Below are 115,343 nucleotides of genomic sequence, written 5' to 3'. Positions count from 1 at the left end.
TCTGCCCCATGCACAGGACACCGCTACAGAGTTTACTAACCAGAAAAGCAAAAAAGTTACGGTCCTTGTCGTGATGCCCCCCGGTGTACAGCGCAAAGTCATTGGTAAAGAGCTGGCGTCTTGCGGGTTTGACCTTTCCTTCACCGACCGTCCCGTTGAGGCCATTCGCCTTGTGATGGACCTGCAACCCGACGCGGTTCTGGCGAATCAGGAGTTCCGAAACATGACCGGTTCCGAACTCGGTCGGGTCCTGCGCGAAATTAAACTGACAGAACAAACCCCTTTTGCCCTACTCACGTCCTCAGACGGACATGAAAATGACCTGCCCCCCGGCAGCCACATCATTAAAAAAGGCGAGAGCTTTGTCAGCGATTTGACCGAATATCTGGTCGAAATCGGCTTATTTGGTAAGCTTTAGTCACCCGCTTACCCATTAGTTTCAACCGTAACTTAAAGTTTCTTCTTTGAGGCGCATGCTTTTGCTTGCATTCAACCATAGTTTTGAATTATTGTAAGTTGACAACATAGCCTAGAGGTTGAACATGAAAAAAGATACAGACATCCTTAAGTTTCGCACTAAGTGGCTGCACCATACTGTAAAAGTATTGAAGACCTCTTGTGAGAACTACCACACCAACACGCGCCAGCTTATTGAAGAAATGGCAGCGATCAAAGCTGGTGCAAAATAACCGTCCTCACGCCCCCTCAGTACGATAAAACCCGCACCATGTGATGCGGGTTTTATTTTGTCAGCTATTCAACATAACCAAAAGATCGCATATCTCGCGCACCGCGCCTTGACCGCCGTTTTTTTGGGTAATGTAAACAGTGTTGCGTTTCACCTCTTCCATCGCATCCCCTACAGTGATCGGCGTCCCGATCTTTTCCATGATCGATATGTCATTTAAATCGTCCCCCATGTGAGCGACGTTCTCCAGACTGATCTTCAGTTCATCACAGATTTTCTGCAAAATCTCGATTTTATTCTTCGCGCCTGTATACACATGGGTCAGCCCCAGACGTTTGCCCCGTTCCTGAATGGCATTTGTAGTACTGGCACTGATGATGCACAGTTCCACACCGGCGGCACGGGCATTTTTCATCCCCATCCCGTCTTTGACATTAAACTTGCGTAGTTCGTCCCCTGTTTCCGTATAATAAAGACCCCCATCGGTCAAAATACCGTCCACATCCAGACTCAACAGCTTAACCGTCTTCAACTGCTCTTTAAATGCGTCATAGGATAATTTTGTACGTTCGCTCACGTGCGACCCCTTTTATCAATACTTACAGGAAAGGCGCACTCTACAGCGTCCGCCCCGATCTTAAAAGCTTTTCGAATTCATCTGCCGGTACAGGTTTACTGAAATAATAGCCCTGCATATAGTCACATCCATTTTCACACAAAAAGGCCAGTTGCTTTTCGGTTTCAACGCCTTCACCGACAATTTTCAAATCCATACTCTTGGCAATCGCGATCACCGCGCGGGCCAGATTACCCGATTTACGGTTTTCGTTCTCCTCCCCGATCGGCATAAGGAAAGAGCGATCAATCTTCATAATATCCAACGGGAAACGATGCAGATAATTCAGCGAAGAATACCCTGTCCCAAAGTCATCAAGACTCAGCTTGATACCAGTATTGGACAGCAAGGTCAGCGCATCCACCGCCCCGCTTTCACTAGAGGCGATAAAACTCTCGGTGATTTCAATTTCCAGACTTTCCGGGCTTAGGTCATATTCTCGCACGATCGAGATTAGCTCATGCGCCAGATCAGGTTTCGCAAACTGTCGCCCGGATAGATTGACCGCCACATTCTCGATCGCAAGCCCCGCGTCTTGCCATTTTTTCAACTGGGCACAAGCTATCTTAAACACCCAGTCGCCAATGGGGACAATCAAGCCCGTTTCCTCGGCAATCGGAATAAATTTATCAGGTCCAATCAGCCCCATGTCCGGAATGACCCATCGGATCAAGGCTTCTGCCCCATAGATTTTGCCCGACGTCAAATCCACTTTCGGCTGGTAATAAAGTTCAAACTCATCACGATCCAGCGCTTTGCGTAATTTGGTTTCCAACAGCAAGCGTTCTTGCGCGCGAACATTCATATCTTTGGTAAAGAACATAAACAAACCACGCTCAATTTCTTTGGCGTGATGCATGGCCGCTTCAGCTTTCGGCGTCAGCTCTTCCAAGGTTTCCCCGTCACGGGGATAAAGTGCGATCCCGCAGCTTGCTGACATCAAAATATCTTCGGCCTGACTGTCCAACTGTATCGGCTGAGACACCACCATAGACAGGTTGGCAACCGCCCGACTTGCCGCTTCCTCATCTCCTGCACCGATTAACAGGACAATAAATTCATCACCGCTGATCCGTGCGATTGTATCCACGCTACGCAAAGATTTGTCCAAACGTTGGGCAACGGTTTTAATCACATGATCGCCAGCTTCCAGACCAAGGCTTTCATTCAAATATTTAAAGTTATCCAAATCCAGATACAGCAGACAAAACGGCTTCTTTTCGCGCTTTGCCATCGCCACAGCCTGACGGAAACGATCACTCAGCAGATGTCGGTTCGGCAATCCGGTCAACAAGTCGTAGTTTGACTGGTAAATCAACTGTTCCTGTGTTTCGTGATGGCTGGTGATGTCATTAAACACGAAGACATATTCATCCACCAGCCCCGCATCATCCCTCAACACAGAGATATTGAGCCAAGCGAGATAGATCTGACCGTTTTTGCGTTTATTCCAGACCTCGCCTTCCCACTCACCTCTTGTCAGCGACTCTTCCCACATCTGGTTAAAAAAGGCCTGATCATGACGATTTGACCGCAAAATCGCCGGCAATTCACCAATCACTTCTTCCTTGCGAAAGCCCGTAATACTTTCAAAGGCTTTATTGACCTGTACGATCTTTCTGTCGGCATCAAGGACCAAAACACCTTCGACCACATTGTCAAAAACAGTTTTCGACAGGCGGCGTTCTTTTTCTTCCTGCAAAAAGCGGGTCAAATCCTGCAACACCCATATGGTCCCCGCTTTAAAGTTATTGCGGTCCACCAATCGGCCTCTGATCTCGCCCAGGAAACGCGTTTTATCCGGGCGTTTAAACAGAACCCGTTTGATAAACGTATCTTCCTGCCTCAACATCTCGCGGGCTTCATTTTCCAGCGTCTCAAAATCTTCAACATTGTCATACAGGATCTCTGGGGATCTGCCTTTCAGCGCGTCTCGCTCCAAGCCGAAAATCTCTTCCAATCGGCGGGAACACCATTGAATGATCCCGCCCCGAATGAAAGCAACCCCGATCGGCACGTTGTCCATCAGACCGCGTAAATGCAGATTGACCTTATCCAACCGTTCACGGACGTTATGTTCCCCCGTCACATCGGTTGCCACACAGATCATACCGTCAAAGCTGCCGTCATAAAGCACCACCGGCGAAAAACGCATATCGAACCAATGATGGTCAATCTGCACCAGCTCATGCTTTTCCTCCCCCGACAGGCTTTCGCGCATAATCTCGATCAAATGAGGTTGACCGGCAAAAACTTCAAAGATGCTATTGCCTTCAACCTTCCCCGGCTCCAGCCCCAGGGCCGTCAAGCCGCGCCCTTCCCCCAATGTAAACATGCCGCTGCGCTCGACAGCAAATAAGGACACAGGCAGGTTATCGACAACAAAGTGCCAGCGCGCACGATTCATGGCCAACACATCTTCCGCAACGCGGCGTTGCTGGGTTTCATTCGCTAGCTTTTGGCTGACATCCGGCTCTGGCACAGGCGCCGTCTGCGGGTACCTTTTAAACAACCGCACCCGCATTGCAATCAGACACCACAACACACTGGACAACGCACCGATGGCAAAGACAATCCAATGAAAGTTTCTGACCAACTCGCCACCGCTGGCATTTTGCGTCGTCAGATTAAAATATCCCGATTTCCCCAGCAGCTTAAAGGCCACCCGATGACCGGCCTTCCGTTGCAATCGATTTTCCGCAGTCTGCGTAACCGTCAATAAACCGGATTGGTAAAAAACGTAAACCCCTTGACCGCCTTCATTGGCGAATTCCACCTCAATCACATGTTCCGGGCTGCGCTTGTCATTCCAGCTTTTGCGCAACAGGTGGCCAAGATCCACCCACGCCAGCAAATATCCCGCGGCGTACTGACGAAAAGTCTGTCCTTCATGGTTTGAACCATAGTTTTGAAAAAACGGGTGCCCCAAGACTAGGTAGCGCTTGTCCAATCCATCCAGCTTATCCACCCCTAAAATGACCGTCTCATTCTGCAACGGGACCGATCCTTTAGCCTCCCAAATTCCCTCATGCTGGTTAAAAAAAGTCTGGAGATGTGTTTTCTCAAATGGTGTAAGGCGCAGACCGTCAATCGAACTCGCGATATCCCCCATAAAAGGAACGAACTGCATCATCGCGATCCCGGCGTCATCGGGTAAATCGGTCGTCAGATATTTGAGCCCATTGATTTTGCGAAAGACGTTCACACTCGACACCTGCCCCGGCGATAAGACAACCTGCCCAGCGATGGAGGTTAAAAAACGCGACTGCCGATCCATCGCACGCTCGAACGTATAGAGATACTCGCTACTTAAGGCCTGATAGGTGGCGGAAGCTCTGTCTTCCTGAAGCCCTTTGACAAACAAGGCAACCAGCGCACTCACCCCCAGCCCAACGAATAAGACGAGTAGAACACGAAAACGCGGTGTTCTCGTAGCGAGTGAGGAAGGGCTATCAACTTGCGTCATAAGAACTAAGTGCCGTTTGCTATAAACTGTTGTCTTTATTTTCTTTATTCGTCAGAAACAGTACTAATTTTTCCACTCTAAGGCACGAAAAATCTTACATTTTCATTAAAATCCAGTATAACGAACAAAAGAAAGGATTTTACCATGTCAAAACGCACGCCACCGGAACTGGGTCAAACCCTTCAGGCTTTACGCAAAAGCAAAAGCCTGACACTTGATAAACTGGCGGAGGCGTCCGGCATTTCCAAATCAATGCTGTCGCAGATTGAACGTGGGCAGACAAACCCGACCTTCGCCACGCTTTGGAGTCTCACAAACGCGTTAGGTGTTGAAATTGCCGAGATACTGGAACAATCGGAAAATACGCAAGGCACCCCTGTCTTGATCGAACATCTGGAAGCCCACTTCACCCCCACAATCAAAAGCCCGGATGGTAAATGCAGCCTGAAAATTCTCAGTCCCGTTTCCAGTGTGGCAAACCTTGAATGGTATGAAATGCGCCTTCAGGCAGGCGGCTGTCTGGAATCTGGTGCCCACACAAATGGCACCCTTGAACATTTAACCGTTCTAACCGGCGCTTTGGAAGTCACCTCCAACGATACCGTTATCCCGTTAAAAGAAGGGGAAACCGCACGCTACCGCGCCGATTTCCCCCATGCCATCAGCAATACCGCCAAGGGTGAAGCTGTTGCTATTTTGGTTGTTGAGTCAAAAGACTAAGCCGCTTTTGACAGCTTATAATAAGACCGGATCACATAGATCAAGCTGTCTACCTTGCTTTGAGTCGTCGAAAATCCGCAGACAAAACGCAGTTTACGCTGACCGTCTGCGCGCCCTGCTTCGCTGTAGAACCCAACACCCTGATCTTTCAGCCATTCGGCAAGACCATCTGCGACTTCCACAAAAACCAGATTGCTCTCAACCGGTGTAAAGACACTGACCCCATCCAGTTTCTGGAGCTGATCAACAAGGTAAGTCGCTACTTCGTTGGCACGTTCGGCGTTTTTAAGCCACAAGTCATCGGTGACATAGGCTTTTAGCTGCGCTGCCAGATAGCGTGCTTTTGACACCACATGCCCTGTGCGTTTCGCCTGAAAGATGAAGTTTTCCGCCAGTTTGTCGTTAAAGAAGACAATCGCTTCCGCATTCATGGCACCGTTTTTAGTCGCGCCAAAGCTCAACACATCGATGCCTTTGACCAGCTCACTTGCCTCACAGCCCAATGAGACGACCGCATTGGCAAACCGCGCCCCGTCCATGTGAACCAACAAGCCCTGTTCGTGGGCAAAATCCGTAATTTCCTGCAACTCAGCCACTGTATAGACCGTACCGGCATCGGTGGTCTGAGTTAGACTGATGCAGGCGATCTGGGAACGATGAATACAACCTTGTCCGCTATCTTGGACAGCCTTTTTCAACGCTGCCAAATCCAGCTTGCCATTGTCGCCGGCAACCCCGATCAGCTTGGCCCCGCCGGTCATAAATTCCGGCGCACCACACTCCATCACTTCGATATGAGCTTTTTCATGAGTCAGGATCGCTTGCCACGGCTGCACACAAGCGCTTAAAGCCAAGGCATTTGCTGCAGTTCCGGTCACAACCGGAAACACACGGGCCGGACGCTTAAACAGGTCGCTAAACAAAGTATCAAGGGACATGGACATGGCATCCGCCCCATATGGTGCAGCTGCCTCCGCCTCATTGGCGAGCGACAGTGCAGCTAAAATTTCAGTGCTGACACCGCAGATATTATCGCTCGTAAAGTCCATGACTTCCTCGTTTGTTGAATATTTAATATATTTTGTTTGATATATTAAACTTTATAGACGATCAAGCGGTATTTTGGACTTAAGACGCAAAAAAACAATATCCCGCACAAGCGGGATATCTAAGTTATTTAAAATAAATAAATCTGCAGCAAGGACGCTTAAGCGTTCTGCGCTTCGCGCTGCTCACGCTCCGTGCGCCAACGCATGGTTTTTAACAAAGTACCAATCGTCACGGACCCCAGAGTCGCAATGGCAATCTCGTCGATTTCCGTTAAAACCAGATTCAAGGCATTGCCGATATCCGTATCAGCCTGCGCATCACGGTTGCGTTCATTTTCCCCACCCACATCTTCAAACAGATGGATGACATCATAAAGCGTCGTGCGCTTTAGGTTGCCGGAAAAGCGATAGCCCCCGCCCGCACCGCGCACAGACTCAACCAACCCTGCACGCCCCAAGTCGCGCAAGACTTTGGCAAGGTGGTTTGCTGAGATATTATATTTTTCCGCAATATCGGTCGCTGACAATTGAACTTCCGGATCGCGCGCCAATTCCAGCACAGAATATAAGGCGCAATAGGTTGCTTTTTGCAATTTCATAATTTCTGCCTCAATCCAACGGCATTTCAAGTTCAATGTAAGGACCGCCCATCATCCCCTGACTTCTAAAGAAGCTCAGGTTCAGGTTATCTTTGCGATGAAGCATTGTGCGGATTTGGCCAACACCGGCTTTGCTAAACTGCTCACTCACCGTTTCAAACAAACGGGTCCCGACCTGCTTCAAGCGGACTTCCGGATTGACCCCGATGGTATAAACCCAGCCGCAGGGTTCAGAGCCGAATTCCCAAGCCCGAATTTCACCGATGATAAATCCGGCAAACGTGCCGTCAATTTCACAAACATAGAAAAACCCTTCATTGGAATCGCCATAGCGATGATATGTCTCATTCCAATAATCCGGTTTATGTTGCCCTGTATTATAGGCATGCAAATCTGTCACCGATGCCAAATCTTTTTCATCAGCATCACGGATAACACAGACAGCACCATCAATTTGAGTTTCTTTGCGAAAGGCCATTCACCGATTTTCCTTTAAAAATGCCCGTTTCGCAAGGGCACTCAGATGTTGTTTCTATAAAATACGCATTTCGGTACCACTTTGTAAAGACTCGGATAAAAAATCTCGTAAAAACTTGTAAAACTCGCTATTGTCCCAGCATGAAAATAGACCATGACGCCACAGATCAACTGATCGACTATTTGCTGGATTGCGCCTTACGCAGCCCCGTAACACCTGCCGTCTTCAAAGAAGCCTGCTTACGTCTGCAAAAAGCCGGCCTCTCTCTATTGCGGGTCAATATGTCATGGACGACCCTTCACCCCACCATTGAAGCCCTCAGCATGATCTGGTGGAAAGACCGCGCCTTTGACGACATCACACCTTTTTTACACACCGAAGAAGATTCGCAAGAATGGCTCAACAGCCCAGGCTATCATGTTGTCAGCAATGAAATCGAACGGCTGGACGTGCGATTGGATCAGGACAAACTGCCTTATCCCTTCCCCATGTTGCGCGACTTAAAAAACGCAGGGGGCACACATTATATAATACGACTATTCGAATTTTCTGACCCAGGGGAACACACCCACGAAAATGACGGCATGATCCTGTCTTTCCTCAGTGATCGGCAAGGCGGCTTCACGGGCGAGGAAGCCCAGATCCTAAAACGGGTCGAGCGCTATTTCGCCATCGCCTTAAAAGTTGCCTTACGCGAGAGGATCGCGCTCAACACCCTGACCGCCTATCTGGGACAAAACGCCGCAGCCCGCGTCCTTACCGGGTCCATCCGTTTAGGGGATGGGGAACATATCCCCGCGGCAATCTGGTATAGTGACCTGCGCAACTCCACCGTCCTTGGAGACACGCTTCCCGGTCCGGAGTTATTACAATGCCTGAATGACTATTTCAGCGCGACGGCCGGATCGGTCATTGAACATGGCGGCGAAGTGCTGCGTTTTGTCGGCGATGCGGTGCTGGCTATTTTTCCGTCCGAAGATCAGTCACTGAAATCCGCCTGCGACAAGGCAACGCAGGCAGCGCGTGATGCGATCAAACGCCTGCGGGACATCAATGATCTGCGCCGCCATCAAGACAAAGCCCCCTTGGCCTTTGGTCTGGGGCTACATACCGGTGAATTGATGTTTGGGAATATCGGCATACCGGAACGTATGGACTTTAGCGTCACTGGCCCGGAAGCCAACGAAACTGCGCGGATTGAAAGCATGACCAAAGAACTGTCCTGCCCGATCCTTGCGTCACGGGATTTTGCTCATCACAGTCCGGAAAGCTGGACTTCTTTAGGGGAATACCCCTTACGGGGAGTAAAACGGTCGATTGAGCTGTTTGCGCTCAAATAAAACCGTTTGTGTGAGAGAGTTCACATATATTTTTTAGGGAATAATATACCTAAAGATACACATACAGTACTATTTTTACATTAAAGACATATAATACATATCAATTGATTGGCTTCATTCACAGGGCACAAAGTAATGAAACTCCCTCAAAATAAATCCGTCCTCATTGCAATCTCCATTGCACTCGTCATTACAATCTGGCTCCTATCCGGTGTCTTCAGCCCGAAAGAGGCAAAAGTCGGGCATAGCGTGAGTGAAGACAACATCCAAAAAGAAGTCACGGTACTGGTTGAAAATCAAACCGCCCACGACCACGCCGATGTCATTCGCCTCTATGGTCATACGCAATCGGACCGTGAAGTCGAGATCAAAGCCGAAACAGAAGGCAATATTAGTGAAGTGCTGGTCGAAAAAGGTACCTTTGTTAAACAAGGCGATATCATTGCCCGCATTAACATCGATGACCGCCAACGCACCTTGCAAAGCGCCCAAGCACTGGTGCGCCAGCGCCAACTGGAATTTGAAGCCTCTCGTAAACTGTCGCAGAAAAGCTTTCGCTCCCAGACAAAACTTGCCGAAGCCGAAGCCCTTCTCAATGCCGCACAGGCTCAGCTAGAAAGTGCACGCCTTGATCTGGAACAGACCAATATCAAAGCCCCCTTTGACGGCAAACTGGAAAGCCGAACGGTCGAAGTCGGGGATTATGTCTCTAAAGGGAGTCTCATCGCCAAAGTCGTTGACCTTTCTCCTATCGTTATTCAGGTGGAAATTTCGGAGAATAAAATCTCCAAAATTCAGGACGGGCAACCTGCACAGGCGCTCTTAAACGATGGTCGCACAGTCCACGGCATCGTGCGTTTTGTTGCCAGCACAAGCGATAGTTCAACCCGTACCTACAAAATCGAAATTGAAGGCGAGAACCCCAACAATGAGATTTCTGCGGGTCTAACCACCCAGGTGCGTTTAGAAGTCGGTTCCCAAAAAGCCTATCGCGTCAGCCCCGCGATCCTGACGCTTTCCGATGAAGGTGTTGTGGGAGTAAAAACGGTTGATGACAACAATATCGTGGTGTTCCATCCCGTAAGCTTGCTGGATGATACCCCCGAAGGGATCTGGGTTTCTGGCCTGCCGGACACCGCGCGCATCATCCTACGCGGTCAGGAATATGTCAGCGCCGGTCAAACCGTGACAACCGTGACCAAAGATCAGCTCAGCAATGACCAGCCGGCCCCCGCCGCCTCGCTGGTGCAAAAGCAGGAAAACTGATTATGAAAAACGCGATTGAAGCGGCCCTTGGACATGCCCGCACCGTTTTGATGGTACTGGCCCTCATACTGATCACCGGTACAGTTTCTTATAATAACATTCCCAAAGAATCCGATCCTGACATCAACATTCCCATCGTTTATGTCGTCGCCACCCACGACGGTATTTCGCCAGAAGATTCCGAACGCCTGATCCTGCGCCCGCTGGAGCAAGAACTCCGCACCATCGAAGGCATCAAGGAAATGCGTTCCAAAGGCTATGAAGGTGGCGGCAGTGTCACCATGGAATTTGAAGCCGGTTTTGATGCCGACAAAGCCCTTGATGACGTCCGTGAGAAAGTTGATCTCGCAAAATCCGACCTGCCGGATGAAACCGACGAGCCCACAGTCCACGAAGTCAACTTTAGCCTATTCCCCGTACTTGTCGTGACCATTGCCGGTGAAGTGCCGGAACGTACCTTGGTCAAAACCGCCCGTGACCTGCAAGACGCTATCGAGTCTATCCCGACAGTTTTGGAAGCCGAAATTGCAGGTGACCGCGACGAAATGGTCGAAATTATCATTGATCCGGCAAAGGTGGAAATGTACGGACTGACCCCCTCTGCTGCCATTGGCGCGGTTGGCGGGTCCAACAAGCTGGTTGCCGCCGGATCGCAAGATACCGGACTGGGTCGCTTTGCCATCAAAGTCCCCGGCCTCTATGAAACCGTTTACGACATCATGAGCCAACCGCTGAAAGTGGAAGGCGATAGTGTGGTCACCCTTGGCGATATTGCCGAAGTCCGCCGCACCTTTAAAGACCCGATTAGTTTTGCCCGCGTAAACGGCAAACCCGCCGTTGCGCTTGAAGTGTCTAAACGTACGGGCGAAAATATCATCGAAACCATTGAACGCGTGCGCGAGGTTGTCACATCTGAACAGGCCGCCTGGCCCCCTGCCCTGCGCGATAACCTGCATGTGTCCTATTCTCAAGATCGCTCCAACCAGATCCGCACCATGTTGCTAGACCTGCAAAACAACGTGCTCAGTGCTATTCTCTTGGTTATGGTCGTGGTCGTTGCCGCCCTTGGCATGCGCACGGCTGGTCTTGTCGGTATGGCGATCCCCGGCTCGTTCCTTGCGGGTATCCTTGTTTTATCGGCAATGGATATGACCCTCAACATCGTTGTGTTGTTTAGTCTTATTCTCGCTGTTGGGATGCTGGTTGATGGGGCGGTGGTTGTCACCGAATATGCCGATCGCAAAATGATCGAGGGTCTGCACCGTCGCAAAGCCTACGGGCTTGCAGCCCAACGTATGGCTTGGCCCATCACGGCCTCTACCGCCACCACCCTTGCGGCCTTCCTGCCACTGTTGTTTTGGCCCGGTGTGGTTGGGGAATTTATGAAATTTATGCCCATCACCTTGATTGCGACCCTGTCGGCATCGTTGTTGATGGCGCTGATCTTCGTGCCCACCCTTGGTGCCTTATTCGGTAAAGCCTCCCAAGCGGTGCCGGAACTCAGCGAGATTGCCCCGGATAAGGATACCGACCTGTCCAAACTACATGGCATCACAGGCACCTACATTAAAACCCTTGAAGTCGCGCTGCGCCATCCGGGGAAAGTTTTGCTGGCATCCTTTGGTTTGCTCATCTTGGTACAGGTGACTTATGCCAACTTTGGGAAAGGCGTTGAATTCTTCCCTGAAATTGAGCCGGAAAATGCCATCGTGCAGGTCCGGGCTCGTGGCAATCTGTCGGTCTGGGAACAAAAAGACATTCTGGAGCAGGTGGAAGCACGCATTCTGCCCATGACAGAGTTTAAAACCGTTTACACCCGTATCGGCAAGCCACAACAAAGCGAAGAAGCCGAAGATATTATCGGCACCATCTCCCTTGAATTTACCGACTGGTCGGAACGTCGCCCGGCAAACATCATTCTGGCAGAAATCAAAGAAAAGACATCGGATATTCCGGGGATCGAAGTCGATGCCCGTAAACAGGAAGAAGGCCCGCCCACAGGCAAGCCGGTGAACCTGCAACTGTCCTCGCGCTATACCGATCTTCTGCCCACGACAATCGCGACCATCCGCGCTCACCTTGAAGAAATGGACGGCCTGTTGAACCTTGAAGATTCTCGTCCTCTGCCGGGCATTGATTGGGAGCTGGATGTGGATCGTTCCCAAGCGGCTAAGTTTGGGGCGGATATCGGCCTTGTTGGTAACTTTATCCAAATGACGACAGCAGGTCTGAAACTGGGGGAGTACCGACCCGACGACACCGACGATGAAGTTGAAATCCGCGCGCGCTTCCCAAAGGATGACCGCAGCATCGACAAGCTTCAGGACATCCGTGTCAATTCCGAAGCGGGTTCCGTTCCCATCTCCAACTTCGTCACCCGCACGGCACAACAAAGCACAGGCAGTGTCAAACGTGTAGACGGCTTCCGTGTGATGTCGATTAAAGCCGATGTGCAGGCAGGCGTAAACGTAGACGCCAAGCTGAACGAAATTAAAGCATGGCTCAAAACGCAGGACATTGATCCGCGCGTTAAAATTGAGTTTAAAGGTGAAGACGAAGAACAACGTAAAGCGCAAGAGTTCTTGTCAAATGCCTTTGGTGTCGCCCTGTTTATCATGGCCATTATTCTGGTCACCCAGTTCAACAGCTTCTACAGCGCCTTTTTGATCTTGAGTGCGGTCATCATGTCCACCATTGGTGTCTTTATCGGCCTGATGGTCACTGGACAGCCATTTGGGATTGTCATGGGTGGCGTCGGGGTTATCGCCTTGGCAGGGATTGTAGTGAACAACAATATCGTCTTGATCGATACTTTTGATCGCCTGAAACACGAAACGGGCACCATCTTTGAAGCCATCGTGCTGACAGGGGCGCAACGGATGCGTCCGGTTTTGTTGACCACCATCACGACCATGCTGGGCTTGTTGCCGATGGTGCTGCAGTTAAACATCGACTTTTTCACCCGCGAGATCACGGCTGGTGCCCCCTCCACCCAATGGTGGGTCCAACTGGCAACTGCGATCTTCTTCGGGCTGGGATTCGCCACCGTTTTGACCCTTGTCGTGACCCCTTGTGCGCTCATGCTGCGGGCAAATGTACAAGAATGGCGAAAAAAGCGTCGAGAAGCCAAAGAAGCTTAAGCCCCTAAATTCAACTTCTGTCCCTTAAAGGCCGCAAAGTTTCAACCCTTGCGGCCTTTTCTTTGTCCGCGCGCCGCGTCATACTACTTTCGCATTAAACCTTTTATACTACATACGAGAAGGTGATTTTTAACGGAGATAGAGCAACATGGCACGCCCTCGTAAGGTTTCATATACTGCCAAAAATCGCGGTTCTGACATGGCGAAAATCACCTTTATCATTACGCTCTTTGCTATCGTTTTGGGGGGATTTATCTATGCCGTTCTGATCCGTGCCCCCATCAAAGCAACCACAAAAGCTCCCGAAGGTCCCTTCCCCGCCATCAAGGCAGAAGACCTTGGAAAAACCGCAGGCACACTTAAAGATCAATACCCCGAACTGTTTTTGACCCGTAGCAAACATGGCCTGATGATCGGCCAGCATAAACTGGACGGAGCCAACTACACCATCTGGTTTGTGGCAGAAAACCGTGAATATCTGGCCTTTCGCATCAAAGCAACCACGTCATTTGATAAACTTAAGGAACAGGATCTCCTCACCTATTTCGGTCAATTATACGGACGGCCCTTTGATGGGGCGTGCAGCAGCGACACCACCTATGCGCTGCAAAAATGTTCCTATAAATGGTGGGTGAGAGAAGGCGTGAAACTGGATGTCCACAGTCGCCTGAAAAAAGATAAGAGCGTGGAGTTCAACGCGATTTCTACCGACACATATCTAAGTTCTAAACACCATCACACTATCCAATCAGTCGTGCCGGTCAACTAATCCGCTCCCACCCTGAAGTAGAATCGACAGCTCAGAAGGGACTAAGCGCGTATCTTTGCGTAATACCATAGATGCAAAAACCCTTTTTTTCTCTAAGCCTTATGCACATTTGATTGGTTCAAAAGAACCTGTAGGCTGAAAACTGCAAAAAGTTAACGCACCTTATTTTCGGAGGTTTCTATGCAGTCAGACCTTTCTTTCTTCATCAATATGGATGGCAACCCCTACCCTGTCCGTTTTGATCCCAGTGTCCTTGACGAGTTTCAACGCGAGCACGCGGAAACCATGGACCTTGAACTGCGCAAATTCTCTGATGCGTGGTTTGGACCGACCTTTTTTCTTGATCGCGACAACCGCTTGGGGGTTATCGCCCAGTTGATCCGCGATGCTATGCAGAATGAAAATGGCGTTCTGGTTGCCAAATACGCCCTCTGGATGGCAGCGCGCTTCCCAGAAATTTCTGGAATTCTGATTGAGCAAGACACATATGAATTTATGGCAGATGCTTTTGACGATTTTGCCAGCATCGGCCATGTCATTCACTAACCGGTAGGTGCGAACAAGGCGCATACCGGACCAAGGTCAGGCACGGTATGCGCATGCAGGATACAACTCACATCTGGCTGAACAAAACATTTGATGAAACAATGCAATTGTTGGAAGAAGCCAAACACTATAACCAGCACCTTATTCGCCGTCAGGTCCGGCACCTCATGCCACTTGACCGCCTCGAACTCACCGCAGAGTCCCTTCGCGTTACCTCGCGTCTTTCCCACACCATGTCCTGGCTGATTGCCGAAAAAGCCATCCTGAACGATGAAATCAATCGACAGGAAGCCGAAGAACTGTTTGAGCCACTGCACACCGAAATGACGTGCCTGCGCAACAACAACCACGCCACATCCATCTGCCCCGATGGGCTGCAAAGCCTGCTGGATCGAAGCCGTGAGCTGTTTGTGCGCGCCTGCCGACTGGAAGATATGCTCAGGGAGCAATACCGCGAGAACCTATCTGTCTGAGCCTAAAATCTCTTCAACCAGATTGATCCAGTAACTTGTGCCGATGTGCAACACCCCATCGTTAAAATCAAAGCCCGGATTGTGCAGCAAGCACCCTCCCGGCGTGCCACCTGTACCCAACCAGACATAACAGCCCGGTTTAGCTTCCAGCATATAAGCGAAATCTTCCGCCCCCATGCTTGAAACGGGATTAAGATCAACCTTATCTTCCCCCACCGTCTTAATGGCGGCACGGGCGCAAACCTCCGTCTGTTCAGGATCATTGACCGTGGCCGGGTAACCCGCATTATAAGTCAGATCAAAGCTTGCACCGTGGGCTTCACAGACCCCTTTGACAATCCGTTTGATACTGCTTTGCAAGGTTTCGCGCACTTCGGGACGGAAAGATCGCACCGTACCGCGCAAAACCACATCTTCCGGGATCACGTTCCAAGTATGACCCGCGTTGATCTGCGTCACGGAGACAACGACCGCATCCTGCGGATTAACAATCCGGGACGAAATGGTCTGTAAGGCCAAAATCAATTCACTGGCAATCACCACCGGATCACGCCCCAGATGGGGCATCGCGCCATGACAGCCCTGCCCGGTAATCTTGATCTCGATGGTATCGCAAGCCGCCATCAGGGGGCCGGGCTTGGTCGCCATCACACCTGCGGGTAACTCCGGCCAGTTATGCATGCCGAAAACGGCTTGAGCAGGAAATTTGTCAAACAGACCTTCTTCCACCATGACACGCCCGCCACCTTCATTTTCCTCAGCAGGTTGGAAAACAAAATGGACCGTGCCGTTAAAATGACGGTTTTCCGACAGATATTTGGCCGCGCCCAACAACATCGCCATATGCCCGTCATGGCCACATCCATGCATTTTGCCGTCATGGGTGGAACGATGGGGCACGTTGGTATGTTCAACCATATCCAGGGCATCCATATCCGCACGTAACGCAATCGCGGGGCCGTCCCCGTTGGTCAGCGTTGCAACAACACCGGTTTTTGCAATCCCCTGATGGACTTGCAACCCAAAACTTTCCAGTAAATCCCTGACGTAATCAGAGGTCGCAACTTCCTCAAACGCTGTTTCTGGGTGTGCGTGCAAATGACGCCGCCACTTTGTCATATGCGCAACCAGCGCCGCATCTTGTGAAATTTTCATGAATATCGCTCTAACCATTGAAAATATATAGAGTTAAGCTTATATTGCTGCAATGCAGCGTAGCTAATTTTCCTCGGTGGAGTTTAAATAACCATGACTAAAATGTCAGTCCCTAATGTTAAAAATAGTATCGACCGCGCGATCCACGCCCTTGAAGGGCGCATGACCAATGGATTGTCCCCAGCTTCCATCATGGTTGCCTATTTCGACTGGCTTGTTCATATGGCCCATTCACCGGGTAAAGTCAGCGAAATGTCAGAGAACTTCGCGCGCAAGACCCTTGATTTTAATGTCTGGGCCGCCCGTGCCACCATGGACCCGGAAATTGCAGATTTTATCCAGCCTCTGCCGGAAGATCGTCGTTTCCGCGCCGAAGAATGGAAGCAATTTCCCTTCAACGTGATCGCGCAAGGCTTTTTGTTAAAAGAACAGTGGTGGCATTACGCGACCATGGGCATTCCCGGTGTGTCGAAACACCACGAAAGCATGGTGTCCTTTGGTGCACGTCAATGGCTGGATATCATCTCCCCGACCAACTTCTTTGCGACCAACCCGCAAGTTTTAAAAACCACGATGGAACAAGGCGGTCAAAACCTTGTCAAAGGGGCGGAAAACTTCTGGAACGAAGTGATGCACAACATCACCAACGACCATCATGACTCCGACAGCAAATACAAAGTTGGCGAAAACATTGCCTGCACCAAAGGCAAGGTGGTCTATCGCAACCGTCTGGTCGAGCTGCTGCAATATGAACCGACAACTAAAAAGGTCGAGGCGGAACCAATCCTGATCGTCCCGGCCTGGATCATGAAATATTACATTCTGGACCTGTCCCAGTATAACTCACTGGTCAAGTTTTTGGTCGACAAGGGTCACACCGTCTTTATGATCTCTTGGCACAACCCGACAGCCGAAGACCGCGACTTGAACATGGAAGATTATGTTCAGCATGGCGTCATGGACAGCTTGGATGCAATCTCCGCCATCGTACCGGATCAAAAAATCCACGGTGTCGGCTATTGCCTAGGCGGCACCTTGTTGACCATCGCTGCCGCTGCCATGGCGCGCGACAATGACGAACGCTTTAAGACTGTATCCCTTTTCACCACGCAAACCGATTTCTCCGAAGCCGGTGAGTTGATGCTGTTTATCGATGAAAGCCAGATCTCCTACATGGAAGACATGATGTGGGATCAAGGTTATCTGGATACCAAACAAATGTCCGGCGCCTTCCAGCTTCTGCGTTCGTTCGATCTGATCTGGTCTAAAATGGTCAGCGAATATCTGCTGGGTGAAAAGCCACGGGTCAACGACCTGATGAGCTGGAACGCAGATGCCACCCGCATGCCTTACAAAATGCATACGGAATATCTGCGCCGCCTGTTCCTCAACAATGATCTGGCTGCCGGGCGCTTTGAAGTTGGCGGCAAGCCGATCTCTGTTTCCGACATTCGCACGCCGATCTTTGCGGTTGCCACCGGCAAAGACCATGTGGCCCCTTGGAAATCTGTTTATAAAATCCACCAACTGGTTGACACCGACGTCACCTTCGTTCTCACCAATGGCGGGCATAATGCAGGTATCGTGAATGAGCCGGGCCACCCGCGCCGTCACTACCAGATCGCGACTAAACTGGACAATGACCGCTTCGTCCCACCGATGGAATGGGCAGAAAAGCAACCCGTCCATGAAGGCTCTTGGTGGGAACCGTGGCAGGAATGGATCAAGTCCAATTCCAGCAAACAGGTTGCCCCGCCAATCATGGGCACACCGGAAGGGGACTACCAACCCATCTGCGATGCCCCCGGCACCTATGTCTTTGAAGAATAAGAAAACAAAAAAGGTCTTTCCCACACAGGAAAGACCTTTTTTTGTGAGCCGACAGCTGTTTTAAAACTTGGTTTCCAGCTTAAAGTTCACTGAACTGCTGGCCTCTGCGACCTCGCTGGTGTTATGAGACAGCGATAGGCTGCTTTCCAATGGACCGACAGCAACGTTAAAGCCACTGGTGAAAGCCTGATTGCCCAGTTCATTGACGTTACTGCCCATGTAAGGGGTGAGTTGCACCAGCTTCATTCCCATCATGTTACGCAGGTCAAAGCCATAGCTGACGGTGCCTGCAAGGGTATATTCGCTGTAGTCGGCGCGCCCCGCCAAATAGCTGCCTTCCAACGCTGCATTTAAGCCATTGGCCTGATCAAACAAGCGCACGCCACCGCCCAGCTCAATCGCGGTTTTGTCACGGTTGATCTCATCGGTAAAGTCATGGACCAGCCCGCCTTCCACAAACGGGGACAGCATCACATGGCGCACGTTAAAGTCATAAGATGCTTCAAGGGATGGTTTTAACTGACGCGTGTTGGAGCCAACCGCTTCAACCAACGTGCCATCACTCTCGCGATAAGCCTCGACCTTCTTTTGTGATGCCAAGAACGCAACAGACGGACGCAGAGTGAGCGGCAAGTTTGTGCTTGGTACATAGGAATATGTCGCTTTCACAGCCCCATACCACAGATCAGACTCCGTTGTGCCTCTCACCGCATTATTGTTGCGCGTCACATCAATATCACCGATGCCATACCCCCCTTCCATCACAAGATGCAGGTTTTCCAATGGGGTATAGATGGCGTAAGACGAGGCGACCCACGCATCTTCTTCATAAGTGCCGTTGTTAAAATCAGTTGTCAGGCTGCTGTCGTTATAGCCCAAAGACAGACCGGCGATCAGATTATCCTGAAAACGATAATCCAGACCGATGTTGTAGCCCCAGACATCCCCGTTATATCGACTATCATTCCCATCTTGATTAAAGTCGTTATCAAGGGACGTGTAAGACCCATTGCCCCAGACGGTAAAAGGAGATGCATTACTCAGCGCTGAGCGTGTCTCAACCCCGTCCGCATCTATCTTGCCCGCATCAACACCCATCCCAACAAGAGAGGTATCGAAGCTTGCTTCCATCGCCAGTTTTTGCAGAAGGTTAACGGATTGATCCGACTGTTCAGACTCTTGCAGGTAGCCGACCAAAGCGGTTTGCGCATCATTGGCAAAACCACGCGCTAGCGTTTGCCCCATGGTAAAGTTGCTGGTGTTTGCGCCACCTGTTGCCGTTTCTGCAGGCGCGCCCCCATTCCCAATTTTAGACGCACTGACAACCGTAGACACGCGAGAGCCGACATTTTGTTGAATAACCGAGGTTTGAGAACGCGACACCGCTGCCGTCACAACCTTGCCCGCGTCGACTTTCTTCTCAGCTGACGGCACGGCATAGCCCGGACGGTCTTTTGTATACCCGCAAAAAGGCTGGGACCAGCCAGCGTTCGTCACCAATCCAATGGTCGCTTCTGCAACTAAAAGCACATCTGAGCTAACCCCTGCGGTAAAGTCGAGATAAACCGTAGCTGATTCCCCCGGCCCAATACTTTTATAAGCCGTAATTGGGGACGTGCCGTTGGAAATGCCAAACATGGCCGTTACAGCGCCATTATTGCTCCAAGTCACCTGAACACTCTGGGCACCGTCGGTATTGATCATCGAGGAGAGACTACGAGCGTATACACTCTTAGTACCGGACACCCCGGAGAAGTTTGCATTTGTAGAGGCGTTAAATGAATTCATCGAACCATTTGCAAAGACATCACAATTAGGCGCGATAGCAGCGACTGCCTCACCTGCCGGAACCAGCCCCATAAATAAACCGCCACTCACTAAAAGCGTACGCGCCAGCGACTTCTCCCTAAAAAAACACGATAAGATTGACACCTTCTATCTCCAAACCCTACGAAAAATAAGATCCTTCCCTAGGAGAGATACGCCACACTCACAATCAAAAAACGCTTCTGTGGACCAAATCCATTCAAAAACAAAAAATCCTGTAAGAACCTGTAAGGAGTTTCATCTTAATCGGAGATACGAACATCAAGGTATCAACTTTCAGTTTATACTCTAAATGACAATAGAAATTTTTACGCGAATCGACCTAGATATCGACCAAATTTGACCCGATATATGCCCCAAAGAGAATAATATTGCTGCTATTACTCTCGGTGACATATCCTTTAGTTGTTCTAGGTTTACCCCAAAATTCAACAGCCTTTGGCGTTCGCAGCCGTTCAAGTCCACTACTGACAAATAGGTGACATTGAAAAGTCGCAGTGGCCCAAGCTCTTTCAGAGAAAGGGCCCACCCCAGCAGCAAACACCGACTGAATTTGTCATCCTTCTCACGACATCTCTTTGCCGTCATCGCGCAACACCACATAGATCGCGGGGATCACCAGCAACGTCAGGGCCGTTGAGGAAAACAAGCCGAAGACCAGCGAGATTGCCAAACCCTGAAAGATCGGGTCTGCCAAAATAAACGCCGCCCCAATCATTGCAGCCGCGGCCGTCAGGAAGATCGGTTTAAAGCGGATCATACCCGCTTCCAGCAACACATCCCGGATCGGTCGGCCTTGGTCTTGACGATGGCGGATAAAGTCCACCAACAGGATAGAGTTTCGAACGATAATCCCAGCCAAAGCAATAAAGCCGATCATAGAGGTTGCGGTAAAAGGCGCACTGAACATCCAGTGACCAATTACGATGCCGATCAAAGTCAAGGGCACCGGCACCAAGATCACCAGCGGTAATTTAAAGCTGCCAAACTGCCCCACGACCAGCAGGTAAATGGCAAGGATCGCCACCCCAAAGGCCGCGCCCATATCGCGGAAGGTGACATAGGTAATTTCCCATTCCCCATCCCACAACAAGGTAACCTGCGCCTCATCAATCGGTTGCCCGTGATATTTAACGCTGGGCTGGTCCATACTGCCCCAATCAACAGCTTCCAGCGCGTCTTCCACAGCAAACATGCCGTAGATGGGTGCTTCATAGGCGCCGGCCAGTTCTGCCGTCACCATTTCGGCAGCGTACCCATCGCGGCGATAGATCGGATAGGAGGCCATTTCCTTTTTAAAGGTCACGACCTCGCCCAGTTCCACATTGCCGTTTTGGGATGGCACAGGAGTTGACAGCAACCGTTCTGACAGATGCAGGTCCTGTTTGGGCAGACGGACCATAATTTCCATCGGGTCCACACCTTGCCCACGATGAGAATAACCGACCTTGACGCCCCCTAGCAGGGCGGCAAGCGTATCAAAGACAGCTTCTTCTTCGACCTGATGGAATTCCAGACGTTCCTGATCAATGGCGATGCGCAGACGTTCCGCAGGGACACCAAAGCTATCGTCCACATCGACAATAAAATCGATCCCTTCAAAGACACCGCGCAGCTTGGTCGCGGCGGCGCGTCGTGTTTCCGCATCCGGCCCATAAACCTCCGTCAGCAAAGTTGCCATAACGGGGGGTCCCGGTGGCACTTCCACAACTTTGATGGAGGTCCCCGCAGGTTTCACCACATCTGCCAACAATTCGCGCACCTCCAGCGCAATCTCATGACTTTCGCGACTGCGTTCGTGCTTGGGCAACAGGTTCAGCTGCACATCGCCATATTCCGGCTTATCGCGCAGGTAATAGTGGCGCACCAAGCCGTTAAAGTTAAACGGCATGGAGGTGCCGACATAGGCCTGCATGTTCATCAATTCGGGGATGTCTTTTAGCTTTTTCGCCACATCCATAGAAACCCGACCCGTCTCTTCAAGGCTTGCACCTTCCGGCAGGTCAATCACCACCTGAATTTCAGATTTGTTATCGAACGGCAACAGCTTGACGGTCACGCTTTTGGTGTAGAACAAGCCACAAGACGCTAGGGTCGCCACCCCGACAATGGTCAAAAACCGTTTGGACTTGGTCCGTCCTGCCAACAGCGGACGGGCAAAACGCGCATAGAAGCGCCCCATCCTGCCGCCATCCTCGGCTTCATGATGAATCTCGCCTTTGCCTTTCAACAGCATTAACAGCCAAGGCGTAATAATTACCGCCACGAAGAAGGAAAACAACATCGCGGCAGACGCATTGGCCGGGATCGGGCTCATATACGGGCCCATAAGACCCGACACAAACATCATCGGCAACAGCGCGGCAACGATGGTGAGGGTCGCGATAATGGTCGGGTTGCCGACTTCTGCCACGCCTTCAATCGCCTTTTGCAACGTGCTGCGATCATCTTTCATGTTCCAGTGGCGCACGATATTTTCCACCACCACAATCGCATCATCCACCAAGATACCGATCGAGAAAATCAGCGCAAATAAACTCACGCGGTTGATGGTGTACCCCATCAGGTAAGAGGCAAACAGGGTCAGCAAAATCGTCGTCGGGATCACCAGCGCAACGACAATCGCCTCGCGCCAGCCAACGGTGAAGAAGATCAGAATCACAATAGAGATCGTCGCCAAACCAAGGTGGAACAACAGCTCATCCGCTTTCTCGGTTGCGGTTTCCCCATAATTACGGGTCACATCTACCTGAATATTATCAGGCAACAGCTTGCCTTTGACATTCTCCAGCCGCGCCATGATCTCATCAGCGACGAAGACCGCGTTTGCCCCTTGGCGTTTAGCAAGGGCAAGGGTGACCGCCGGCTTTTTCGACAACGTGCCATCTTCACCTTTTTGCAAATGCCAGACGTGCTTTTCTTCTGGTTTTGCACCAACGATCACGTCCGCAACATCTTTCACATAGACCGGGCGGCCATCATGAGACGTCATCAGCAACAAGCCCACATCGGGGATACCTTGCAGGGTTTGCCCCGCCACCACCGGCAAAGATTTGTTATTTTCGCGCAAACGCCCCACCATGAAGGATCGGTTGGCATTTTCGATCTTCTCAATCAACTGATTAAGCGCAATGCCATAAAGGGCAAGTTTTTCCGGGTCCGGTTCCACACGGATTTGATCTGCACTGCCGCCCACGATGTAAGACAGGCCGACATTTTCCACCTTCACCAACTCATGTTGCAGCTCATCCGCCACATTATAGAGGCTGTTATCGTCCCAACGCCCGTCGGCCTGATCTTTCGGCGACAGGGTCAAGGTGACGATGGCCACATCATTAATCCCGCGCCCGACGATCAATGGCTCCCCAATCCCATGGGGCAGCTTGCCGATATTGGCGCGCACATTTTCATGGACCCGCAAGATAGCATCATCCTCAGAAGTCCCGACCAGAAAACGCGCGGTGACAACAACATAATCGTCCTGTGTCTGGGAATAAATATGTTCCACCCCATCAATGGCTTTGACGATATCTTCCAGCGGTTCCGTCACCATTTCGATGGCGTCGGGTGCTTTTAAGCCATTGGCGGACACCATAATATCCACCATCGGCACACTGATCTGGGGTTCTTCTTCGCGCGGTAGCATCACAAGTGCCACCATCCCCACAACAAGCGAGGCCAATAACAATAACGGGGTCAGCGGTGAGGTGATAAACGCCTTTGTAATGTGACCGGAAATGCCGAGTTTCATATACCTGTCCCCTTTTACTGTGCTGTCATCGGCATCAGGATTTCATCCCCAATACGCAAACCGGACAGAATTTCACATTGGTCTGCGTGTGCGGAGGCGGGTTGCACCACAACTTCGTTACCATCCGCCAATAACACATAGTTCAGGCCATATTTAAGGAAGATACGGTCACACGGGATCAAAATCGTTTCGCGCTGACCTGTTGCCACATAAACCTTAATCCGTTCCCCGATAAAATAGTCCCCGACGTGATCCACGCTGACATCTGCAACCACACGACCGCGCTGCATTTCTGGGTAAACCTGCCGCACTATGCCTTTATAAGAGGTGTCTTCCAGTGTGCTCATGCCGCGATTGCCGACTTCGACCTCATCACCGACCTTGATAAAACGCGCATGTCGTTCCGGCACTTCAATGCGCAGAATGTAGGTTGAGTCCGCAATATTGGCGATGGCTTCCCCTGGCATGACAACAGCCCCGTTGGTGGTATTCACCCGGATCACGCGCCCGTTGGTGGGCGAAAGGACCGCCCCTTCACGTTCGCGTTGTAAGACAAGGTCTTTTTCGCTTCCCATGGCTTTCAGGTTTTTAACAACCACATCCAAGTTCGTGCGCGCTTCATCCAATTTGGCTTGGGACCCTGCCCCGGTTTTGCGAAGCTTCTCTGCACGATCCAGTGCAATCTGCGCCAGTTTGCGTTCGGCTTGCAAAGAAGCTGTGCGCGCTTGTACCGCCTGCATTTCCAGATGTAATTTCTCATCTTTCACCCGTGCGATCACTTCGCCAGCTTCCACCTTTGAGCCTTCGTCCACCAGTAATTCAACAAGGGTGCCGCCGATACGGGCACGCGCCGGGGTCATATCCACGGTCTGAACGGTCGCCAAGACGGCCTTTCGATCTTCGATCAGGGTGGATGTGACCTTAAAAGCCTCCGCCGCCAACAAAGGCGTGGAAAACAAGACTGTAAAGAGAGTGAGAGAGAGCAAGTTGCGCAAAGTCATAAAATTCGTCCTTTGGATAAATCGTTTGACAATAATATCAAGTATTACTAAATTAGCAACTATGAATATTGAAACTTTCTCAGATAGCGCATCCCGTGCGGCTGAGTTGCTCAAAATGATGGGGAATGAAAAACGCCTGATGATCCTGTGTCAGCTTGTTAACGGTGAAAAATCCGTTGGCGAACTGGAAGGCTTAATCGGGCTGAAACAATCCGCCCTGTCCCAGCATCTTGCCAAACTACGTGCACAAAGACTGGTCGCAACCCGACGGGTTTCGCAAACGGTTTACTATCGTCTTGCCTCTGACGAAGTTTCAGCCCTGATCAACACACTTTACGGGCTATATTGCCCTACATTGGATAAGTAAGGATTTAAGATGGCTATTGATCGTATTGTTATGGCCTTTGCTGGCGCTGTTATTCTCGTGTCGCTGGCGTTGACTTTCTACGTCCACCCGAACTTCTGGTGGCTGACGGCCTTTGTCGGGGTCAATCTGTTTCAGGCCGCCTTCACAGGTTTTTGCCCGCTGGCAATTATCCTGAAAAAGATCGGCGCAAAACCCGGTCAGGCTTTTAACTAAGTTCCCTTATCACCCCGAAACCTCTCTTTCGGGTCAGCACCGGCCGGTCCCTCTTAACCTTCCGGCTGGTGCGCTTCTTCTTTGGCAAAGTCCGGCAACTCTTCTTCAATATCGTGCGGATCCTCATGGATCAGAATCTCTGCATCTTCAAATTCCCGCAGCAAGGCCTTTTCCACTTCATCCGCGATTTTATGACAATCGCGCAGCTTCATATCCGCATGTAAAACCAAATGAAGTTGAATAAACTGATGCGGCCCGCTTGATCGGGTGCGTAGGTCATGCATCCCCATGACTTTAGGGTTGGACAGCACAATCTCGAAAATTTTCTCGCGCTCCGGTTCGTCGAATTCCCGATCCATCAACAACTGGATAGCATCAATGGCGATCTTGCGCACACTGTGAAGGATATAAAGCGCGATCAGCCCCGCAACCACCGGATCAAACCATAGCCAGTCTGTATAGGCACTGACGACAAGGGCGACAATCACGCCCATATTGACCAGAATATCCGTCGTGTAATGCAACGAGTCTGCTGACACCGCCACCGAGCGCGTGACCCGCACCACGTATTTTTGGAACAGAACAAGCGAGATCGTCAACACGATGGAGATCACCATGACGGCAACCCCCATATCGCTGTTTTCCACCGCGCTAGGGTCGAGCAAGCGTCTGACAGTCTCGACAATTAAAAACAAGGCGGAAGCAAAGATAAAGCCCGACTGCATCAGGCCCGCCAGCGGTTCTGCTTTGCCATGTCCAAAACGGTGTTCGCTATCAGCGGGTTGCAACGCATAGTGAATCGCGATCAAATTCACCATAGATGCCCCCGCATCCAACACCGAGTCCACAAGCGTGGACAACAGACTGACCGAGTCGGTCATCATCCACGCGTAAAACTTGATGGCAATCAACAGAACGGCCACCCCGACCGATGCATAGGTCGCTGCCCGCATCAATTGGGGTTTGCTTAATTCCAGTGCGGTGATTTTCACCTTGAACTCACTTTGCTTTTATCGGGGCTTTTATCGGGCACGATTTTAAGGGAATAGACGCGTTGTTTGCCATCCCTCATCGGTCATTTTATAGACAATACGGTCGTGCAGTCTAAACTTTTGATCGGACCAGAACTCAATAGCACGCGGTCGCACCAAAAAACCACCCCAGAAATCAGGTCGCGGAATTTCACCGACACCGAATTTCGCGGTATATTCCGCCACGCGTTTTTCCAGCTCGAAACGGCCTTCCATTTCTTGCGATTGTCGTGACGCCCAGGCCCCAATGCGGCTGACACGTGCACGACTTTGGAAATACGCATCGGCTTCCTCATCACTCACCCGCTCGACAGCGCCTTCCACACGAACCTGTTTTCGCAAGGATTTCCAATGCAGGCACAGGCCCACATTGCTATTTTCAGCCAGTTCGCCTGCTTTGCGACTGTTCAGGTTTGTGTAGAACACAAAACCACGTTCATCGACCCCTTTCAACAGAACCATCCGCACAGACGGCACACCGTCTTTTGTTGCGGTTGCCAAAGACATGGCATTTGGATCATTGGGCTCGCTTTTTTCCGCTTCAGCCATCCAGTCATGAAACAGAGAAATGGGATTAGGAGATTGCGTCACGAATTTGGTATCCTACATTAATATGTATACTAGACTACTTACATAATCCTAATCTTTGCAATGAGAAAGACCTAAGATATGACTTTTTCCAAAATTGGCGCAGCCCTCCTCAGTGTCGCGATCCTGAGCGCCTGTGCGCAAAACAATCAGAAAGAAACAATTGGGACTATCATCGGTGGTGCCACCGGCGCGGTCGTTGGGTCACAATTCGGTAAAGGCAAAGGCGGAATCGCTGCGGTCGCCATTGGTACGCTCGCAGGGGCATGGCTCGGAAATTCCGTCGGTCGCTCGCTAGACGAACTCGACCGCATGAAACTGGAACAAACCACCCAACGCGCCCTTGAAACCAACCCAATTGGACAACAATCCACATGGTCCAACCCGGATAGCGGTAATTCCGGTAGTGTCACACCGACAAAAACCGTATATAACCCGAACTCCAGCGAACCATGTCGCGAATATTCAAGCACTGTCACAATTGACGGGCAGCTTGAAACCATCACAGGTACAGCATGTCGTCGCCCGGATGGGACGTGGCGAACCGTTGACTAACGGCGTGAAGCGGACTAAATCTAGGCGCGCAAAAGTGTAACACAGGAACAAACTGTAAATGAAAGATCCATATCGAGTTCTCGGCCTCTCCAAGTCCGCTACCCAAGACGATATCAAAACAGCATATCGCAAGCTGGCACGCCAGAACCATCCTGATTTACATCAAGGCGATACCAAAGCCGAAGAGCGTTTCAAGGAAATTCAGGCCGCTTACCAGCTGTTGTCCGACGAAGATAAACGCGCACAATTTGACCGTGGTCAGATTGATGCGGATGGCAACCCGACTTTCCGGTCCGGCGGTTTTACCGGTGGTGGTCGCCGCAGAGGTGGCGGCGGGGCCGACTTCCATGACATCTTCAAAGATTTTGCCAATCAAACCCGCGGCGGTGGATCCCGCGGGGACGGCCCCTTTGGGGGATTTGGCGGCTTTGGCGGTTTCGGTGGTTTTGGGGAAGATGAATATCACCCCCAACAAAAAGGCGCGACCGTCAACTGCTGGCTGGAACTGGATTTTGCCGAAGCTGCACGCGGTTGTAAAAAAACAGTCCGCCTGCCCACGGGGAAAGAACTCAGCGTCAATGTCCCTGCCGGATTTGAAGACGGTCAGTCCCTGCGCCTGAAAGGTCAAGGCATGCCCGGTCTCAACGGCGCGCCCTCCGGTGATGCAATGGTGGAAATTCACATCAAGCCTGACCCGATGTTTTCACGCAAAGGCAAAGATGTGCATCTTGACCTGCCCATCAGCGTCCCCGAAGCGGTCTTGGGCGCCAAAATCGAAGCCCCGACCATTGACGGCCCCGTCCATGTCAAAGTACCGGAACATGCAAACTCCGGCACAACCCTGCGTCTACGCGGCAAAGGGATCAAGGACAAGGATGGCAACCGCGGCGACCAATATGTCAAACTGCGCGTCATGCTGCCGGAAAAATCCGATAAGGAATTTGTCGATTTTGTGAAGGAATGGTCGAAAAAGAACGACTACTCCGTCCGTGCCAAGAAAAACTAGACCCTGATAGTCGAATGGTCGAAATTTATATAGATGCCGATGCCTGCCCCGTTAAGGACGAAACCCTAAAGGTCGTGGCGCGGCATCTGATCAAGGTGCATTTTGTCTCAAACCAATGGCTACGTCTGCCCCAAAGCGAGCTGATCAACATTGTTGTCGCCCCAGAAGGACCGGACGAAGCCGATAAATGGATTGCCGATCAGATCACCGCCCAAGATATTTGCGTCACCGCCGATATCCCCCTTGCGGATCGCTGCGTCAAAAAAGGCGCAATCGTGCTTAATCATAACGGCAAAGAATTTACACCCGAAAGTATCGGCATGACATTGGCTACCCGCGACCTGATGACCCACCTGCGTGACAGCGGTCAAATAGAAGGTGGCGGTGGCAAGTCCTTCTCGAAAAGCGACAGATCCAACTTCTCCAGCGCCCTTGAAACCGCTGTTCAGAAACAGAAGTAAGTACTTAGGGGAAGCTCCCTTTTAATGCTGCGATGCGCAAAAGGTGGATTTTTACAAAAATTCATTTATGATGGCGCGCATTTCCTGACCCGTTAATGGTCGATAAAAAAAGAAAAGCACATGGTAAATTTAAGAGAAACAGTCCCAATTCTGGGCTGGATCGTTTGCTGGGTTGGCACGATGTTGTTAATCCCGGCGGCAACGGATGCGTTTTATCATAACATTGACTGGGAAGTCTTTTTGCTCTCTTCCTCCATCACCATTTTTATTGGCATTGCCATGGTGTTGAGCGGGGAAAGTAACAAAAAAGTAAAGCTCAGCTTCCCTCAGGCCTTCTTTTTAATCACCTTCGGCTGGATTGCCGTGACCCTGTTTGGTGCCATCCCGTTTATCGGCATTGGTGCTTCTGTTACCGATGCGGTTTTTGAAACCATGTCCGGGATTACGACCACAGGATCAACCGTTTTTACTGGTCTGGATAACCTGCCACCCGGCATTTTGCTCTGGCGTGCCATCCTGCAATGGATCGGCGGGATCGGGATTATCGCGATTGCCGTGCTGGTGTTGCCCTTCCTAAAAATCGGGGGCATGCAGCTTTTTAAAATTGAAAGCTCCACCAACGAAAATGATACGGTCGCCTTTACCGTCAAGACCATCTACGTGCTTGGCGCTGTCTACGGCGGATTAACCCTGCTCTGTGCTGTGACCTATATGGTTTTAGGTATGAACGCCTTTGATGCGATCACCCACGCAATGGCGACTTTATCCACCGGCGGCTACTCCACCCATGATGCCTCGTTTGGCTTCTTTAAAAACCCGGCGTTACACTGGGCGGGGACCATTTTTATGATTTGCGGGGCCATCCCGTTTTTCCTCTTCGTCAAAATGACGTTGGGCAACTTCAAAGCTTTGATTACCGACCAGCAAGTACGGGGCTTTGTCTTCTTTTTAGCCCTCACCAGTATTTTGATGGCCTTCTGGCTCATTGAACACCGTGACACTACCTTCTTTGAAGCCCTGACCCTCACCACCTTCAACATTACGTCCGTTGTCACGACGACAGGCTTTGCCACCGATGACTATACCGCCTGGGGTCATGGGGCTGTGGGCATGTTTTTAATCTTGATGTTTGTCGGCGGCTGTACCGGGTCGACTTCCGGCGCTGTCAAAATCTATCGCTATCAGGTTTTGTGGATTTTTGTGCGCAGCCACCTGAAAAAGCTAATCTCGCCTAGTCGCGTGGTGGTCATGCATTACAACGGTCGCCCGCTAAATGATGATGTCCCGTCTTCAGTCTTAGCCTTTTTGGCAGTCTTCATCGCCACAATCGCCTTCTTTACCGTGGTGCTGACCCTGCTGGACCTGGATATCGTGACGGCCTATTCTGCCAGTGTCACTGCCATCACCAACGTCGGCCCCGGCATGGGCCACATTATCGGCCCGTCCGGCAACTTCCAATCCCTGCCGGATCTGGCAAAATGGGCGTTGGTCGTTGCCATGCTCGCGGGACGACTGGAGGTATTGGTGCTGCTGGTCTTCTTTGAAAAAGACTTCTGGCGCAACTAAGCCTCAACCAACCACATCCGACAACGCCTTTTTCATCGCCTGAAGCCGCGCTTCCTCTGCAGCACGAACTGCGGCTTCAGGCTGTTGATGGGCATAGTGTGTCGATGTTAAATCCAGCCCCAGGATGCAGTGAAGTTCAGCCAAATCCGTTTCCTTGAGGTCACGGGCCAAGACCCATTTATCTTCTTCCGCAATCGCCACAAAGCCTGCTTTATTAAGGGTCTTCATCACATCCGCAGCAATATGCGCGCCGATGGCTTCCGTAATGACTTTGTCCGGTAAAGCACCTCCCACGACATGCTGGGCTTTCAGCAGATGCAAAGCCTCCAATGCGCCCATCATCCGTTCTGCGGGCGTTACTTCTTGCATAACCTGTGTGTCATGCCCCCAATCTTCAAGGGAAGCCGTCAAAAGCGCGCCCATCAAGATCACCGCCCAAGTCAGATACATCCAGATTAAAAAGATCGGAATGGCCGCCAAGACCCCATAGAGTGCCTGATAGGAAGGAAAGTTGGAGATGTACAAGCCAAACAGCAACTTGAGAATCACAAACAGGACCGTCCCGACCACAGCACCGATAACCCCGTTCTGCCATGCGATCCGGCGGTTTGGTACAAAGATATAAAAGAAGGACAAGGCCACCACGACCATCAGGTTCGGCAGGATAAAACCGACTAAGCCGGAAATATGTTCCCCCCGCACCCCAGCAACATCAACAAAATTAGACAGAGCATAAAAATAAGTCGACAACGACAGGCTGACCCCCATCAGCAACGGCCCCAAGGTCAAAAGCGCCCAAAACATCAGCAGGCGAGAGGCGAAATGGCGTTTCACACGCACGCGGAAAATACGGTTCAACGCATCTTCAATGGTCGCCAGCAACATAATGGCTGTCGCCCCAAGGCCGACGATTCCAAGGGTGGTCATACCGCCTGTTTTCGCCATGAATTTTTGTAAATATTCAGAAACCGCATCCCCTGCCGCGGGCACGAAATTTTCAAAAACATACGTCTGTAACTGATGCTGCACCCCGTCAAAAGCGGGAAAGGCTGCAAAGATCGCAAAACTGATCGCCATCAACGGCACCAGCGATAATAACGAGGTATAACTCAGGGACGCCGCAATGCGTAAACACTGATCCTCACCAAAACGACGCAGGATAATCTTCCAGATTTCGCCAAAAGCTTGTTTGTCTAAGGTCTTTTTAGGGGTGCTAACCATCTTTTGTTACCAATTGTTTCCAAAAACTTGCAAAATGTGAGGAGAGAATCCTTTCCCAAACAGTGATATTATCCTATACAAAGTTCAAAGAAATATTGAAGCCTTCTTAAAAAAAATGCAAAAAAGGCTTCTCTTTTTTTGGTGTGTAGATTTTTAGAGTGAGGATGTCATGACTGCAGCTGGAATTATGGCTGGAAAAAAAGGTCTGATCATGGGGGTCGCTAACGAGCGTTCTATCGCTTGGGGCATCACGAAGGCATTACAAGAACAAGGCGCGGAACTTGCCTTTACGTATCAAGGTGATGCACTGTTGAAACGTGTGCAGCCCTTAGCCGAGTCCGTTGGGTCGGACATTCTTCTGCCCTGTGACGTGACAGATCAGGCCAGCATCGATGCAACATTTGATGCCCTGGAAGAAAAATGGGGTAAAATCGATTTTATCCTGCACGGTATTGCCTATTCCGACAAAACCGAGCTCAAAGGCCGTTACGTCGACACAACACGCGACAACTTCCTGATGACCATGGATATCTCTGTCTTCTCCTTCACCGCTGTTGCCAAACGTGCGGCGGCGATGATGAATGAAGGTGGCGCGATGGTGACGCTGACTTATTACGGTGCAGAACGTGTGACACCGCATTACAACGTCATGGGTGTAGCAAAAGCCGCCCTTGAAGCCTCTGTTCGCTATTTGGCTGAAGATCTGGGTAAAGACAAGATCCGCGTTAACGCCTTGTCTGCGGGTCCGATGAAAACACTGGCTGCCTCCGGTATTGGTGACTTCCGCTACATCTTGAAATGGAATGAGCTCAACTCACCGCTGCGTCGCAACGTCACACTAGACGATGTCGGCGGGGCTGGTTTGTACCTGCTGTCCAAACTGTCTTCCGGCGTAACCGGCGAAACACATCATGTGGACTGTGGCTATCACATCGTCGGCATGAAAGCCGTTGACGCTCCAGATATCAGCACATCTTAAAAGACGACAAGGTTTAAAAATGTCCGGTAACCGTTTCGGTCACGTTTTCAGCTTCACCACATTTGGTGAAAGTCATGGGCCTGCCATCGGCTGTATTGTCGATGGTGTGCCGTCTAAAATTGACCTCTGTGAAGAAGACATCCAGTTCTGGCTTGAAAAACGTAAACCCGGAACAAGCCGCTTTACCACACAGCGTAAAGAACCGGACGAAGTGCGCATCCTCTCCGGTGTGTTTGAAGGAAAAACCACAGGCACACCGATTGGTCTGGAAATTATCAATACAGACCAACGCTCCAAAGACTACGGCGATATCAAGGACAAGTTCCGTCCTGGTCACGCCGACTACACCTATTGGGAAAAATACGGCATCCGCGACTATCGTGGCGGCGGTCGTTCCAGTGCCCGTGAAACGGCAATGCGTGTTGCCGCTGGCGGCATTGCGCGCAAAGTGCTGGGCGATGAGATCGAGGTTAAGGGCTATCTCGTGCAGATGGGCCCTCACAAAATCGACCGCAGCCGCTTTGACTGGGCAGAAATTGACAACAACCCCTTCTTCTGCCCCGACCCGGTGGCAGCAAAAGAATGGGAAACGTACCTTGACGGCATCCGTAAAGACGGGTCCTCCATTGGCGCTATCTTGGAAATTGTCGCCAAGGGCGTGCCTGTGGGCTGGGGCCAACCAGTTTATGATAAACTGGATGCCGACCTTGCCAAAGCCATGATGTCTATCAATGCTGTCAAAGGTGTTGAAATCGGCGACGGCTTTGAAGCAGCATCCCTCAGCGGTGTGGAAAATGCTGATGAAATCCGCATGGGCGAAAATGGCAAACCTGTCTTTCTATCCAATCATGCAGGTGGTATCCTTGGCGGAATTTCCAGCGGGCAGGATATTGTCGTGCGCGTGGCGATTAAACCGACAAGCTCCATTCTGGTGGAACGCAAAACCATCGACACCCACGGCAACGAATGTAACCTGATCACCAAAGGTCGCCACGACCCTTGCGTCGGCATTCGCGGCGTCCCCGTTGCCGAAGCCATGATGGCCTGCGTCCTTGCCGACCACAAAATGTTGCATCGCGCCCAACAAGGCTAACCCCTCCTCACTGTCGGCTCACCGGTAAAGATTTTTTTCGTCGGGAAAAACAACCTGTGAGCCATTTACTTCTAAGGACATAAAGTATTATTATGCGCCCAAAAGTAAATGAGGATTCCTACATGTTTAAAAATAAAAAACTTCTGACGATCGGCCTTTTATTTTCCGCTCTGGGTCTCAGCGCCTGTTCTATCAAACAGAATGTCCGTGGCGTGCAGGACAACGCGATTACTCATCTGTGTATCAAACAAGACCCGAACACACACATGGCAGAATATGAGCCCATGTTGCGCCGCTTGATCGAAGCAAAGAACATCACCACCAGCACTTATCTGAATGAACGTCCGGACAATTGCCGTTATCACCTGAGCTACTTTGCGAAATGGAGCTGGGACGGCGCAATGTATTTACGTCAAAACACCCTTACCGTTTTTGACAACCAATCCCAAATTGGACACGCAGAATATGAAGCTGGCATAATGAGCCTTGCAAAATGGGGCCGTACCGAGTCCAAAGTCCGCCCACTGGTGAACCAACTCTTCCCATAAACCGTTACAAAACTTTACAATCTCAAGCTTTCCCTATTTCTGGAAATTGATACATTTGTTAGCCAACAAAACAATTTTAGAAATAGGGAGGCTCTCATGCCACAACCAGACCATATCGTAAAAGTCGACCTGCCCGATCAAACCAAACTGGATGACGACATCCAGAGCTATTTTGACAAATGTCAGGAAAAGCTGGGCATGGTGCCGAACGTCCTTCGGGCCTATACCTTCAATGCGGATAAATTCCGCACTTTCAACAAATTTTATAACCAGCTTATGTTGGCGGATAGCGCCCTCACCAAACTGGAACGCGAAATGATTGCGGTTGCTGTCTCGTCTTGCAACCGGTGCTATTACTGCCTTGTCGCCCACGGTCAAGCCGTGCGCGAACTGTCCGGCGACCCCCAGCTGGGCGAAATGATAGTCATGAACTACCGCGTTGCCGACCTTTCTGCCAAACAACGTGCCATGTTGGATTTTGCCTGGAAGCTGACCGAAACACCCCATGATATCGGCGACGCTGATCGCCAGAATTTAAGAGATGCCGGTTGGACGAACGATGCGATTTGCGATATTTCAGATACGACGGCTTTCTTTAACTACACCAACCGCATGGCCCATGGTCTGGATATGATGCCCAACCCGGAATACCATGCAATGTCGCGTTAACCAAAGGCGCAGGTGCGATGTCTCATCCTTGCGAATAAAGTCTGAATTTATTCTTTGGAATTATTTTAATTAGTATTGACAGTAGAAAAGATTAATACTAAAGTTCCTATTACCAAGTTGATGATATTCGAATTTATTCGAATTGAGACAGCCACGTTTCCTACCGTCCCGAGCGACTTCCCCCCTGTTCCTACCCCCACGCTCGGGACGGTTTTTCTTTGCCATTTTTTCTGATACAAATGCGCGCCAAGAAAAACGAGGAACCCAACTTCATGAGCGAATTAGCCAATATTGTCTTACATGCCGGACGCGCCGGTGTGGAACTGGCCCTATTTGTCCTACTGCCGGTCATGGTCGTGATGTTAAGCGTCATGCGCCTGTTAGAAGCCAAAGGTATATTGGATAAACTGGTCGCCATCGTTGGCCCTTTGTTGCGCCCGTTTGGCCTCCCCGGCCTTGGCGTTTTCGCCATGATCCAAATCCTGTTTGTCAGCTTCGCCGCCCCCATGGCAACTCTAGCCATGATGGACAAAGGCGGCTCGCCGCGTCGTCATATTGCCGCAACCCTCGCGATGGTCTTAGGCATGGCACAGGCCAATGTGGTCTTTCCGATGGCGGCCCTGGGCCTAAACGCCCCTGTTGTCATGGCCGTTTCCACCCTCTGCGGCCTAATCGGCGCGGGCCTGACCTATCATATCTTTGCACGCAACCTGCCTGAGCGCGATGACGACAATCCCATGGTTGTTAAACATAAAGACGCGGATGGCCCCAAAGGCGTGCTGGATGTCATCAATAAAGCCGGGGCAGAAGCGCTAAAGATTGCCGTTGGCGCGATCCCCATGCTCGTGCTTGCCTTGGTCTTTGTCGCCCTTATGCGTGCAATCGGTCTGATGGGACTGCTGGAACACCTCTTTACCCCGCTTTTGGCCTCCCTTGATCTACCGAGCAGTGTCATTATGGGGACAATCACCAAATATATCGCTGGCGGGACCGCCATGATGGGGGTGACCAAAGACTTTTTGGATCAAGGCCTCCTGAGCGTAACAGAGTTTAACCGTCTGGCAGGCTTCTGGATTCACCCCTATGATGTTGCCGGGGTTGCCGTTCTCATCTCTGCCGGGCCGCGTGTGGCCGGGGTGTTAAAACCTGCGCTACTAGGGGCCGGGGTTGCGATCCTGTTGCGCACCCTCGCCCACGGGTATCTGTTTTAATCAAAGCTACACTGGACGCCACGATCTTCATGACAATAATAGAATCCGAGAAAGTTAATCTCCTTGTCCGGCTTTTTATTGTGCACCAGATAATCATATAGAAGACTGGCCCCAACGCGGCCCATTTCAAAGGGTCGCTGCCCGATATTGACCGTGGATAATTTTAGTTCCAAGGCCTTCAACTGTATCTCCTCCGCATCGGCAGAGATGATCACCACGTTGTTGGCTTCAATCCGGTTTTGGTAAGGTATAATCGTTTCGATATAATCTGGCGAAAATTGCGCAAACCCAGCCACCGCCAAAAAAACCGAACGCTCCGGCTGCGCCAATATAAACTCCAATTGGGACAACGCCCTGTCGCGCTTGCCCAACGTATAGAACGGGCAGCGATGATGCTCGCGCCATCCATTCTCCCCCTCCAATTTCTTGTTAGACCGATTGCCCGACAAAGCAAACCGGACGCCTTTTATACGTTCATTCAGATTAGGGGTACGTTCGCTGCCGGATTGGATGCAAATATTATTGATCCCGTCGGTCTTGAAACGCTGGGCATAGCGCCCAAGCGCCACACCAAAATCAAAATTATTGGTCCCCACATAAGCCAAACGATAGCTCTGGTCTTCTTCTTCAAGATCAGAATCAAATGTGACAACAGGGATCCCGCGGTACTGAGCAAGTTTTAGCGCGCGTTCCACCAACGCCTTTGACTCGGTTGTGGAAATAAGCAGCGCGTCCACATCCGTTTCCAGCATCTGTTGGACGACGTTTACCTGCGAGCGGACGTCCTGATAATCTGTCGGACCATCATAGAGACAGGTTACATCCGACTTTTTCTTTGCTAACGCCTGACAACCTTGAAAAGCCTGTTCATAAAAACTGTCATTTTTGGTTTTGCCAATCACAGCTATTTTCACGTCGCCAAACGATGCCCCGATTACACAAAAATTGGCAATCATCATCCACGCCCCTAAACGGACAGGAAAATATTTTAGGACATTTGGCAAAACCATGCTCGTCACTCATCAGATCACTAGAAAATAGACCATATGGTTCAAGATAGGAAAAAGCCACCCAGAATCAACCAAATTACCCCAAAAGAAATTAATACATAAACTTTAGGTTAGTGCCACCTCCCTCAAATAAACAGTAAGTAGCCCGCCAACCCTATCAGGGTAAGCCCCATGATTTTATTCAATAAGTCCAAGTGACTTGCCTGCTTGATCACCCTTTGCCCCCATCGTCCCAGACCCGCCCATAAAGCAATCCCCACAAAGCAAACTGCAAAATAGACCGTACAAAAAACGATCAACATATGACCATCCGCCCCACTGACAAACGCGGCAATACCAGACAGGCATGCAATCCACGCTTTCGGGTTCATCCATTGCAGGATCACCCCTTGGTAAAACCGTGGCGTAATGGCTTCACACTGTGTCAGTTCTGTTTTTGCGCGAAACAGCTTCACGCCCATGTACAGGATATAGGCTGTCCCCAACACTTTCATGACCTGCATTAAAACAGGGACCCCCTCCACCAGCTCCGCCCCCAAAAGGCCGATCATATAAAGTAAGGCCGTAAATCCAGCCGTCGCCCCAAACACAAAGGGGAGCGAGCGAAACAGCCCATGATTCAGACCACTTGCCAACGCAAGCACATTCACCGGTCCCGGTGTGGCAGATAAAACAAAGGCGAAGGTTGCCATGGCGAAAAGATGTGTCATCGGTCCTCCTTTTAACGACAGTTAAAAGACGCTACCGCATTTTCAATTATTGTATTATCCTGAATAAAGTGAATTTATTGTTTGGAAAAATAGACTAATGCTTGATGACCTGCGTGCTCTCGCCTTTTTTGCCAAAACCGTTGAGTTCGGCAGTTTTAAGGAATGTGCGACCCACTTTAATGTCTCGCCTTCAATTGTCAGTCAGCATATCTCGCAGTTGGAAACCAAATATGGCGTCACCCTGCTCTATCGCTCCACGCGCAAACTGACTCTGACGCCGGAAGGACGTGATTTTCATCTCAAAAGTGAACATATGGTCCATGCGGCAGAAGAAGCCTTGCTACTGTTGAGCCAACAATCCGCGGAACCAACAGGGATGCTGCGCATCAATATGCCATCCGGCCTAATCAAAAGCCACATCATGACCCGCCTGTGCCATTTCATGAAAACCTACCCCAAGATCAAGATGGATATCTCGTTCAGTGACAAGCGCATAGACCTGATTGAACAACAAACCGACCTAGCCATCCGTGTCGGGGATATGAAAGACAGTTCCCTGATGACGAAAAAGATCGCGACATTGGATCGCGTACTGGTCTGCACCCCTGACTATGCCGCACGCCACCCGACCCCGCACAATGGCAGCGACCTGACGAGCTGGGACTGGATCAAAATGAAGATGATGCCGCCCTATCGTAAGCTTTTTGATCCCGATGGGCAGGAACATATCATTAGCTTTGATGCAAATATCGAGGTTGATAACGTGGAAGCCATGACCACCCTGTCACGCAACGGGCTGGGACTGGCAACACCACCGATCTGTCTGGTCACAAAAGATTTAAAGCACGGCAATTTGATTGAAGTCCTGCCAAGCTGGAAAGTATCTGACATGGAGGTCTATGCCATCTGGCCGCAAAATAATGTGCGACGCAAGCTCACGTCCCTCTTGCTAGAAGAAGCTTTTTCCTAAGACTTCTGCGCGCAGATCAAAAATTCGATATTTCCTTCCGGCCCTTTGATCGGGCTTTCGGTAATGCCTTTGACCGTCCAATCCGGTAAATCGGTCAACCAGCCTTCAATCTTGTCGCAGACTTCTTGGTGCAGTTCAGGTTCGCGCACCACGCCGCCTTTACCGACACGGCCTTTGCCGACCTCAAACTGCGGTTTAATCAGGGCCATCAGATAGCCCCCCGCTTTCACCCGGTCCATCGCGGCAGGCAAAACTGTTTGCAAGCCGATAAAGCTTGCGTCGCACACGACGATATCAATCGCATCGGGGATATCTTCTTCGGTGAGGTGGCGCGCATTTGTGCGTTCCATCACGATCACGCGCTCATCACTGCGCAGCTTCCACGCCAACTGCCCATGACCTACATCAACGCTATAGACTTTCTCTGCGCCACGGGTCAACAACACGTCGGTGAACCCGCCTGTGCTGGAGCCTACATCAATGCCGATAAAACCTGTCACATCGACCGAAAATTCATCCAGCCCTTTGACCAGCTTTAGCCCGCCGCGTGACACCCAAGGGTGATCTTGGCCTTTTAATTCAATCGGGATATCTTCCGCGACTTTCTGGCCTGCTTTGTCCATGCGCTTGGTGTCGCTATAAACGTTACCCGCCATGATCATGGCTTGGGCGCGGGTGCGGCTTTCCACCAATCCACGGTCCACCAACAACTGATCCAGTCGTAGCTTGGCGACTTTAACTTTTTTCTCAGGCACCTTGGACATCTTCAACCTTACGCCCCAAGGTTTGCAACACGGTCTTCACCATACCAGAAGCATTGATGCCCGCTGCTTCATATTGCGCTTCCACATTGCCTTGATCGACAAAGCGATCTTCCATGGTCAAGCAGCGCAGTTTCAGGGCGCCATCCAACAGACCACTCATCATCAGATAATGCGCAACTTGACTACCAAAACCGCCAACGGACCCTTCTTCCACCGTAATCAGAACTTCATGATTTTGCGCAAGGTTGCGGGTCAGTTTTGTATCAATCGGTTTGGCAAAGCGGGCGTCGGCAACAGTTGTCGGCAAGCCCATCGCTTCCAGCTTTTCCGCAGCCAGCAAGGCTTCTTTCAGGCGCGTCCCGTAAGACAGGATGGCAACCTTGCCACCTTCGCGCACGATGCGGCCTTTGCCGATCTGCAGCACTTGGCCTTTTTCCGGCAATTCAACGCCGACACCTTCCCCACGGGGATATCTAAAGGCACTGGTGCGGTCTTCGATGGTGGTGGATGTTGCCACCATATGCATCAATTCAGCTTCGTCACTCGGTGCCATGACAACGATATCCGGCAAGGTACAGAGGTACGCAATATCAAACGTCCCCGCATGGGTCGGACCATCCGCCCCCACAAGGCCAGCACGATCAATGGCAAAACGCACAGGCAGGTGCTGCAAGACCGCATCATGGACCAATTGGTCATAGCCACGTTGCAGGAAGGTGGAATAAATGGCGCAAAACGGCTTCATCCCTTCCGTTGCCATACCAGCGGCAAAGGTGACCGCATGTTGTTCCGCAATCCCCACATCAAAGCAACGATCGGGGAAGCGTTCAGCAAACTTATCAAGTCCGGTGCCTGATGGCATCGCCGCTGTGATGCCGACAATTTTCTCGTCGGTTTCCGCTTCTTTAATCAGGGCCTTGGCAAACACCCCCGTATAGCTTGGGGCATTTGATTTGGCTTTCACCTGCTTGCCTGTCACCACATCAAATTTGGACACACCATGGTATTTATCCGCTGCATTTTCCGCAGGCGCATAGCCGTGGCCTTTTTTGGTCTTAATGTGCAACAGAACCGGGCCAGGGTCTTTGTCATCGCGCAGATTTGCCAGCACGGACACCACATGATCCAGATTATGCCCGTCAATCGGACCGACATAATAAAAACCAAGGTCTGCAAAAATATTTGATCCACCCGTGACCATCTTGCGCGCGGCACTTTCCGCACCCTTGACCGTCTGAAAGATCGAGCTTGGCAGTTTCTTGACCAGATCTTTCGCACTGTGACGGAAGGATTTTAAGGTCGTGCTGGTCAGCAGTTCAGACAAATAATAGCTCATGGCGCCCACAGGCGGGGCAATGGACATATCATTATCGTTCAGGATCACAATCAGGCGACTGTCGAGCGCACCGGCATTGTTCATGGCTTCATAGGCCATACCTGCCGTGATGGAGCCATCCCCGATCACCGAGATCACATGATTTTTGCCGCCTTTAAGGTCGCGTGCAACCGCCATCCCCAACCCCGCGGAAATGGAGGTAGAACTGTGCCCCGCCCCAAAGGGGTCATACGGGCTTTCTTTGCGTTTGGTAAAACCGGACAGACCATCCGGTTGGCGCAAGGTCGGCATCTCGCCGCGCCGTCCTGTCAGGATTTTATGGGGATAACATTGGTGGCCCACATCCCAGATAATGCGATCATCGGGCGTGTTGAACACATGGTGCAAGGCCACTGTCAGTTCCATCACCCCAAGGCTTGCGCCCAAATGCCCGCCTGTGCGTGACACATTGCGCACCACATCGTCGCGCAGCTCTTTTGTGAGCTGGTGCAACTGGTCCATATCCATCCCCTTGAGATCAGCGGGAGATTTTACGGTATCAAGCAATGGAGTGTCAGACACGACGGTTTCCTTAAAAATTCTTTTGAATTAGCTACGGCGGTTTACAACATATTGCGCCATCGCGCGCAATAGCTCTGTGCCCTGATCAAACACATCCAGATGATCACACGCCTGATTAGACAAGATATGGGCTTGCTCGCGCGCACGATCAACACCCAACAAGGACACAAAGGTCGCTTTGCCCCGATCCGCATCCTTACCGACCTGCTTGCCCGTTTCTTCAACGGACGCTTCCACATCCAGCAGGTCATCGGCAATCTGGAACGCAAGACCAAGGTCATGTCCATAATTACGGAGCGCATGGCGTTTTAGTTCACCCGTCTTGCCCAAAATCGCGCCTGCTTTACAGGCAAAGACGATCAAGGCGCCCGTTTTAAGACGCTGCAAACGGGTGATTTCAGGGATATCAAGCTCACGACTTTCCGCCATCAAATCGATCATCTGACCACCGACCATGCCGTTCATGCCTGACGCCTTGGCCAGTTCGCTGACCAATTCACAGCGCACTTTCGGGTCTTGGTGGGTGGCTTCATCCGCCAGCACTTCAAAGGCGCGGGTCAGTAAGGCGTCGCCTGCCAAAATGGCCGTTGCCTCATCAAATTCGATATGACAGGTCGCACGACCACGGCGCAGATCATCATCATCCATCGCGGGCAAGTCGTCATGCACCAAGGAATAACAATGCACCATCTCAAGGGCAGCCGCGACACGTAGCGCGCTGTCTTCAGACACGCCAAACAGACGGGCAGAGGCCGTCACCAGAAACGGGCGCACCCGTTTGCCGCCACCCAACGCACTATAGCGCATGGCTTTGACCACCTGCGCTTCCGGCCCTTCTGGTTCCTGAAGCAGATGATCCAGCACCTCTTCAACCTTGTCGGCTTCTACTTGTAACGCGCGCTTTAAATCAGTCATCGCCACGCCTTTTAAGCAATCTCAGTCGGTTGCGCAGAAACAGTGCCGTCCGGCGCGAGGGAGATTTTATCGACTTTGGCTTTGGCTTCCGCCAACTTGGCTTCGCAATGGCGTTTCAACAACGCGCCTTTTTCATAAGCGGAAATGGCATCGTCCAGCTTGCCTGACCCGCTTTCCAGCTGTCGAACGATTTCTTCCAGTTGGGCAAGGGCTTCCTCAAAGCTGAGGTTTTCAATTTCGGACTGTGACATCATCAACACTCAATTATGGATAAAAGTGGGCCACAATGTAGACTCCCCCTTGGGTTTGAGCAAGCTTTTAGGCACGCATCAGTGTTTTTACATGCGCTGCCACACTGCTCGCCAGCGCATCGACATCGTAGCCCCCTTCCATGACGGAGACCACACGCCCGTCACAGCATTCATTGGCAACTTTACACAACTCTTCCGTGACCCAGACAAAATCCTGTGTGCCCAAACGTAAATGCGCCAACGGGTCACGCGCATGGGCATCGAATCCGGCGGAAATCACTAGAAAGTCCGGGTTGAATTTGCGCAAAGCCGGTAAAATCTTTTCTTCATAGGCAGCACGAAATTCTTTGGGGCGCGAACCGGGTGCCAGTTCCACATTGCAGATATTATTGGCAACACCTGTCTCGCTTTCTTTACCCGTTTCGGGGAAGGCAGGCGATTGATGGCTGGAGGCATAAAACAAATTGGGACTGTTATAAAAAATCTCCTGCGTGCCATTGCCATGATGGACATCGAAATCCACCACAGCCGCGCGTTTAACTTCTGGATATCGCGCAACGGCATGGATCGCCCCGATCGCTGCATTACTGAAAAAACAAAACCCCATCGCTTTCGCTGTTTCGGCGTGGTGTCCGGGCGGGCGGGTCGCGCAAAAAACATTGCGCGCCTTTTTCTGCATGACTTCATCCACCCCAAAACACACACCGCCAACGGACCTTAACGCCGCTTCCCACGTCCCTTGGGAGATCATTGTATCCCCATCGATCGAATTAAATTGCCCCTCTTCAGCAGGGACCGCGGCTTCAATCGCTTCGATGTATCTTGTCGGGTGAGCCAGCTCCAATTGAGCATGGGTCGCTCTGGGCGCTTGGTCGCGTTGCAGAAAATGAAATTCCTCGCGATCCAGATGACGCAGGACCGTGCGCAACCTTGAGACGCTTTCAGGGTGATGTTCACCCGTGTTATGTTTTAGACATGCCGGATGCGTCAGCAACAATGTTGTCATGTTAAATTCTTCCCAGACTTCCCTTATTAATTAAGGTGCATCATATGAAAACTGGGAAAAAAAGCCACTTTTTTATAACGCGCTCTCTTTACCTTTTCTAAAAAAGGGATAACCTAATTCAACTAAAATAAAAAACAGCGAGGCGACGGTGACTAAAACCCTTTCAATGCTAGGCTTTCTGGCAGCATCTCTTGTGCTTTTTTCCGGCACACCCATAGCACAGGAATCGAAAGCGCCACAGGCCACTATGGTCGGGGCAGATAACGTACAATACCGCAATATGAGCCAGACCGTCCCGATTACAGGCCGACTGGTCGCGCGCCAATCCGGTGTAGTGGCGGCACGTATTAATGCCCCTGTTGCAGAACTGCTGGTGGAAGTCGGCGACAAGGTCTTTGAAGGTCAACCACTGGTTCGTCTTGTTTCTGATCGCCTTCAACATAAAAAATCCCTCGCCCTCGGCAGCCTGCAACGCGCAGAAGCTGCGCTTCAAACCGCCCAAGCCCAACTCAATATTGTAACCCAGGAACTCAAGCGTCTGGAACGTCTGCGCAAATCCGCTGCCTTTAATCAGGCGCGCTATGATGACAAGCGTCTGGAAACCTTAAAAGCCAGCTCCGCCATGGAAGAAGCCCAAGCCGCCGTGCGCACCGCAAAAGCCGACCTTGCCCTTGCTGAACTTGATATTGCCTATAGTGAGATCAAGGCCCCCTACCCCGGCACCATTACCCGACGCCATGTGGATCGCGGCGATTATGTCAGTGTGGGTCAAACGGTCTTGAACCTGATTAACGCCAATAATCTGGAAATTGAAGCCGATGTACCGGCAGCGCGCATTGATGCCCTGAACACAGGCACCGCTGTCAACGCAACCCTTTCTAATGGGACCTCTGTTGCCCTGAAAGTACGCGCCATCATCCCGGAAGAAAACCCGTTGACCCGCACCCGCGCGGTTCGGTTTACACCGGACTTTAACCAGACCGACTACCACCTTGCCAGCAACCAGACCCTGACCGTCCTGATCCCGCAAGGCGAAGCCCGCGACGTCTTGAGCGTCCCTAAAGATGCCATTCTTAACAAAAAAGGCGGCACCGTTGTCTATGCCATCAAAGACGGACAAGCCAAGCTTACCCCCGTTAAACTAGGGGAAGCCATCGGCAGTTACTTTGAAGTTCTGTCCGGCCTTAAAGACGGTGACCAAGTGGTCACCCGCGGCAACGAACGCCTGCGCCCCGATCAGCCCGTACAGGCGATGGGGTCACAATCATGAACCTGATCCATCACGCGATTTTCCGGCCCGTTGCGGTGATTGCAGCGGTCATCATGATTATTATGTTCGGACTTGTTGCCTTAAAAACCATCCCGATCCAGCTCACACCGGATGTGCGCAAACCCGTTATCACCATTCGTACCAACTGGCCCGGTGCCGCCCCGGCAGAGATTGAACGCGAGATCACCAACCGTCAGGAAGACGTGCTTCGTGGCCTTGAGGGGCTGGACGAAATGACCAGTAGTTCCGAAGACGGGCGATCCTCCATCAGTCTGGAATTTGAAGTCGGCCAAAACATGGATAGAGCCCTGTTACTGGTCGCCAACCGACTTGATCGCGTCTCCGGCTACCCCGACGAAGCCGACGAACCCACTTTCGATACCTCCGGCAGTGAGGATAGCCCGATTGCGTGGTTCTCCATCACGCGACTGGCAGGCAATGACAAGCCGATCCATCATTTTGGCGATTTTGCCGAAGATGTGATCAAAAACCGCATGGAACGGGTCAAGGGCGTTGCCCTCGTCAATATCTACGGCGGCTCGGAACGGGAAATGGTAATCAAGGTCGATCCCGTCCTGATGAGCCAATATCAATTGACCGTCCCACAGGTCGCCAGCGCCCTTCGCACTGCCAATGCCTCGATTTCTGCAGGCGATGTGGATGAAGGCAAACGCCGCTATGTGGTGCGCACGGAAGGGGAATTAAACACCCCCGAACAAGTTAAAAATGTTGTGGTCCGCAGTACCCGTGATGCCACCAGCGGGCGGGTCGCGCGGGTCAGGATCGCGGATATCGCCGACGTCAGTTTTGATTACAAAAAACCCCGCGCCAATATCCGGCGATTGGGCCAACCCGGCCTTGCCATGAATGCGGTGCGCGAAACCGGAGCCAACGTCATCGAAACGATGGATGGCATCAAAGAAGCGCTAAAGGAACTCAACGAAACCACCCTACCCGAAGCGGGACTGCAGATCACCCAAGTTTATGACGAAACCGTCTATATCAATTCCGCTATCGAACTGGTGCAGCAAAATATCTATATCGGCGGTATCCTTGCTGCGATTATTCTGCTGATCTTTTTGCGCTCCACACGGGCAACGCTGATTATCTCCCTTGCTATTCCGGTCTCGGTCATCGGATCGTTCGTTGCGATGGCGGCGATGGGGCGATCCATCAACGTCATTTCCCTTGCCGGGATCGCCTTTGCGGTCGGCATGGTGGTCGATGCTGCCATTGTGGTGCTGGAAAATATCTACCGCTTGCGACAGGAAGGTAAATCGCGCAGCGAAGCCGCCTATCAAGGGGCGGCACAGGTTTGGGGCGCTGTCCTTGTTTCCGCCCTCACAACCGTATTGGTTTTCCTGCCCTTGTTGGTCATGAACCTTGAAGTCGGTCAATTGTTCCGCGACATTGCGGTTGCGATCTCCGTATCGGTTCTGCTGTCGCTGTTGGTCGCAGTCACGGTTATTCCGGCCCTCTCCAACCGCTTATTAAAAGCCGACTATGTGGCGGATGATAAAGAAGTCAAACTGCCCCTCATCGATAATTTTGCCAAAGCCTTTGTCAACGGGGTCATTCGCTACACCGACATTGTCACGAAATCACGTCTGACCTCGCTTGCCATCGTTGGCGCGGTTAGTCTGGCTGCCCTTGGCGCGAGCTGGGCTTTCTTGCCGAAAATGGAATATCTCCCCGAAGGCAACCGCAACCTTGTCTTTGGCATGACCTTCCCGCCACCGGGATATAATTTGGACACCACCGTGCAAATTGCGGATCGGATTGAAGGGGCGGTCAAGCACCTTTGGGCATCTGAAACAGGACCGGAAAGTGAAGCGGGCCAACCGCCGAAGATGGATAACTTCTTCTTCGTCGCCCTGCCTACCCGCACCTTTGTCGGCGCCTCCAGCGTCGAGCCGGATCGTGTCTCTGAACTGATCCCCATCCTGACCAAGCCTGTTTTTGAAGAACCGGGCACGTTTGGTCTATTTTCTCAGCCGTCCCTATTTGGGCGATCTATCGGGTCTGGGCGATCCGTGGATCTGAACATTTCCGGTCCAGATCTGGAACAGGTGCTGGATGTCGCCTTACGCGCGACCATGAAGATCAATCAGCTGTTACCGCGCAGTGAAGGACACCAGTTCCGTCCCAATCCGGGGCTGGAACTAGGTGCACCGGAAGTTCGCGTCTATCCGAACCCGCTAAAACTGGCGGATAACGGCGTCAGCGCAACCGAACTGGGCCAGACGGTTGATACCTTTAACGACGGCATGCGTATTGCGGAAATCACCGTTGATGGCAAACGCATTGACCTGACTTTAAAAGGCAATACAAACGAAGTCACCCAGACACAAGACATTGGCTATCTGCCGGTTGTCACCCAGTCGGGTCAAATCCTGTCGGTGAATTCCCTTGCCGATGTGGAAGTAACATCCGGCCCGACAAAGATCCGCCACATTGAACGCCAGCGGACCGTGACCCTGCAGGTCAGACCGAACCAACAAATCGCCCTTGAAAGCGCCATGGATATCCTGCGGGAACAAGTGATGATGGAGCTGGAAAAAGAAGGTATCCCGTCTGACATCACCATGCATATGTCAGGTACCGCAGACAAGCTGACCGAAACCTGGGATGCTATGGTCTGGGAGATGCTGCTGGCGATTGCGATTGTCTATCTGACCATGGCGGTATTGTTTGAAAGCTTCGTCTATCCCTTTGTGATCATGTTATCGGTGCCCTTGGCAACAGCGGGTGGTGTTGCGGGGTTAGGTTTGCTCAACCTGTTTACACCGCAACCGTTGGACATGCTGACCCTTTTGGGCTTTGTCATCCTCGTGGGGATTGTGGTCAACAACGCTATCTTGCTGGTTCACCAGAGCCTCTATCTCATCCGCGAAGAAGACCACAGCCCGACAGATGCCATCCGTAGTGCGACCCAAAGCCGCATTCGCCCCATCTTCATGTCAACACTGACAAGTGTATTCGGCATGTTGCCACTGGTACTCTTCCCCGGGGCTGGGTCCGAACTCTATCGCGGATTGGGTACAGTGGTTTTGGGTGGGCTGACCTTATCAGCCGTGCTCACGCTTGCCATTATCCCGCCGTTGCTCACCATTGTCTTGAAAGGTCGAACAGCCGTTTAGGCACCCTTTTTAATGACGATGACATAGGTGCCCTCCACCTCGTCATTGCGCAGTAAATCATGTCCCATGGACTCGCACAGGTCGACAAAATCCTTCGGCGCTTGCGAGTCCGATGCGGAGATTTCCAAGACTTCGCCGCCCTTCATGCTTCGCAATTCTTTGGAGGCACGTAGGACAGGGATAGGACACTTCATGCCAGTCGTATCAATTTTCCGATCAATATTCACCGATGTACCCCTAATTACTGTTTCCTCAAACGCTTATAACGGAGACTAAAATAAAATGAAACTCAGTTTCACAAATTGTGCCCATTCTTAAGGCAACATTTACGCAAAATTTTCGTAGAATTTGTTTTTTTTAATGGCATTTTGCGACTGATTTGCATATAGTCCCGCTATGCGTTCTTCTTATATGAACAAAGCTTCATACAAGATACAGTAAAATACGGAAAAGTGAATATATCCTATGGATTTAGAACTCCAAAAACTCGAAGAAAATGCACGCCGTGCCAGCACCTTGCTAAAGGCCATGAGCAACCAACACCGTCTCATGATCTTATGCCAGATTTCCACTATGGAAAAATCTGTTGGTGAATTGGAAGAAATCATCGGGTTAAGTCAGTCTGCATTGTCTCAACATTTGGCACGCCTGCGTCGTGACAACCTTGTTCAGACACGCCGTGACGCCCAAACGATTTACTACTCCTTAAAAGGTGAAGAAGCGTCAACAATCATCGAGACCCTTTATGCACTTTATTGTGCAGATGAAGAAAGTACTGCTTGCGCCTAAGAATTTAAGACCATACTTCTTCTCTTATAATGTAGAGCGTCAGGTCAAACTGGCGCTCCATTTGTATGTACCCAATCTAATTTGGTGGATTACCTCATGACAAAGCCATCTCTTGCCCATTCCGCAACGATCCAGAATGCCGTTGATGCTGCAAAACAATATTACGACGGCACCGCCGATGATATTTATCGCACCATCTGGGGCAACAGTATTCATCTTGGTTTGTTTGAGCGCGAAGACGAAGCCCTGCCTTCCGCTATGCAGCGCGCCAAAGACACAATGATTGACGGGATTGTGTTACATCCCAAAAGCAAAGTACTGGAAGTCGGCTGCGGATATGGCACCCTTGCGCGTCAACTGAGCCGCAAATTCGATTGTCCGGTGCTTGCCACCAATATTTCTGACAAACAACTGACCCGTGGGAAAGAATTGACAGAGGCGGAAGGCTTAAGTGACAAAGTACGCTTTGAACAAGCCGACTTCCACAAGCTGCCTTACCCCGACAACAGTTTCGAAGTTTATTGGAGTCAGGAAAGCTTTCTCCATGCCGCAGATAGAGCGCAGGTTTTAAAAGAAGCCCACCGCGTGCTGGAACCTTTTGGTCTGCTGGTCTTTTCTGAAGTGACCTTGCGTCGCTCCACCCCGCTTGCCTTGCGTGAACAGATTTTAAAACGCATCAAGACCCCGGCCATGTGGTCCAAATATGAATATGAAGTCCATTTGAAAGAACAGGGGTTTCAGGTGGAAAAGTGGGAAGACTGGTCGGAGAACGTTGCGCGCACCTATAGCTGGACCCTAAAACAGCTAGAACGCAAACAAAATCAACTGATCCCCACCATCGGGGAAGAAGCGTTTGAGCAAGCCCATAGCGGCATGCAGCTTTGGAAACAGGCAGCGGACGACGGCTATCTGGGGTGGGTCCATGTGATCGCCGCCGCCACCCAAAACGATTAGGTCGCAATCGTCTTGTCCGGTCCCTCCAACAAGACACATATCTTGCGACACATCACCTGGACCAACGGCGCGGTGAAAAATGAAATCACCGCCGCCGCAGGCCACGCCATGCCAAACGCCCTTAGCCACTGTGACACAAAATCAGGGATGAAGCCCAGATTGATCCATGTGACCCACAACGTCATCAAGAAAGACAAAATCAAAGACATGACGAGGCTAAATACAAGTCGTTGCTTCATGACCTACGCTCCCGCCAGCAGGGACAGTTTTTCGACATATTTTACCCGTGTCAAATCCTGTGCCAGATAGGCTTTCGTGTGATCATATTGGAAATGGCGATCCAAATCTTCGGCTGTCTGCCAAATCTCCCACAAGGTAAAAAGACTCGGGTTTTCAAGGTTCTGGCGGATTTCAAATTTCAGGCAGCCCGGTTCTTTAACGGTTTCAGCAACCAGTTTCGCCATTTCTTTACGGGCGAGGCTTTCTTTGGTCGGATCGGTAAGTTCAATCCCCGCACTGATACAAAAGCTCATCATGTACTCCTTTTCAGCTTTCAAAAACATCTAGGCATCAGGAATAAATGATTTTATTATTGAAATTAAGATGACAAATTTGAACATTTAAATTCCAAAAATGAAACCATGATTGATGACATCGCCCTTTTTGTAAAAATCGTTGAATGTAACAGCTTAGCGGGGGCTGCGCGCCAACTTGGCTACCCTAAAGCCACGGTCACAAGACGCCTAAAAAAGCTGGAGGATCAACTAGGGTTTCAGCTTCTCCACCGCAACGCCAGAAGCTTTTCGCTGACCATAGACGGGGAAAGTTATTTCCAAGCCTACGCCCCTTTGGTACATCAGTTTCATGAGACCACACGATCCCTAAACGATCAAAAAGACAACCTGAAAGGCCCGCTAAAAGTGCTGGCCCCGACCAACATTTCCTTGGGGATTTTACGCCCTATGTGGAGCGAATTTGTCCGCCTTTACCCTGAAATTGAGCTGGACCTGAACCTTAGCAACACAATTGAAGATATTACCCAGTCGCAATGTGACCTCGCGCTGCGCATCGGCCCTCAAGCGGACTCGTCGCTCTATCAAAAAAAGCTCGGGGCGATCCCCACAATCCTTGTGGCCTCCCCCGACTATCTGGACCACTACGGCACACCTCAGCATTTTCGCGATCTTTCCGATCACAGGCTGATCATGACGCCAAATCTGCCAAAATGGATCTTAACACATACGCTATCGCACGACGAAAAAGTCCTGAACCTCACACCCAGCACCCGCGTTAATGACATCAGCTTGGCTGCACATCTGTGCACCGATGGTCTTGGGGTGAGTTTGTTGCCCTTGAGTGAGACCCTCCAAGGGATGCAACAGGGCCAACTCCAACGATTATTCCCCGATTGGATTGGCCCCGTTCGCGACATCTTTGCCATTTGGCCCAGCGGTCATTTATTAAATGCCAAAGCCAAAAAGTTGCGACACTTTATGGAAGAGTACATGCTCAGAAAACTGGATTTACACAATCCCCATCAAGGCTGAGCAAACAGATATACCCCGTTTTCATCCATCGTGCGCACCAACATACCCTTGGCTTCAAGGTGATGGAGGTGGGCCAACGCCTCCCCAATCGCAAAAAAGACCTGATGGCTATCAAGTTTACGCGTAAACAGCCCCTTTAATACCTCATAGGCACTGACAGGTGATTTGCACAGGTTGAACGTTTCTTCCAGACGTTCGTCATGATGGTGGGCCAAGTCTGACAAACGATGATGCACCCCACGGAATGGCGTGTCATGGGAGGGCAGGATCAGAACATCTTCCGGCAGTTCAGCGAACTTTTCAAGGCTCCCTAAAAACTGTGCCAAAGGGTCAGCCTTTGGTTCTTGTGGCCAAATGCTGATATTGGGGCTGATGCGCGGCAAAATCTGATCACCGGAAATCATGACTTTCAGGTCTTCACAAAACAGACACGCATGTTCCGGGCTGTGCCCCGTACCGACGATCACACGCCAATCATGATCGCCAATCCGAATGTCATCCCCGTCCTGAATACGCACCATCCCCGCCGGCGGCATGGCAATGCGTGACGGGTAAGAGACACTGCGTTCCGGGATCAGTTCCATCAGGTCTTCGCCAAAGCCGGCGCGATGATAAAACTGCGTCAGATACGTGCTGGAACGTTCAACCGTTTCCAGCTTGAGGTTACGGGCCATGCCCCATTCCCCCAGCGTCATCCACAAATCGATGCCCAAAGTTTCTTCAAACCAGCCAGCAAGGCCAATATGGTCGGGATGGAAATGAGTCGCGATCATCCGTTTAACCGGTTTTGCGGCAAACTGCCCCTTGAGCAACATGTCCCAACGTTCGCGGACCTCCGGCAGATTAATGCCCGTATCCACGATGGTCCAACCATCGCCATCATCCAGAATCCACAAATTGATATGGTTTAGTTTAAACGGCAAAGGCATGCGGATCCAAAAAACACCGCGTGCAACTTCGATTGCTTGTCCCGCATCGGGGAGTTCGTCATATAGATATTGAATTTTTTGCATGATCTTATTCTGTTATTTTTAATCCATTCACGCCATGCGCTTTCAAGATCAGGTCCACTGTCCCATCCCGACGCATCGCCTCCACTTCAACCTGAAACTTCTCACGAAGATCTTCATGATTTGCCAATTTTTTGGAGAACGCTACATGCAATGTATTTTTCTGTAAAGGTTTAGCAGAATAATTCAGAAATCCAGCGGCCTCAGCAAACAGCTTTGTTGCCGTATACCGTGCCGCAATTTCTTCAGCAATGACATATTCCAGCCGTCCGAATGCCAGCTTACGTAAATTGCTATCCAGATCATGCGCTTCGTCTTTAATAATATCCGCGGCATCCATAAAAGCGGGCGGATAGGCCCAGCCCGCCGCAACACCGACCCGTTTTCCCGACAGGTCTGACAGATCATTGAAAAAAAACGGGTTATCCTGACGTGTCACAATCACAATGCGACCCTCCAACACGCCGGAGCCATAGGTCAGCCTTTGGGCGCGTTCTTGCGTATACCAAACAGCGGGCAAGACATGATAGATCCCGTCATAGGTCCCACTGAGCGCCCGTTTCCAAGGCACGGTCACAACGGACACGTTATACCCCATCCGCACCAGCGCTTGTCGGGTGATATCTGTGATCAAACCCCCATTCAACAAGCCCTCCCCTTTATAGGGTGACCAGTTGGAATTGGCGATGATCAATGTCTGTACAGGTGGCCCCGCCAACACATGGGCGGGAAACATAAAGACAAATAAAACAAAACAGAGAAAACGTCTCAACGCCATGAAAAGAAAGTCGCTTTGGGTATCCTAGTGATACTTAAACGACCCACCTTTTTCATTGTTGACGATCCACGCCAGCTCTTCCTTGATCACCTCTGTATGATGATTCTCCGGCGCATTCAGGACGTCTTTAATGATCGTCATGCGCACGGCTTCAGGCAGGCGATCGAAGTTTTCCAAAAACAGGAACTTGATCGACGGACGCATGGTGGTGGACAGCAACAGGCTTGTCACCAAACGTTTGCGAATATCATGGCGCAGGTTGCCGTTTTCCGTCAGATGGAAAAATTCCTGCACAAACATGCGCGGGGCCATTTCCCCTTCTAGCAAGGCGTGCAGATTTTGACGCAGGGCTGAGGAGAACTGTTTACGGGTTTGGACAATCACGCGGTTGGTCTGACGTACCACTTCGCCAATAGCTTTGGGATGAAAGTCATTTTCATGCAGCATATTGATGGCATGGGTCACATTTTCATGCTTGGAAGCATCGGCCACGATCCGCATGACTTCCCCCACAAATTTGTTTTTGCCGGCTTTGGGGCTAAGACGGGCAGCCGCCGCCATGGACATCGGGGATTCAGGGTCACGCGTCGCCATCAAAGACAGTGGCATCGGATCTTCCAATGTTTCCAGATTCAGGTGAATATTCAACAGATGTTCCGGCATCAAAATCTTGGTTTTTTCACCCGGCACGCAAATCGGCTGGCTGTCCTTATACTTATTCTTAAGGTCCAGTGCGCACGAAATGCCCTTTTTCGTGATGCCCAGTTTAGATTCAACGTTATCAACCATAAAAGGTTTTCCCCGACTGCGGTTCATTAAGCATAAATTGCCGAACCTGTAATTTACATTCAAACACACTGATCTGCAAAGGAGTTTCGCATTTTACCCACTAGGCAAAATATGCCCATTGACAGATCACTTACTGTGATACAATGCCCCCAATTGATTAACACTTCGTAACTTATTGGAATTTCTTATGCGAATCGGAATCGATCTGGGTGGAACGAAGACAGAAATCCTCTGCCTCTCCCCCGACGGACAAGAGGTCTTGAGAAAAAGAATCCCCTCGCCACAGGGAAACTACAGCGCAACAGTCACAGCGATTCGCGATCTTGTCCTGTCAGCCGAACAGGAAACCTGACACAAAGGCACCGTCGGCATCGGTATCCCCGGCAGTATTTCCAAACACACACGACGGGTAAAAAATGCCAATTCCACATGGTTGATTGACCATCCTTTGCAGGACAATCTCTCCCAAGCCCTTGAACGTGACGTGCGCATGGCAAATGATGCCAACTGCTTCGCCCTATCCGAGGCAACAGACGGGGCCGCGCAAGAGGGGCAAAGCGTCTTTGGCGTGATCCTTGGCACGGGTGTCGGCGGCGGCCTTGTCGTCGAGAAACAAATTTTAAACGGTTTAAACGGTGTAGCCGGTGAATGGGGACATAATCCCTTGCCGTGGGCACTAGAGGGGGAACGGCCGGGCCAACCCTGCTATTGCGGGCAAAGCGGCTGTATTGAAACCTTTTTAAGCGGTCCTGCCCTTGCCCGCACTTTTGAAAACATCTGCGGGACAAAAATCGACAGCAAAGAAATCCCCAACCTGCCGGACGATATCACTGATCCCGTCTTTCTCATCTACGAAAATCGTCTGGCCCGTGCCCTTGCTAGCGTGATCAACCTGTTTGACCCCGATGTCATTGTGCTCGGCGGCGGTGTTTCCAATGTTGATCGCTGGTATCAAACGGTCCCGGACCTTTGGACACGCTGGGTGTTTGGCAAGGAATGTGACACAAAGCTGGTCAAGGCCAAGCACGGCGATTCAAGCGGGGTACGGGGGGCAGCATGGCTCTGGCCTGCGACCTCCTGAAGTGTGATTTCCTAAAAATATTCTCTTTTTGTTCTCACGGTTGCGCGTTATGATGCGGCCATGAGCGAGACCCTGCCCACCCTGTGCCGCCAATGCGCCCATAGTTTTGATGATCGACCGGAAACACAACGGTGTCCGGTCTGTGGCTCCGTGCGCCTGCTGTCTCACCCCGAGCTGAACTCCCTTCATATCGCGCATATTGATTGCGACTCTTTTTTTGCCACCGTGGAAAAACGCGATAATCCCGACCTCAAAGACAAACCTGTTGTCGTCGGCGGCCGTCATCGGGGCGTGGTCGCTGCTGCCTGTTACATTGCCCGTATCTACGGGGTCAGGTCCGCCATGCCCATGAGCAAAGCTTTAAAGCTGTGTCCTGATCTGGTGATTGTGCCGCCATCCAAAGGCAAATACGGTGAAGTCGGACGACAGGTACGCAACCTCATGTTTGAAGCCACGCCGTTAGTGGAACCGCTGTCTGTGGACGAAGCCTTCCTTGATCTCAGCGGCACAGAAGCCCTGCATGGCGGCAGTCCCGCCCGTACCCTTGTACGCCTCATCAACCGTATTGAAAAAGAAATTGGCGTTACCGCTTCGGTTGGCCTCAGCTACAATAAATCCTTGGCGAAGCTCGCAAGTGATCTTGATAAACCCCGCGGCTTTGCCATTTTGGGTCGCGCAGAAGCCAGAGATTATTTACAGGATAAACCCGTTAAAATGATCTTCGGCGTCGGCGCAGCGATGGAGAAAAAACTGGCCTCCGACGGGATCGCGACCATCGGGCAACTAACGGCTTTTGATAAAACCGACCTCATGCGGGCCTATGGGGCCCTTGGTGCACGGCTTTATCATTTTTGCCGCGCCGAAGACGACCGCAAAGTCACGCCAGAAGCTGAAACCAAAAGCATTTCAAACGAAATTACGCTCGACTCCAACCTCCATAGCTTTAAAGAATTAAAAGAGGTGCTCTATCCGTTGTGCGAAAAAATCTCCCAACGCATGAAGAAAGCCAATCTTGCCGGTCGGACCGTGACCTTAAAAGTCAAAACCACCGGCTTTCGCAACATCACCCGATCCAAACAACTACCCCACCCGACCCAATCCTGCGAAGAACTCTTCACCTGTTCCTGCGCATTATTGGAACCGTTGTGCGATGGCCGCAGCTATCGCTTAATTGGCACCGGTTTTTCAGTGCTGGAAGAAGCCGATAAAGTCGAACCCGCCGTGCCCGACCTGTTCGAACTGGCAGAACAGCAAAAAGACACCCGATCGGAAAAAGCGATTGAGGAAATTCGCCAAAAATACGGTGGCAACGCCATCTTTAAAGGCCGTTTACTCTGATCTTACGGGCAGACTGGTTCGTCCGCGTAAGTCAATTCGATCAGGCGCCCTTGTAAAACAAAGTCGCCAAAGTTCTGCATCAATCGGGTTGTCACCCCGTCTTGACGATAGCGCGCGCCAATTTCCATATAAGGCGTGCTGTCCTGACTTTGGGAGTCAAAAAAGGCCAACTGCATGTCCCAAGCGGGTTGTTTGTCCAGCTTGACATCTTCCACTTTCGCTAATGGTTTCCCGTCAAAACGGGTCATGACCGTGTCCAGACTAAAACCCGCATTGTCGTCACTGCCATCAAAATAAAAACCGTTAAACAGCACCTCGCCTTTTTCCGCCTGCTTCAAGGCTTCCACCATGTGACTCGTCGGAAAATAAGTCCCGGCGGGCAAACTGAGACGTTTATCACTCAGCTGACTATAAACCACCGCAGTTTCACCCACCTCATGACGCGCTTCGCCGCTGATATTCTCCGTTTCCATCCCATTGGTCTGGGTCCGGGTGCGAAAACGCAGCTTTGATCCGTCCTGCGCTTCCCAACTGGTGTAATGCCAGACCATTTGCGAACGGGCGTCATTTTCATAAATCATGTCCAGGGCGGTTTGATGTTCCACCGTCCAGCCGTCACAGGTACGACGAAACTTATACCGCAACAGTCCCTGAGCCTGTTCCACCGGCGACCAGTCGCGCCCATATTGATGCACTTGCGTCATCAGGTAAGTGGCATCATGAGAGCGCAAATTGCCCTCGTCCGCTTCGGCTTGTGACAGCATAAATAAGGACATAACCGCGAGTTTAAGATACTTCAAAACAACTCTCCAACACCTAGGACACCATGGAACATTTTTGCCTAGTGCGGCAATTTTTGCCTAGCACAGGCCTGTTCTCACCCTGCCTATATAGCGCGAATCCCGATAAATCCAAACCATCCATATTGGCATGAGCCTTGCGGGTACTTTTAAAAATCCGGCAGTAAGATCGGTTTTGAAAAAAGATGCTCTGAAAACTAAGGAATGCGTCAGGTCATTGTAGAAACGTAAAAGAAAGCAAAAAAACGCAGATGTTTGACAATATGAAGCAGACCGATCCCCCCGTAAGTCAGCTTGTTGGCGGGATTTGTAAATTGGCTGGCTGTCTTGATGAACGTGCCAGCGCGGCCGAAAGGGAACATGCCCTGCACGAGGCCCTTCAGCTCGCCTATAAAGTGGAAGAGCATTTCAACCAACAAAGCGAACGGATCACCTATCTGGAACGCCTCGCCATGACCGATAGCCTGACCGGCATCCTCAATCGGCGCGGTTTTCAATCCGAACTCCATCGCGTCCTTGCCTCTGCACGTCGATTTAAAGAAACCGGTGTGTTGGCCTATATCGACCTGGATGAGTTTAAGCCCATCAACGACAATTTCGGTCACACCTGCGGGGATGAAGTCTTGTGCCATGTGGCACGTGTCTTGGAACGTATGACCCGCGGCATGGACTATGTCGCACGCCTTGGCGGGGATGAATTTGCGGTCCTTCTGGTGCGTAGCGGCTGGGAAGATGGCGAAACACGCATCGGCAAAATTGCCGCGGAACTCAACAACACCTCCATGCGCTGGAAAGATCAGTTCATTGACTTAAAAGCCAGCGTTGGCTTGCAATTTTACGATCAAAACAGCATGACCCATACATTGATGAGTGCCGCAGACGAGTCGATGTATGAAATTAAAAAATTCAAACACGGACAGCCGAAAGACATATGCAGATTAACCGCGGCAGAATAATGCCCTCGCTCAACCCACAGAATGACAACAGGAAAGGAATGGACGATGCAAATTGACTCCAGCCTCTCTCACGTCTTTCTTCAAGAGCAGGAAAACCTGTCGCGGACCAACGTTTATACAAGACCAGACCCACTGATCACCCCACCGCCGAGTCAGCAGGATCTGGAACGGATCGAGGAGACAAAGCGCACTGCCCCGCAAGATGTTGTCCAGTTTAACGGCATCGAAATCGATCTTGAGACGTACAACGAAAATTCACAAGATGAAGAAGAAGGCCTCGACATTCGCAACACCACCCCGCGCGAAATGTCCGACATCAGCCTTGATCTCTATATCGATGGATCGCTGACCTATGACGAATATTCCATGCTGGCCTTTCAGCCGGAACTTCACCCCCGTTTTGAAGCCACCGTCGGGGCGCTGACCGGACAACGTGCCGACCCCGATCGCCCGCGCGACTATATTGCGGAATGGGAAGAAAAGTACGATTTTGAACGCCGCTACCCGTCCGGCAACGAAAAAACACTCAAACAAATCGACCGCATTTTAGGGGTCTTGCAAGGCTTCCAGCGCTCCCTTGATTTTGTTGCTTAGGAAAAACGCCCTTTCGCCTCTTTGATTTTATGTTACTCTGTGCGCCATTTTGAATTCAAACACACTAAGGCAGCTTTTACATGGTCGAAATCAAAGATCCTGAAAACACACTATTTCTTGACCTCAAAGATGGTCGTGTCACCATTGAACTCCGCCCCGATCTGGCCCCAAAACACGTTGAACGCATCAAGATGCTGGCCCGTGAAGGTTTCTACGATGGCGTTGTGTTCCATCGTGTAATCGACGGTTTTATGGCCCAAGGCGGCGACCCAACCGGCACCGGTATGGGCGGCAGCGACTATCCCGATCTGGAAGCTGAATTTTCTGACGAGCCGCACATCGAAGGGTCTTGTTCCATGGCGCGTGCGATGGACCCGAACAGCGCAAACAGCCAGTTCTTCCTGTGCTTTGATCGCGCCCCGCATCTGGACAACCAATACACCTTCTGGGGCCAGATCATTGACGGGATGGAACATGTCCACGCCATCAAAAAAGGCAGCCCGTTCAATAACGGCAGCGTAGATGAACCTGACAGCATCCTTAAAATGCACGTCGCAGCCGACCTGGAAGAGGCCTAATCATGAAACGTTTTCTCCTGACCCTCTTGAGCGTCTTTGTCTTGACCTTTCAGGCCGAAGCGCAAGATCTTGATAAAGAAAACACGCTTTACATGGACCTGAAAGATGGCCGTGTGGTGATCCGTATGCGGCCCGACCTTGCTCCGCTGCATGTGGAACGTATCAAAAAGCTGACCCGCGAAGGCTTTTATGACGGCACGCCGTTTCACCGTGTGATCCGCGGCTTTATGGCCCAAGGTGGTGATCCGACCGGCACCGGCATGGGCGGCAGCAACTATCCAGACCTGCCGGCGGAATTTTCCAACGCGCTGCACACAACAGGCACCGTGTCTATGGCGCGTTCTTCCAACCCGAACAGTGCCAACAGCCAGTTTTTCATCGTCTTTAAAAAGGCGGCCCATCTGGATGGCCAGTACACCGTCTGGGGTGAAGTCGTTGACGGTATGAACTTTGTCAACCGCATCAAAAAAGGCAGCAGCATGAACAATGGTCAGGTGACCAACCCTGACAAGATTGTGAAAATGCAAGTTGCTGCGGACGTTCAATAAACGTTCGCCGACAGACCAAAATAAAAAGCTCCGTGATCTCGCGGAGCTTTTTTTGTCTTCTCACGATTAGTTTTCCATCATCTTTTGGTATTTTTGTAAAATTGCTATCAAACGTCCGTTTTCCTGCAAACGCTTGATCCCATCATCCAATATGGTCTTCAGTTCATTTGCGTAAGGCGTATTTTTGGAAATCAGCATATAAAAATAGTCTGGCTTTGCATCCGGGACAGGCGCATGAGCGAGCAAATCATTATCTATGAGATTTTCCCCGACCAGGCGGAAGCCCTTTAGGACACTGGGTCGCCCAATAAAGAACGCGCAATCCCCATTTAACGTGCGCGCGACCAACGCCGAGTAGGATTTGGCAACTCGTTTAATGTCGGTATTTTTAAGTTGCCCCGCCCCTTCGTAATTATAAGAATACCGGCCACAAACGCTGCCATAGCGCAAGAGGTCCTCTGCCCTTTTCACAACCGGTGCCGTTTCAAAACGATCTCGGGCATAAAAATAATGCTGCTGTGTCCGGTAATAACTGCGCGTGTATATAAAATGCTCTGTACGGCTCTGTTCAAAAGACGCACTCAACGCCACCTGAAAAGCATGCCCGTCGGCCGTTCTTTCAAGGCATTGTTTCCACGACGGAAAATGGACTTCCAGCTCAATACCCAAGGGATCGAGGATTTCATGAATGACATCCACATCGTACCCTTTAACAATCCCCGGCTCATGGCGATCCATGTAGGTATAGGGTGGCCACCCCGATCCATCACCGCAAAAACGGATACTGACCCCTTGCAAAGTCGTCGCGTTGGCGGATAGGTGCATTGCACATGAAAATATGATACCCAGCAAAAGCCGATACATATAAATTTCTCTTACCCTTTATAAATTATTATCTGAACCTAATTCACAGACTACCGTTGGTCCATAAAAAACATACAAAATTATACTTATGAATTGCCTAACAATGACCACAATTAAACGCCATATAGCTACAACAACCACCTCCAAAGAAAACTGCGGGACTGTGTCATGAACGTTTCTATCGCTGAAAAATCCGAAAAATACGACCTGCGTGTACCGCGTTACACCAGCTACCCCACATCGCCGCATTTTCTGGACACAAAAACAGATGCGGACTATCGCGCGTGGTTGAAGGACCTTGATCCCACCGTTGGCGTTTCCCTCTACATCCACATTCCGTTTTGTGACGAGATGTGTTCTTTCTGTGGATGTTACACAAAGATCGTCAAGCGTTACGATCCGATCACCGAATATCTAAACTACGTTCATAAAGAGATTGAACTGCTGGCAGAGGCTTTGCCCGCCCGTATGACCGCAAAGCACGTCCATTGGGGCGGTGGCTCCCCGACCATGTTGAAGGCGGAAGACTGGCGTTCCATCATCGATAAGCTGAAACAGCATTTCGACATTGATGAAAGCTCCGAACTGGCGGTAGAACTTGACCCGCGCACCGCGACAGAAGAATACGTCAAAGCGATTTCGGAAGCAGGCATCAACCGTGCCTCCATCGGGGTTCAGGATTTCCATGAAGAAGTGCAGGTTGCCATTAACCGGATTCAGCCCTTTGACGTGACCAAAAACGTGGTGGGTTGGCTGAAAAAGTATGGCATCAACTCCATCAACTTTGACCTGCTCTATGGCTTACCCTTCCAGACAACAGAACGTGTTCTGGACATGGTGGACCGTGCGGTCAGTCTTGACCCCAAACGCTTTGCCGTCTTTGGCTACGCCCATGTACCGTGGATGAAAAGCCATATGAAGCTGATCCCGGAAGAAGCTCTGCCCAATGCCAAAGAACGTTGGGAACAAATGGAAGCGGCTGCCAATCGTCTGGTAGAACACGGCTTTGTCAAAGTCGGTCTGGACCATTATGCCCGTCCCGACGACGAAATGACCCTCGCCATGAAAGAAGAACGCCTGCACCGTAATTTCCAAGGTTACACAGTCGATAACAACCCGGTCATGTTGCCCTTAGGTGCCTCCAGCATCGGGCAGACACCGACAGGCTACATCGCCAACGTCCAGCCTTTGCACGATTACAAACGCATGATCGACGAGGGTATTCTGCCTATTGGTCGCACATGCAAACTAACGGACGAAGATATCCTGCGCCGCGCGGTCATCGAACAGATTATGTGCAACATGAAAGTCGATCTGCCGAAAATGTGCCGGGACCACAATGTCGCCGAAGATTTCTTCGCCGCTGAGGAAGAAAAACTCCATCCCTTAGTGGAAGATGGCCTCTGTACCCTTGAAAATGGCGTCCTGACCTTACCGGAAGAAGGTCGTCCTCTCATGCGTATGGTCGCTTCTATATTTGATACTTACCTGCAAAAAGGCCAGAAAAAGCACTCCCGCGCAGTGTAAGGCCTCTATTTCAGCGCCATATCGCGTGATTTGACAATCAGGTCAAACAGATACGCGGTTTCCGGTGTCCCTGTACGGTCCGGGTGCAATGCTTTTAGCAACGCCCTGGACCGTTTCTCGACTTTATCGGCCTCATCCGGCTGTAGGCCCAGCATATAATGCGGGTCACTCGGCACCAGTACCATGTTCTGGCGTTGGGCATGAGCAAGCTCTTCTACAGCCTGATCCCTTGCCCCTTGCATATCAGCCAGTTCTTCGCGCAGGCTTTGCATTTTTTTCTCAAGGCGTTGGATTTTATCCTCTTTAGCGGCAAGTTCTGCTTTGGCGAAATCATCCAGTTTATCGCGCAAGGTCTTCTTTTCGTTGATCCGTTCATATTGCGTGCGAATGCAGGCCTGACAAAACAACACGTCGCGCAACTGGCCTTCATCCAGCCCCTCGCCTTTGCTGCGGAAGTTATCGTTCCAGAACAAATCAAAATCAGCAAAAAATTCAGTGAATGAGCCCGCTTCCTCATTCAATAAAGGGCGATGGGTTTGGTAGTTCAGCGACAGGACTTTGACCAGAAACTTATGCACATCCGGCCCGCACAACAGCCGGATATAAGGATGGCGCACATAATCATCCTGATATGCATCACTAAAAAAGCGATTTTCCTGAAAAAAATGCGCCTTGGCTTTCTTCAGCCGTTGTGCAAGTGCGTCCGGCAACAGGGTTTCAAACTCTTGCGATGTCACAAAATGCAGATATATGAAGAAAGGGAGATAGATGGATATCGCTTTCTTTTTTTGATGATCGATCGACAGAGGTAGACGAATGATATGCATAAGTACTTGATATTCCGCTAATACAATGAAATCCCATACATTCTTTTACATCTTCGTCACAAAAAATTAATTCGTAGCCCGAACATTTATGTGGCACTTGCGAAGACATATCGACTATAGTCTCCACAAGTTAAAAAATCACGACTTTACGACCGACTTTAAGGGGGTTTAAGACCATGACTGTCTATGATGCACCGATCAATGAAATGGAATTTCTGATCAAGGATGTGTTCGATTTGAACAGCATCACTGCACTGCCAGGCTATGAAGAAGCAACCGAAGACATGGTTGATGCCATTCTGGAAGAAGCGGGCAAACTGGGCCGCGACATCATCGCGCCGCTGGCCCGCACCTCAGACGTGGAAAACCCGGTCTGGAAAGACAATACCGTGACAACGGCACCGGGCTTTAAAGAAGCTTACGCGCAGTTTATCGAAGGTGGCTGGCAAGGCATCGGTTGTGATCCGGAATTTGGCGGCATGGGCCTGCCGTTCGTTCTGTCCAACGCGGTCAGCGAAATCTGGAACGCCTCTTCCATCGCGTTTGGCCTGTGCCCGATGCTGACAGGTGGCGCGATTGAAGCCCTTGAAACACATGGCTCTGACGAACAAAAAGAAAAATACCTCGGCAAAATGGTTTCCGGTGAATGGACCGGCACCATGAACCTGACAGAACCGTCTGCAGGTTCTGACCTTGCGGCTGTCAGCACAAAAGCTGTTAAACAAGAAGACGGCACCTATAAAATTTCCGGTCAAAAAATCTTCATCACCTTTGGTGAACACGATATGACCGAAAACATCATCCACCTTGTCCTTGCACGTACACCGGATGCACCGGCAGGCTCACGCGGGATTTCCCTGTTTATCGTGCCTAAATATCTGGTCAACGATGACGGGTCTTTGGGGGAACGTAACCCGGCTTATTGTATCTCCCTTGAGCATAAAATGGGTATCCATGGTTCCCCAACCGCGACCATGTCCTTTGAAGACGCCACTGGCTATCTGGTGAAAGAAGAAAACAAGGGTCTGGCCTGCATGTTCACCATGATGAACAACGCACGCCTGAACGTGGGCAACGAAGGTTTCGCCGCTGCGGAACGTGCCTATCAATGTGCCCGCGCCTATGCCCGTGAGCGTACCCAAAGCCCGCTGATCGGGTCTAAAGATAAAACATCCGTGTCGATCGACAAGCACCCGGACGTACGCCGCATGCTGTTGACCATGAAGTCCAAAACAGAAGCTGCCCGCGCCATCTCCTACTTTGCGGCCCGTCAGCAAGACTTCTTCAGCAAAGGCACAACAGATGAAGATCGCGCCAAGGCGGATGCCCTGATCCAGCTTTTGACACCTGTTGTGAAGGCTTACAGCACCGACATCGGCGCGGAAGTTGCCAACGATGGCATTCAGGTCCACGGCGGCATGGGCTTCATCGAAGAGTCCGGCGCGCCGCAATGGTTCCGTGATGTTCGTATCACCGCGATCTATGAAGGAACAAACGGCATTCAGGCCAATGACCTGATCGGTCGTAAAGTTGCCATGAATGGCGGCGCCTACCTTGATATCCTGCTGCCCATGATCAAAGAAGACATTGCGGCTGCCAACGCCAAAGGCGGCGTCTTTGCCGAAATGGCCGCCGAAGTGGCAGACGGTGTTGCAAAAATCGAAGACGCCACAAAATGGCTCATCGACAGCTTTAAGGAAGACCCGAAACAAGCGGCAACCGGTTCCGTTCACTACCTGCGTCTGATGGGGAATGTTTGCGGCGGCTGGCTGCTGACGAAATCCGCTGTTGTCGCACAAGCTAAACTGGATGCAGGCGAAGGTGATCCGACCTTCCTGAAAGCCAAAATCAACACAGCGCGCTTCTTCACAGAACAGGTTATGCCTGTCAGTGGTGCCTTGGCGAACATGTTCACCAAAGGCTATGCGGCTGTTCTGGAATGTGAAGACGACTACCTCTAGGTCGCCTCACAGACAAAGACAAAACAAAAGCCCCGCTTGGTCATCACCAGCGGGGCTTTTGCTTTATACATTATGTGCAGTTCTCAATCGTCCTGAATGATGACTTCAACCCCACCTTCGCCAAACATCTCGGTGGAACAGGCCATATCAGCTTCCCAACGCGCGCGAAAATCCTCGTTCATAGAGCTTGCATCGACAACCACGCGCGCAATCCCCGCCTGAATAATTTTACGGGCACAGCCCGCACAGGGGAAATGGGTCACATATAAGGTCGCCCCCAAGGCGCGCTGTCCCGTGCGCGCAAGGTTCGCAATCGCGTTTTCTTCCGCATGGCTGGTCCATTTATATTTCTCAGGGCGTTGATGGCGTTCGGGGACATCATCATTGACGCCACGGGCAAATCCGTTATAGGCAAAGGTCAAAGGCGTACCATCATCCATCATCACCACGGCACCGACCTTCGTGCTTTGATCTTTCGACCATTGAGCCACTGTACGGGCAACTTCGATGCCGCGTTTGTTCCATTTATTTCCCGCCATAATGACTCCCTGCTTGCAATTTTCACAAGTACGATCATATTGCTTTCTTTTGGCGCATCAAGGATTATACTTCCCCGATCATGAAAAGTTTGGACAGATACCTTTTTAGACAGCTCTTTGCCGGATTTGTACTGGTCGCCCTCGCGCTTGTCTGCGTGTTGTGGCTGACCCAATCCCTGCGCTTTGTGGAATTGATTGTAAACCGCGGTCTGGGCATCGGTATGTTTGTCTATTTTACCGCACTTTTGCTGCCAAACTTTCTGACCATTATTCTGCCCATTGCGCTGTTTGCGGTCGTGACCTTTACCTATAGTCGCCTCAATATGGACCGGGAACTCCCGGTTATGCGCGCCTGTGGCATGAGCAACTGGGCCATTGCGCGTCCTGCCCTCATTCTGACGGCGTGCGTGATGATGGCGTCCTACGCGCTTAATCTCTACCTTGTGCCCAAGTCTTATCAACTGTTTCGCGAACTACAATGGGAACTGCGAAATAGCATGTCCCACCTGTTGCTGCGCGAAGGCGCCTTTAACGAACTCGGCAGCAATGTCACCGTCTATGTGGGCGAACGCACCCAGGAAGGTCAATTGCTCGGCATCCTCGTCCATGATGAGACCGATGCGGAACGTCCGGTCACTCTGATGGCGCAACGCGGTGCGTTGATTGAAGTCGATGGATCAGCGCGCGTCATTATGTTTAAAGGCAACCGTCAGGTGGTCGAGCCCACAACGGGCAAATTCTCCATGCTCTATTTTGACCGCTACACCCACGACGTACCGATCAAAACAGCCGCAAACGTTCAACGCACACCGGAAGCGCGTGAACTTATGGTACCGGAACTGTTAAATCCTGAAACCACGCCGGGCCTGCCTGCACATGATTTCGGTAAACATATTGTAGAAGGCCATCAACGCCTGATCAGCCCGTTTTTATCCTTATCAAATGCTTTGGCTGCTTTAATGTTCCTGACCGCCGGACAATTCAGCCGACGTGGACAGGCCAAACGGGTGCTGCTGGCCATCACCGGGGTTATTTTGTTGCAGGTGGCCTCCCTTGGTCTGGCAAATATGGCGGCAAAAAACCTGTCACTACTGCCACTGCTTTACATCGGGACGTTGCTTCCGATCCCGGTCTGTAGTTTCTTCATGGCTTGGCATCCCAAACGCAGTGCCAAAAAAGAAGCGCGCGAACTTGAGTTTGCCGCGCAAAATCGGGCTTAAGAGGGACAGTATTCAAAGATCATGATTAGACTTGCTCCCACCTTATCGCTTTATATCGGGCGACATTTCCTCCTGCATTTTGCCATTTTGATGGTGGTCTTTCTTGGACTGATCTTCCTGATCGACTCCATTGAACTGTTGCGTCGTTCCGCCAACAAAGAAGGTGTCACCGCAATCCTCGCCCTACAGATGGCCTTGATGAAGCTCCCCCATCTGGGTCAAGAAACCTTTCCCTTTGCGGTACTTTTTGCGGGTATGTCGGCCTTTAGCCGCCTAACCAAATCCCATGAGCTGGTGGTTGCCCGCGCCGCGGGTGTTTCTGCGTGGCGATTTATGTCACCCGCGATTATAGCCGCGTTTCTTCTCGGTCTTTTCCAGATTATGGTAATCAACCCCTTGGGATCAGCCACACTCAGCGCTTTTGAACAAATGGAAAGCCGCTATTTTGACGGCAAAACCAGTATGCTCAGCCTGTCAGCAAATGGCCTGTGGCTGCGTCAAAGCAACCTTGAAGGCCAGTCGGTTCTGCACTCACGCTTTGTCCTGCAGCAAGGCGAACATGTGGATTTGAACAACGTCAGCATCTTTGTTTACAAAGACGCCGATACCTTCTCTCACCGCATCGAAGCAGACCGCGCCACCTTGGAAGACGGCTTTTGGCACCTTTATAATGTGCAGGTCCATATTCCAGAAAAACCGACAGAATATAATGACGAACTATGGTTTGAAACCGACCTGACCCTCAATAAAATTCAGGACAGTTTTGCACCGCCGGAAACCATGTCTTTCTGGTCCCTGCCCGGTTTTATCGACACAATGGAAAAAGCCGGTTTTAGCGGCAAGCGCCACAAGCTGCATTATCACAGCCTGCTCTCCACCCCCTTGCTGCTGGCTGCCATGATCCTGATTGCCGCAACCTTTACCCTGCGCCATACCCGCAAGGGCGGCACCACATTTGTTGTCAGCGGAGGCATGCTCTGCGGATTCATCCTCTATTTCTTCACGGATATCTCTATGGCACTGGCTCTTTCCGGCAGTATTCCTGTATTGTTGGCAGCTTGGGCGCCAGCAACAATTTGTATGCTCCTGGGAAGTACCATGATCTTACATTTGGAAGATGGCTAAGGTACTGTACTTTTGATAAAATCCGTTTACAGTGTTCTCTCTTTTAATTCATAAATCGTTTGGTCATGTTACAGCTTATTCAAAAGACAAAAAGTGCAGCCCTGATCGCTTTTGCGACACTTTTCTTTCTCCAGAACCCGAGCTACGCCCAAGGTGTCATGCGTATTGCTGCAGTGGTCAACGATGATGTGATCTCGGCCCATGACCTTGCCCAGCGCGTGCGTCTGACCATTGCGACCAGCCGTATCCCTGATACACCGCAAGTACGCAGCCGACTGGCCTCTTCGATTCTGCGCACCATGATTGACGAGCGCATGAAACTTCAGGCCGCAGAAAGTCAAGGTATCGAAATCAAGGATGACCAGATCAAATCCGGTCTTCAAAGATATGCGCAGTCTCACAAAATCAACCCCAACATGCTGGAACAGGCCTTGGACCAGATCGGTGTGGACATTATGATTTTGGAAGAACAAGCCGAAGCGGAAATTGCTTGGTCCATTTATGTCAAGCGTATGAGTGGTCAGCGCATTGCCGTCAGCGAGCAAGAAGTTGACGCCGCCATGCAGCAGATCGAGGCAAACAAAGGCAAGCCCGAATATAACTTCGCAGAGATTTTCCTCCCCGTAGACACCCCTTCGGAAGAAGCCAACGCCCGCCAAATGGCAGAACGCCTGCTTGGACATATTCAGGAAGGATCTTCATTTGAAGGGCTGGCCCGCGACTTCTCCAAAAGCCCCTCAGCCACAGAAGGCGGCGTTTTGGGGTGGGTGCAATCCGGCAACATTGATCCCAACATCGAAAATACACTGGAACGCCTGCCCATCGGTCAGTATTCCAAACCTGTGCGCACACCTGCGGGCTATTATCTTTTAAAGCTCAATGACAAACGTATTTCAGGGCAAGAAACAGCGGACGAAATCCTTGACCTCGGTCAGATTGTGCTCCCCTACAACTCCCCTGAAACCAAAGCACAGGCGCAACAAAACGCACAATACCTCGCTCAACAAATCCAAGCCTGTGAAACCATCTCCCAAGTCGCACAACAGGTTCCCGGCGCGCAAAGCAGCACTATCGAAAATGTAAAAATGTCTACGACCCTGCCTGCACTGCGCGAAACTCTGGCCAATGTACAAAAAGGTCAAATCACCTTCTTTGAACGTCCGAATGCCATGATGGTCATCATGGTTTGTGATCGCCGTCAAGCAGCCGCGACAGCAGAACCGGAAATTGCCAAACGCCGCGAGATCGAAAATCGCCTGCGTCTGGAGAAAATCGGTCGGGAAGAACGCCGCCTGCTGCAACAGGAACGCCGCTCGGCCTTTGTGGACATTCGTTTATGATCGCGCCGCTTGCGCTTTCAATGGGGGAACCTGCCGGGATCGGCGGTGAAATCACCCTGAAAGCGTGGCGCGACCATCGTCAGGATCTCCCTGCATTTTTTGTCATCGACTGCCCCCATCGCCTGAGCCATTTGGCAAATGACCTCAAATGGACCGTGCCGCTGTGCCCGATTTCTGATCCGAGCGAAGCTTTGGACGTCTTTCAGGACGCGCTACCGGTGCTGGAACATCCCGTCACAGCAGGTACACCGGGTGTGATCAGCAAACATACGGCAAAATCGGTCATAAGCTCGATTGAACGTGCGGTCGAACTCACCCAGTCCGGTGCGGCAAGCGCGGTTGTAACCAACCCGATCCACAAACATGCCTTGAAACAATCCGGCTTTGAATTTCCCGGACATACGGAATTTCTGGCCGAACTGGCAGGCATTAAGACACCACCGATCATGATGCTGGCCTGTGACGAGCTGCGCGTGGTCCCGCTGACTGTCCATGTTGCCTTAAAAGACGCCATCGCCCAATTAAGTGCAGACCTGATCGTTGAAAAATGCCTGATCACGGCCCAAGCGCTGAAAGACACTGCCGGTCTTAAAAACCCCCGCCTCGCCATCGCAGGGCTAAACCCTCACGCAGGCGAAGATGGCGATATGGGCCGTGAAGAAATTGACTTTATCAACGCCGCCGTACAACGCCTGAAAGATCACGGGCTGGATGTTCGCGGCCCCCTGCCACCGGATACAATGTTCCACAAAGCAGCCCGTCAAAACTATGACGTTGCCATGTGCATGTATCACGATCAGGCCCTTATCCCGATCAAAACACTGGCCTTTGACCTTGGTGTCAATGTCACGCTGGGTCTGCCGTTTATCCGCACCTCGCCGGATCATGGTACCGCGCTGAACATTGCCGGACAAGGGATCGCCAGTGAAACCAGCCTCGTCGCCGCCCTGAAAATGGCAGGTGAAATGGCCCAACGTAAAAAAGACAGCCTATGACTACAGACAACCTGCCCCCTTTGCGCGATGTCATCGCCAAATATGATCTCGCCGCCAAAAAATCACTAGGCCAGCACTTTCTGCTCGACCTCAACCTGACCAGTCGGGTTGCCCGCGCTGCAGGGGACTTAAGCAACTGTACAGTCATTGAAATCGGCCCCGGCCCCGGTGGTCTGACCCGCGCCCTGCTGATGGAAGGGGCAAAAAAAGTCATCGCCATTGAACGTGATGAGCGCCCGATCAAAGCCTTGCAGGAAGTTGCCGCCGCCTACCCCGGCCGACTGGAGATCATCGAAGGGGATGCCCTTGAGATTGATCCAGCAAGCCTCTGTGAAGGGCCGCGTAAAATCGTTGCCAACCTGCCCTACAATATCTCCACTCAACTGGTCTTAAACTGGCTGGACAATATCACCGAATATGAATGCCTGACTCTCATGTTCCAAAAGGAAGTGGCAGATCGGCTGGCTGCGGTGCCTAAAACCAAAGACTACGGTCGTTTGTCCGTCTTGACCCAATGGCTGTGCGAGGTGCGCAGTAACTTCAATATCAAGCCAACCGCTTTCACGCCACCGCCAAAGGTCATGTCCACGGTCGCAACCCTTGTGCCGCGTGCGGCCCCCTTGGTCGATGTGGATCAAGCGGATTTGGAAAAAGTGACACAAGCCGCCTTCGGACAACGTCGCAAAATGCTGCGCGCGAGCTTAAAATCCCTAGGCGTCAACGGCGAAGAACTGGCAGAAAAAGCTGGCATCGCCCCGACCAAACGGGCCGAAGAATTATCGGTGGAAGAGTTCTGTTCCCTCGTGAAGGCATGGCGGGCTTAATCCGCCTGCCCCTCACAAAAACGCCGCAACCGATCCACATCTGAGACAATCAGACTGCTTTTTTGACAATCCACCCCCAAATCCCGCAGGCGGATCAGCGCACGCGACAGGCTCTCCGGCTTCATGCCGACGCGCGCGGCAATTACATGCTTATCATACGGCAACGGAACCTGCTCGCCTTCTCCAGCCATCACTAACGACAGAAAGAAGGTGCCGAGCCGCTGTGCCGGTGACTGGGTTTTCAGTTGAACAACCTGATTGAGCAAGAGGCGGTGGCGCTGCGCCATACCGGATAAAACCCGTTGGGCCAAAAGGCTATTTTCCTCCAGCCGTTTTAAAAAGGCGCGCCCTTCAATACGCACCAACACACAAGGGCTGAGGGTCTCCCCGTTCACGGGAAAACGCGCCGACAAAAAGATCGCTGCCTCAGCAAGACTCATCAGTGGGGAGATGATTTCAACCACATTCTCTTCACCTTCTTCTGTGGTGGTGAACAGCTTCACCTGCCCCTCCAACACCGCGTAAAAATGATCCGCCTTTTCCCCTTGAGAAAAAAGCAGCGCCCCTTTTTGCGGGGTCACCACAACTGCACGATCCAGCAAAATGCGGATCTCTGCTACCGTAAGCCCCTGAAATAAAGGCACCTTGCGCAGACGCATCATCTGATCATCTGACAAAACTTTACTCATACTCATCTCCACAGAAATCACGTAGCATTTCAACATCCCCAATCGTAATTCGATTTTTCTGGGTGATCACACCACATGCTTTCAATTTACCAAAGGCACGCGACAGACTTTCCGGCTTCATTCCCAGACGGGCCGCAAGTAAACGCTTATCATACGGTAATTCCAGATCAACCGTCCCCTGATCCGCCCCACTTAATCCCAACAAAAACGTGCCAAGACGCTTTGAGGTGTTCTTTGCCTTCAGCTCGTTAATCTCCTTCACCGCACCATGCATCTCCGCAGAAATATTGGCAAAGACGGCCAATTGAAAATCAAAATACTCGGCCGTTAAGCGCTGAAAGACCTCTAGGTCGAGACTTAAAATCTCTGTTTCCTCAATTGCGATTGCCGACACGCTATGGGGCAGCCCTGCACAAGCCTCCACAAACCCAAGACGGTCCCCTTTAGACAGGAGATCAATCACCACCTCTTCGTCATGAAGTGTGACAAATGTCTTAAGCCGACCGGAGAGAACCCATAAAATCCGCTTTACATTTGTAGTTTCTTCACATACAACACTACCAGATTGCAGTTTATTGATTTGTGCTGATTTGTAGACCGTTTCCTGTCGCTCCGGTGTTAACCTTTTTAAGAGGGGCAAGGTGGCAAGTCGCTCTAAACTCATTGGTAAAACGGCCTTTCTCAAAAAATTGGAACTAAAGTATTAAAAATCTTTTGCAATCTTTTGCAAGGTTTAAACACAAAAAATCTCGACCTTGGTTTATTGCTGCTGCTAAAAGCATGTATAAAGAGTTCAAGAAAGTAAGAAACATGTCGCAAGAACATCCGTTTGCCCCCTATATCCGCATTATCGGTAAAGGCCCCCGTCTGTCCCGCCCGCTTACGCGTGACGAAGCCAAAGCCGCAACCGGAATGATTTTGCGCGACGAAGTGGACCCCGTCCAGCTGGGCGCCTTCCTGTGCATTTTACGGGTTCGCACCGAAGACCCGCAAGAAGGCGCAGGCTTTATCGATGCCGTTCGCGATCATCTGGATCGCCCCGATCGCTTGCCCGTTGTTGATCTGGACTGGCCAAGCTATGCTGGTAAAGTCCGTCAATTGCCATATTACCTGTTGGGTGCCCTTGCGTTGGCTGACAGTGGCATCAAAATCTTTATGCATGGCGTGGAAGGTCATACAGAAGGCCGCCTGTTTAGCGCCCAGACACTGCGCGAACTTGGCATTGCCCCCGCGACCAGCCTGTCTGATGCCGCCGACAAACTGACATCCGGCAACTTTGCCTATCTCAGTCTTGAGCACATTAGTCCGGTCCTACAGCGCATTATTGATCTCAAGGCTACCTTGGGCGTGCGTACCCCCGTCAATACCTTTGCCCGTATGATCAATGCACTGGACGCGAAAAACGTCTTTCAATGCATCACCCATTCTGCCTATCGCGAAATCCATCGTGATTGCGCAGACCTGTTGGGCCAGCGCATGTGCGTCTTTAAAGGCGAAGGCGGCGAGATTGAACGCAGACCCGCCAAACCCGTCACGGTTCAATATTTAATCGATGGCGAACGTAGTGAAGAAAACTGGCCTGCAACCCTAGAAGCCGACCATGCAGCCCATGATGACGTGATGGACATCACCCGCCTGAAAGCCATCTGGCATGGCACAGATACACACCCTTACGCCATCGCCGCACTCACAGGCACCATGGCCATTGCCCTGCGCCTGATGGACAAGGCGGACACCCCCGAAGAAGCTCAGGCCAAAGCAGAAGCTATTTGGGAGGCACGCAACAAGGACACCATCCCCTATGCAGGCTGATCAACATGAAAAAGGCCGGGTCATCCTTGTCGGCGCCGGTCCCGGCGATCCCGATTTACTGACCATCCGTGCCTTGCGCTACATCCAAAGCGGCGATGTGATCGTGCATGACCGTCTGGTGAGTGATGAAATTCTCGCCCTCGCCCCCAAGGATGTCAAAAAAGTCTTTGTCGGCAAAGCGCCCGGTCATCACATCCTTAAGCAGGAAGAAATTAACGAACTGCTGGTGGACCTTGCACAAGAGCACAAACTGATTATCCGCTTAAAAGGCGGCGACCCTTTTGTATTTGGACGCGGCAGTGAAGAAGCCGAACATCTGATCATGGCGGGCATTGATTATGATGTGGTCCCCGGCATTACCGCTGCTGCCGGATGTGGTGCAGCCGCCCGCATCCCATTGACCCACCGCGGCCTTGCCCGCAGTGTGCGCTTTATCACCGGACACCACAAAGAAGGCGCAGGTCTGGATATCAACTGGGCGTCCCTCAGCGATCCTGAAATGACGGTCGTTATTTACATGGGCCTTAAAAATCTGGATGCCATTGTTGAAAAAATGATCGAGGCCGGACGCGTGCCCACCACCCCCGCTGCGATTGTAGAAAATGGCGCGACGGACAAGCAGCGCATCGCCTACACCACCTTGCAAGATTTACCCAAAACCCGTACGGAAGGTGACTTCAAGCCGCCGTCTTTATTGATTGTCGGCCATGTGATTGAAATTGCGAAATTTTTGAACAATGTCTGAACGACTTAAAAACACCACCCTTATTATCGCCGGACACGGCTCCAGCAAAAGCCCGAATATGGCCCGTCCGGCACGCAAACACGCCCAGTACATCCGCGAAAAAAACATCTTCGCCGATGTGCGCACCGCCTTTTGGAAAGAAGAGATCCAGCTGAAGGATGCGTTAAACGGTGTTGAAAGCGACGAAGTCGTGATCGTCCCCAACCTTGCTTGCACAGGTCACATTAATAAGGTCGTCATCCCGCGCGAAATTGGGCTGGACGGGGCGCTGACCTTGCGCGGTACACAAAAAATCCATCTCTGTGAACCTGTAGGGGAACACCCTTCCCTGCCCAAACTGATTGCCGATCGCCTAAAGGTCGTGATGGAAGAACGCAAGATCGCGCCTGATGAAACCACGGTCTTTCTGGTCGCCCATGGCAACCCTAATCCCGAACGTCCCGCCTCCCACGATACAACGGTGATGATGGCGACACGGATCTATCAACATTATCAGACCCAAGCCATCCTCCCCGCCTTCATTGAAGAAAAGCCGTTTCTGCATGGCTGGAAAAACCGCACCACCAGCCCCAATGTCATCGTGCTACCCTTTATGATTGCCGCAGGCGTGCATGGGGCCAAGGACATCCCCAACTTTATTGGCGTTCAGCCCAATGAGGAGGAAGCAGAAAAGATGCGTGAAGACGGCATCCCTGCTGGCCCTTATATGATGGGGAAGCAGAAAATCTGGCTGATGCGGGCCATGGGATCACATCCGGGCATTGCCGATTTCATCATCGACATTGCCCTAAGGCGCTTGGATAAAGCGTAAAGTCCCCGCGACTTACTTCGGTTCCTGCCCCAAGCCCTGACAGAGTGTCAAATAGACCTTCCCGATATCGGAGCTATAGAACGTGTTCGCCAAAATACCGTGCTGATCGCGTTCCTTGGCCTGCCCGATCAACTGCTCAAACTCTTTCAAGTAACGGTTGGTGTAGGTTCTAAATGCTTCGTGGTCACGATATGCATCCTTAAGCGCATTCAGTTTGCTACGGTCTTTAAGGGCCGCAAGTTTCCGCACAAAGATGGAACGATCCCCACGGGTAAAGCGGCGCCATTCATCTTCTGAAATGCCGATTTCCAGTTCGCGGGTGATATCCACCCCAAGGGACTGCAACGATTCCACCACAAAGGCGTGACGGCGCATAAAGTCTTCCGCGCCGACCTTGCTATCCACTTCTTTCAGGTCTTTGCTCAGGGTCTTGGCGTGACGGTTCAATTCCCCCATCACCTTGGTCTGCTGTTCCAGCGCCTTAGCGGCGTCATGGGCTTCATGGGCCGCATCAGACCAAGTTTTGCGCAACAGTTCTGAACGGGTTTTCAGGTTGTCATCCCACGCGCCCAGTTTTTCCATCGCAAGATCGGACACCTGCTGCACATCCTGCGCGCGTTCTTCCAGGCTGTCGGTTGCGGCGTTGATGTCTTTCATGGACTTGTTCAGCGTACCGGACAGCTCGTCCATTTGTTGGCGAACCGCAGCACCGGCAACTTCGATACCTTTGCGAATTTCTTGCGTGCCGGCTTGGGCCGTCTTGGTCTTGCGCTCCAGTGACTTGCCCACCGCATCCAATTGCAACGCGCTTTTCTCGCCCAGCGACATGATCACTTTAGTGCGATCTTCCAACTGCTCTGCGGCTTGGAAAACATCGGCCAAGACCTGCTGCGCCACACCGGATACCTGATCGCCGCGTTCTCTCACCAATTCGCCCGCTTTATCAATACGCGATGCGGCTTTTTCAGAACGGCCTTCCAGCTGACCGATGAAATCCTGCATCGCCATAATGGCTTCTTTCATTTGAGACACGGTTTGATGGGTGACTTGTTCCACATGGTCGCCGCTACGTTCCATATTATGGGTAACGCTATTCAGCTGGGAATTTGCCTGATCTGTTGCAGCTTGGGCATCGCGGCTGGCTTTTTGCATATTCTCTGCAATCTGTGTCATCATCTTGGCAGCGCGATCCATGGACTGCGTCACGGTTTCCGTGCGCTCATCCAAGGTATCACCCAACTGATTGACACGGCCCAGCGCATAATCGGCAACTTCGTTCAGTTTAACCGACTGGCGGGTCAGTTCTTCACCCACCAGATGGACCTGGTTGCGGGCCTCGCTTGCTGCGCGTGTCATGTCATCGCCGCGTTTGGACAACATCTCGCCCATATCAAACAAGGTGCCTTGGGCATTTTGTGTCACCCCATCAAGGGTCGCCACATGCGAACGCAGTGTCTCACCGATCTGATCCAGACGGGACGCTGTTTTCTCGCTTTCATCCAAGGTACGCCGCGAGACAATTTCCGTCGTCTCCCCAACAGATGTGATGGTCTGACTGGACTTAACCGCCTGTGCCGCCAATTTATCGGCCTGATCTTCCAAGGCTTTGGACGCTTGCTCAACCGATTCAACGACCGACTGGGCTTGTGTGCCGACACGCTGAACACGCTTGGTCAGGTTAATACCTGCATCTTCAACGCGATGTTCCATCTCTGTGACAGTATCGGCCAGCTTGTTGCCTGCCACATCCGCGACCTCGTTTAGACGCAGGGCATGCGTTTCCAGATTTTCACCGATTTCAAAGACTTTTTTGCCCGCTTCATCGGTTGCGGTCATCACCGCGTCACGCTGTCGTTTGAAGCCAGAACCAACAAGTGCCATCAATTTGGCTGCGCGATCGGACGTGCTTGCCATTTCCACACCGCTTTGACGGATGGCGGCTTGCGCCGTTTCCAACTGGCTGGCAGCCTGATCCGCCGTTGTGCTGAGGGTAGACGTTTGTTGGTCAAGACGCGCAGAATAATTTTCCATCTGGCGGGCAGCGGCATCGGCGGTATTTTTCAAAGACCGTGTGCTGGTTTGCAGTGTCCCGTCCATCTGGTGCAGGCGTTCTGCCGTCCGTTGGCTGACCTGATCCAGCTCGTCGGTGCGATCATGCAAAGTCGCACTCACAGACTCCATACGCGAGGCAGCCTCGCTGGAAGCTTGGTCCAGATTATGTGCATGATGGGACAGGCGGCGACCGGCTTCTGTCAAGGCATCACGTGAAGACAGCGAAGTTTTTTGCAGGCGTTCGTGTTGTTCCGCCAATGTCTCACCCAACGCTTTGATAGAAGTGTCGGCATTGTCGGCACTGTCGCGCATTTCGTCCAGACGCTCCACCATCTGATCGCTTTGACTGCGGGCTTTTTCCCCAAGCAAGGTCACTTCCTGTGCGCTACGGCGCAGGCTGTCAGCCGCTTGCTCAATACTGCTCACGCCCTTATCGGACAGAACCGACAAGGTTTGGGAGCCATCATGCAACGCGGTTGTTACCGTCTGGATGCGACTGGCGGCATTGGTTGCAGAATCGATCAGGTCCAGCGAGCGTTTCTGTAAACGGATACCGGCATTTTGCAAACGTTGCTCCGACAGGGTGGACAGTTCTTCCAGCTCATCCATACGGGTACGCAAGACTTCGCCCGTCCCTTCAAGCTGTTGCCTCGCTTCTTCACCGACCATGGTGACATCCTGCCCGGCTTCCTTGATCTGTTCCTGAACCTGCTTGATTTCTTCCGTCGCCATATGGGCGGAAGAAACAGTCTCCTGAGTTGTGGCCTGAACCGCATCTGTCAGTTTATTCGTACGCTCCATCGCGCGCTCTGTTGCCGCATCCAGCTCACGCGCCTGCTGACGGAAGGCGTCGGATGTAGAGCGCATCCCCATCAAGGAACTATCGGTCGAATTCATTAGGCTTTGCGCGCTATCCTTCAAGGTTTCGCGCATATCACGGACGCGATCACTGACCTGATCCGCCGTTTTATTCAGATGGCTGGTCTGAGAAGAGAGATTATCTTGAATCTGACGTGTCTGGGTTTTGACAAGCTCAGACGTAGCGTTCAATTCCTTGAGCTGACGTTCAAAGGCTTTGCCCATCTCTTCGCCTTGCTCGCGCGCTTCTGCACTATGCTTTCTCAGGCTCAGGGTCTGAGTATCCAACAGCTCGGCATTTTTGGCGAGATTATCTGCTGCTTCCTGCGCCGTGGCGGACACACTGCCCATCGCCGTTGCCAGTAGATCCCCAATTTCCCCGCTACGCAGCTTTGCATCCTCATAGATGGTCTGGAGGTTTTTACCCTCGCGCACAAAGATGGAGGCGGTTTCCTTGGTCTTATCCACCACATTATCCGAAACCCGTTCCAATTCCTGCGAGCGACGTTTCAAGGTTTCTGCGATACCTTCGGTGCGGCTGGAAGCGCGTTCAGACACGTTGATGAGGTCATGGGCCTGATGATGCAGCACGTTGCCGACTTCACGCGCACGATCAATGGCGCGATCAGACACATCCAGCAAACCTTCGGCCTGACGGCGCAAGGTATCTTCGGCTTCGCGCGCTTTGATATCCGCTTCGTTCGACACTTCGGCCAGATCAACACTACGTTCGCGCAACATATCGTGGATTGCCCGCGATCGCACCAGTGCATCCTCGGACGCTTGGGTCAATTCCCGCGTTTGCCCGCGGATCGCATCGGTGATGGAACGCACGCGTTCTTCCGCCGTTTCCGACGGGTAGACCATGCGTTGCAGGTACCAGCGCAGGGCTTTGCTTTCATTTTCCAGCAAACGACTACGTTCAAGGTAGGCCGCGACCAGCCACAGCAACGCAAGCGGTGTTACAAACCCGGCTGCCAAACCACCGAGTTCATGAGGCATTAACTCACTCAGGGTCGACCAGCCAAAATAGGTTTCAACGTAATCATAAGCGCCATACAACCAGCCAACGGACAAGACAACCGCTGCCACAGTCAACAGGCGATAGCGCACATAAGCAGGCGGGGTCCAGTCTTCAGACGCCAACAATTCCACGTCGACCATACGATCGCCACCATCCAGCAAATAATCTTTTTGCAGGGGGGACAGTTCGGGCATGCCCTTCTTTTTCGCATCATCTTTGGGTTGCGAGGTTTGATCCGCCTGATTTTCTGCATCAAAAGCAACTTCAAACGAAGGGCCTTCCCGCTTTGAACCATCATTACTCATATCAAAAACTCTTACCCGAACTCCGACGAACGAAAAAAAACGCCACGTCTGTTCATAAATACTTTGCGGGTGCTAGACCCATCATTTACGATCAAAAACAACAAATTTGACAACTTAAAGAAACAGAAAAAAGTCACAAAAATGCATACATTAAGAAAATATACAGGATTTGGCGCAAAAATACATAGTTTTGCATTGTTTTTTTTAATTTTATTTCCCTTTGCGACTCCGCAGCTTTCCACGGCTTTTGCTCAAGATAACGACCAGTTGACAAAAGTCCTAAAAACCCCGCAAGAACCCGAAGCCGTGGCGGGTGAGTTTTTAATCTCCTTTAAAGATAAAAGCGGTTTTAACAGCCTCAGCCAAGACAAAAAACCTCAATGGCTTCAAACCCTTGACAAAGACGCAACGGTGGACACTTCCCTTTCCCTGTTCAACATTGCCCATGTCAAACTCTCCAACCCTACCGCAAGTGGAAATTGGGAAAATCTGGCAAACACACTCGCGCAAGACCCGACCATCGAAAGTGTCGAACCTAACTATATCCACTACATTCTGAATGACCGCCCCAATGACACCCATCTGGATCAGCTTTGGTATTTGCAACAAACTTCCGCTTTTAAGGCATGGGAAAAAGCCCGCCCGACGACAAAAGACGATATCATTGTCGCTGTCCTTGATACCGGCATCCAATATGATCACGAAGACTTAGCCGGCAACATCTGGCGCAATGACAAAGAAATCCCCAATAACCGTAAAGATGACGACGACAACGGCTATGTGGACGATGTCGTGGGCTGGAATTTTTATGACAATAACAAATTCGCCTATTCCTATCTCAACCCCTATCCGGTTGCAGGTACGGACCCAAACACAGGCCGCTTTTTATGTACCGCCCACCCCACACGCAAGTTATATGAAATGCACGGCACCCATGTGGCCGGAACTATCGCCGCGGTCAAAAACAACGCAACCGGCATTGCAGGGATTGCAGAGCGCGTCAAGATTATGCCCTTAAAAGTTATGGGCGGCCCCTGTGGTCAAGGGACCTCTGCGGGGATTATGCTTGGGCTACAATATGCCGCCGATCACGGGGCAAAGATCGTCAACCTCAGTCTCGGCAGTATAGCAAATTCTCCGCTGGAAAAACGCATGTACAAAGCCCTGAGTGATCGCGGCATCCTGATTGTCGCGTCCGCAGGCAACAATGCGTTTGACAATGACGACTTCCTCGCCAACTACCCCGCCAGCTATCCGGCGGAAGGGATTATCAGTGTCGCCGCGACCAAGCAAGACGACAACCTTGCGCGCTTTTCAAACTTTGGCAAAGTAAATGTGGACCTGGCTGCCCCCGGCGTCGAGATCCTCAGCACCATCCCTGACGGAACAAACGAAACCCCGACAAACAGCTACGCAGCCTTCAGCGGCACCTCCATGTCTGCACCGATCGTTGCGGGGGCTGCTGCACTTTTGCTTGCCCAAGACCCCAGCCTGACCAACCTTCAACTCAAGGCTAAACTCTTGCAAAGCGTTGATAAGGTCCCCGCCCTTGCAGATAAAGTCGCAACTGGCGGGCGTCTCAACATTGACAAGGCGCTGAGCCAACATCATGTGGTCGCAAAACAGCCCGAGCGCCCCTCACAACCAAGCCCAACGACACGTTCCGCCCCCGCAGACTTTGGCGGCATACTCGTCTTTGATCACCGGGAAAAGACCCAAAAGTGGTAGTTTCCCCTTGCATAGACACAAGTGAAATCGCAATATCCGCGTGAAAGATCAGGTCCTCTAAAAAAAACAATTAAAGGCAGAGATAGATATGAACAAAATAAAGGTCAGTTGGAACCGGCGGACATTCAAGCGTTTCGGCTTACCTCTTGGCGTCTGTCTGATGGCAGGGATGATCAGTGGCGCACAGGCGCAGACAGCCGCGTTCGATCCTTTTGCCCCCGATGCCATGGCCCCACAGGAGCCGAGCGCAAACCCTACAGCCCCCAAACCTGTTGCCCCCGTCTTGCCGCCCCGTCTCACCGCGTCCCCTGCAATACCACGACAAACAGGCGTGGCGCCTCCCGTCCCAACGGCGGCTCCGGCGGGACCGGCCCCAACCCATGTCGCCCCCCTGCCAGCACCAATTTTGCCCCCTGCATCAACCGCACACCCCACAGCGCCACAGGCACAGGCACAGGCACAGGCAGCACCTTTATCCGATCTTGAAAAACTGCAACGTCTGCAAAACACGCTTGGTCAAACGACCGATCAAGCAGCGGCAACACCGTTTGAGCAAAATACACTCTCCCCCACACAGCCCGTCGCGCCCCCAAAGGTGGCCACCCCCGCATCTAACGTTCAGACATCCCCGCCAGCCCCTGAGCCGCAACCGGCCTTAAGCCGCCCGCTTCCCAAACCTGTTCTTGAAGAAGTGGCGGAACCTGCCCCTAAAAGGCTTGCCCCCGATCCTGCCCCCGTGACAACGGCCAGCGCCCCTGCGCCATCAGACGGCACACTGCTGGACAATATCGGCAGCTTCTTTGGAAATCTGTTTAGCAGCAGCACAGACAGCGCCACACCAGAAGAAACGCAAACAAAGGACAGCAGCGCCCCTTCAAGCCCCCTTACTGAAGAAACCCAGCCCTCCGCGAAAAAAGCGCCTGAAAAAGATACCGTTGAAGACCAGTCTGCCCACCCTCAGGCTGTCACCATCGACCCCCGTTTACCCGCGGCCATCTTTGGTCTTGGGAGCGACGTTCATTTAGGGCAAAGCACCGCAAGCCTGAGCGAGCAAGCCCAGTGCTTTACCAAAAACCGCGGGATCGTCACCTACTGTATAAACCCGACCAAGTGGGCCTCTTCGCTTGAGCGTCACTTTGACGTTTCAACACACCTCTACAAAGGGGAAAAAGCGATTATCCAATTTGATGGTGACATCGCAACACGTCTATACGCCCTATTTAACAGCGAAGGCTTTCAGGAGATCACCCGCTATTTTGAAGAAAAATTCGGCCCGCCAACCCACCATTTCAGCCGAACGACCCGTACCCTGAAAAAGGGGGATGTCGACAATCCCACGTACGTCTGGCGCAAAGATAACGAAGTGGAAGGATTAACCGAAGTCTTTGAAATTCGTCAAATCGCAGACACGCGTGGGAGCCTACCGGACCTGCAGCGCGGTTCAATCCGTGTGTACTTTGAGGGGGCGCGTAGCATCTTTTCGCTGTCGTCCGATCTGGACTTTATGGAATTGCACTAATAAAAAACCCCTGAAGGACATCCTTACAGGGGCTTTTTATGTCAGCTGGCACCACGTGCCATTCGCTTTCTTTGTCGCAGGGACATAACCGTTTTACGTCCATCCCCTGTCGGCTGGTAAAAGGTCGTCATTTCCTTTTGCGCATCCAGCCAGATCTGCAAGGCTTTTTCATCCGGTGCTTTGATCTCAAAAGCATCAAAGCCGCAACGGTGCATCAACAAAACCTGATCGCGCAGCACATTACCAACCGCGCGTAGCTCGTCTTTATAGCCATGACGTTCACGCAACAAACGCGCATAGCTATAGGCACGCCCATCGGTAAAGGCGGGAAACTCAAGTGCAATGACCTGAAAGAAAGACAAGTCCTGCAAAATCTGCTCAGGATTTTCATCACTTTTCAGGCAGACCCCAACTTGTCCCTTACGGGCAAGCAAAGCGTCGCGATCTTCTGTCCAACGGGTCAAAGACACCAGAATATCGCCCGCAGGTAAATCGCCTTCATCATCGACTTTTACCCAGCTATCTTTGACAACAAGGTTATTTTTAACGAGCGCCATAGAGTGCCTCCTTAAACGGCGTTTCCCCGACACGGTTGAAGGCATCAAGGAAGGTTTCCTCTTTGCTTTCCCGCAAGCCCAGATAGGTGTTGATCAGTGTTTCCACCGCATCGACCACCTCGTCCGTGGACAGGCCAGCGCCGACGATTTTACCAATTTTGGCATTTTCATCCGCACGCCCCCCAAGGGTGATCTGATAGAATTCCTGACCTTTTTTATCAACGCCCAAGATGCCGATATGACCGACATGGTGGTGGGTACACGCATTGATACAGCCGGAAATCTTAACCTGAACTTTCCCGATTTCATGCTGGCGATCCAGTTCCCCGAAACGCTCAGAAATACGTTGCGCCAAGGGGATGGAGCGTGAATTTGCCAACGCACAGTAATCCAGACCCGGACAGGCAATCAAATCGGTGATTAAGCCGGAGTTCGGTGTTGCCAGACCATATTCATCCAGCTTCAGCCAAACAGCATACAGATCATCACGCTTCACATGGGCCAGAACAAGGTTCTGTTCATGGGTGGAGCGAATTTCACCAAAGCTGAACTGATCGGCAAGGTCTGCAACCACATCCATTTGCGCATGGGAGATATCGCCCGGAATACCGCCAATGGGTTTCAGGGAAATATTGACGATCGCATAGCCTTGCTGCTTATGTTCGCGCACGTTGTTCTGCACCCAGTAAGCAAATTTCTCATCCTGACCGACTTTCTCGGAGAACGAAGAACTCAGGGCAGGCAAAACGTCAAACGGTGGCGGCGTGAAGTGAGCCGAGATTTCCTCGATCTCTTCCGCAGGCAAATGCAGGGCACTATCGCGGATTTCTTCCCATTCTTTTTCCACCAGCTCGGCAAATTTCTCGGCACCGATTTCATGGACGAGAATTTTGATACGGGCTTTATATTTGTTATCGCGGCGACCAAACTGGTTGTAAACGCGCAAGATCGCTTCCAAGTAAGACAGCAAATCTTCTTTCGGCAAAAACTCACAGATGGTTTTACCGATCATGGGCGTGCGGCCCAGACCGCCACCAACCATCACTTCAAAGCCAAGCTCGCCTTGTTCGTCGCGGCGGATGCGCAAGCCAATATCATGGATCGCAACCGCAGCACGGTCATTCGGCGCGCCAGTCACAGCCATCTTAAACTTACGCGGCAGGTAGGTAAATTCCGGGTGCATGGTTGACCATTGGCGAATGATCTCACACCACGGGCGCGGGTCTTCCAGCTCGTCAAACGACGCACCGGCATATTGGTCCGTGGTCGTGTTACGAATACAGTTGCCGCTGGTTTGGATCGCGTGCATCTGTACCTTTGATAGTTCGGTCAAGATGTCGGGCAGATCAACCAGTTTGGGCCAGTTGAACTGAATATTCTGGCGCGTGGTGAAGTGGCCATAGCCTTTATCATAGTTGCGCGCGATATAGGCAAACTGACGCATCTGCGCAGAATTCATGGTCCCGTACGGAATGGCCACACGCAGCATGTAGGCGTGGAGCTGCAAGTAAACACCATTCATCAGACGAAGCGGGCGGAATTCTTCTTCGCTTAGTTCACCACTGAGGCGACGGTTCACCTGATCGCGAAACTGTTCGATACGTTCATCGACCAGCTGCTGGTCGTAATCGTCATACTTATACATAATCCGAAATTCCTTTATTTCGCCTGATAGCCCAGATCGGGGCGCACAGAGGGGCCAAGCGTGCGAATTTGTTCACGATACCGAACAGGGGTAATCTTGCCGCCCTGCTGGTCCACATCAATCAGATACGGGCCGACCACAATCAATTGATTATCGGCATTTGAGGCCGTGGCCAAAAGCGTATCCGCTTCTTCACCCTTTTCGACAACTGCCGCTTCTGTAATGGACGCCGACCAGTTGGCATGTGTGTCAAAAAACACCGCCAGACCATCGTCCAATCGATTGGCTGTAATGACTTGTTTGGTCATATTAAAAGCCCTTCTCCTTATAGCTTTCCCTGCGCTTAACGCATTTTCTGCATCTTATATGACTCTGCCGTCCTAATTAGTCAATATTTTTTGTTAATTATTTTTAATATACATTTTAATTTTGTTTAATAAATTAATTAGAGACTGTTGATAGTACCCCCTTGATTAATGTGTCATTTTGTTGGAATTTAGAGCACTACCCTTAAGGAACAATACTGAGGATCGTTCACCGTGAGCCAGACTACAATTTATCTTGTTGATGATGATCAAGACTTGCTGGACTATCTGGCAACTGCCATGAGCACAGATCAACACAAAGTGGTGACCGTTTCTTCTGCAACAGAATTTTTACAGTCTGCACAGAAAATCACCGACAGTGGCTGCGTTGTGCTGGACGTTAATATGCCGGAAATGACGGGCCTTGAATTGCAAGCAAAGCTAAACGAGATGCAATTCCCCTTGCCTGTTATCTTCCTTACGGCCCATGCAGATGTCCCCATGGCTGTCAAAGCTATGCAGGCCGGTGCCGCGGACTTTATCGAAAAACCTGTTCAACCCGCAGAACTGTCTGCCTGTATCAGCCGCGTTTTGGATACACGCCAAACGAATCTTCCTTACAGCGACTGTGTGGACTCGATTAAACAGGCGGTTGCGGACCTGACACCACGCGAACGTGAGGTCATGCACCTGATCGTGCAGGGTGCCTCCAACAAAGAAGCGGCACAGTCACTGGATATCAGCCCACGCACAGTCGAAATTTACCGTGCGACGGTCATGCGCAAGATGGAGTCAGCCAATCTGCCTGACCTCGTCCGCAAAGCCATTGCCATCGGCTTATAAAATATAAGGTTTCTGCTTTCCCTACCCTGCTTTATGCAGGTTGTTTTGGCACCACGACCGCCGCGGGGGGAACAGAAACCTTTTGCACCGCTTCCCTTAGCTATTCAAAAATTTCCGCCGCATCGTCCGGAAATTTTACGCGTGCCCCGCATCTGCTGCTCTGCGGTCAAAATACAAATAAACAGGGCATTTTATTACCATATTGCTTGACAGTTGCCCCTCTTAAATGCGATTTCACGCAGTCTAGATTTCGAAACTAGTGACCTTATTATTCCTTATCTTAAAGAGACGAGCGAAAGATGCATCCCTATCGCACACATAAATGTAACGAACTGCGCACAGAAAACGATGGCGAAGTAGTACGCCTCTCCGGCTGGATTCATTCCAAGCGCGACCACGGTAACCTGCTATTCATCGACTTGCGTGACCATTATGGCATTACGCAATGTGTCATCGATGTCTCTTCCGATCTGTTCAAGATTGCAGAAAGCGCCCGCGTTGAGAGCGTCCTGACCGTCACAGGTAAAGTGGTTAAGCGTACAGCCGCAACCATCAACCCCGACTATCCGACAGGTGAAGTCGAAGTTTACATGGACGAGCTGGTACTGGAATCCGCTTGTGACGTCCTGCCGATGCAAGTTGCCGGTAGCGAAGAAGCCGGCGAAGAAATTCGTCTGCGTCACCGCTTCCTTGATCTGCGCCGTGAGAAGCTGCACAACAACATCATGCTGCGCTCAAAAGTGATCTCTGAAATCCGCCGTCTGATGACTGCGCAAGACTTCATGGAAATCCAGACACCGATCCTGACGGCGTCTTCCCCCGAAGGTGCGCGTGACTATCTGGTGCCTGCACGTAACCATCCGGGCAAATTCTACGCCCTGCCGCAAGCGCCGCAACAGTTCAAGCAGCTGTTGATGGTGTCCGGCTTTGACCGTTACTTCCAAATCGCACCGTGTTTCCGCGATGAAGACGCGCGCGCGGATCGTTCACCGGGTGAATTCTATCAGCTCGACTTCGAGATGGCTTACGCGACACAGGATGACGTTTTCAATGCGATCGAGCCGATCATGCATGAAATCTTCACCAAGTTCGGCAACGGCCGTGAAGTGACACCGCTGCCATTCCCGCGCATCGCTTACAAAGAATCTATGCTCAAGTACGGCTGCGACAAGCCGGACCTGCGTAACCCGATCCTGATCTCCGACACAACAGAGCCGTTCCGTGGGTCAAACTTCGGTTTGTTTGCGAAACTGGTTGATCAAGGCAACGTGGTTCGTGCGATCCCGGCACCGGGTGCTGCGGGTCGTCCGCGTTCCTTCTTCGACAAGCTCAACAACTGGGCACGTGACGAAGGCAAAGGCGGCTTAGGCTACATCGCCATCGCTGAAGACGGCACCATGAAAGGCCCGATCGCGAAAAACCTGGATGAAGATCGCGTCAAAGCCATCATGGACACCTGTGGCCTGTCAAACGGCGATGCTGTCTTCTTCGTCTGTGGTAAAGAACATGAAGCCGCGTCTTTCGCTGGCGTTGTGCGCACACGCGTTTGTGACGAACTGGAACTGCTGGATGCGAACAAGTTCGACTTCTGCTGGGTTGTTGACTTCCCGATGTACGAACTGAACGAAGAAACCGGCAAGATCGATTTCTCTCACAACCCGTTCTCTATGCCACAAGGCGGCATGGACGCGTTGGAAAACCAAGACCCGCTAGACATTCTGGCATGGCAGTATGACATCGTTTGTAACGGTATCGAGCTGTCTTCCGGCGCGGTGCGTAACCACAAACCGGAAATCATGTATAAAGCCTTCGGTTTGGCTGGCTACGATGCAGAAGTTGTCGAAAAAGAATTCGGCGGCATGCTGCGTGCGTTTAAATTCGGCGCGCCGCCGCACGGTGGTTGTGCGCCTGGCATTGACCGTATGGTCATGCTGTTAGCGGATGAGCCAAACATCCGTGAAGTTATCGCCTTCCCGATGAACCAGCGTGCGGAAGACCTGTTGATGCAAGCGCCAAGCGAAGTATCACCAGAACAACTGCGCGAACTGCACATCAAACTCAACCTACCGAAAGAAAAGGTAAAGGTTGAAAAAACAACGGCTGCTCAAGATACGTCAGAATAAGACAACCAGCCTCTAAACAATAAAAAAACAAAACACGCGATCATCCAACGGGTGGTCGCGTGTTTCTTATAAAGCCGAGATATTGAACCTACCTATTAAGCTCAAGACAATCCTAAGTCTTGGCGTGCTGTCGCTTTCCCTAAGCGCATGTGCCGCCCCGCCTGCCCTTCAATTGCTCTCTCTTGCCATTGACGGGATTTCCTATATCGCCACAGATAAAACCCTTGCAGATCACGGTCTGTCTGCGGTCTCTCAACAAGACTGCAAGATGCTGAGAACCTTCCAAGGCGAAGATATTTGTATGGATGAAAATGCTGACCAGCCCCCGCAGGACCAGCCTTTAGCCGTCACAGACAGCGAAGAGAAAGACGCTATTCTTCTTTCTGAAAAACGGAACGCACCAACGGAATAGTGATTTTGCGTTTCTGTGATAAGGACTGTCGATCGATCTCGCTCACCAACCGACGAGCCTGATCGAACGACCGTTCCATCCGGCTCAGCATATAAGTGCTGACCTCTGGATCGATCTGGATCTGTCGATCACTAAACAGCTTGACCACAATCGCCAACATCAGACGATCATCCGGCTGACCGATTTCAATCGCGGGGGCTGTCCCCAAGCGGGATTTCAGGTCTGCTAAGCTCACATTCCATTGTGCCGGGGCTGTCTTTGCCGTAATCAACACATGCGCGCCATTTTCCTTGGCGGAATTGAACAGGTGAAACAACGCCTGTTGCTTGGTGTCGATCACTCGCTCGATATCATCGATCACCCCGGCCTTCGCCGCACCCATCATCTCGTAGGGATCATCACTGTCCAGATCGATGAGGGCCGCGCCTGTTGCCTCGCGAAACACTTCTGCAAGGTGTGTCTTGCCACAGCCTGCTTCCCCATAAATCACGGTGAAAGGGGACGGCCAGTCAGGCCAACGGTCCAACCATGCAACCGCCTGCGCATTACACTCACTCACCAGAAAATCTTCCCCCGACATGGACGGGCGAAAATCAAAATTCAGGGGAAGTTGCGGGCTTTGGGTCACAGTCATGCTCAGTTGGTATCCTTGGACGCATACATCGCACTATTCAGGTACTGTTTCAAACCAAAACGTACAAGTACGCCGATAACCGCCGCAACCGGCACCGCCAACAAAATACCGGTAAAGCCGGCAAGACTGCCGCCTGCCATCAAGGCAAAGATCACCCAGACCGGATGCAGCCCGACCTTTTCCCCCACCAGTTTGGGTGTCAGGAAATTCCCTTCCAGCATTTGTCCAACACCGAAGACACCTGCAACAATAGCCACCTGCACCCAATCGCCAAACTGCACAACCGCAATCGCAATCGAGACACCAAAGCCAACGATGGTCCCAAAGTAAGGAATAAACGAAATGATACCGGCGCCCAAACCGACCAACAGGCCAAACTCCAGCCCCAAAACCGTCAGGCCAATGGCGTAGAAACTCCCCAAAATCAAACACACGCTCGCCTGTCCGCGCACAAATCCGGCAAGGGTTTCGTCAATCAGGGTACATTGCTCGCGAATGACCTTGGCATGGGCACGCGGCAACCAGCCATCAATGCGCGCCACCATCACATCCCAATCACGCAACATATAAAACGTCACCAACGGCGTCAGTACGATAATAGAGATCAGATCAAAAATCGCGGCACCGCCGCTTAAAACCTTCTCGATCACTTTTGCAACCACATCCAGTGCCTGCTTGGTGAAGGAAGCCGCCGTCGCGCCCATTTCCTTCAAATTGGTATCTGACACACCGGAGAAAATCTGGGAAATCACGGGTTCGGTGAAGGTGCGCAGATGTTCATAATAACTCGGCACCCGTTCGGCAAAGCCCAGAATCTGCGTACTGAGAATCGGCAAGATCGTAGAAACAAGCCCAATCATCAGCACAAAAAACAGCACCGTGATCACACTCGTCGCCCATAGGCGCGACAATCCCCAGTCTTCCAAACGGTCCGCGATGGGATCGACAAAATAAGCAATCAGCATCCCGGCAACAAACGGGGTCATCACCCCATGAAACACGTACAGAAAGGCAATAAATATAGCAAAACCGAAGGCCCAAATCTGAAGCTGTCTTTTGGCTGTCATTTATCCATCCCCATTGGCTTGTGCGATCGTGTTTCCCCATTGATACAAATAGATTGCGCCCGACCACATCGTTGTCAAGGCCGTCCCATAGACCAGAACGTCGACAAACACATCCATGTGCACGACCTCCAGACCTTGTATCCCCAACACAAATGCCGCCAGTATAATCTGTACCGTCGTATTAATTTTGCTACTAAAATTCGGTGCCATTTCCAGCTTATGGGTCACAACTTCCAACAAAGATGCGCCGACCACAATCCCCACATCACGAAAGACCACCATAATCACCAACCATATGGGCAAGAACCCCTGCACACCCAAGATTACGAAGATACTCACCAGCATAAACTTATCGGCAATCGGGTCGAGAAAAGCACCGATCCGGGTGTACGCGTTCATTTTTTTTGCTAGATATCCATCCAGCCCATCACTAATTCCCGCCAAAATAAACAGCCAGAACGCCAGATCAAACTTCTGGATCAAGACCAGCCAGACCAGCACCGGGACCGCAAAAATGCGCCCCAACGTTATGAGGTTTGGAATATTCAGCCAGACGGTTTGGCTCACTGGGGTCGACCTTGTCTTAAATTAATCAAGGACCAGCTTTCACCGGAAACGGTCAAATCCAAATCAACCTGTCGCAACGATCCGATCAACTGATCCAGATCACCAATAAAATGCAGGTTAATTTGCACCGTATCACGCGACAATAAAGCCAACTCGACCCGACGAACCACCGCGACATTTGACAGACGTTTCTTTACATCAATCCATTCGTTCAATCCGTCGATCAACAGATTGACAGGCAAAATACCATCCACACCAAACTGAAGGACGTTATCACGCTTCCAGCTTTCCTCCAGCCCATCGCTCACCGATGAGGCAATACGCTTTAAAAAGGCGTCTTTGCTTTCCTCAGCCCCGCGTGTAATGCCAAGGCTGGTATTGCGGTCCTGCCCTTTTGCCCCCAATCGTGTGGTGATCAGATCTACATCCGTCGGCTCGCCATTGCCGTTTCGACTGGCGACAACAAGGCGGGCCACAACCACTGTATTTACGTCATAGCGTTGCGCCATGGTCTGCAGTGCTGCTTCATCCATATCAGCAGCCTGTTGCGCAGACAGGCCAGAAATGTCCGCCAGATCCCCTAAGGGCAAAACAACCGGCACCAATCCGTTTTGGAAGGACAGTGAGCTCCAGGCCCCACTCCAGGGGTTTGGCTCATCCCACAAGGACAAGCGACCATTATCGTCATACAGCGCAAGAACCAACACGGGCTTGCTGATGGTTTCCGCAAAGGACAGGCCGCGGGCCTTCAACAGATCGCGAATCGCCTCTTCTTTAAAGTGGTAACTCAACGTGGCGAGATAGCGAACGGCGGATGTTTTTTCTCCTGAAATTGAAAAATCCCGAATGTACTGAGCCTGATTTGCAGGTTCCACCCACGGCAGAAAGTCGCGATCCGCTTTCAAGGTCAGACGCTTTAACAAGGCCTCGAACGCTTTATTCTGCCCTTCACGCAAAGCCTGACGGCGCGCCTCTGTGACGTTGTCAGCCGTGACATCCACATAGATGCCTTTGATTTCAAACGGGTTTGCCGCTTCAACCGTCGCCGTGTTCACAAAAACTGCCGTCACGATTGCAGCTAAAACGAAAAACTGTTTAACACTATTCATCTTTTCTCACCAAGCTTCAGTACCGACCCGTAGTTTTGCCCTGTTTTACAGATGGATGCAAGACATAGGGACGAACAGCGCTCGCGTCATAAAAGAGTAATCGCAATTTTCTTGACCATTGCAACGCAACATAGCATTATTGCACTGCAACATAGATAGGAGTTTTTGCCATGAGAATGAGCGTTACCCCCCAAGAAATTGCACAGCATCTTGTTGAAGAACTTGGTCATCAAGAAGCCCTTGAAGCCTATCGCACCCATTTAAGCCGCTGCTATGATCCTGAAACCGCAGGTGTCTGGACCAATATTGGACAGGCTTTAGAAAGCCTAAACCCGACCGAGTAACGGTTTTAGGGCTATTTTCACGTTTTCTTGATTGCAAACAGGCTGAATTTCAGTATGTTCGGGGCGTTCAACATAGGTTATGTTGGACGCTCTGTTTTTACGTGCCATTAGATGAAGGTTAGGTCATGTCTGATCAAAAAGGTCTCACCTATAAAGATGCAGGCGTCGATATTGATGCCGGTAACGATTTGGTCGATGAGATCAAACCACTCGCAAAATCCACAAAACGCGCAGGTGTCATGGACGGCCTCGGCGGTTTTGGTGCTTTTTTTGATTTACGCGCAGCAGGCTATCAAGACCCGATCCTTGTTTCTGGTACAGATGGTGTCGGCACAAAATTGAAAGTCGCCATCCTTGCCGACAAACACGACACCGTGGGAATCGACCTTGTGGCCATGTGCGTCAACGACCTTGTGGTCCAAGGGGCAGAACCGCTGTTGTTCCTTGACTATTACGCGACAGGCAAACTGGATGTTGCCGCCGGGCGCGATATCATCAAAGGCATCGCAGAAGGTTGTAAGCAAGCCGGCGCGGCCCTGATCGGTGGCGAAACGGCAGAAATGCCGGGCATGTATTCCGAAGGCGATTACGATCTTGCCGGCTTCTGCGTCGGTGCGGTTGAGCGCGGCGAAGAACTGACGGGCGCCAACGTTAAAGAAGGCGACGTGGTTCTGGGTCTGGCCTCCAACGGTCTGCACTCCAACGGGTTCTCGCTGGTGCGCCGCGTTGTTGACGCTGCGGGTCTGGACTATGCGGACAAAGCACCGTTTGATGACAGCCGCAACCTCGCAGAAGCGCTGCTGGACCCCACAAAGATTTATGTTAAATCCACACTCGCCGCCATCAAAGCGGGCGGCGTCAACGCCCTTGCCCACATCACAGGCGGTGGTCTGGTGGAAAATATCCCGCGCGTCCTGCCAGATGATCTGGGTGTAGAAATCGATGCCTCCACATGGCAGCTTCCGGCTGTCTTTGCGTGGCTCGCGAAAGCTGGTGGCATTGCCACGCACGAACTGGCGCGTACCTTTAACTGCGGCATTGGCATGTGTGTCATCGTTGAGGCAGACAAAGCAGACGCCCTGACAAAAATCCTCGAAGACGGTGGCGAAACCGTCACCAAGATCGGTTCTGTCGTTAAACATAACGGCGGGGAACAGGTTGCGATTTCCGGGATTGAGACATGGCAAAGCTAAGAGTCGCCGTCCTCATCTCCGGCGGGGGCAGCAACCTGCAAGCCCTGCTGGATATGTGTACCGCTGAAGGATCGCCCGCTGAAATCGTGCGCGTGATTTCCAACGTGCCAGACGCCTATGGTCTGGAACGCGCGAAAGAAGCTGGCGTGTCCACCACCGTCATCAATCATAAAGACTATGACGGTCGCGAAAGCTTTGAAGAAGCTTTGCATCAAGTGCTGGATAGCGAACGCGTCCAGCTCGTCTGCTTGGCTGGCTTTATGCGCCTTCTCACCGATACCTTCGTGCAGAAATGGAAAGATCGCCTGATCAACATCCACCCTGCCCTGCTGCCGTCCTTTAAAGGTCTGCACACCCATGAGCGCGCGATTGAAGAAGGCGTCAAATTCCACGGCGCAACCGTCCACTTCGTGCGCCCCGCCATGGATGAAGGCCCGATCATCGTACAAGCCTGCGTCCCCGTTCTCCCCAACGACACACCAGAAGAACTGGGCAAACGCGTTTTGGAACAGGAACATAAAATCTACCCACTCGCCCTCAAACTCATTGCCGAACGCAAAGTCCGCGTCTCCGGCGAGAAAGTGGTCTACAACGGCGTAGACAATCTCATGGACAGCGCCATCAACCCCGAAGGCTAACCACCGTCAGCCCGCACCCGTTGCGGGCTAACCGGTTGAGGCAAAACTAAAACGCTGACCACCCAACACAAAAAAACGGCGCTTCCATCATCGGAAGCGCCGTTTTTATCTATACGGGTTGGATTTGTCAGGGTTAAACTTCCTCTACATTCGACTTCGCGTCTTTGTCATTGCTTCCGAACTACACGAGTTTCGAATAACAACTTTTCGCCGTTTTTTGTCAAAGACATTTTGGAGGTTGTCGTATTCACATCTTGTTCAATGTATACAACTGTGACTAAGCGCAATGCCATAAATTGTAGCACAACCGTTTGAAAGTCCTGATCGTTCAGCTTATAGTCCGTATAGCCTTCGCTACCCCGGTTACCATACAAAGAAACCAGCAACGCATACTTAATGTCTGGAGTAGACTTCCCCTCATAGATATATGGAGCTACTATTCCGAAAATTTCTCGCCAAGTCTTAGTTTCGTACCAAGAAAATTTATCATAATCGTAATTTACATGATGCCCTGACAAAGTAAATGAGTCATCCAAGCTTGCGATCTCGCCATCATCGAATTCAATCACATTCGCGGTTTCAGAGATCTCTGCCAGTTTTGCCTGCAACTCTTCCTTCTCAGTCCGAAGACGATTCAGTTCCAGCAGCAGGTCTTCGTTCGCCACAACATTAGCACGAACCCATCCAATTGCCGGATACATCTTCATATTTTTATTTAAACTGAGAGAGACCATACCGGGTAAATCCGATGCATCCTTCCAGTATTTTACCAACCGTCCTGTGGATGCGGTTTCACGGAACAAGTCGAGTTTTTCCCTCAATTCAGGATCCAGTTCCGTTTTGTCCGCGGAGATTTTGCCGGGATCGCCGTGAAGCAATGCAACGACAGGAAGTCCTTTTGACACAGCATATTCATATTCCTTTTGGGTATAGCTGATACCATCATCCGTCACGCTTCCGTAGCGCCCCCCAATAATCAACAAATAATAATCACAATCATCGATAACCTTTTTGATGAATTCCCACTGTTCCTCGTCAGCAGCAGGAAACAATTCCATACCAGCCGGGATACAATCCATCTCCATTAGAGTTTGAGTTACTGCTTGGCGTTCCTCTTTCAAATCGGTGTACGTTGAACTGACGAATACTTGGTATCTCTTTTCCATACTCTTCCTACCCAGTACAAATTTGGCCAAATTCAGTCATAATACCCATGCATGAAAATACCGCAAGGCAACCTCGCATAAATTGTGATTTTTCGACTCTAAGCATTCCTCACAAGCCACCAAACACAAAAAACGGCGCTTCCATCATCGGAAGCGCCGTTTTTATTTCAGCGGTTATCTGAGAGTTCAGATTAGCCGACCAGCTCGCACTTGGAGAAGAAGTAAGCGATTTCTTCTGCAGCAGTTTCCGGAGCGTCGGAACCGTGTACGGAGTTTTCTTGAACCCGGACGATCTTCCATCTTCTTGGATTGTGAAATACAGCGTATCAATAGGTTTTCTGCCATTATTGGGCAACGATACCACCCACCGTATTTAACTGTCCCCACCCATGTTTGTGCAATTTCTGTGCAGTCAGAAAGAAATATCATGGCAAGCGTACATAAATCGGGAAAGAAATGGCGGGTGCAAATCCGCAAATATGATCACAATATCACAAGGTCTTTTACCAAGAAATCCGATGCCACCAAATGGGCTGTTGCCGAAGAATCGAAACTGGAACTTTTACGCAATCGTCCCGAAGAAGTTCTAAAATCCATCACATTGGCAGATTTGTTAAAACGATATTTGATGAAAGTTACGCCGACCAAAAGAGGGTCCACTATCAAACGTGAAACCACACGCATCAACCGATTGCTGCGTGAGCCTTTAGTATTGACCACGCTGGATAAACTAACCGCCGGGAAGATCGCCCAATATCGTGACATGCGTATGAAAAAAATAATGGAAGGGTCTTGCCGCCATGACCTGTGCCTAATTTCCAGCGCGATTGATTGTGCCCGTAAAGAATGGGACATCCCCATTATCATCAACCCCGTCAGCATGATCAAGAAACCCAGAAGCCCCAAGGCACGGGACCGCCGTTTATCACCGGACGAATGGCAAGCGTTGCTCAAGGCTGCACGACAATCATATTACCCATGCTTTACGGACGTTCTCACCTTCGCCGCAGAAACCGCCATGCGCCGCAGTGAAATCACCCGCATTATGAAAACCGATGTGGACATCCAGAAAGGTTTCCTCCACATCCCCGAAACCAAGAACGGGCCCCCCCGAACCATCCCACTGTCACCGGAAGCCTTGAATATTGTCAAACGGTACATGAACCATGATGGCGATACCCTGTTCCCCCTGAATTACAACCAACTGGGACGCGCCTTCCGTGCCGCTTGTTGTGATTCCGAATTGGTTGATTATCGCTTCCATGACGTGCGTCATGAAGCGATTTCGCGGTTGACCGAGAAAGGTCTGTCACCGATTGAGGTATCCTTAATTTCAGGGCACCGTGATTTGCGAGTGCTGATGAATTACAGTCATATGAGGGTGGAAGAAGTTGGACGGAAGTTATGATTCAAACCATCTGGGCAAACTGCTTACATTCTGCCATTTTGGTATTACTCAAGACCAAAGGGGATATAGATGGCAAGAAAAGCACATACCAAAGAAATTATCCGTGAATTATTCGCCAAATCTGGAAATCAATGTGCGTTTCCAGATTGTAACCATCCCCTTATTGACGATGATGGAGACTATGTTGCTCAAATCTGTCATATCGAAGCCGCCTCGGAAGGTGGTGAAAGATACAACGAACGAATGACTGATGACGAACGTGCTGCACCCAGCAACCTTTTAATTATGTGCCACCGACATCACGTCAAAACAAACAATGTGGACATTTACACTGTCCCCATCCTACAAGATATGAAAAGGCAGCATGAAACAAGGTTTTCAGAAAACCAGTACCATATTTCAGCCGAGAAATTATTGGAAATAACGGAAACTGAATTTGATTTCTGGGCGGAAATCCATATGAAGAATCAAAAACATTTATCAGAATTTGATTTAGCATTTCCAATAGTTTCCAAAAATGAACCACTGGCACATATCGACGAAATGTGGAAAGCGATACAGTGGTTAGAAAGATATGCAAACGATGTCAGAAAATTCCACAATAACCTGAATGACCAAATTAAAGATCATCTATCAAATATCGGTTATGACCTCACCAAATACGATAATGTAAAGTATTACCATAATCCTTTCGCGCTTCCGATGTGGGAGATGGAAAACCTTGGAGTGCCCAATACTTTTATTGCTATTGAGGCGGCAATGTTGTCGCTTGAATGCGGTGTATTGCATACTCTGCTTCGCCAGACCCCAACAGATCAAGCATTGCAAGACCGACTGGATGAGAAAAAGGCACGTCTGGCAGATATCGCAGAAGGAGCCATTCTGTACGATTAGGGTGTCTTCCACCGTGCGCGTTCTTTCATAGCCTCAAGACGGGCATCCAATTTACCCGTGAGCAGAAGGTCATCACGGATATGACGTAGCACGTTGGCAATGTCTTCTTTGGTGGGTCCGCACACTACTGATGACATGCCATCTTCCAGTTCCAGCACATATGATCCGTAACGCAATTCGAGATGATACACGTCACCTTCGCGCCACCACCATGAGCGCGGTTTGCCGGAGGTCATACGTTTGACCTTGGTCTTGTTGCCCTCCCTGTCATAGTCATCCACATATCGGTATTTCTTCACGGTAAATTTCGGGTCTGCCAGAAGCCCCAACTGCCCTTCGATGGCGCGTTCCATAATCTCTTGTGGCGATGGTCGGCGGGTATCTTTCACCAAGGGTTTTGAGCGAGGTGATAGTTTAAGGTCCATAAAAAAAATCCTCCAAGTATAGGTTTACTTGAAGGATAAACACCGGGTTTTCATCTGGGAATACCCGGTGGTTTCTGCGCTCATTATTATATTGCGGTGTATCATTTCTGCCGGTAGATCGGGTAGGACCAGATATAGACGGTGCAGTCGCCAAGCATATCAATCTCATCACGGATGGCATCACGGTCCAACGGTGTACCGATGCCATCTGTGATGATGGATTTGCGCCCTTTCAGGTACCATTGACCATCAAGTGTAGCGATGCTGTCCTTATCCATAATGGTCACTCTTTCTTTCAGCATATAGTCTGTATGAAGGGATTTTAGAACGTCATGGTGATGGCGTGTCGGGTCAATCGTTATCCGTGCGGCTTGGTTGCAGAGCATATGTCTTCTCCGTGCATATTATTGTGATTTTCCGTCTTAATAGGGCGGTCTTATGTTTCGTATTTAGCGATAAATAATTGACGTTAGAAACGACCAACGGAGACCCATATGACCTGTATCACCAAGACCATCTTCACCGAACTACACCGCTTGAATATTATCACGTCATCCGAAGAACTCAGCGCCATGATGGGGCGCACCCCCGCCTATGCGCGATCAGTTTGGTGTCGCAAAAGCACGGTAACAACAGAAGCCCTATTTCATCTATTCATTGATTTGGGCACCCTTGTAATGGAACTGGCAGACCAACCAGAAACAGCAGCAACCGTAGCCGATTTGCAAACTCATATCTGGCAAGAATTGTACACCCGCGCCCATGCTAAACTGGAGGTAGCGTGATGCGTATCAATGAAGTAGCATCCCACATCCAGAACATGCCGACACCCAAGAAAAAACACGCCTATATCGTTCCGATACGTGTTTTAGGTACCTGTAATATTCAATCAGACACGGCACCAGAAAAAGCCCATATAATCCTTGATAACCAAATCATCGGCAACCAGCCGAGCGACATCGCATTTGAAGTGGTCGGCGGTGATAAAATCATCGCCGTGTGCGAATGCTATGGCAATATTGTTGCCAACGCCATCGACCATGAGGAAGTGGAAAATCTCGTCAAAACCTTCACCCCGAGCCTTTCTTGCCCGATTGGTGATTACACGCTCAAGAAATCGCGTATTGAAATCGTCGGCAATATTATTCGGGTGGACTTTCAACAGCAATCCATCGCGATCAAAGTGGATCGCACAGGGGCAATTCATGCGCATTAATGATATATATGAACCAACAGATGAACCCAGTGCGTTCGCCTTCACCGTCCACTTTCACAACCCATTTGATTCCACGGCGGTTGATGTGTTTGTGCCATCGGCTTCCAGTCAGGTACAGTGCATTAGTGACAAAATCACCGTGCTGGTTGCTGCGCTGGCTAAAACGACAGAAGAACTGCAAAGCATGATACAAAACGCTGTGCTGATATGTGATGGATTGGAATTCAAGGGTAGTGAGTTAAGTCCAACGTTATCGGCTGGTGTCATCGAAGTGCCCACCGGATTCAATGGATGCCAATATCACGCACTGCATACCACCTATCCAGATTTCTTCGTCATGGCATGAAAAGAATCTTTCCAGCAAAATCTCGTTTAAAGCGCATGGGACGTTTTGTCTTAAAACTTGATCGCCTCTTTCGCTAACGCTTCAAGAGTCGAGCAACCGCCCCTTCATCTCGTTCGTAAACTCACTCGCTGTACGTGTCGTTGCTTTTCTCTGATTGATGAAATTCAATATCATTTATCTGGGTTTCATTTTTTGATGCGGTAAGCGTGTCCTTGCAACAGGAAGCAAGAAAGACTTCTAATCCCCCTGTTCTTGAAATTCATAATTTATCCAAAAACAAAGGGAACGAAAAACTTGCAACGAGGTCATCGTAAAGTCTGTATTGTCGTCTATGTATCTTTCGTTAAAGAACACTGGCGGTTTCCGAAAACCAGCGCATCAAGACGGTCTTCTGCCCGAAGGCAAAACGGTTATCATTTAAGAAGCGGTTCCACATAGCCACAATACCAACCATGCGGAACTGACAGGTTCACAATTCCGAGTGAGAGCCTGTCTCTTTTAAGGGTGCGGTTGTTTTTTATTTTACTTCGCAGCAACCGATTAACCTAAGAGTCCAACGCCACTGATTGGTGCGTATTGGGATACGATTAACCGATATCGAAACGACCGAGGGGGGCAGTCTGATGGTGCTGGTCTGATGGTCCCAGAAATCACCCTTGGTTCAATAGAACCCCTTGAGATGTTTATTGTCCCATACTGGTTTCAGAAAAAGCAATAAACTATGCGAATCACCTAACAGTTTTTTTCGCCTACCGTTATTTATCAAACGCTGTCGAAACTGTGCCCCAATGCCCCAAAAACAAAAAGACCAGACGGTCACCCATCTGGTCTTTGTGCAAACTTGTGCAATTCTTGTGCAGTGATTGACGATTATTGAAACCGTCCTATACTGTTGGATGTAACATCAACAACAGAAATCGCACAGGCAACCACAGTTAAAAAACCGCAGTATCCTTAGCCAACGATTTCGCATTCGCTAAAGAAATAAGCAATCTCTTCTGCAGCAGTTTCCGGAGCGTCGGAACCGTGTACGGAGTTTTCTTGAACGTCGATGGCGAAATCTTTACGGATTGTGCCTTCGTCAGCGTTCGCCGGGTTTGTTGCGCCCATGATTTCGCGGTTAGCGAGGATAGCGTTTTCGCCTTCCAGAACTTGTACTACAACAGGTTCGGAGATCATGTAGTCAACCAGTTCACCGAAGAAAGAACGCTCAGAGTGAACAGCGTAGAAGCCTTCAGCCTGTTTGCGAGTCAGTTGAATACGTTTGGAAGCAACAACGCGAAGACCTTTTTCTTCGAAACGTGCAACAATTTTACCAGTCAGGTTGCGACGTGTCGCGTCCGGCTTGATGATAGACAGTGTTTGTTCGATAGCCATAACAGGGAAACCCCTTTTATTAAAAATCTCTGTGAAGCCTCTGGGCCAAATCCCAGCGACAAAGTGGCCGCCTTATACAGCGCCCAAAAGAATTTTGCAACTGCACAATTATTAATTTGAACTTTCATGGTGAAATAACCGCAAAATGTGGTATCTAGCGCCTTATGTTACACATCAATGATCTGACATACCGCATTGGCGGGCGTATGCTGTTCGATCAGGCAACCGTTGTGGTGCCTGCCGGACACAAAGTGGGACTGGTCGGCAAAAACGGCACAGGTAAATCCACCCTGTTTAAACTGATCCTTGAAGAAGTGATGCCGGACGATGGCAGCCTCACGGTGCAACGGCGCGCCCGCGTCGGACGAGTCGCACAGGAAGCGCCAACCGGCAGCGATACCTTGCTGGAAACGGTCCTAAAAGCCGACCTTGAACGCGACGCCCTGTTAAAAGAGGCAGACACGGCAACCGATCCCCACCGTATCGGGGAAATTCATTCCCGCCTTGCCGATATTGACGCCCATACCGCGCCCGCACGTGCCGCAACCATCCTGAGTGGTCTGGGCTTTGACCACGACGCCCAGCAACGCCCCTGTAGCGACTTTTCCGGCGGGTGGCAGATGCGCGTGGCCTTGGCAGCGGCCCTGTTTGCAAACCCAGACCTGCTGCTGCTGGATGAGCCGACCAACCACCTTGACTTGGAAGCGGTCATGTGGCTGGAAGATTATCTCAAACGTTATCAAGGCACCTTCTTGGTCATCAGCCACGAACGCGCGTTGCTGAACAATGTGGTCGATGAAATTGTCCATCTGGAACATTGCAAGCTGACCCGATATGGCGGCAACTACGATACGTTTGAAAAAACACGCCGTGAAAAGCTGGAACTACAAGCCAAGGCGCAATCCAAACAAATCGCCCAGCGTAAGCACCTACAAAGCTTTGTTGATCGGTTCCGCGCCAAGGCCAGCAAAGCCAAGCAGGCCCAAAGCCGCCTGAAGATGCTGGAACGCATGGAACCCATTGCCTCGGTTATGGAAGAGAAGACCTATTCCTTCAACTTCCCCGACCCGGAACCGCTGTCGTCACCATTGGTTGCCATGGAAGACACCTCGGTTGGCTATGAAGAAGGCAAGCCGATCCTGAAAAACCTGTCCTTGCGCATCGATATGGACGACCGCATCGCCCTGTTGGGGGCGAACGGCAATGGTAAATCGACCCTGATCAAGCTTTTATCCTCGCGCCTTGCGCCGCTGGAAGGCCAAGTGCGTAAATCTTCCAAGCTGAAGGTCGGCTATTTTGCCCAACACCAGACCGATGAATTGAACGTGCAGAAAACCCCGTTCGATCACATGTCCGCCCTTATGCCCGATGCCATTGAAGCTAAAGTGCGTGCTCAGTTGGGCCGTTTTGGGTTTGAAGGTGATAAAGCCGACAGCAAGATCGAAAAACTGTCTGGTGGGGAAAAAGCGCGTCTTTTGTTTGCGCTTATGAGCTATGAAGCGCCGCATCTGATGTTCCTCGATGAGCCGACCAACCACCTTGATGTGGATAGCCGCGAAGCCTTGGTGCAGGCGATCAACACCTATGACGGTGCGGTCGTTATGGTCAGCCACGACCCGCACCTGCTGGAACTCACTTGCGATCGCCTGTGGATCGTTGAAAAGGGCGGCTGTAAGTCCTTTGAAGGGGATCTGGAAGAATATAAACGCCAGTTGATTGAAAGCCGCAAACCGGAAAAGAAATCCTCCGGCGACGACAGCAGCAACGGGGCCAATCAAAAGAAAGCCAATCGCCAAGACCGCGCCGCCCAACGCGCCGCCCAAGCCCCTTTGCGCAAAGCCGCCAAGGATGCTGAAAAGCGCGTGGAAAAACTCAGCGCGGAAAAAGAGAAGCTGGAAACAAAGATGGCAGACCCGAAAATTTATGACGGCCCCTCAGACCAGCTTCAAGACCTCCAAATCAAACTCGGTGAAATCAGCAACCTGCTGGAAGAAGCCGAAATGGAATGGCTGGACGCTGCCGAACAACTGGAAAACGCCTCAAGCTTCTAGCCTTAAGGTTTAAATTCAAGGTCTTTGATCCAGCCGATGCTTTGGCTTTCTGTGTCATCGCTATCGGCTGAGATCGCGATCTGGTAGGGCTGATTTGCGGGTTCGCCAAAAATCCGTTCATAATCTGCGGCGACATTCACTTGTTCACTCACCCATCTGCTGGTCGGGGCGTTGGCTTTTTGCAGGGCAATCAAGGCACCTGCACTTTTAAGGTACGGGCTTTCAATAATCTCCCCTGCCGCATAATCCCCGCCCCAGACGTAAGAAATCACGCGCCCCGGTGTGTCTTCCCCTTTTAAAGCCACAACGATGCTGCGCACAAAACGTTCCCAGAATCCGGCGCGCGCTTCATCGAAGGGAAAACTGATATAGAGGGCAAGGGAGCGATCATCCTTACCCTTGACGCTTAAATCGGTCGGCGGGACACTGCGGTCCACCTTCCATGCCCAACTGAGCCTAGGTGTCTGCGCAAGATCAACCGACAGCGGCTTATATAATAAAGAGACACTGGCATCACTGCCGACCATGATTGCGCCATCTGTCTGGGTGGCAAAAACATTCGGTTTTTTGTTGTCAAACAACAGTTCCAGCCACCCCCGTTCTTTCAATAAGGTATCTTGCGGAGCTTCCTGCGCCTGTCCTTGGGCTGTCAAAAATAACCCCAGTAAAACCATGATGATAACGCGCATATTCCCTCCCCAACCGAATAGGTGACGTGAACCTCACCTTAACAGCTTTTAGGCTTGACCTAAACTTCCCTATTTACTTAAAAGTCTTAAAAATCTACCCTCTGTAGCATTTTTATAGCTATGCATCCCGTTTATATAACTTGAACAAGAGAGAAAAGATGAGCCAAGATCATCATATTGTTCTGGATGTCCACGAGCGCCCGACCCCCGGCCTGTGGATCATTCTGAGTGCCCAGCATCTGTTTGCCATGTTTGGTGCAACAATCCTCGTTCCCTTCCTGACAGGGCTGAACCCATCCGTCGCTCTGATCAGCAGTGGTCTGGGGACTTTGCTTTATATCATTTGTACACGTGGTAAAATTCCGGCTTATCTCGGGTCTAGTTTTGCGTTTATCGGCCCCATCATCGCCGCTTCCCAAATTGAAGGGATTGGCAGTGCGGGCGCGCTTGTAGGCTGTATCTCCGCCGGTCTGGTCTATGTGGTGGTTTCCATCCTCATTCACCTGTTTGGCGTCAAATGGCTTATGCGTCTGTTGCCGCCGGTTGTCGTTGGCCCCGTGATCATGGTGATCGGTCTGGGTCTCGCATCCATTGCCATCAACATGGCGATGAATAACCCGGCAACAAACGAATATAGCACAGTGCATTTCAGCGTTGCGCTCGTGACCTTGTTTATCACAATCGCCTGTTCTGTCTTTATGCGCGGTGTGTTTGCCCTGATCCCGATCTTGTTCGGGATTACAGGTGGCTATCTTCTCAGCCTGAGCCTTGGCCTCATCGATTTCTCTCAGGTAGCTGCTGCACCGCTGTTTGTTGTGCCTGACTTCACGTTCGCTTTCATCAGTGAAGGGTCCATCCTGACCATCACTGCCGTTGCCCTGATCGCCCCTGTTGCGTTTGTGACCATTGCGGAACATATCGGCGACCAGATGGTCCTGTCCAAAGTGACAGGCCGTAATTTCCTTGAAGAACCGGGTCTGCATCGCTCTTTGCTAGGTGATGGTCTTGCAACCATCCTTGCGGCCCTGATCGGTGGCCCGCCAAACACCACATATGGTGAAAACATCGGCGTTATCGCCATTACCCGCGTCATGTCCGTCTTTGTTGTCGGTGGTGCGGCCTGTATCGCAGTCGTCTTCGGCTTTATGGGGACTGTCAGCGCCTTGATCCAGACCATTCCGGTTCCGGTTATGGGCGGTGTTGCGATTCTGCTGTTTGGTGTGATTGCGTCCAGCGGTATGCGTATGTTGATCGACCGTCGTGTTGACTTCGGCATGAAGCGTAACCTGATTATCGCTTCTGTCATTCTGGTCATCGGGATCGGTGGTGCGTTTATCCAGTTCCCCGGTGATTTCAAAATCGCAGGTATGGCACTGGCAACCATTGTCGGGCTGGTTCTCAACCTGATCCTGCCGGGTCGCGATGCGGCTGAAGCAGGTGGCTCTATCTTCTCTCAAGAAGAACCGGCTGAATAAAAGCACAAAAAAGGCGCTTCCGATGTGAAGCGCCTTTTCTTTTGAATATGACAATAACCTTAAAGCGTGCCGAACAGACGATCTCCGGCATCGCCCAGACCTGGGACGATATAGGCTTTTTCGTTCAGGTGGCTATCAAGAGAAGCGGTAAAGACCTTCACCTCAGGATGTGCTTTTTCAAACACTTCCATGCCTTCTGGTGCCGCAACCAAAACCAACAGGCGAATATCTTTATCTGCCACACCTGCACGGTTCAACACATCCACCGCATACGCCGCAGAATGACCGGTCGCCAGCATCGGATCACACAAAATAAAGGTGCGCCCCTCAACCGCCGGCAATTTTACCAGATATTCCACCGGACGCTGGGTTTCAGGGTCACGGTAGAGGCCGACATGCCCAACACGCGCAGACGGCATCAGTTCCAGCAATCCATCGGACATCCCCTGACCCGCACGCAGAATCGGAACAACCGCAACCTTGCGCCCTTCCAAGACCGGTGCGTCCGGCATATGGACCACAGGTGTGTCGATAGCTTCCTGCGTGATCGGCAGATCGCGTGTCAATTCATAGCCCATCAGCATCGAAATTTCGATCAGCAACGCCCTAAACGTCTTGGTAGACGTCTTTTTATTGCGCATATGGGTCAGTTTATGTTGCACCATCGGGTGGTCAACGACGAATAAGTTTGCAAAATCGGGATGCTTAAACATGGAACGGGAACCTGTCTGTATGGTCAGAATTTTTTATTTCATAACACCTGAAATATCTCATTGCAATTCATTGCGTATCCCATACATTAATTAGACAAACATATAAGAATGAGACAGGGGAGCCAAGACGCGACATGGAATACTCTCTTTTAAACAGAGATCACGACAAGCAGGTCATTTTTTATGGCAATATTCTCCCCTCCTCGCGCGACAAGTTTCTGGAGCTTATGACCTACCTGCCCACGTCCGAGCAAAAACGCTGGGTCTTGCAGGTCGATGACTTGGACTATATCGATTCTGCTGGCCTCGGTATGTTAATTGAGCTGAATGAGACCGCGCAAAAACATGACGTCGCCCTTGTCCTATCCGGCGCAAACACAGTGGTGAAACGCATGTTTGACCTGTCTCGCTTTAACGAACTTTTTGAGATCATCGATTAGGTAAGTTTCTTGTTTATTGACGCACTCGGTCAGGAACACCAACCGGCCCCAACCCCCCGCATCCTTTCACTCGTCCCCAGCATTACCGAACTGCTGTTCGACCTTGATTTGTCCAAATCCCTTGTCGGGCGCACCGCCTTTTGTGTGCATCCCAAAGAATTGGTTAAACAGGTTAAAAGCGTTGGCGGGACCAAACAGGTTAATATGGACAAGGTGAAGGCCCTCAACGCCACGCACCTGATTGTCAATATCGACGAAAACCCGAAAGAACTGGTGGAGGAACTGGGCGAGTTCATCCCCAATATCGTCGTCACCCACCCCAACGCGCCGGAAGATAACATCGAGCTTTATAAACTGCTGGGCAATATCTTTGAGCGCCGCGACCAAGCCGCCCGCCTCATCAGCGAGCTACAGGCTGCACGCACCCACGTGCAAATGTCTGCCTGTGACCTGCCGCAAAAAAAGGTGCTCTATTTTATCTGGAAAGATCCGTGGATGACCATTGCGCCAGAAACCTATATCTCGCGCACACTTGCCAGTGTCAATCTGATCACCCAACCCGTTGAGACAGATAAACGCTACCCCGAAGTTGATCTCACCAGCGGGATCTTGGACGAAGTGGACGCCATCCTGTTTTCGTCTGAGCCGTTTTTGTTTAAAGACACCCATCTGGCAGAGTTTGCAGAAACCTATAATCAACCGATGGATAAGCTACACATCATTGATGGGGAGATGACGTCATGGTACGGCAGCCGTGCCATCACCGGCTTGCGCTATATGGTCGATTTTGCGGGTAAATTATAAATAGAGGGGAAAAGCCTGAGGTTTGTCAGGCTTTCTTTTCCCAACCGCCACTGTCGGTTTGCTGCCAATAGGTCAGGCTATGACCACCGTCTTTGTAGGTCTTCCACTGGCTTCTGGCCTTTTGCACAGCGGCGTCTGAACGCCCGTCAAAAACCACAAAACACCGTTCAAAGTCAGCGACCTTGGGGTTATCAGCTCCGTCTGTCAAAAACAGAAACGTCGCGTCATTTTCAACCTCATTTTCCGGTGTGATCCAGATCGGCTGCTTTTCCGGTTTGCCATCTTTTTTGGTGCCATGAGGCAGCCAGCTATCCGCCTGATAGGTCCACAGGCTGTCGGTCAAGCTTTCGGCGCGATCCTCATTGGACACCTGCAAGTGGGCGCGTTTTCCCACCTGCAGGGTTTTTTCCAACAGTTTCGGCAACGCCTGTTCCAGCGAAAATTTGGTTAAGTGATAAAACGCGATATCAGTCAAATTTTCTAACCTTCAAAGTAATCGGCAACCAATTGATCCAACAGACGCACACCATAGCCCGTGCCGCCTTTCGGACGGGTCGGTTTATCGGCTTGTGACCATGCCATACCGGCGATATCGATATGCGCCCAAACAGTGTCTTTCTCGATAAACTTCTCAAGGAATTTCGCCGCAGAAATACTGCCGGCAAAACGACCGCCCGTGTTTTTCATATCCGCGATATCGGATTTGATCAGTTCGTCATATTCCCCATCCATCGGGAAGGGCCAGACTTTATCACCTGTCGCATCACCACATTTTTTCAAACGCTCTGCCAACTCTTCATTGTTGGAGAACACACCCGCGCGTTCCTGTCCCAAAGACACCAGAATGGCCCCGGTCAAGGTCGCAAGGTTGATCACGGTCTTCGGTTCAAACTCACGCTGCGTATACGTCAGCGCATCGGCCAAAACCAAACGGCCTTCGGCATCTGTGTTGATCACTTCAATGGTTTGGCCTGACATGGATGTCACCACATCACCCGGGCGCTGTGCATTCCCGTCCGGCATGTTTTCAACAAGACCAATAACACCAACCGCATTGATATTGGCTTTACGTGCGGCAAGGGCTTTCATCAGGCCTGTGACCGTACCGGCACCGCCCATATCCCATTTCATATCTTCCATACCCGCCGCAGGTTTAATACTGATCCCGCCGGTGTCAAAAGTCACGCCTTTGCCGACAAAAGCAACCTGTGTGGTTTGCGCTTTGCGACCTTTGCTTTGCTGACCATTCCAGCGCATGATCACCATTTTAGATTCCCGCGCACTGCCTTGACCGACACCCAACAGGGCGCCCATGCCAAGTTTTTTCATTTCCGCTTCGCCCATCACGTCCACTTCAAGGCCCAGCTCGGTCAGTTCCTGACAGATGTTGGCGAAGCTTTCCGGATAGAGGATGTTTGCAGGTTCGGACACAAGGTTACGGGTCAGGAAAATCCCTTCCGCCACTTTCTCCAATGTTTCAAAGGCTTTGCGCGCACGACCGCCGCTTGGGGTCAAAATTTTCAACGCGCGGATAGACGGTTTCTTGTCGGCTTCTTCCTTCGTGCGGTATTTATCAAATCGGAAGGACCGCAACAGCGCGCCAAACGCGATATGGGCAGCATGTTCCCACACACGGCCTTCACCTTCTTCCAGCGCATCAAACGCGATAGAAACGGTACGCGGCTGTTCTGGGGCCAAGGATTTATAAATGGTCCCGCCAATGACTTCTGCACCCAACAGGTCCAGTTTCTCCGGCTTGCCTGCACCAATCATGACGATACGTTCCAGCTTGGAGCCTTGCGGCGCAAGCACGGAAACCTGCTCGCCCACTTTACCCTTAAATTTCGCAATCTTTGCCGCACGTGCCAATGTGCCTTCAATTACCTTATCGATCGCCAGTGCACTCTCTGAAAGCGTACCGCCTTCATAGCCCATAACCACCAATACACCTGTTTCAGGCAAGCCCGGTTTAGTGAACGAAATTTTCATAGAAACCTCTAATCATCTGAGTTGTTTTTTGTAAGTTAGCTCGAACGGGGCGCAAGTAAAACCCTATTTTTTATAAGTTTTTCATTCATAAACATCAAAAGTGGCTTATTTTTGACAGCAAAAACGCAAAGGTACAGATTTTTACCCCTCATTGCGTGCAGCACCCGCCTTGCTGCTTCAGACGCACCTATCCTTGATCCCGAGAACAAAGCGAGTATCCATGCAGGTAATTTACTGCTGTTCCCATAGTTTTTCTGCCAAAAACCGTTGCTGGCACTACTCGTTTTCTCCTTAAAAATGAAGATGTTAATTGTAGCTTGATTGACAGTCACAGTTTGATGATTATTAATAGTCCTGTTTTTGAAGATTGCTAGATCGGTTAATTAATGGCTTCCTATCGTCCTGTTGCGGCTGTTGTACGCGCCTTAGAAGTATTGACGACAATCAATCGCCTCGGCGGTCAGGCGACCATCCGAGAAGTCGCGGAAATTACCGAGCTGGATAAAGCGACCGTGCACCGCATGTTCGAAACCCTTGAGTCCGTCGGGTTCCTGGCGCGCTGTGAAGGTGACAAAAACTTTCGGGTCACGGGGAAATCCCTGCGCCTGAGTTCTGGCTACAAGCATCACAAAACAATCGGGCGCATCGTCAGCCCCCGCCTGTCGCAATTTCGCGAACAGATCGGTTGGGCATCTGACGTCGGTGTCTTTGACTATGACGCCATGATCCTGACAGAAAGCTCACGCGGCGGTGTGCTGTTGTCTTTTGATAACATCAACCAATTCCGCCCGCCCATGTTTGCAACCAGCATCGGCATGGCCTATATGGCTTTCTTGCCCGATGATGAACGTGCCGCCATGATTGAACGTTTTGCCAGTAATCCGGCAAGCTGGAATGATCTGGCCCGCACACCGGACAAAGCCGAAGAAGAGTTTCAAAAAATCCGTGAACGCGGCTATGCCACCATGCACGCCAACTATTCGCGCGAGACGTATAAAAACCAGCTCTCCGCCATTGGCGCCCCGATCATGCGCGAAGGCAAGGTCTATGCCGGCATGAACATCCTGTTCCTGAAAAATGTTGTCACTGCCGAGCAAATTGCGGAAGTCCATCTCGACCTGCTGCAAAAAACAGCCCGCGCCATGGCCGAAGATATCCACCAGCAATGGGAACAATAGAGCGCTATTTGAGGGCTCTTCATTCTGCCTAAAACAACAAAACCCCACCCAAAGATTCTTCATTCATTCTAAGCTGAAAAATGCTTAGAAGCTGTTCATCATGCCTTTTTTTGTGCAGTTGCAGCATAAAATACCCCAAAAAATGAAATTAAAATTCAAAAATAAATCTCCATACGCAACTTCACAACAAATTCACTTTTTGAATAAAAAATTCATTTACTTCCAAAATGTCATTTCATAGGTTGAATTAATAATTCAAAAAATAAGTCAAAAAACTGACTTGCACGCACTGACACATGGGTAACTGGCAACAAATTCACGCCGGTTAAATATTCTGGGACTTAAATTTTGATCTATTCATTACTGAAGAAGCTCTCCAACTGTATGGAGTATCTGGCAGCACTCGCGCTGATTCTTATGATGCTTCATGTCTTAATGGATGTGCTGGGACGTCATTTAATCAACATGCCTGCCCCTGCGACCACAGAAATCGTGGCCTATTACTATATGGTTGCCGCTGTTTTTCTTCCCCTGCCTTTTGTTGAACTGAAAGACAAGGCCATTGTTGTTGATCTTTTCTTCAACATGTTCTCCCCGATCTGGAAGCGGATCGCACAAGGGATCGGCACCTTGCTGGGGGTTGTCTTCTTCGCGGCATTGGCGATGAAAAGCTCCACAGATGCACTTGCAGCCTATGAAAAAGGCGAAATGATTGACGGTTTGTATCAAGTCATGATTTGGCCTGCCCGTTTTGGTCTGCCTGTCAGTTTCGCGCTGACCGCTTTGATCCTGTCCTATCGCTTTGTCACAGAAACAATTTTGGGACTGAGCTTTGTCGATGAAGACGAAGAAGATGAACACCGCCTCGTTGAAGAAGGAATTGAATAATGGATCGCGTTGAAATCGGCCTGATCGGTGTCGTTGCCGCCCTTATCTTGATCATCATCCGCACCCAAGTCGGTGTTGCCATGGCGGTTGTCGCTTTTTGCGGGATCGCGGCCATCACCAGCACCAAAGCGGCGTGGAGCATCCTGACTTCCATCCCTTACAGCTTCATCACCAACTGGAACCTGTCCGCCATCCCGATGTTTTTGCTGATGGGCTATATCGCAAGCCAAGCGGGTCTGACCTCCGGTTTGTTTTCCGCCGCGCGTATCTTTTTAGGTCGCGTCCCCGGTGGGTTGGCGTCTTCAACCGTCATTGCCTCTGCCTTGTTCGCCTCGGCTTCCGGCTCTAGTGTCGCAACAGCGGCTGCCTTTTCGCGCATTGCGGTGCCGGAAATGTTGAAATCCAAATATGATAAGGGCTTGGCCTGTGGCTCGGTTGCCGCGTCCGGCACGCTTGGCTCGCTGATCCCCCCTTCGATCCTGATGATCCTGTTTGGTATTTTCACCAACACCTCCATTGAATCACTTTTTGTTGCCGGGGTTATTCCGGGTGTGATCTCCGCCTTGATCTACATCGCGATGATCACCATCCGCGTCAAACTCAAACCCAGCCTGGCCCCACGCTCCGATGAACAACACAGCTGGGCAGAAAAAAAGGCCGCCCTGATTGAAATGTGGCCTCTACCGACCTTGGTGATCGGTGTCCTTGGCGGGATCTTCTTTGGCCTATTCACCCCAACAGAAGCCGGTGCCATCGGTGCTGCCCTTGCGCTCTTAATCGCGTTTGTGAGAAAACAGCTCAATTGGAATGTTGCCAAAAAGGCAATTGTTGAGACAGCCCAAGGCACCTGTACGGTCTTCTTTATCGCCATTGGGGCGGCCATGTTCTCGCGCTTTTTGGCCCTGTCGCGCCTGCCGAATGAACTGTCATCGATCCTGCTGCCCATTGCGGACAGCCCGATTATTCTGATCCTGCTGATCGGCGTGATCTTCCTGATCCTAGGAATGTTCGTTGAAAGTATCTCGCTGATGCTGCTGACCATTCCGATCATCTTGCCCATGCTGACAGCGATGGATGTCAACCTGATCTGGTTTGGGATCATCATGGTGAAACTTCTTGAGATCGGCCTGATCTCCCCCCCTGTGGGATTGAACGTTTACGTCATGAAAAGTTCGCTCGGCAATCTCGTTCCTCTTTCCACAATGTTCAAAGGAACATTCTGGTTCCTGGCTATGGACTTCGTCGCCCTGTTCTTCCTGATCGCAATTCCAAGCCTGACCCTCTGGTTACCTGGCGTCATGAAATAGGTAATTAAACAAATTTAACAGTAGGAGAATACTTCATGAAAAAGTCAATGTTATTGGCACTGGGAGCCTATGCGCTCGCGTCCGTTACATCCGTGGATGCAAACGCATCCCAAACCCTCACCGCATCCTCATGGACGGGCCCGACCCATATCTTTACCGTCAATGATTACACCAATTTTTCCAAATCCGTTGAAGAAGCGTCCAAAGGCGAGTTGACAATGGATGTGCATATCGGTGGTTCTTTGCTGCCTGCCAAATCCGTGCTGGAAGGTGTCCGTGACGGTGTTGCCGATGTGGGCAACATCCTGTCGGCTTACACCCCCGCTGATCTGCCACTCAGCAACATCATGAACGATCTTGCCTTTACCTTTAACGATCCAATGGCAGCAGCCTTTGCCAGCACAGAATATCAGTTCAACAGCGAGATGATCCAAAAAGAATGGCTGGATCACAACGTTGTCTTTGGCGGCGGCGTCAGCACAGCACGTTATAACTTTGCCTGCGTGCCCCCCGTTCGCACCCTTGCTGACCTTGAAGGTAAAAAAGTCCGCACCGCGGGCGGCAGTCAGGTGGAATGGGTGAAATTTGCAGGCGGCATCCCCGTCAGCGTGCCCTTTACCGATGTGTATACAGGTCTGGAACGCGGTTCCATCGATTGTGTGATGCTGGATGCAACCAACCTCAGCTCCGGCTTTAAAATCTGGGAAGTCGCCAAAAGCGTGACCATGCTCTACATGGGCACCATCATCGCTGGCGCAGAATGGATTTACAACAAAGACACATGGAACGGTTTTTCTGACGAAACAAAGCGCTTGTTGATGACCGAAATGGCAAAAGCAAATGCCCGTCGCCAAATCGATTTTGCCAACCAAGTTGACGATGCCTTGAAAGGGTCTTGGGAACGTGGTCTGGAACGGATCGAGCCGGACGAAACCCTGATCACTGCCCTGACAGAATTTAAAGCTGGCTACGTCAGCCGCCTGCCGGAATTTTCTGAAAGCAAACGTAACGTCCCTGCCGATAAAGCAGCCAAGCTGATTGCTGACTTCCAAGAAGTCTATGACCGTTGGGTCAACCTGCTGGCCACCATCGACCGTCAGGACGAAGCACAAGTGATCAATCTTGTTAAGACCGAGATTTACGACAAGATCGACGTTTCCACTTACGCAAAATAATCCCCCCGGTGCCGGGATACCCGCCTCCCAATCATCCCGGCACCACCCTCCCTACAAGAAATCATATGACAGAGACTCCCCATGAACAGGAATGACTTCTTCGCAAAACTCTCAGCTTACCCTGAGCATTTAAAACTGGTTAAAAGCGTTGGTGCCCCCGGCCTGCGCGCGCCTTCAAAATTTCTGGTCGGCCTTGGGGCAGCCCAGCAAATTGGTTCCGTTGCTAAAGGATTGACGTCGGGGCGCAAAGCTCTGTTGGTCAGCGATGGCGTTCTGGAAAAGCTCGGCCTTGTCTCCCTGATCGCGTCCTTCATGGAAGATGAGGGGCTGGAGGTTGTCACTTTCACCGATGTGGAAGCCGAACCCCACATCGAAACATTAGAAAAACTCCACGCCAGCGTCAAAGACAGCGCCATTGACGTTATCGTTGGCCTTGGTGGCGGCAGTGCGATGGATATGGCAAAGCTGGTGTCACAATGTCTGGGCAAAGGGCAAGACCCGCGCCCCTACATCGATACGTTCGATGCGAACGAAGATCACGGCCTGCCGCTGATCCTGCTGCCCACCACGTCCGGTACTGGCAGTGAAGTCAGTGTCTTTGCCATTGTGTCTGCAGGCGATACCAAAAAATATCTGTCCAGCGACATCTTTATCCCGCATGCGGCCATTCTGGACCCGATCCTGACAGCAACCATGCCGAAATCCGTCACGGCCATCACCGGGATGGATGCGCTGACCCATGCGATTGAAGCCATCATGCACCGCAATGCCTCCCCCATCGTGGACGCATTTGGCTATGGCGCGGTCGAGCTGATCTCGCGTTCCCTGCGCGGGGCGGTGAACGAGCCAGACAATCTGGAAATGCGCTACGACATGCTGGTCGGGGCTGCCATGGCGATGATGGCGTTTAACCTCAGCGGTGGCCTTTATGCCCATAGCGTGTCTTACGTGCTGACATCTTATAAAGGGACGCCGCACGGTCTGGGCTGTGCCTTGGGTCTGCCCTATCTGATGGACTTCAACTTGCCTGTCGTCGAAAATCGCTTGGCCCGTTTGGCGCGCCTGATGTGCGGGGATGCCACATCCGCAGATCAAAGCACAGCCGCCAAACAATGTGTCGCCGCCGTTGTCGCCTTGATGGCGGATATCGGTCTGCCCACAACATTGAGAGACTACGATGTCCCTGAAGAAGTTGTTGTGGAACTGGCAAAAGAAATGCACAGCAAATACCCACGCCCCGGCAACCCGCGCGATATGTCCGAAGACGACAGCATCGGCTACTGGAGTGCAATGTATAACGGCAGCTTGTAAGCCCAACAGCTTTCATTCTAGGCCTAACAAAAAACGGATGTCCTTTTAGGTAGGACATCCCAGATTGCTGACAAAGGTCTCGCCTTGGCGAGGCCTTTGTGATTCAATGAGGAATGCTTAAAAAACGCGGTCCTCAACAAACGGAACTTGAGATGGTCAGTCTGGATAGTCTGGTTCCGTCCAACCATCTTTTGCGCAAAATTGATGCGCATATTGATTTCAGTTTCATTCACGACAAAGTGGCGCCTTTATATTGCGCCGATAATGGTCGACCTCCGCTTGATCCGACTATGTTGTTTAAGGCTTTACTGGTCGGTTATCTCTTTGGCATTCGCTCCGAGCGTCAGTTGGTGCGCGAGATTGAGGTCAATG

113 protein-coding genes and 1 pseudogene (1 of these 114 running past the window's edge) are annotated in these 115,343 nt (G+C 51.1%); 66 read left to right on the top strand and 48 right to left on the bottom strand.

What is annotated here, in order from left to right; translation table 11 throughout:
• Both Q397_RS0111345 and Q397_RS24990 read left to right on the top strand, forming a co-directional pair.
• Positions 1-418, top strand: the 3' portion of a protein-coding gene (locus Q397_RS0111345) for an Hpt domain-containing protein (RefSeq protein WP_028879529.1). It extends 359 nt beyond the left edge of the window; only the last 418 of its 777 coding nucleotides appear in the window; its start codon lies beyond the left edge, outside the window; the stop codon is at positions 416-418.
• Positions 419-542: 124 nt separating this feature from the next.
• Complete coding sequence (locus Q397_RS24990) at positions 543-689, top strand: hypothetical protein (RefSeq protein ID WP_156950702.1); 147 nt, start codon at positions 543-545, stop codon at positions 687-689.
• 60 nt (positions 690-749) lie between these two features.
• Here Q397_RS24990 and Q397_RS0111335 read toward each other — a convergent pair whose 3' ends face one another.
• Both Q397_RS0111335 and Q397_RS24150 read right to left on the bottom strand, forming a co-directional pair.
• On the bottom strand, positions 750-1,265 hold the full coding sequence (locus tag Q397_RS0111335; protein WP_028879528.1) for a KdsC family phosphatase: 516 nt from the start codon (positions 1,263-1,265) through the stop codon (positions 750-752).
• Positions 1,266-1,305: 40 nt separating this feature from the next.
• A complete protein-coding gene (locus tag Q397_RS24150; protein ID WP_084149033.1) occupies positions 1,306-4,770 on the bottom strand; it encodes a sensor domain-containing protein in 3,465 nt (1,154 codons plus the stop codon).
• Positions 4,771-4,914: 144 nt separating this feature from the next.
• On the opposite strand from Q397_RS24150, the gene Q397_RS0111325 reads away from it, so the two are divergent.
• Complete coding sequence (locus tag Q397_RS0111325; RefSeq protein ID WP_028879527.1) at positions 4,915-5,490, top strand: helix-turn-helix domain-containing protein; 576 nt, start codon at positions 4,915-4,917, stop codon at positions 5,488-5,490.
• On the opposite strand, the gene Q397_RS0111320 is transcribed toward Q397_RS0111325, so the two are convergent.
• The 3 genes from Q397_RS0111320 to Q397_RS0111310 all read right to left on the bottom strand — a co-directional run bounded on the left by Q397_RS0111320 (position 5,487) and on the right by Q397_RS0111310 (position 7,616).
• Positions 5,487-6,539, bottom strand: a complete 1,053-nt coding sequence (locus tag Q397_RS0111320) for a threonine aldolase family protein (protein WP_028879526.1) — start codon at positions 6,537-6,539, stop codon at positions 5,487-5,489. The genes Q397_RS0111325 and Q397_RS0111320 overlap by 4 nt on opposite strands.
• Before the next feature lie 158 nt (positions 6,540-6,697).
• The gene (locus Q397_RS0111315; RefSeq protein WP_028879525.1) at positions 6,698-7,138 is read right to left on the bottom strand and encodes an Rrf2 family transcriptional regulator; all 441 of its coding nucleotides are present in this window, start codon (positions 7,136-7,138) and stop codon (positions 6,698-6,700) included.
• A gap of 10 nt (positions 7,139-7,148) precedes the next feature.
• A complete protein-coding gene (locus tag Q397_RS0111310) occupies positions 7,149-7,616 on the bottom strand; it encodes a GNAT family N-acetyltransferase (RefSeq protein WP_051609937.1) in 468 nt (155 codons plus the stop codon).
• A gap of 140 nt (positions 7,617-7,756) precedes the next feature.
• Between Q397_RS0111310 and Q397_RS0111305 the strand changes: the two genes are divergently transcribed.
• The 6 genes from Q397_RS0111305 (at position 7,757) to Q397_RS0111280 (ending at position 15,150) form a co-directional block, all read left to right on the top strand.
• Positions 7,757-8,956: an adenylate/guanylate cyclase domain-containing protein gene (locus tag Q397_RS0111305; protein WP_028879523.1), complete on the top strand. Its 1,200-nt coding sequence runs from the start codon at positions 7,757-7,759 to the stop codon at positions 8,954-8,956.
• A 135-nt stretch (positions 8,957-9,091) separates the two neighbouring features.
• Complete coding sequence (locus Q397_RS0111300) at positions 9,092-10,222, top strand: efflux RND transporter periplasmic adaptor subunit (RefSeq protein WP_028879522.1); 1,131 nt, start codon at positions 9,092-9,094, stop codon at positions 10,220-10,222.
• A gap of 2 nt (positions 10,223-10,224) precedes the next feature.
• On the top strand, positions 10,225-13,362 hold the full coding sequence (locus tag Q397_RS0111295) for an efflux RND transporter permease subunit (RefSeq protein ID WP_028879521.1): 3,138 nt from the start codon (positions 10,225-10,227) through the stop codon (positions 13,360-13,362).
• Between the two features lie 148 nt (positions 13,363-13,510).
• Positions 13,511-14,131, top strand: a complete 621-nt coding sequence (locus Q397_RS0111290; RefSeq protein WP_028879520.1) for a hypothetical protein — start codon at positions 13,511-13,513, stop codon at positions 14,129-14,131.
• A gap of 180 nt (positions 14,132-14,311) precedes the next feature.
• Positions 14,312-14,677: a hypothetical protein gene (locus Q397_RS0111285; RefSeq protein ID WP_028879519.1), complete on the top strand. Its 366-nt coding sequence runs from the start codon at positions 14,312-14,314 to the stop codon at positions 14,675-14,677.
• A gap of 53 nt (positions 14,678-14,730) precedes the next feature.
• Complete coding sequence (locus tag Q397_RS0111280; RefSeq protein WP_169737993.1) at positions 14,731-15,150, top strand: DUF1465 family protein; 420 nt, start codon at positions 14,731-14,733, stop codon at positions 15,148-15,150.
• Here Q397_RS0111280 and Q397_RS0111275 read toward each other — a convergent pair.
• Positions 15,139-16,305, bottom strand: coding sequence for a M20 aminoacylase family protein (locus tag Q397_RS0111275; RefSeq protein ID WP_038013586.1), 1,167 nt, complete (start codon positions 16,303-16,305; stop codon positions 15,139-15,141). The two genes, Q397_RS0111280 and Q397_RS0111275, sit on opposite strands and share 12 nt — an antisense overlap.
• 93 nt (positions 16,306-16,398) lie before the next feature.
• On the opposite strand from Q397_RS0111275, the gene Q397_RS0111270 reads away from it, so the two are divergent.
• Complete coding sequence (locus Q397_RS0111270) at positions 16,399-18,135, top strand: PHA/PHB synthase family protein (protein WP_028879516.1); 1,737 nt, start codon at positions 16,399-16,401, stop codon at positions 18,133-18,135.
• Positions 18,136-18,195: 60 nt separating this feature from the next.
• On the opposite strand, the gene Q397_RS0111265 is transcribed toward Q397_RS0111270, so the two are convergent.
• The 3 genes from Q397_RS0111265 to Q397_RS0111250 form a co-directional block, all read right to left on the bottom strand.
• Positions 18,196-19,995 carry an autotransporter outer membrane beta-barrel domain-containing protein gene (locus tag Q397_RS0111265; RefSeq protein WP_084149031.1) on the bottom strand — a complete coding sequence of 600 codons (1,800 nt, stop codon included), beginning with the start codon at positions 19,993-19,995 and terminating at the stop codon, positions 18,196-18,198.
• Positions 19,996-20,527: 532 nt separating this feature from the next.
• Complete coding sequence (locus Q397_RS0111255) at positions 20,528-23,713, bottom strand: efflux RND transporter permease subunit (protein ID WP_028879513.1); 3,186 nt, start codon at positions 23,711-23,713, stop codon at positions 20,528-20,530.
• A gap of 14 nt (positions 23,714-23,727) precedes the next feature.
• Entirely contained in the window at positions 23,728-24,714 is a 987-nt protein-coding gene (locus tag Q397_RS0111250; protein ID WP_038013582.1) for an efflux RND transporter periplasmic adaptor subunit, read from the bottom strand.
• A 61-nt stretch (positions 24,715-24,775) separates the two neighbouring features.
• Here Q397_RS0111250 and Q397_RS0111245 point away from each other — a divergent pair, with 61 nt between their 5' ends.
• Together Q397_RS0111245 and Q397_RS0111240 are read left to right on the top strand one after the other, a co-directional pair.
• On the top strand, positions 24,776-25,081 hold the full coding sequence (locus tag Q397_RS0111245; protein WP_028879511.1) for an ArsR/SmtB family transcription factor: 306 nt from the start codon (positions 24,776-24,778) through the stop codon (positions 25,079-25,081).
• Between the two features lie 9 nt (positions 25,082-25,090).
• Positions 25,091-25,294 carry a YgaP family membrane protein gene (locus Q397_RS0111240; protein ID WP_028879510.1) on the top strand — a complete coding sequence of 68 codons (204 nt, stop codon included), beginning with the start codon at positions 25,091-25,093 and terminating at the stop codon, positions 25,292-25,294.
• A 53-nt stretch (positions 25,295-25,347) separates the two neighbouring features.
• On the opposite strand, the gene Q397_RS0111235 is transcribed toward Q397_RS0111240, so the two are convergent.
• The gene (locus Q397_RS0111235; RefSeq protein ID WP_240475061.1) at positions 25,348-26,286 is read right to left on the bottom strand and encodes a cation diffusion facilitator family transporter; all 939 of its coding nucleotides are present in this window, start codon (positions 26,284-26,286) and stop codon (positions 25,348-25,350) included.
• 45 nt (positions 26,287-26,331) lie between these two features.
• A complete protein-coding gene (gene pdxH, locus Q397_RS0111230) occupies positions 26,332-26,874 on the bottom strand; it encodes a pyridoxamine 5'-phosphate oxidase (RefSeq protein WP_051609941.1) in 543 nt (180 codons plus the stop codon).
• Between the two features lie 120 nt (positions 26,875-26,994).
• Here pdxH and Q397_RS0111225 point away from each other — a divergent pair, with 120 nt between their 5' ends.
• The 4 genes from Q397_RS0111225 (at position 26,995) to Q397_RS0111210 (ending at position 30,501) form a co-directional block, all read left to right on the top strand.
• The gene (locus Q397_RS0111225; RefSeq protein ID WP_028879507.1) at positions 26,995-27,468 is read left to right on the top strand and encodes an RT0821/Lpp0805 family surface protein; all 474 of its coding nucleotides are present in this window, start codon (positions 26,995-26,997) and stop codon (positions 27,466-27,468) included.
• Between the two features lie 58 nt (positions 27,469-27,526).
• Positions 27,527-28,474 (top strand): DnaJ C-terminal domain-containing protein, encoded by a 948-nt coding sequence (locus Q397_RS0111220; protein WP_028879506.1) that lies wholly within the window; start codon positions 27,527-27,529, stop codon positions 28,472-28,474.
• Positions 28,475-28,488: 14 nt separating this feature from the next.
• Positions 28,489-28,935 (top strand): YaiI/YqxD family protein, encoded by a 447-nt coding sequence (locus Q397_RS0111215; RefSeq protein WP_028879505.1) that lies wholly within the window; start codon positions 28,489-28,491, stop codon positions 28,933-28,935.
• A 120-nt stretch (positions 28,936-29,055) separates the two neighbouring features.
• Positions 29,056-30,501: a TrkH family potassium uptake protein gene (locus Q397_RS0111210; RefSeq protein WP_028879504.1), complete on the top strand. Its 1,446-nt coding sequence runs from the start codon at positions 29,056-29,058 to the stop codon at positions 30,499-30,501.
• Between the two features lie 3 nt (positions 30,502-30,504).
• Here the strand turns inward: Q397_RS0111210 and Q397_RS22130 are convergent, their stop codons facing one another.
• Entirely contained in the window at positions 30,505-31,722 is a 1,218-nt protein-coding gene (locus tag Q397_RS22130; protein WP_051609936.1) for a YihY family inner membrane protein, read from the bottom strand.
• A 169-nt stretch (positions 31,723-31,891) separates the two neighbouring features.
• On the opposite strand from Q397_RS22130, the gene fabI reads away from it, so the two are divergent.
• From fabI to Q397_RS0111180, 5 genes are all read left to right on the top strand, one after another.
• A complete protein-coding gene (fabI, locus tag Q397_RS0111200) occupies positions 31,892-32,701 on the top strand; it encodes an enoyl-ACP reductase FabI (RefSeq protein WP_028879503.1) in 810 nt (269 codons plus the stop codon).
• 19 nt (positions 32,702-32,720) lie between these two features.
• Positions 32,721-33,794 carry a chorismate synthase gene (gene aroC / locus Q397_RS0111195; RefSeq protein ID WP_028879502.1) on the top strand — a complete coding sequence of 358 codons (1,074 nt, stop codon included), beginning with the start codon at positions 32,721-32,723 and terminating at the stop codon, positions 33,792-33,794.
• A gap of 122 nt (positions 33,795-33,916) precedes the next feature.
• Positions 33,917-34,342, top strand: a complete 426-nt coding sequence (locus Q397_RS0111190; protein WP_028879501.1) for an Sbal_3080 family lipoprotein — start codon at positions 33,917-33,919, stop codon at positions 34,340-34,342.
• Between the two features lie 96 nt (positions 34,343-34,438).
• Positions 34,439-35,011 carry a peroxidase-related enzyme gene (locus Q397_RS0111185; protein ID WP_028879500.1) on the top strand — a complete coding sequence of 191 codons (573 nt, stop codon included), beginning with the start codon at positions 34,439-34,441 and terminating at the stop codon, positions 35,009-35,011.
• Between the two features lie 272 nt (positions 35,012-35,283).
• Positions 35,284-36,222, top strand: coding sequence for a nucleoside recognition family protein (locus Q397_RS0111180; protein ID WP_028879499.1), 939 nt, complete (start codon positions 35,284-35,286; stop codon positions 36,220-36,222).
• Here Q397_RS0111180 and Q397_RS0111175 read toward each other — a convergent pair.
• Both Q397_RS0111175 and Q397_RS0111170 read right to left on the bottom strand, forming a co-directional pair.
• A complete protein-coding gene (locus tag Q397_RS0111175; RefSeq protein WP_156950701.1) occupies positions 36,219-37,232 on the bottom strand; it encodes a substrate-binding domain-containing protein in 1,014 nt (337 codons plus the stop codon). The two genes, Q397_RS0111180 and Q397_RS0111175, sit on opposite strands and share 4 nt — an antisense overlap.
• A 125-nt stretch (positions 37,233-37,357) precedes the next feature.
• Positions 37,358-37,942 (bottom strand): LysE family translocator, encoded by a 585-nt coding sequence (locus Q397_RS0111170; protein ID WP_028879497.1) that lies wholly within the window; start codon positions 37,940-37,942, stop codon positions 37,358-37,360.
• Positions 37,943-38,039: 97 nt separating this feature from the next.
• On the opposite strand from Q397_RS0111170, the gene Q397_RS0111165 reads away from it, so the two are divergent.
• Positions 38,040-38,912: a LysR family transcriptional regulator gene (locus Q397_RS0111165; RefSeq protein ID WP_028879496.1), complete on the top strand. Its 873-nt coding sequence runs from the start codon at positions 38,040-38,042 to the stop codon at positions 38,910-38,912.
• Here Q397_RS0111165 and Q397_RS0111160 read toward each other — a convergent pair.
• The 5 genes from Q397_RS0111160 to Q397_RS0111140 all read right to left on the bottom strand — a co-directional run bounded on the left by Q397_RS0111160 (position 38,909) and on the right by Q397_RS0111140 (position 43,745).
• Positions 38,909-39,667, bottom strand: a complete 759-nt coding sequence (locus Q397_RS0111160; protein WP_028879495.1) for a TlyA family RNA methyltransferase — start codon at positions 39,665-39,667, stop codon at positions 38,909-38,911. The genes Q397_RS0111165 and Q397_RS0111160 overlap by 4 nt on opposite strands.
• Positions 39,660-41,573, bottom strand: a complete 1,914-nt coding sequence (gene dxs, locus Q397_RS0111155) for a 1-deoxy-D-xylulose-5-phosphate synthase (protein WP_276202112.1) — start codon at positions 41,571-41,573, stop codon at positions 39,660-39,662. Before dxs ends, Q397_RS0111160 begins: the two co-directional genes overlap by 8 nt.
• 27 nt (positions 41,574-41,600) lie before the next feature.
• Entirely contained in the window at positions 41,601-42,488 is an 888-nt protein-coding gene (locus tag Q397_RS0111150; RefSeq protein ID WP_028879493.1) for a polyprenyl synthetase family protein, read from the bottom strand.
• An 11-nt stretch (positions 42,489-42,499) separates the two neighbouring features.
• Positions 42,500-42,742: an exodeoxyribonuclease VII small subunit gene (locus Q397_RS0111145; RefSeq protein ID WP_156950700.1), complete on the bottom strand. Its 243-nt coding sequence runs from the start codon at positions 42,740-42,742 to the stop codon at positions 42,500-42,502.
• Between the two features lie 64 nt (positions 42,743-42,806).
• Entirely contained in the window at positions 42,807-43,745 is a 939-nt protein-coding gene (locus Q397_RS0111140) for a histone deacetylase family protein (RefSeq protein ID WP_028879491.1), read from the bottom strand.
• Positions 43,746-43,893: 148 nt separating this feature from the next.
• Between Q397_RS0111140 and Q397_RS0111135 the strand changes: the two genes are divergently transcribed.
• Positions 43,894-45,015 (top strand): efflux RND transporter periplasmic adaptor subunit, encoded by a 1,122-nt coding sequence (locus Q397_RS0111135; RefSeq protein WP_156950699.1) that lies wholly within the window; start codon positions 43,894-43,896, stop codon positions 45,013-45,015.
• On the top strand, positions 45,012-48,155 hold the full coding sequence (locus Q397_RS0111130; RefSeq protein ID WP_028879489.1) for an efflux RND transporter permease subunit: 3,144 nt from the start codon (positions 45,012-45,014) through the stop codon (positions 48,153-48,155). Before Q397_RS0111135 ends, Q397_RS0111130 begins: the two co-directional genes overlap by 4 nt.
• On the opposite strand, the gene Q397_RS0111125 is transcribed toward Q397_RS0111130, so the two are convergent.
• Positions 48,152-48,382, bottom strand: coding sequence for a sulfurtransferase TusA family protein (locus Q397_RS0111125; RefSeq protein ID WP_028879488.1), 231 nt, complete (start codon positions 48,380-48,382; stop codon positions 48,152-48,154). The genes Q397_RS0111130 and Q397_RS0111125 overlap by 4 nt on opposite strands.
• Before the next feature lie 238 nt (positions 48,383-48,620).
• Here Q397_RS0111125 and Q397_RS0111120 point away from each other — a divergent pair, with 238 nt between their 5' ends.
• Together Q397_RS0111120 and Q397_RS24145 are read left to right on the top strand one after the other, a co-directional pair.
• A complete protein-coding gene (locus Q397_RS0111120; RefSeq protein ID WP_028879487.1) occupies positions 48,621-48,944 on the top strand; it encodes an ArsR/SmtB family transcription factor in 324 nt (107 codons plus the stop codon).
• A gap of 96 nt (positions 48,945-49,040) precedes the next feature.
• Entirely contained in the window at positions 49,041-49,898 is an 858-nt protein-coding gene (locus Q397_RS24145; protein WP_028879486.1) for a methyltransferase domain-containing protein, read from the top strand.
• Here the strand turns inward: Q397_RS24145 and Q397_RS22120 are convergent.
• Together Q397_RS22120 and Q397_RS0111105 are read right to left on the bottom strand one after the other, a co-directional pair.
• Positions 49,895-50,137 carry a DUF2798 domain-containing protein gene (locus tag Q397_RS22120; protein WP_038013577.1) on the bottom strand — a complete coding sequence of 81 codons (243 nt, stop codon included), beginning with the start codon at positions 50,135-50,137 and terminating at the stop codon, positions 49,895-49,897. The two genes, Q397_RS24145 and Q397_RS22120, sit on opposite strands and share 4 nt — an antisense overlap.
• A 3-nt stretch (positions 50,138-50,140) precedes the next feature.
• The gene (locus Q397_RS0111105; protein WP_205618822.1) at positions 50,141-50,431 is read right to left on the bottom strand and encodes a putative quinol monooxygenase; all 291 of its coding nucleotides are present in this window, start codon (positions 50,429-50,431) and stop codon (positions 50,141-50,143) included.
• Positions 50,432-50,539: 108 nt separating this feature from the next.
• On the opposite strand from Q397_RS0111105, the gene Q397_RS0111100 reads away from it, so the two are divergent.
• Positions 50,540-51,445: a LysR family transcriptional regulator gene (locus Q397_RS0111100; protein WP_028879484.1), complete on the top strand. Its 906-nt coding sequence runs from the start codon at positions 50,540-50,542 to the stop codon at positions 51,443-51,445.
• On the opposite strand, the gene Q397_RS0111095 is transcribed toward Q397_RS0111100, so the two are convergent.
• Genes Q397_RS0111095 through Q397_RS22115 form a run of 3 tightly spaced genes read right to left on the bottom strand, consistent with a single transcriptional unit; the run spans position 51,436 to position 54,022 of the window.
• On the bottom strand, positions 51,436-52,458 hold the full coding sequence (locus tag Q397_RS0111095) for an MBL fold metallo-hydrolase (RefSeq protein ID WP_028879483.1): 1,023 nt from the start codon (positions 52,456-52,458) through the stop codon (positions 51,436-51,438). The two genes, Q397_RS0111100 and Q397_RS0111095, sit on opposite strands and share 10 nt — an antisense overlap.
• A 4-nt stretch (positions 52,459-52,462) precedes the next feature.
• Positions 52,463-53,233, bottom strand: coding sequence for a substrate-binding periplasmic protein (locus Q397_RS0111090; RefSeq protein WP_028879482.1), 771 nt, complete (start codon positions 53,231-53,233; stop codon positions 52,463-52,465).
• 24 nt (positions 53,234-53,257) lie between these two features.
• A complete protein-coding gene (locus Q397_RS22115) occupies positions 53,258-54,022 on the bottom strand; it encodes a hypothetical protein (RefSeq protein ID WP_051609935.1) in 765 nt (254 codons plus the stop codon).
• Between the two features lie 187 nt (positions 54,023-54,209).
• On the opposite strand from Q397_RS22115, the pseudogene Q397_RS22110 reads away from it, so the two are divergent.
• Both Q397_RS22110 and Q397_RS22105 read left to right on the top strand, forming a co-directional pair.
• A pseudogene (locus Q397_RS22110) lies at positions 54,210-55,103 on the top strand (ROK family protein).
• A gap of 60 nt (positions 55,104-55,163) precedes the next feature.
• Positions 55,164-56,441: a DNA polymerase IV gene (locus Q397_RS22105; RefSeq protein ID WP_038013575.1), complete on the top strand. Its 1,278-nt coding sequence runs from the start codon at positions 55,164-55,166 to the stop codon at positions 56,439-56,441.
• 2 nt (positions 56,442-56,443) lie between these two features.
• Here the strand turns inward: Q397_RS22105 and Q397_RS0111070 are convergent, their stop codons facing one another.
• On the bottom strand, positions 56,444-57,241 hold the full coding sequence (locus Q397_RS0111070) for an EipB family protein (RefSeq protein ID WP_156950698.1): 798 nt from the start codon (positions 57,239-57,241) through the stop codon (positions 56,444-56,446).
• A 251-nt stretch (positions 57,242-57,492) separates the two neighbouring features.
• On the opposite strand from Q397_RS0111070, the gene Q397_RS0111065 reads away from it, so the two are divergent.
• From Q397_RS0111065 to Q397_RS0111050, 4 genes are all read left to right on the top strand, one after another.
• Positions 57,493-58,197, top strand: a complete 705-nt coding sequence (locus tag Q397_RS0111065) for a GGDEF domain-containing protein (protein ID WP_051609934.1) — start codon at positions 57,493-57,495, stop codon at positions 58,195-58,197.
• A gap of 45 nt (positions 58,198-58,242) precedes the next feature.
• A complete protein-coding gene (locus tag Q397_RS24140; protein WP_051609933.1) occupies positions 58,243-58,791 on the top strand; it encodes a hypothetical protein in 549 nt (182 codons plus the stop codon).
• Positions 58,792-58,871: 80 nt separating this feature from the next.
• A complete protein-coding gene (locus Q397_RS0111055) occupies positions 58,872-59,369 on the top strand; it encodes a peptidylprolyl isomerase (RefSeq protein WP_028879479.1) in 498 nt (165 codons plus the stop codon).
• Between the two features lie 2 nt (positions 59,370-59,371).
• The gene (locus Q397_RS0111050) at positions 59,372-59,917 is read left to right on the top strand and encodes a peptidylprolyl isomerase (protein WP_038013573.1); all 546 of its coding nucleotides are present in this window, start codon (positions 59,372-59,374) and stop codon (positions 59,915-59,917) included.
• Positions 59,918-59,983: 66 nt separating this feature from the next.
• On the opposite strand, the gene Q397_RS0111045 is transcribed toward Q397_RS0111050, so the two are convergent.
• A complete protein-coding gene (locus tag Q397_RS0111045) occupies positions 59,984-60,781 on the bottom strand; it encodes a substrate-binding periplasmic protein (RefSeq protein ID WP_028879477.1) in 798 nt (265 codons plus the stop codon).
• Positions 60,782-60,949: 168 nt separating this feature from the next.
• Between Q397_RS0111045 and hemN the strand changes: the two genes are divergently transcribed.
• Positions 60,950-62,308, top strand: coding sequence for an oxygen-independent coproporphyrinogen III oxidase (gene hemN / locus Q397_RS0111040; protein WP_028879476.1), 1,359 nt, complete (start codon positions 60,950-60,952; stop codon positions 62,306-62,308).
• A gap of 5 nt (positions 62,309-62,313) precedes the next feature.
• On the opposite strand, the gene Q397_RS0111035 is transcribed toward hemN, so the two are convergent.
• A complete protein-coding gene (locus Q397_RS0111035) occupies positions 62,314-63,135 on the bottom strand; it encodes a coiled-coil domain-containing protein (protein ID WP_028879475.1) in 822 nt (273 codons plus the stop codon).
• Positions 63,136-63,311: 176 nt separating this feature from the next.
• On the opposite strand from Q397_RS0111035, the gene Q397_RS0111030 reads away from it, so the two are divergent.
• Positions 63,312-65,096 carry an acyl-CoA dehydrogenase gene (locus Q397_RS0111030; protein WP_028879474.1) on the top strand — a complete coding sequence of 595 codons (1,785 nt, stop codon included), beginning with the start codon at positions 63,312-63,314 and terminating at the stop codon, positions 65,094-65,096.
• An 83-nt stretch (positions 65,097-65,179) separates the two neighbouring features.
• Here Q397_RS0111030 and Q397_RS0111025 read toward each other — a convergent pair whose 3' ends face one another.
• Positions 65,180-65,635, bottom strand: a complete 456-nt coding sequence (locus Q397_RS0111025) for a deoxycytidylate deaminase (RefSeq protein ID WP_028879473.1) — start codon at positions 65,633-65,635, stop codon at positions 65,180-65,182.
• An 80-nt stretch (positions 65,636-65,715) separates the two neighbouring features.
• Between Q397_RS0111025 and lptF the strand changes: the two genes are divergently transcribed.
• From lptF to rsmA, 5 genes are all read left to right on the top strand, one after another.
• Positions 65,716-66,855: an LPS export ABC transporter permease LptF gene (gene lptF / locus Q397_RS0111020; protein ID WP_028879472.1), complete on the top strand. Its 1,140-nt coding sequence runs from the start codon at positions 65,716-65,718 to the stop codon at positions 66,853-66,855.
• 21 nt (positions 66,856-66,876) lie between these two features.
• Positions 66,877-67,980 carry an LPS export ABC transporter permease LptG gene (gene lptG, locus Q397_RS0111015; protein WP_051609932.1) on the top strand — a complete coding sequence of 368 codons (1,104 nt, stop codon included), beginning with the start codon at positions 66,877-66,879 and terminating at the stop codon, positions 67,978-67,980.
• Between the two features lie 65 nt (positions 67,981-68,045).
• On the top strand, positions 68,046-69,320 hold the full coding sequence (locus tag Q397_RS0111010; RefSeq protein ID WP_028879470.1) for a peptidylprolyl isomerase: 1,275 nt from the start codon (positions 68,046-68,048) through the stop codon (positions 69,318-69,320).
• Positions 69,317-70,315: a 4-hydroxythreonine-4-phosphate dehydrogenase PdxA gene (gene pdxA, locus Q397_RS0111005; RefSeq protein WP_028879469.1), complete on the top strand. Its 999-nt coding sequence runs from the start codon at positions 69,317-69,319 to the stop codon at positions 70,313-70,315. The genes Q397_RS0111010 and pdxA overlap by 4 nt, the downstream gene beginning before the upstream one ends.
• A complete protein-coding gene (gene rsmA / locus Q397_RS0111000; RefSeq protein ID WP_028879468.1) occupies positions 70,312-71,139 on the top strand; it encodes a 16S rRNA (adenine(1518)-N(6)/adenine(1519)-N(6))-dimethyltransferase RsmA in 828 nt (275 codons plus the stop codon). Before pdxA ends, rsmA begins: the two co-directional genes overlap by 4 nt.
• Here the strand turns inward: rsmA and Q397_RS22095 are convergent.
• Together Q397_RS22095 and Q397_RS24135 are read right to left on the bottom strand one after the other, a co-directional pair.
• Complete coding sequence (locus tag Q397_RS22095; RefSeq protein ID WP_051609931.1) at positions 71,136-71,828, bottom strand: Crp/Fnr family transcriptional regulator; 693 nt, start codon at positions 71,826-71,828, stop codon at positions 71,136-71,138. The two genes, rsmA and Q397_RS22095, sit on opposite strands and share 4 nt — an antisense overlap.
• On the bottom strand, positions 71,821-72,492 hold the full coding sequence (locus Q397_RS24135; protein ID WP_051609930.1) for a Crp/Fnr family transcriptional regulator: 672 nt from the start codon (positions 72,490-72,492) through the stop codon (positions 71,821-71,823). The genes Q397_RS22095 and Q397_RS24135 overlap by 8 nt, the downstream gene beginning before the upstream one ends.
• 146 nt (positions 72,493-72,638) lie before the next feature.
• On the opposite strand from Q397_RS24135, the gene Q397_RS0110985 reads away from it, so the two are divergent.
• From Q397_RS0110985 to Q397_RS0110975, 3 genes are read left to right on the top strand one after another with little or no spacing between them, the layout of a single operon-like run.
• Positions 72,639-73,640 (top strand): glycosyl transferase family protein, encoded by a 1,002-nt coding sequence (locus tag Q397_RS0110985; RefSeq protein WP_028879467.1) that lies wholly within the window; start codon positions 72,639-72,641, stop codon positions 73,638-73,640.
• On the top strand, positions 73,630-74,385 hold the full coding sequence (gene cobA / locus Q397_RS0110980) for a uroporphyrinogen-III C-methyltransferase (protein ID WP_028879466.1): 756 nt from the start codon (positions 73,630-73,632) through the stop codon (positions 74,383-74,385). Before Q397_RS0110985 ends, cobA begins: the two co-directional genes overlap by 11 nt.
• Positions 74,378-75,196: a CbiX/SirB N-terminal domain-containing protein gene (locus tag Q397_RS0110975; protein ID WP_028879465.1), complete on the top strand. Its 819-nt coding sequence runs from the start codon at positions 74,378-74,380 to the stop codon at positions 75,194-75,196. Before cobA ends, Q397_RS0110975 begins: the two co-directional genes overlap by 8 nt.
• 12 nt (positions 75,197-75,208) lie before the next feature.
• On the opposite strand, the gene Q397_RS0110970 is transcribed toward Q397_RS0110975, so the two are convergent.
• Positions 75,209-79,435 carry a hypothetical protein gene (locus Q397_RS0110970; RefSeq protein WP_028879464.1) on the bottom strand — a complete coding sequence of 1,409 codons (4,227 nt, stop codon included), beginning with the start codon at positions 79,433-79,435 and terminating at the stop codon, positions 75,209-75,211.
• A 267-nt stretch (positions 79,436-79,702) separates the two neighbouring features.
• Between Q397_RS0110970 and Q397_RS24130 the strand changes: the two genes are divergently transcribed.
• Both Q397_RS24130 and Q397_RS24985 read left to right on the top strand, forming a co-directional pair.
• On the top strand, positions 79,703-81,163 hold the full coding sequence (locus tag Q397_RS24130; protein WP_169737991.1) for a S8 family peptidase: 1,461 nt from the start codon (positions 79,703-79,705) through the stop codon (positions 81,161-81,163).
• A gap of 88 nt (positions 81,164-81,251) precedes the next feature.
• Complete coding sequence (locus Q397_RS24985) at positions 81,252-82,682, top strand: hypothetical protein (protein ID WP_028879463.1); 1,431 nt, start codon at positions 81,252-81,254, stop codon at positions 82,680-82,682.
• A gap of 41 nt (positions 82,683-82,723) precedes the next feature.
• On the opposite strand, the gene Q397_RS0110955 is transcribed toward Q397_RS24985, so the two are convergent.
• From Q397_RS0110955 to Q397_RS0110945, 3 genes are read right to left on the bottom strand one after another with little or no spacing between them, the layout of a single operon-like run.
• Entirely contained in the window at positions 82,724-83,239 is a 516-nt protein-coding gene (locus tag Q397_RS0110955; RefSeq protein WP_028879462.1) for a DUF934 domain-containing protein, read from the bottom strand.
• Entirely contained in the window at positions 83,226-84,884 is a 1,659-nt protein-coding gene (locus Q397_RS0110950) for a nitrite/sulfite reductase (RefSeq protein ID WP_028879461.1), read from the bottom strand. The genes Q397_RS0110955 and Q397_RS0110950 overlap by 14 nt, the downstream gene beginning before the upstream one ends.
• A gap of 14 nt (positions 84,885-84,898) precedes the next feature.
• Positions 84,899-85,192 carry a DUF2849 domain-containing protein gene (locus Q397_RS0110945; RefSeq protein ID WP_038013566.1) on the bottom strand — a complete coding sequence of 98 codons (294 nt, stop codon included), beginning with the start codon at positions 85,190-85,192 and terminating at the stop codon, positions 84,899-84,901.
• Between the two features lie 231 nt (positions 85,193-85,423).
• Between Q397_RS0110945 and Q397_RS0110940 the strand changes: the two genes are divergently transcribed.
• The 3 genes from Q397_RS0110940 to Q397_RS0110930 all read left to right on the top strand — a co-directional run bounded on the left by Q397_RS0110940 (position 85,424) and on the right by Q397_RS0110930 (position 88,567).
• Positions 85,424-86,032, top strand: a complete 609-nt coding sequence (locus tag Q397_RS0110940; RefSeq protein WP_028879459.1) for a response regulator transcription factor — start codon at positions 85,424-85,426, stop codon at positions 86,030-86,032.
• A gap of 299 nt (positions 86,033-86,331) precedes the next feature.
• Complete coding sequence (gene aspS, locus Q397_RS0110935) at positions 86,332-88,155, top strand: aspartate--tRNA ligase (RefSeq protein ID WP_028879458.1); 1,824 nt, start codon at positions 86,332-86,334, stop codon at positions 88,153-88,155.
• Positions 88,156-88,237: 82 nt separating this feature from the next.
• Entirely contained in the window at positions 88,238-88,567 is a 330-nt protein-coding gene (locus Q397_RS0110930; RefSeq protein ID WP_156950696.1) for a hypothetical protein, read from the top strand.
• On the opposite strand, the gene Q397_RS0110925 is transcribed toward Q397_RS0110930, so the two are convergent.
• The 4 genes from Q397_RS0110925 to Q397_RS0110910 are packed head-to-tail and all read right to left on the bottom strand — an operon-like array spanning position 88,527 to position 91,944.
• Positions 88,527-89,201 (bottom strand): HdaA/DnaA family protein, encoded by a 675-nt coding sequence (locus Q397_RS0110925; RefSeq protein WP_038013563.1) that lies wholly within the window; start codon positions 89,199-89,201, stop codon positions 88,527-88,529. The genes Q397_RS0110930 and Q397_RS0110925 overlap by 41 nt on opposite strands.
• 2 nt (positions 89,202-89,203) lie before the next feature.
• On the bottom strand, positions 89,204-90,268 hold the full coding sequence (locus Q397_RS22080; protein ID WP_038013560.1) for an AI-2E family transporter: 1,065 nt from the start codon (positions 90,266-90,268) through the stop codon (positions 89,204-89,206).
• Positions 90,269-90,835 carry a CDP-alcohol phosphatidyltransferase family protein gene (locus tag Q397_RS0110915; protein WP_240475060.1) on the bottom strand — a complete coding sequence of 189 codons (567 nt, stop codon included), beginning with the start codon at positions 90,833-90,835 and terminating at the stop codon, positions 90,269-90,271. It abuts the gene before it with no gap.
• On the bottom strand, positions 90,832-91,944 hold the full coding sequence (locus Q397_RS0110910) for a DUF2066 domain-containing protein (protein WP_028879454.1): 1,113 nt from the start codon (positions 91,942-91,944) through the stop codon (positions 90,832-90,834). The genes Q397_RS0110915 and Q397_RS0110910 overlap by 4 nt, the downstream gene beginning before the upstream one ends.
• Before the next feature lie 170 nt (positions 91,945-92,114).
• Between Q397_RS0110910 and Q397_RS24980 the strand changes: the two genes are divergently transcribed.
• The 3 genes from Q397_RS24980 to purN all read left to right on the top strand — a co-directional run bounded on the left by Q397_RS24980 (position 92,115) and on the right by purN (position 94,119).
• On the top strand, positions 92,115-92,288 hold the full coding sequence (locus tag Q397_RS24980; protein ID WP_156950695.1) for a hypothetical protein: 174 nt from the start codon (positions 92,115-92,117) through the stop codon (positions 92,286-92,288).
• Positions 92,289-92,413: 125 nt separating this feature from the next.
• On the top strand, positions 92,414-93,481 hold the full coding sequence (purM, locus tag Q397_RS0110900) for a phosphoribosylformylglycinamidine cyclo-ligase (RefSeq protein ID WP_028879453.1): 1,068 nt from the start codon (positions 92,414-92,416) through the stop codon (positions 93,479-93,481).
• Positions 93,469-94,119 (top strand): phosphoribosylglycinamide formyltransferase, encoded by a 651-nt coding sequence (gene purN / locus Q397_RS0110895; RefSeq protein ID WP_028879452.1) that lies wholly within the window; start codon positions 93,469-93,471, stop codon positions 94,117-94,119. Before purM ends, purN begins: the two co-directional genes overlap by 13 nt.
• Before the next feature lie 167 nt (positions 94,120-94,286).
• On the opposite strand, the gene Q397_RS0110890 is transcribed toward purN, so the two are convergent.
• Positions 94,287-95,285 carry a DUF4062 domain-containing protein gene (locus tag Q397_RS0110890; protein WP_028879451.1) on the bottom strand — a complete coding sequence of 333 codons (999 nt, stop codon included), beginning with the start codon at positions 95,283-95,285 and terminating at the stop codon, positions 94,287-94,289.
• 191 nt (positions 95,286-95,476) lie between these two features.
• Entirely contained in the window at positions 95,477-95,578 is a 102-nt protein-coding gene (locus Q397_RS24690; protein WP_205618823.1) for a nucleoside-diphosphate kinase, read from the bottom strand.
• 134 nt (positions 95,579-95,712) lie between these two features.
• Between Q397_RS24690 and Q397_RS0110885 the strand changes: the two genes are divergently transcribed.
• Together Q397_RS0110885 and Q397_RS24125 are read left to right on the top strand one after the other, a co-directional pair.
• On the top strand, positions 95,713-96,693 hold the full coding sequence (locus Q397_RS0110885) for an integrase (RefSeq protein WP_028879450.1): 981 nt from the start codon (positions 95,713-95,715) through the stop codon (positions 96,691-96,693).
• Between the two features lie 69 nt (positions 96,694-96,762).
• A complete protein-coding gene (locus Q397_RS24125) occupies positions 96,763-97,587 on the top strand; it encodes a hypothetical protein (RefSeq protein WP_051609928.1) in 825 nt (274 codons plus the stop codon).
• Here the strand turns inward: Q397_RS24125 and Q397_RS0110875 are convergent.
• The gene (locus tag Q397_RS0110875) at positions 97,584-98,012 is read right to left on the bottom strand and encodes a hypothetical protein (protein WP_156950694.1); all 429 of its coding nucleotides are present in this window, start codon (positions 98,010-98,012) and stop codon (positions 97,584-97,586) included. The genes Q397_RS24125 and Q397_RS0110875 overlap by 4 nt on opposite strands.
• Positions 98,013-98,113: 101 nt before the next feature.
• On the bottom strand, positions 98,114-98,398 hold the full coding sequence (locus tag Q397_RS0110870) for a hypothetical protein (protein WP_028879448.1): 285 nt from the start codon (positions 98,396-98,398) through the stop codon (positions 98,114-98,116).
• 108 nt (positions 98,399-98,506) lie between these two features.
• Here Q397_RS0110870 and Q397_RS0110865 point away from each other — a divergent pair, with 108 nt between their 5' ends.
• Genes Q397_RS0110865 through Q397_RS0110855 form a run of 3 tightly spaced genes read left to right on the top strand, consistent with a single transcriptional unit; the run spans position 98,507 to position 99,574 of the window.
• On the top strand, positions 98,507-98,797 hold the full coding sequence (locus Q397_RS0110865) for a hypothetical protein (protein ID WP_028879447.1): 291 nt from the start codon (positions 98,507-98,509) through the stop codon (positions 98,795-98,797).
• Complete coding sequence (locus Q397_RS0110860) at positions 98,797-99,228, top strand: hypothetical protein (RefSeq protein ID WP_028879446.1); 432 nt, start codon at positions 98,797-98,799, stop codon at positions 99,226-99,228. Before Q397_RS0110865 ends, Q397_RS0110860 begins: the two co-directional genes overlap by 1 nt.
• Positions 99,218-99,574, top strand: a complete 357-nt coding sequence (locus tag Q397_RS0110855; protein ID WP_028879445.1) for a hypothetical protein — start codon at positions 99,218-99,220, stop codon at positions 99,572-99,574. Before Q397_RS0110860 ends, Q397_RS0110855 begins: the two co-directional genes overlap by 11 nt.
• A 954-nt stretch (positions 99,575-100,528) precedes the next feature.
• Here the strand turns inward: Q397_RS0110855 and ndk are convergent.
• On the bottom strand, positions 100,529-100,951 hold the full coding sequence (gene ndk / locus Q397_RS0110845; protein WP_028879444.1) for a nucleoside-diphosphate kinase: 423 nt from the start codon (positions 100,949-100,951) through the stop codon (positions 100,529-100,531).
• 164 nt (positions 100,952-101,115) lie between these two features.
• Between ndk and Q397_RS0110840 the strand changes: the two genes are divergently transcribed.
• Complete coding sequence (locus Q397_RS0110840) at positions 101,116-103,002, top strand: ABC-F family ATP-binding cassette domain-containing protein (RefSeq protein ID WP_028879443.1); 1,887 nt, start codon at positions 101,116-101,118, stop codon at positions 103,000-103,002.
• 2 nt (positions 103,003-103,004) lie between these two features.
• Here the strand turns inward: Q397_RS0110840 and Q397_RS22070 are convergent, their stop codons facing one another.
• Positions 103,005-103,691, bottom strand: coding sequence for a DUF3047 domain-containing protein (locus Q397_RS22070; protein WP_051609927.1), 687 nt, complete (start codon positions 103,689-103,691; stop codon positions 103,005-103,007).
• 158 nt (positions 103,692-103,849) lie between these two features.
• On the opposite strand from Q397_RS22070, the gene Q397_RS0110830 reads away from it, so the two are divergent.
• Positions 103,850-105,166 (top strand): solute carrier family 23 protein, encoded by a 1,317-nt coding sequence (locus Q397_RS0110830; protein ID WP_038013556.1) that lies wholly within the window; start codon positions 103,850-103,852, stop codon positions 105,164-105,166.
• A 59-nt stretch (positions 105,167-105,225) separates the two neighbouring features.
• On the opposite strand, the gene upp is transcribed toward Q397_RS0110830, so the two are convergent.
• A complete protein-coding gene (gene upp / locus Q397_RS0110825) occupies positions 105,226-105,879 on the bottom strand; it encodes a uracil phosphoribosyltransferase (protein ID WP_028879441.1) in 654 nt (217 codons plus the stop codon).
• A 134-nt stretch (positions 105,880-106,013) separates the two neighbouring features.
• Between upp and Q397_RS22065 the strand changes: the two genes are divergently transcribed.
• On the top strand, positions 106,014-106,319 hold the full coding sequence (locus tag Q397_RS22065; protein WP_051609926.1) for an STAS domain-containing protein: 306 nt from the start codon (positions 106,014-106,016) through the stop codon (positions 106,317-106,319).
• Between the two features lie 9 nt (positions 106,320-106,328).
• Positions 106,329-107,123 (top strand): helical backbone metal receptor, encoded by a 795-nt coding sequence (locus Q397_RS0110815; protein WP_028879440.1) that lies wholly within the window; start codon positions 106,329-106,331, stop codon positions 107,121-107,123.
• A 25-nt stretch (positions 107,124-107,148) separates the two neighbouring features.
• Here the strand turns inward: Q397_RS0110815 and Q397_RS0110810 are convergent, their stop codons facing one another.
• Together Q397_RS0110810 and Q397_RS0110805 are read right to left on the bottom strand one after the other, a co-directional pair.
• Entirely contained in the window at positions 107,149-107,598 is a 450-nt protein-coding gene (locus Q397_RS0110810; protein ID WP_028879439.1) for a DNA polymerase III subunit chi, read from the bottom strand.
• 5 nt (positions 107,599-107,603) lie between these two features.
• A complete protein-coding gene (locus tag Q397_RS0110805; RefSeq protein WP_028879438.1) occupies positions 107,604-109,112 on the bottom strand; it encodes a leucyl aminopeptidase in 1,509 nt (502 codons plus the stop codon).
• Positions 109,113-109,498: 386 nt separating this feature from the next.
• Between Q397_RS0110805 and Q397_RS0110795 the strand changes: the two genes are divergently transcribed.
• The 6 genes from Q397_RS0110795 to Q397_RS22055 all read left to right on the top strand — a co-directional run.
• Positions 109,499-110,290 (top strand): IclR family transcriptional regulator domain-containing protein, encoded by a 792-nt coding sequence (locus tag Q397_RS0110795; protein WP_028879436.1) that lies wholly within the window; start codon positions 109,499-109,501, stop codon positions 110,288-110,290.
• A gap of 348 nt (positions 110,291-110,638) precedes the next feature.
• Positions 110,639-111,178 carry a TRAP transporter small permease gene (locus tag Q397_RS22060; protein WP_156950693.1) on the top strand — a complete coding sequence of 180 codons (540 nt, stop codon included), beginning with the start codon at positions 110,639-110,641 and terminating at the stop codon, positions 111,176-111,178.
• Positions 111,178-112,485 carry a TRAP transporter large permease gene (locus Q397_RS0110785; protein WP_028879435.1) on the top strand — a complete coding sequence of 436 codons (1,308 nt, stop codon included), beginning with the start codon at positions 111,178-111,180 and terminating at the stop codon, positions 112,483-112,485. Before Q397_RS22060 ends, Q397_RS0110785 begins: the two co-directional genes overlap by 1 nt.
• Before the next feature lie 35 nt (positions 112,486-112,520).
• Positions 112,521-113,660, top strand: coding sequence for a C4-dicarboxylate TRAP transporter substrate-binding protein (locus tag Q397_RS0110780; RefSeq protein WP_028879434.1), 1,140 nt, complete (start codon positions 112,521-112,523; stop codon positions 113,658-113,660).
• An 81-nt stretch (positions 113,661-113,741) separates the two neighbouring features.
• Entirely contained in the window at positions 113,742-114,971 is a 1,230-nt protein-coding gene (locus Q397_RS0110775; RefSeq protein WP_028879433.1) for an iron-containing alcohol dehydrogenase, read from the top strand.
• 113 nt (positions 114,972-115,084) lie between these two features.
• On the top strand, positions 115,085-115,343 hold a 259-nt coding region (locus Q397_RS22055), incomplete at its 3' end, for a transposase (RefSeq protein WP_028880399.1).

The sequence above is a fragment of the Terasakiella pusilla DSM 6293 genome (genome assembly GCF_000688235.1).
GTDB lineage: Bacteria > Pseudomonadota > Alphaproteobacteria > Rhodospirillales > Terasakiellaceae > Terasakiella > Terasakiella pusilla.
The sequence above is the reverse complement of the archived record's forward strand: the minus strand, read 5'-3'. Positions and strand labels throughout refer to the sequence as shown.

Excerpts from the sequence above, each read along its gene's own strand:
- Q397_RS0111320 (WP_028879526.1), bottom strand. The coding sequence starts at position 6,539 with ATGGACTTTACGAGCGATAATATCTGCGGTGTCAGCACTGAAATTTTA.
- Q397_RS0111010 (WP_028879470.1), top strand. The coding sequence starts at position 68,046 with ATGTTACAGCTTATTCAAAAGACAAAAAGTGCAGCCCTGATCGCTTTT.
- Q397_RS0111325 (WP_028879527.1), top strand. The coding sequence starts at position 4,915 with ATGTCAAAACGCACGCCACCGGAACTGGGTCAAACCCTTCAGGCTTTA.
- Q397_RS0111130 (WP_028879489.1), top strand. The coding sequence starts at position 45,012 with ATGAACCTGATCCATCACGCGATTTTCCGGCCCGTTGCGGTGATTGCA.
- Q397_RS0110910 (WP_028879454.1), bottom strand. The coding sequence starts at position 91,944 with ATGAATAGTGTTAAACAGTTTTTCGTTTTAGCTGCAATCGTGACGGCA.
- Q397_RS0111250 (WP_038013582.1), bottom strand. The coding sequence starts at position 24,714 with ATGACTTTGCGCAACTTGCTCTCTCTCACTCTCTTTACAGTCTTGTTT.
- Q397_RS0111240 (WP_028879510.1), top strand. The coding sequence starts at position 25,091 with ATGGCTATTGATCGTATTGTTATGGCCTTTGCTGGCGCTGTTATTCTC.
- Q397_RS0110830 (WP_038013556.1), top strand. The coding sequence starts at position 103,850 with ATGAGCCAAGATCATCATATTGTTCTGGATGTCCACGAGCGCCCGACC.
- Q397_RS0111270 (WP_028879516.1), top strand. The coding sequence starts at position 16,399 with ATGACTAAAATGTCAGTCCCTAATGTTAAAAATAGTATCGACCGCGCG.
- Q397_RS0110870 (WP_028879448.1), bottom strand. The coding sequence starts at position 98,398 with ATGCTCTGCAACCAAGCCGCACGGATAACGATTGACCCGACACGCCAT.
- Q397_RS0111220 (WP_028879506.1), top strand. The coding sequence starts at position 27,527 with ATGAAAGATCCATATCGAGTTCTCGGCCTCTCCAAGTCCGCTACCCAA.
- purM (WP_028879453.1), top strand. The coding sequence starts at position 92,414 with ATGTCTGATCAAAAAGGTCTCACCTATAAAGATGCAGGCGTCGATATT.
- ndk (WP_028879444.1), bottom strand. The coding sequence starts at position 100,951 with ATGGCTATCGAACAAACACTGTCTATCATCAAGCCGGACGCGACACGT.
- Q397_RS22105 (WP_038013575.1), top strand. The coding sequence starts at position 55,164 with ATGAGCGAGACCCTGCCCACCCTGTGCCGCCAATGCGCCCATAGTTTT.
- Q397_RS0111140 (WP_028879491.1), bottom strand. The coding sequence starts at position 43,745 with ATGACAACATTGTTGCTGACGCATCCGGCATGTCTAAAACATAACACG.
- Q397_RS0111300 (WP_028879522.1), top strand. The coding sequence starts at position 9,092 with ATGAAACTCCCTCAAAATAAATCCGTCCTCATTGCAATCTCCATTGCA.
- Q397_RS0111045 (WP_028879477.1), bottom strand. The coding sequence starts at position 60,781 with ATGTATCGGCTTTTGCTGGGTATCATATTTTCATGTGCAATGCACCTA.
- Q397_RS0110795 (WP_028879436.1), top strand. The coding sequence starts at position 109,499 with ATGGCTTCCTATCGTCCTGTTGCGGCTGTTGTACGCGCCTTAGAAGTA.
- Q397_RS0110865 (WP_028879447.1), top strand. The coding sequence starts at position 98,507 with ATGACCTGTATCACCAAGACCATCTTCACCGAACTACACCGCTTGAAT.
- Q397_RS24135 (WP_051609930.1), bottom strand. The coding sequence starts at position 72,492 with ATGAGTTTAGAGCGACTTGCCACCTTGCCCCTCTTAAAAAGGTTAACA.
- Q397_RS0110950 (WP_028879461.1), bottom strand. The coding sequence starts at position 84,884 with ATGTATAAGTATGACGATTACGACCAGCAGCTGGTCGATGAACGTATC.
- Q397_RS0111310 (WP_051609937.1), bottom strand. The coding sequence starts at position 7,616 with ATGGCCTTTCGCAAAGAAACTCAAATTGATGGTGCTGTCTGTGTTATC.
- Q397_RS0111175 (WP_156950701.1), bottom strand. The coding sequence starts at position 37,232 with ATGGTTTTGCCAAATGTCCTAAAATATTTTCCTGTCCGTTTAGGGGCG.
- Q397_RS0111170 (WP_028879497.1), bottom strand. The coding sequence starts at position 37,942 with ATGACACATCTTTTCGCCATGGCAACCTTCGCCTTTGTTTTATCTGCC.
- Q397_RS0110975 (WP_028879465.1), top strand. The coding sequence starts at position 74,378 with ATGTCTGAACGACTTAAAAACACCACCCTTATTATCGCCGGACACGGC.
- Q397_RS0110785 (WP_028879435.1), top strand. The coding sequence starts at position 111,178 with ATGGATCGCGTTGAAATCGGCCTGATCGGTGTCGTTGCCGCCCTTATC.
- Q397_RS0111100 (WP_028879484.1), top strand. The coding sequence starts at position 50,540 with ATGATTGATGACATCGCCCTTTTTGTAAAAATCGTTGAATGTAACAGC.
- aspS (WP_028879458.1), top strand. The coding sequence starts at position 86,332 with ATGCATCCCTATCGCACACATAAATGTAACGAACTGCGCACAGAAAAC.
- Q397_RS22080 (WP_038013560.1), bottom strand. The coding sequence starts at position 90,268 with ATGACAGCCAAAAGACAGCTTCAGATTTGGGCCTTCGGTTTTGCTATA.
- Q397_RS0111105 (WP_205618822.1), bottom strand. The coding sequence starts at position 50,431 with ATGAGCTTTTGTATCAGTGCGGGGATTGAACTTACCGATCCGACCAAA.
- Q397_RS0111145 (WP_156950700.1), bottom strand. The coding sequence starts at position 42,742 with ATGATGTCACAGTCCGAAATTGAAAACCTCAGCTTTGAGGAAGCCCTT.
- hemN (WP_028879476.1), top strand. The coding sequence starts at position 60,950 with ATGAACGTTTCTATCGCTGAAAAATCCGAAAAATACGACCTGCGTGTA.
- Q397_RS0110860 (WP_028879446.1), top strand. The coding sequence starts at position 98,797 with ATGCGTATCAATGAAGTAGCATCCCACATCCAGAACATGCCGACACCC.
- cobA (WP_028879466.1), top strand. The coding sequence starts at position 73,630 with ATGCAGGCTGATCAACATGAAAAAGGCCGGGTCATCCTTGTCGGCGCC.
- lptG (WP_051609932.1), top strand. The coding sequence starts at position 66,877 with ATGATTAGACTTGCTCCCACCTTATCGCTTTATATCGGGCGACATTTC.
- Q397_RS0110985 (WP_028879467.1), top strand. The coding sequence starts at position 72,639 with ATGTCGCAAGAACATCCGTTTGCCCCCTATATCCGCATTATCGGTAAA.
- pdxH (WP_051609941.1), bottom strand. The coding sequence starts at position 26,874 with ATGGCTGAAGCGGAAAAAAGCGAGCCCAATGATCCAAATGCCATGTCT.
- Q397_RS0111255 (WP_028879513.1), bottom strand. The coding sequence starts at position 23,713 with ATGAAACTCGGCATTTCCGGTCACATTACAAAGGCGTTTATCACCTCA.
- Q397_RS0111225 (WP_028879507.1), top strand. The coding sequence starts at position 26,995 with ATGACTTTTTCCAAAATTGGCGCAGCCCTCCTCAGTGTCGCGATCCTG.
- Q397_RS0111190 (WP_028879501.1), top strand. The coding sequence starts at position 33,917 with ATGTTTAAAAATAAAAAACTTCTGACGATCGGCCTTTTATTTTCCGCT.
- Q397_RS0111180 (WP_028879499.1), top strand. The coding sequence starts at position 35,284 with ATGAGCGAATTAGCCAATATTGTCTTACATGCCGGACGCGCCGGTGTG.
- Q397_RS0110945 (WP_038013566.1), bottom strand. The coding sequence starts at position 85,192 with ATGACCAAACAAGTCATTACAGCCAATCGATTGGACGATGGTCTGGCG.
- Q397_RS22065 (WP_051609926.1), top strand. The coding sequence starts at position 106,014 with ATGGAATACTCTCTTTTAAACAGAGATCACGACAAGCAGGTCATTTTT.
- Q397_RS0111095 (WP_028879483.1), bottom strand. The coding sequence starts at position 52,458 with ATGCAAAAAATTCAATATCTATATGACGAACTCCCCGATGCGGGACAA.
- upp (WP_028879441.1), bottom strand. The coding sequence starts at position 105,879 with ATGTTTAAGCATCCCGATTTTGCAAACTTATTCGTCGTTGACCACCCG.
- Q397_RS0110805 (WP_028879438.1), bottom strand. The coding sequence starts at position 109,112 with ATGAAAATTTCGTTCACTAAACCGGGCTTGCCTGAAACAGGTGTATTG.
- rsmA (WP_028879468.1), top strand. The coding sequence starts at position 70,312 with ATGACTACAGACAACCTGCCCCCTTTGCGCGATGTCATCGCCAAATAT.
- Q397_RS0111285 (WP_028879519.1), top strand. The coding sequence starts at position 14,312 with ATGCAGTCAGACCTTTCTTTCTTCATCAATATGGATGGCAACCCCTAC.
- Q397_RS22130 (WP_051609936.1), bottom strand. The coding sequence starts at position 31,722 with ATGGTTAGCACCCCTAAAAAGACCTTAGACAAACAAGCTTTTGGCGAA.
- Q397_RS0111185 (WP_028879500.1), top strand. The coding sequence starts at position 34,439 with ATGCCACAACCAGACCATATCGTAAAAGTCGACCTGCCCGATCAAACC.
- Q397_RS0111150 (WP_028879493.1), bottom strand. The coding sequence starts at position 42,488 with ATGACTGATTTAAAGCGCGCGTTACAAGTAGAAGCCGACAAGGTTGAA.
- Q397_RS0110875 (WP_156950694.1), bottom strand. The coding sequence starts at position 98,012 with ATGGACCTTAAACTATCACCTCGCTCAAAACCCTTGGTGAAAGATACC.
- Q397_RS24985 (WP_028879463.1), top strand. The coding sequence starts at position 81,252 with ATGAACAAAATAAAGGTCAGTTGGAACCGGCGGACATTCAAGCGTTTC.
- Q397_RS0110855 (WP_028879445.1), top strand. The coding sequence starts at position 99,218 with ATGCGCATTAATGATATATATGAACCAACAGATGAACCCAGTGCGTTC.
- Q397_RS0111280 (WP_169737993.1), top strand. The coding sequence starts at position 14,731 with ATGCAGGATACAACTCACATCTGGCTGAACAAAACATTTGATGAAACA.
- Q397_RS24980 (WP_156950695.1), top strand. The coding sequence starts at position 92,115 with ATGAGAATGAGCGTTACCCCCCAAGAAATTGCACAGCATCTTGTTGAA.
- Q397_RS0111275 (WP_038013586.1), bottom strand. The coding sequence starts at position 16,305 with ATGAAAATTTCACAAGATGCGGCGCTGGTTGCGCATATGACAAAGTGG.
- Q397_RS24990 (WP_156950702.1), top strand. The coding sequence starts at position 543 with ATGAAAAAAGATACAGACATCCTTAAGTTTCGCACTAAGTGGCTGCAC.
- Q397_RS0110840 (WP_028879443.1), top strand. The coding sequence starts at position 101,116 with ATGTTACACATCAATGATCTGACATACCGCATTGGCGGGCGTATGCTG.
- Q397_RS0110885 (WP_028879450.1), top strand. The coding sequence starts at position 95,713 with ATGGCAAGCGTACATAAATCGGGAAAGAAATGGCGGGTGCAAATCCGC.
- purN (WP_028879452.1), top strand. The coding sequence starts at position 93,469 with ATGGCAAAGCTAAGAGTCGCCGTCCTCATCTCCGGCGGGGGCAGCAAC.
- fabI (WP_028879503.1), top strand. The coding sequence starts at position 31,892 with ATGACTGCAGCTGGAATTATGGCTGGAAAAAAAGGTCTGATCATGGGG.
- Q397_RS0111050 (WP_038013573.1), top strand. The coding sequence starts at position 59,372 with ATGAAACGTTTTCTCCTGACCCTCTTGAGCGTCTTTGTCTTGACCTTT.
- Q397_RS22115 (WP_051609935.1), bottom strand. The coding sequence starts at position 54,022 with ATGGTTGATAACGTTGAATCTAAACTGGGCATCACGAAAAAGGGCATT.
- Q397_RS0111090 (WP_028879482.1), bottom strand. The coding sequence starts at position 53,233 with ATGGCGTTGAGACGTTTTCTCTGTTTTGTTTTATTTGTCTTTATGTTT.
- Q397_RS0110955 (WP_028879462.1), bottom strand. The coding sequence starts at position 83,239 with ATGGCGCTCGTTAAAAATAACCTTGTTGTCAAAGATAGCTGGGTAAAA.
- Q397_RS0111120 (WP_028879487.1), top strand. The coding sequence starts at position 48,621 with ATGGATTTAGAACTCCAAAAACTCGAAGAAAATGCACGCCGTGCCAGC.
- Q397_RS22070 (WP_051609927.1), bottom strand. The coding sequence starts at position 103,691 with ATGCGCGTTATCATCATGGTTTTACTGGGGTTATTTTTGACAGCCCAA.
- Q397_RS0110970 (WP_028879464.1), bottom strand. The coding sequence starts at position 79,435 with ATGAGTAATGATGGTTCAAAGCGGGAAGGCCCTTCGTTTGAAGTTGCT.
- Q397_RS0111245 (WP_028879511.1), top strand. The coding sequence starts at position 24,776 with ATGAATATTGAAACTTTCTCAGATAGCGCATCCCGTGCGGCTGAGTTG.
- aroC (WP_028879502.1), top strand. The coding sequence starts at position 32,721 with ATGTCCGGTAACCGTTTCGGTCACGTTTTCAGCTTCACCACATTTGGT.
- Q397_RS0110775 (WP_028879433.1), top strand. The coding sequence starts at position 113,742 with ATGAACAGGAATGACTTCTTCGCAAAACTCTCAGCTTACCCTGAGCAT.
- Q397_RS24150 (WP_084149033.1), bottom strand. The coding sequence starts at position 4,770 with ATGACGCAAGTTGATAGCCCTTCCTCACTCGCTACGAGAACACCGCGT.
- Q397_RS0111065 (WP_051609934.1), top strand. The coding sequence starts at position 57,493 with ATGTTTGACAATATGAAGCAGACCGATCCCCCCGTAAGTCAGCTTGTT.
- Q397_RS0111305 (WP_028879523.1), top strand. The coding sequence starts at position 7,757 with ATGAAAATAGACCATGACGCCACAGATCAACTGATCGACTATTTGCTG.
- Q397_RS24145 (WP_028879486.1), top strand. The coding sequence starts at position 49,041 with ATGACAAAGCCATCTCTTGCCCATTCCGCAACGATCCAGAATGCCGTT.
- Q397_RS0111035 (WP_028879475.1), bottom strand. The coding sequence starts at position 63,135 with ATGCATATCATTCGTCTACCTCTGTCGATCGATCATCAAAAAAAGAAA.
- lptF (WP_028879472.1), top strand. The coding sequence starts at position 65,716 with ATGAAAAGTTTGGACAGATACCTTTTTAGACAGCTCTTTGCCGGATTT.
- Q397_RS24125 (WP_051609928.1), top strand. The coding sequence starts at position 96,763 with ATGGCAAGAAAAGCACATACCAAAGAAATTATCCGTGAATTATTCGCC.
- Q397_RS0111165 (WP_028879496.1), top strand. The coding sequence starts at position 38,040 with ATGCTTGATGACCTGCGTGCTCTCGCCTTTTTTGCCAAAACCGTTGAG.
- Q397_RS22120 (WP_038013577.1), bottom strand. The coding sequence starts at position 50,137 with ATGAAGCAACGACTTGTATTTAGCCTCGTCATGTCTTTGATTTTGTCT.
- Q397_RS24140 (WP_051609933.1), top strand. The coding sequence starts at position 58,243 with ATGCAAATTGACTCCAGCCTCTCTCACGTCTTTCTTCAAGAGCAGGAA.
- Q397_RS0111290 (WP_028879520.1), top strand. The coding sequence starts at position 13,511 with ATGGCACGCCCTCGTAAGGTTTCATATACTGCCAAAAATCGCGGTTCT.
- Q397_RS0110925 (WP_038013563.1), bottom strand. The coding sequence starts at position 89,201 with ATGACTGTGACCCAAAGCCCGCAACTTCCCCTGAATTTTGATTTTCGC.
- Q397_RS0111315 (WP_028879525.1), bottom strand. The coding sequence starts at position 7,138 with ATGAAATTGCAAAAAGCAACCTATTGCGCCTTATATTCTGTGCTGGAA.
- Q397_RS0111030 (WP_028879474.1), top strand. The coding sequence starts at position 63,312 with ATGACTGTCTATGATGCACCGATCAATGAAATGGAATTTCTGATCAAG.
- Q397_RS0110780 (WP_028879434.1), top strand. The coding sequence starts at position 112,521 with ATGAAAAAGTCAATGTTATTGGCACTGGGAGCCTATGCGCTCGCGTCC.
- Q397_RS0110890 (WP_028879451.1), bottom strand. The coding sequence starts at position 95,285 with ATGGAAAAGAGATACCAAGTATTCGTCAGTTCAACGTACACCGATTTG.
- Q397_RS0111265 (WP_084149031.1), bottom strand. The coding sequence starts at position 19,995 with ATGGGGCTGGTTCCGGCAGGTGAGGCAGTCGCTGCTATCGCGCCTAAT.
- Q397_RS0111215 (WP_028879505.1), top strand. The coding sequence starts at position 28,489 with ATGGTCGAAATTTATATAGATGCCGATGCCTGCCCCGTTAAGGACGAA.
- Q397_RS0111055 (WP_028879479.1), top strand. The coding sequence starts at position 58,872 with ATGGTCGAAATCAAAGATCCTGAAAACACACTATTTCTTGACCTCAAA.
- Q397_RS0111210 (WP_028879504.1), top strand. The coding sequence starts at position 29,056 with ATGGTAAATTTAAGAGAAACAGTCCCAATTCTGGGCTGGATCGTTTGC.
- Q397_RS22095 (WP_051609931.1), bottom strand. The coding sequence starts at position 71,828 with ATGAGTAAAGTTTTGTCAGATGATCAGATGATGCGTCTGCGCAAGGTG.
- Q397_RS0111025 (WP_028879473.1), bottom strand. The coding sequence starts at position 65,635 with ATGGCGGGAAATAAATGGAACAAACGCGGCATCGAAGTTGCCCGTACA.
- Q397_RS0111295 (WP_028879521.1), top strand. The coding sequence starts at position 10,225 with ATGAAAAACGCGATTGAAGCGGCCCTTGGACATGCCCGCACCGTTTTG.
- pdxA (WP_028879469.1), top strand. The coding sequence starts at position 69,317 with ATGATCGCGCCGCTTGCGCTTTCAATGGGGGAACCTGCCGGGATCGGC.